This window comes from Gilliamella sp. W8145 (genome assembly GCF_016101145.1).
In the GTDB taxonomy this organism is placed as follows: domain Bacteria; phylum Pseudomonadota; class Gammaproteobacteria; order Enterobacterales; family Orbaceae; genus Gilliamella; species Gilliamella apis_A.
On the sequence record NZ_JACFRC010000002.1, the window covers coordinates 1 to 115,343 of the forward strand.

General features: G+C 34.4%; 111 protein-coding genes and 2 pseudogenes (1 of these 113 running past the window's edge). 58 read left to right on the top strand and 55 right to left on the bottom strand.

All coding sequences use genetic code 11. From position 1 onward, the window contains the following. The first annotated feature begins 594 nt into the window (after positions 1–594). The 3 genes from H3T80_RS07505 (at position 595) to H3T80_RS07515 (ending at position 4,194) form a co-directional block, all read left to right on the top strand. Complete coding sequence (locus tag H3T80_RS07505) at positions 595–1,167, top strand: RNA 2'-phosphotransferase (protein WP_198201202.1); 573 nt, start codon at positions 595–597, stop codon at positions 1,165–1,167. Positions 1,168–1,580: 413 nt separating this feature from the next. After that, positions 1,581–2,753 carry a M20 aminoacylase family protein gene (locus H3T80_RS07510; protein WP_198201204.1) on the top strand — a complete coding sequence of 391 codons (1,173 nt, stop codon included), beginning with the start codon at positions 1,581–1,583 and terminating at the stop codon, positions 2,751–2,753. A gap of 16 nt (positions 2,754–2,769) precedes the next feature. Next, positions 2,770–4,194: an MFS transporter gene (locus H3T80_RS07515; RefSeq protein WP_232350159.1), complete on the top strand. Its 1,425-nt coding sequence runs from the start codon at positions 2,770–2,772 to the stop codon at positions 4,192–4,194. A 196-nt stretch (positions 4,195–4,390) separates the two neighbouring features. Here the strand turns inward: H3T80_RS07515 and mnmE are convergent, their stop codons facing one another. From mnmE to H3T80_RS07530, 3 genes are all read right to left on the bottom strand, one after another. Then, complete coding sequence (gene mnmE, locus H3T80_RS07520) at positions 4,391–5,752, bottom strand: tRNA uridine-5-carboxymethylaminomethyl(34) synthesis GTPase MnmE (protein WP_198201206.1); 1,362 nt, start codon at positions 5,750–5,752, stop codon at positions 4,391–4,393. Positions 5,753–5,846: 94 nt separating this feature from the next. Beyond that, a complete protein-coding gene (locus tag H3T80_RS07525) occupies positions 5,847–6,446 on the bottom strand; it encodes a YdcF family protein (RefSeq protein ID WP_198201208.1) in 600 nt (199 codons plus the stop codon). A 19-nt stretch (positions 6,447–6,465) separates the two neighbouring features. Then, a complete protein-coding gene (locus tag H3T80_RS07530) occupies positions 6,466–7,029 on the bottom strand; it encodes a DNA-3-methyladenine glycosylase I (protein WP_198201210.1) in 564 nt (187 codons plus the stop codon). 246 nt (positions 7,030–7,275) lie between these two features. Here H3T80_RS07530 and H3T80_RS07535 point away from each other — a divergent pair, with 246 nt between their 5' ends. Further along, entirely contained in the window at positions 7,276–8,625 is a 1,350-nt protein-coding gene (locus H3T80_RS07535) for an MFS transporter (RefSeq protein ID WP_110448402.1), read from the top strand. A 65-nt stretch (positions 8,626–8,690) separates the two neighbouring features. On the opposite strand, the gene gorA is transcribed toward H3T80_RS07535, so the two are convergent. The 12 genes and pseudogenes from gorA to ribE form a co-directional block, all read right to left on the bottom strand. Beyond that, a complete protein-coding gene (gorA, locus tag H3T80_RS07540) occupies positions 8,691–10,043 on the bottom strand; it encodes a glutathione-disulfide reductase (protein WP_086362870.1) in 1,353 nt (450 codons plus the stop codon). Between the two features lie 164 nt (positions 10,044–10,207). Then, positions 10,208–10,684, bottom strand: a complete 477-nt coding sequence (locus H3T80_RS07545) for a hypothetical protein (RefSeq protein ID WP_110448403.1) — start codon at positions 10,682–10,684, stop codon at positions 10,208–10,210. Positions 10,685–10,843: 159 nt separating this feature from the next. Next, on the bottom strand, positions 10,844–12,271 hold the full coding sequence (gene hldE / locus H3T80_RS07550) for a bifunctional D-glycero-beta-D-manno-heptose-7-phosphate kinase/D-glycero-beta-D-manno-heptose 1-phosphate adenylyltransferase HldE (protein WP_198201211.1): 1,428 nt from the start codon (positions 12,269–12,271) through the stop codon (positions 10,844–10,846). Between the two features lie 53 nt (positions 12,272–12,324). Beyond that, positions 12,325–13,080, bottom strand: a complete 756-nt coding sequence (gene tatC / locus H3T80_RS07555) for a twin-arginine translocase subunit TatC (RefSeq protein WP_086358672.1) — start codon at positions 13,078–13,080, stop codon at positions 12,325–12,327. A gap of 14 nt (positions 13,081–13,094) precedes the next feature. Next, positions 13,095–13,418 (bottom strand): annotated as a pseudogene (tatB, locus tag H3T80_RS07560) (Sec-independent protein translocase protein TatB); the annotation flags it as partial. Positions 13,419–13,421: 3 nt separating this feature from the next. Beyond that, positions 13,422–13,634, bottom strand: a complete 213-nt coding sequence (tatA, locus tag H3T80_RS07565; RefSeq protein ID WP_086353849.1) for a twin-arginine translocase TatA/TatE family subunit — start codon at positions 13,632–13,634, stop codon at positions 13,422–13,424. 74 nt (positions 13,635–13,708) lie between these two features. Continuing rightward, positions 13,709–15,250, bottom strand: coding sequence for a ubiquinone biosynthesis regulatory protein kinase UbiB (gene ubiB, locus H3T80_RS07570; RefSeq protein WP_198201212.1), 1,542 nt, complete (start codon positions 15,248–15,250; stop codon positions 13,709–13,711). 14 nt (positions 15,251–15,264) lie between these two features. Next, the gene (gene ubiE, locus H3T80_RS07575) at positions 15,265–16,041 is read right to left on the bottom strand and encodes a bifunctional demethylmenaquinone methyltransferase/2-methoxy-6-polyprenyl-1,4-benzoquinol methylase UbiE (protein WP_034901293.1); all 777 of its coding nucleotides are present in this window, start codon (positions 16,039–16,041) and stop codon (positions 15,265–15,267) included. 62 nt (positions 16,042–16,103) lie between these two features. Next, positions 16,104–17,039, bottom strand: a complete 936-nt coding sequence (gene nadR, locus H3T80_RS07580; protein ID WP_198201213.1) for a multifunctional transcriptional regulator/nicotinamide-nucleotide adenylyltransferase/ribosylnicotinamide kinase NadR — start codon at positions 17,037–17,039, stop codon at positions 16,104–16,106. 145 nt (positions 17,040–17,184) lie between these two features. Beyond that, complete coding sequence (locus tag H3T80_RS07585; RefSeq protein ID WP_198201214.1) at positions 17,185–18,228, bottom strand: TrmH family RNA methyltransferase; 1,044 nt, start codon at positions 18,226–18,228, stop codon at positions 17,185–17,187. Positions 18,229–18,249: 21 nt separating this feature from the next. Continuing rightward, positions 18,250–18,669, bottom strand: coding sequence for a transcription antitermination factor NusB (gene nusB / locus H3T80_RS07590; protein WP_198201216.1), 420 nt, complete (start codon positions 18,667–18,669; stop codon positions 18,250–18,252). A gap of 4 nt (positions 18,670–18,673) precedes the next feature. Further along, positions 18,674–19,144, bottom strand: coding sequence for a 6,7-dimethyl-8-ribityllumazine synthase (gene ribE, locus H3T80_RS07595; protein WP_065613982.1), 471 nt, complete (start codon positions 19,142–19,144; stop codon positions 18,674–18,676). A 358-nt stretch (positions 19,145–19,502) separates the two neighbouring features. Between ribE and lpcA the strand changes: the two genes are divergently transcribed. Together lpcA and H3T80_RS07605 are read left to right on the top strand one after the other, a co-directional pair. After that, positions 19,503–20,078: a D-sedoheptulose 7-phosphate isomerase gene (gene lpcA, locus H3T80_RS07600; protein WP_198201218.1), complete on the top strand. Its 576-nt coding sequence runs from the start codon at positions 19,503–19,505 to the stop codon at positions 20,076–20,078. Between the two features lies 1 nt (position 20,079). Beyond that, positions 20,080–20,859 carry a class II glutamine amidotransferase gene (locus H3T80_RS07605; RefSeq protein ID WP_198201220.1) on the top strand — a complete coding sequence of 260 codons (780 nt, stop codon included), beginning with the start codon at positions 20,080–20,082 and terminating at the stop codon, positions 20,857–20,859. Here H3T80_RS07605 and mdtH read toward each other — a convergent pair. The 6 genes from mdtH to pncB form a co-directional block, all read right to left on the bottom strand. Further along, complete coding sequence (gene mdtH, locus H3T80_RS07610; RefSeq protein WP_198201222.1) at positions 20,837–22,048, bottom strand: multidrug efflux MFS transporter MdtH; 1,212 nt, start codon at positions 22,046–22,048, stop codon at positions 20,837–20,839. The two genes, H3T80_RS07605 and mdtH, sit on opposite strands and share 23 nt — an antisense overlap. After that, positions 22,049–22,507: a methylglyoxal synthase gene (locus H3T80_RS07615; RefSeq protein WP_086358663.1), complete on the bottom strand. Its 459-nt coding sequence runs from the start codon at positions 22,505–22,507 to the stop codon at positions 22,049–22,051. Between the two features lie 146 nt (positions 22,508–22,653). Then, positions 22,654–23,799: a porin gene (locus tag H3T80_RS07620; RefSeq protein WP_198201223.1), complete on the bottom strand. Its 1,146-nt coding sequence runs from the start codon at positions 23,797–23,799 to the stop codon at positions 22,654–22,656. Between the two features lie 311 nt (positions 23,800–24,110). Then, positions 24,111–25,310 (bottom strand): porin, encoded by a 1,200-nt coding sequence (locus tag H3T80_RS07625; protein WP_198201224.1) that lies wholly within the window; start codon positions 25,308–25,310, stop codon positions 24,111–24,113. 303 nt (positions 25,311–25,613) lie between these two features. Beyond that, complete coding sequence (gene asnS, locus H3T80_RS07630; RefSeq protein ID WP_198201225.1) at positions 25,614–27,017, bottom strand: asparagine--tRNA ligase; 1,404 nt, start codon at positions 27,015–27,017, stop codon at positions 25,614–25,616. 167 nt (positions 27,018–27,184) lie between these two features. After that, positions 27,185–28,378 (bottom strand): nicotinate phosphoribosyltransferase, encoded by a 1,194-nt coding sequence (gene pncB / locus H3T80_RS07635; protein WP_198201226.1) that lies wholly within the window; start codon positions 28,376–28,378, stop codon positions 27,185–27,187. A 298-nt stretch (positions 28,379–28,676) separates the two neighbouring features. On the opposite strand from pncB, the gene pepN reads away from it, so the two are divergent. Together pepN and H3T80_RS07645 are read left to right on the top strand one after the other, a co-directional pair. Further along, entirely contained in the window at positions 28,677–31,310 is a 2,634-nt protein-coding gene (pepN, locus tag H3T80_RS07640) for an aminopeptidase N (protein WP_198201227.1), read from the top strand. 151 nt (positions 31,311–31,461) lie between these two features. Continuing rightward, positions 31,462–31,794 carry a rhodanese-like domain-containing protein gene (locus tag H3T80_RS07645; RefSeq protein WP_086358657.1) on the top strand — a complete coding sequence of 111 codons (333 nt, stop codon included), beginning with the start codon at positions 31,462–31,464 and terminating at the stop codon, positions 31,792–31,794. Between the two features lie 28 nt (positions 31,795–31,822). Here the strand turns inward: H3T80_RS07645 and H3T80_RS07650 are convergent, their stop codons facing one another. After that, on the bottom strand, positions 31,823–32,671 hold the full coding sequence (locus H3T80_RS07650; RefSeq protein ID WP_086358656.1) for a MetQ/NlpA family ABC transporter substrate-binding protein: 849 nt from the start codon (positions 32,669–32,671) through the stop codon (positions 31,823–31,825). A 183-nt stretch (positions 32,672–32,854) separates the two neighbouring features. On the opposite strand from H3T80_RS07650, the gene H3T80_RS07655 reads away from it, so the two are divergent. The 16 genes from H3T80_RS07655 to citG all read left to right on the top strand — a co-directional run bounded on the left by H3T80_RS07655 (position 32,855) and on the right by citG (position 48,848). Beyond that, the gene (locus H3T80_RS07655) at positions 32,855–33,991 is read left to right on the top strand and encodes an amidohydrolase (RefSeq protein ID WP_198201228.1); all 1,137 of its coding nucleotides are present in this window, start codon (positions 32,855–32,857) and stop codon (positions 33,989–33,991) included. Positions 33,992–34,004: 13 nt separating this feature from the next. Next, positions 34,005–35,048: a methionine ABC transporter ATP-binding protein gene (locus H3T80_RS07660; protein WP_198201235.1), complete on the top strand. Its 1,044-nt coding sequence runs from the start codon at positions 34,005–34,007 to the stop codon at positions 35,046–35,048. A gap of 98 nt (positions 35,049–35,146) precedes the next feature. Then, positions 35,147–35,746, top strand: a complete 600-nt coding sequence (locus H3T80_RS07665; RefSeq protein ID WP_363317459.1) for a methionine ABC transporter permease — start codon at positions 35,147–35,149, stop codon at positions 35,744–35,746. Positions 35,747–36,003: 257 nt separating this feature from the next. Continuing rightward, a complete protein-coding gene (gene mlaF / locus H3T80_RS07670; RefSeq protein WP_294892771.1) occupies positions 36,004–36,819 on the top strand; it encodes a phospholipid ABC transporter ATP-binding protein MlaF in 816 nt (271 codons plus the stop codon). Next, entirely contained in the window at positions 36,819–37,598 is a 780-nt protein-coding gene (mlaE, locus tag H3T80_RS07675) for a lipid asymmetry maintenance ABC transporter permease subunit MlaE (RefSeq protein WP_086362848.1), read from the top strand. Before mlaF ends, mlaE begins: the two co-directional genes overlap by 1 nt. Positions 37,599–37,609: 11 nt before the next feature. Beyond that, complete coding sequence (gene mlaD / locus H3T80_RS07680; protein WP_198201237.1) at positions 37,610–38,194, top strand: outer membrane lipid asymmetry maintenance protein MlaD; 585 nt, start codon at positions 37,610–37,612, stop codon at positions 38,192–38,194. Between the two features lie 2 nt (positions 38,195–38,196). After that, the gene (mlaC, locus tag H3T80_RS07685; RefSeq protein ID WP_110448422.1) at positions 38,197–38,841 is read left to right on the top strand and encodes a phospholipid-binding protein MlaC; all 645 of its coding nucleotides are present in this window, start codon (positions 38,197–38,199) and stop codon (positions 38,839–38,841) included. A 6-nt stretch (positions 38,842–38,847) separates the two neighbouring features. Continuing rightward, a complete protein-coding gene (locus H3T80_RS07690; RefSeq protein ID WP_110448423.1) occupies positions 38,848–39,120 on the top strand; it encodes an STAS domain-containing protein in 273 nt (90 codons plus the stop codon). Positions 39,121–39,203: 83 nt separating this feature from the next. Next, positions 39,204–39,461 (top strand): BolA family protein, encoded by a 258-nt coding sequence (locus H3T80_RS07695; RefSeq protein ID WP_065613967.1) that lies wholly within the window; start codon positions 39,204–39,206, stop codon positions 39,459–39,461. Between the two features lie 95 nt (positions 39,462–39,556). After that, on the top strand, positions 39,557–41,584 hold the full coding sequence (prlC, locus tag H3T80_RS07700) for an oligopeptidase A (RefSeq protein WP_198201239.1): 2,028 nt from the start codon (positions 39,557–39,559) through the stop codon (positions 41,582–41,584). Continuing rightward, positions 41,571–42,308, top strand: a complete 738-nt coding sequence (locus tag H3T80_RS07705; RefSeq protein WP_198201240.1) for a class I SAM-dependent methyltransferase — start codon at positions 41,571–41,573, stop codon at positions 42,306–42,308. The genes prlC and H3T80_RS07705 overlap by 14 nt, the downstream gene beginning before the upstream one ends. 15 nt (positions 42,309–42,323) lie before the next feature. Then, the gene (rsuA, locus tag H3T80_RS07710; protein ID WP_110448426.1) at positions 42,324–43,013 is read left to right on the top strand and encodes a 16S rRNA pseudouridine(516) synthase RsuA; all 690 of its coding nucleotides are present in this window, start codon (positions 42,324–42,326) and stop codon (positions 43,011–43,013) included. Positions 43,014–43,080: 67 nt separating this feature from the next. After that, complete coding sequence (locus tag H3T80_RS07715) at positions 43,081–44,328, top strand: Bcr/CflA family multidrug efflux MFS transporter (protein WP_198201242.1); 1,248 nt, start codon at positions 43,081–43,083, stop codon at positions 44,326–44,328. Beyond that, positions 44,325–44,855 carry a gamma carbonic anhydrase family protein gene (locus tag H3T80_RS07720; protein WP_198201245.1) on the top strand — a complete coding sequence of 177 codons (531 nt, stop codon included), beginning with the start codon at positions 44,325–44,327 and terminating at the stop codon, positions 44,853–44,855. The genes H3T80_RS07715 and H3T80_RS07720 overlap by 4 nt, the downstream gene beginning before the upstream one ends. A 91-nt stretch (positions 44,856–44,946) precedes the next feature. Beyond that, positions 44,947–47,922, top strand: a complete 2,976-nt coding sequence (locus H3T80_RS12420) for a DNA translocase FtsK 4TM domain-containing protein (RefSeq protein WP_367274778.1) — start codon at positions 44,947–44,949, stop codon at positions 47,920–47,922. 26 nt (positions 47,923–47,948) lie between these two features. Next, entirely contained in the window at positions 47,949–48,848 is a 900-nt protein-coding gene (gene citG, locus H3T80_RS07730; protein WP_198201248.1) for a triphosphoribosyl-dephospho-CoA synthase CitG, read from the top strand. A gap of 38 nt (positions 48,849–48,886) precedes the next feature. Here citG and H3T80_RS12260 read toward each other — a convergent pair whose 3' ends face one another. Next, positions 48,887–49,021, bottom strand: a complete 135-nt coding sequence (locus tag H3T80_RS12260; RefSeq protein WP_255518885.1) for a hypothetical protein — start codon at positions 49,019–49,021, stop codon at positions 48,887–48,889. Between the two features lie 664 nt (positions 49,022–49,685). Between H3T80_RS12260 and H3T80_RS07735 the strand changes: the two genes are divergently transcribed. Together H3T80_RS07735 and H3T80_RS07740 are read left to right on the top strand one after the other, a co-directional pair. Beyond that, positions 49,686–51,545 (top strand): beta-glucoside-specific PTS transporter subunit IIABC, encoded by a 1,860-nt coding sequence (locus H3T80_RS07735; RefSeq protein ID WP_198201250.1) that lies wholly within the window; start codon positions 49,686–49,688, stop codon positions 51,543–51,545. Positions 51,546–51,555: 10 nt separating this feature from the next. Next, positions 51,556–52,956, top strand: coding sequence for a glycoside hydrolase family 1 protein (locus tag H3T80_RS07740; protein ID WP_198201252.1), 1,401 nt, complete (start codon positions 51,556–51,558; stop codon positions 52,954–52,956). Positions 52,957–53,015: 59 nt separating this feature from the next. Here H3T80_RS07740 and H3T80_RS07745 read toward each other — a convergent pair whose 3' ends face one another. Both H3T80_RS07745 and H3T80_RS07750 read right to left on the bottom strand, forming a co-directional pair. Next, on the bottom strand, positions 53,016–54,155 hold the full coding sequence (locus H3T80_RS07745) for an AAA family ATPase (RefSeq protein ID WP_198201254.1): 1,140 nt from the start codon (positions 54,153–54,155) through the stop codon (positions 53,016–53,018). Next, on the bottom strand, positions 54,152–54,955 hold the full coding sequence (locus H3T80_RS07750; protein WP_198201255.1) for an RNA ligase family protein: 804 nt from the start codon (positions 54,953–54,955) through the stop codon (positions 54,152–54,154). The genes H3T80_RS07745 and H3T80_RS07750 overlap by 4 nt, the downstream gene beginning before the upstream one ends. Before the next feature lie 361 nt (positions 54,956–55,316). On the opposite strand from H3T80_RS07750, the gene H3T80_RS07755 reads away from it, so the two are divergent. Then, entirely contained in the window at positions 55,317–55,784 is a 468-nt protein-coding gene (locus tag H3T80_RS07755) for a GyrI-like domain-containing protein (RefSeq protein ID WP_198201256.1), read from the top strand. Between the two features lie 6 nt (positions 55,785–55,790). Here H3T80_RS07755 and H3T80_RS07760 read toward each other — a convergent pair whose 3' ends face one another. From H3T80_RS07760 to H3T80_RS07790, 7 genes are all read right to left on the bottom strand, one after another. Continuing rightward, a complete protein-coding gene (locus tag H3T80_RS07760; RefSeq protein ID WP_198201257.1) occupies positions 55,791–56,612 on the bottom strand; it encodes a transporter substrate-binding domain-containing protein in 822 nt (273 codons plus the stop codon). Positions 56,613–56,674: 62 nt separating this feature from the next. Beyond that, positions 56,675–57,100, bottom strand: a complete 426-nt coding sequence (locus H3T80_RS07765) for a GNAT family N-acetyltransferase (RefSeq protein WP_198201258.1) — start codon at positions 57,098–57,100, stop codon at positions 56,675–56,677. 18 nt (positions 57,101–57,118) lie between these two features. After that, the gene (locus H3T80_RS07770; RefSeq protein WP_198201259.1) at positions 57,119–57,877 is read right to left on the bottom strand and encodes an amino acid ABC transporter ATP-binding protein; all 759 of its coding nucleotides are present in this window, start codon (positions 57,875–57,877) and stop codon (positions 57,119–57,121) included. Further along, positions 57,874–58,614: an amino acid ABC transporter permease gene (locus H3T80_RS07775; RefSeq protein WP_065613951.1), complete on the bottom strand. Its 741-nt coding sequence runs from the start codon at positions 58,612–58,614 to the stop codon at positions 57,874–57,876. Before H3T80_RS07775 ends, H3T80_RS07770 begins: the two co-directional genes overlap by 4 nt. Positions 58,615–58,640: 26 nt before the next feature. After that, positions 58,641–59,597 carry a glutathione S-transferase family protein gene (locus H3T80_RS07780; RefSeq protein ID WP_198201261.1) on the bottom strand — a complete coding sequence of 319 codons (957 nt, stop codon included), beginning with the start codon at positions 59,595–59,597 and terminating at the stop codon, positions 58,641–58,643. Positions 59,598–59,756: 159 nt separating this feature from the next. Next, entirely contained in the window at positions 59,757–60,458 is a 702-nt protein-coding gene (locus H3T80_RS07785) for a response regulator (RefSeq protein WP_173795327.1), read from the bottom strand. A 20-nt stretch (positions 60,459–60,478) separates the two neighbouring features. Then, positions 60,479–62,068, bottom strand: coding sequence for a sensor histidine kinase (locus H3T80_RS07790; protein WP_110448437.1), 1,590 nt, complete (start codon positions 62,066–62,068; stop codon positions 60,479–60,481). Positions 62,069–62,349: 281 nt separating this feature from the next. On the opposite strand from H3T80_RS07790, the pseudogene H3T80_RS07795 reads away from it, so the two are divergent. From H3T80_RS07795 to citX, 7 genes and pseudogenes are all read left to right on the top strand, one after another. Beyond that, positions 62,350–63,639: pseudogene (locus tag H3T80_RS07795) on the top strand (2-hydroxycarboxylate transporter family protein); the annotation flags it as partial. Positions 63,640–63,723: 84 nt separating this feature from the next. Next, positions 63,724–64,569, top strand: a complete 846-nt coding sequence (locus H3T80_RS07800) for a fumarylacetoacetate hydrolase family protein (protein ID WP_198201262.1) — start codon at positions 63,724–63,726, stop codon at positions 64,567–64,569. A gap of 4 nt (positions 64,570–64,573) precedes the next feature. After that, positions 64,574–65,608 (top strand): [citrate (pro-3S)-lyase] ligase, encoded by a 1,035-nt coding sequence (gene citC, locus H3T80_RS07805; RefSeq protein ID WP_198201264.1) that lies wholly within the window; start codon positions 64,574–64,576, stop codon positions 65,606–65,608. Positions 65,609–65,629: 21 nt separating this feature from the next. Continuing rightward, positions 65,630–65,920, top strand: coding sequence for a citrate lyase acyl carrier protein (citD, locus tag H3T80_RS07810; RefSeq protein ID WP_198201266.1), 291 nt, complete (start codon positions 65,630–65,632; stop codon positions 65,918–65,920). Next, a complete protein-coding gene (gene citE, locus H3T80_RS07815) occupies positions 65,917–66,804 on the top strand; it encodes a citrate (pro-3S)-lyase subunit beta (RefSeq protein ID WP_065577565.1) in 888 nt (295 codons plus the stop codon). Before citD ends, citE begins: the two co-directional genes overlap by 4 nt. A gap of 12 nt (positions 66,805–66,816) precedes the next feature. Then, entirely contained in the window at positions 66,817–68,346 is a 1,530-nt protein-coding gene (gene citF / locus H3T80_RS07820) for a citrate lyase subunit alpha (RefSeq protein ID WP_081298768.1), read from the top strand. Between the two features lie 40 nt (positions 68,347–68,386). Beyond that, positions 68,387–68,956, top strand: a complete 570-nt coding sequence (gene citX, locus H3T80_RS07825) for a citrate lyase holo-[acyl-carrier protein] synthase (RefSeq protein WP_198201268.1) — start codon at positions 68,387–68,389, stop codon at positions 68,954–68,956. 82 nt (positions 68,957–69,038) lie between these two features. Here citX and metB read toward each other — a convergent pair whose 3' ends face one another. Beyond that, the gene (metB, locus tag H3T80_RS07830; protein ID WP_198201270.1) at positions 69,039–70,205 is read right to left on the bottom strand and encodes a cystathionine gamma-synthase; all 1,167 of its coding nucleotides are present in this window, start codon (positions 70,203–70,205) and stop codon (positions 69,039–69,041) included. A gap of 180 nt (positions 70,206–70,385) precedes the next feature. Here metB and metJ point away from each other — a divergent pair, with 180 nt between their 5' ends. After that, positions 70,386–70,703, top strand: a complete 318-nt coding sequence (gene metJ / locus H3T80_RS07835) for a met regulon transcriptional regulator MetJ (protein WP_034904598.1) — start codon at positions 70,386–70,388, stop codon at positions 70,701–70,703. 62 nt (positions 70,704–70,765) lie between these two features. Here the strand turns inward: metJ and rpmE are convergent, their stop codons facing one another. The 9 genes from rpmE to H3T80_RS07880 form a co-directional block, all read right to left on the bottom strand. Further along, positions 70,766–70,981: a 50S ribosomal protein L31 gene (rpmE, locus tag H3T80_RS07840; protein ID WP_110448444.1), complete on the bottom strand. Its 216-nt coding sequence runs from the start codon at positions 70,979–70,981 to the stop codon at positions 70,766–70,768. Positions 70,982–71,122: 141 nt separating this feature from the next. Next, the gene (gene degS / locus H3T80_RS07845) at positions 71,123–72,175 is read right to left on the bottom strand and encodes an outer membrane-stress sensor serine endopeptidase DegS (protein ID WP_110448445.1); all 1,053 of its coding nucleotides are present in this window, start codon (positions 72,173–72,175) and stop codon (positions 71,123–71,125) included. Positions 72,176–72,284: 109 nt separating this feature from the next. Beyond that, complete coding sequence (locus tag H3T80_RS07850; protein WP_198201272.1) at positions 72,285–73,664, bottom strand: Do family serine endopeptidase; 1,380 nt, start codon at positions 73,662–73,664, stop codon at positions 72,285–72,287. Positions 73,665–73,748: 84 nt separating this feature from the next. After that, positions 73,749–74,153, bottom strand: coding sequence for a YhcB family protein (locus tag H3T80_RS07855; protein ID WP_110448447.1), 405 nt, complete (start codon positions 74,151–74,153; stop codon positions 73,749–73,751). A gap of 50 nt (positions 74,154–74,203) precedes the next feature. Next, positions 74,204–74,665, bottom strand: a complete 462-nt coding sequence (locus tag H3T80_RS07860; protein WP_110448448.1) for a DUF721 domain-containing protein — start codon at positions 74,663–74,665, stop codon at positions 74,204–74,206. 260 nt (positions 74,666–74,925) lie between these two features. After that, positions 74,926–76,185, bottom strand: a complete 1,260-nt coding sequence (locus H3T80_RS07865; RefSeq protein ID WP_198201273.1) for an MFS transporter — start codon at positions 76,183–76,185, stop codon at positions 74,926–74,928. Between the two features lie 326 nt (positions 76,186–76,511). Then, the gene (locus tag H3T80_RS07870; protein ID WP_198201276.1) at positions 76,512–78,887 is read right to left on the bottom strand and encodes a TIM-barrel domain-containing protein; all 2,376 of its coding nucleotides are present in this window, start codon (positions 78,885–78,887) and stop codon (positions 76,512–76,514) included. An 87-nt stretch (positions 78,888–78,974) separates the two neighbouring features. Next, positions 78,975–80,384, bottom strand: a complete 1,410-nt coding sequence (uxaC, locus tag H3T80_RS07875) for a glucuronate isomerase (RefSeq protein WP_198201284.1) — start codon at positions 80,382–80,384, stop codon at positions 78,975–78,977. Between the two features lie 15 nt (positions 80,385–80,399). Next, positions 80,400–81,869 carry a mannitol dehydrogenase family protein gene (locus H3T80_RS07880; RefSeq protein ID WP_198201286.1) on the bottom strand — a complete coding sequence of 490 codons (1,470 nt, stop codon included), beginning with the start codon at positions 81,867–81,869 and terminating at the stop codon, positions 80,400–80,402. Between the two features lie 281 nt (positions 81,870–82,150). On the opposite strand from H3T80_RS07880, the gene H3T80_RS07885 reads away from it, so the two are divergent. Both H3T80_RS07885 and uxuA read left to right on the top strand, forming a co-directional pair. Continuing rightward, on the top strand, positions 82,151–82,912 hold the full coding sequence (locus H3T80_RS07885) for a GntR family transcriptional regulator (RefSeq protein WP_034902044.1): 762 nt from the start codon (positions 82,151–82,153) through the stop codon (positions 82,910–82,912). A gap of 75 nt (positions 82,913–82,987) precedes the next feature. Continuing rightward, positions 82,988–84,169 (top strand): mannonate dehydratase, encoded by a 1,182-nt coding sequence (uxuA, locus tag H3T80_RS07890; RefSeq protein ID WP_198201288.1) that lies wholly within the window; start codon positions 82,988–82,990, stop codon positions 84,167–84,169. A 135-nt stretch (positions 84,170–84,304) separates the two neighbouring features. Here the strand turns inward: uxuA and H3T80_RS07895 are convergent, their stop codons facing one another. Further along, the gene (locus H3T80_RS07895) at positions 84,305–85,585 is read right to left on the bottom strand and encodes an MFS transporter (RefSeq protein ID WP_086356735.1); all 1,281 of its coding nucleotides are present in this window, start codon (positions 85,583–85,585) and stop codon (positions 84,305–84,307) included. Positions 85,586–86,000: 415 nt separating this feature from the next. Between H3T80_RS07895 and H3T80_RS07900 the strand changes: the two genes are divergently transcribed. Then, positions 86,001–86,465: a DUF3597 domain-containing protein gene (locus H3T80_RS07900; protein WP_086364764.1), complete on the top strand. Its 465-nt coding sequence runs from the start codon at positions 86,001–86,003 to the stop codon at positions 86,463–86,465. Between the two features lie 89 nt (positions 86,466–86,554). Here H3T80_RS07900 and pth read toward each other — a convergent pair whose 3' ends face one another. Next, positions 86,555–87,139 carry an aminoacyl-tRNA hydrolase gene (gene pth / locus H3T80_RS07905; RefSeq protein ID WP_198201290.1) on the bottom strand — a complete coding sequence of 195 codons (585 nt, stop codon included), beginning with the start codon at positions 87,137–87,139 and terminating at the stop codon, positions 86,555–86,557. A 77-nt stretch (positions 87,140–87,216) separates the two neighbouring features. Then, a complete protein-coding gene (locus H3T80_RS07910; RefSeq protein WP_086319756.1) occupies positions 87,217–88,164 on the bottom strand; it encodes a ribose-phosphate pyrophosphokinase in 948 nt (315 codons plus the stop codon). 260 nt (positions 88,165–88,424) lie between these two features. Between H3T80_RS07910 and trmB the strand changes: the two genes are divergently transcribed. The 5 genes from trmB to galT all read left to right on the top strand — a co-directional run bounded on the left by trmB (position 88,425) and on the right by galT (position 93,820). Beyond that, a complete protein-coding gene (gene trmB / locus H3T80_RS07915) occupies positions 88,425–89,129 on the top strand; it encodes a tRNA (guanosine(46)-N7)-methyltransferase TrmB (RefSeq protein ID WP_198201292.1) in 705 nt (234 codons plus the stop codon). Positions 89,130–89,144: 15 nt separating this feature from the next. Further along, complete coding sequence (nfsA, locus tag H3T80_RS07920) at positions 89,145–89,870, top strand: oxygen-insensitive NADPH nitroreductase (RefSeq protein ID WP_198201294.1); 726 nt, start codon at positions 89,145–89,147, stop codon at positions 89,868–89,870. Continuing rightward, positions 89,867–91,030, top strand: coding sequence for a bifunctional glucose-1-phosphatase/inositol phosphatase (gene agp / locus H3T80_RS07925; protein WP_198201296.1), 1,164 nt, complete (start codon positions 89,867–89,869; stop codon positions 91,028–91,030). The genes nfsA and agp overlap by 4 nt, the downstream gene beginning before the upstream one ends. A gap of 678 nt (positions 91,031–91,708) precedes the next feature. Then, positions 91,709–92,725, top strand: coding sequence for a UDP-glucose 4-epimerase GalE (gene galE / locus H3T80_RS07930; protein WP_198201297.1), 1,017 nt, complete (start codon positions 91,709–91,711; stop codon positions 92,723–92,725). Between the two features lie 45 nt (positions 92,726–92,770). Next, complete coding sequence (gene galT, locus H3T80_RS07935; RefSeq protein WP_198201299.1) at positions 92,771–93,820, top strand: galactose-1-phosphate uridylyltransferase; 1,050 nt, start codon at positions 92,771–92,773, stop codon at positions 93,818–93,820. Positions 93,821–94,023: 203 nt separating this feature from the next. On the opposite strand, the gene H3T80_RS07940 is transcribed toward galT, so the two are convergent. Continuing rightward, a complete protein-coding gene (locus tag H3T80_RS07940; RefSeq protein WP_198201302.1) occupies positions 94,024–95,013 on the bottom strand; it encodes an alpha/beta fold hydrolase in 990 nt (329 codons plus the stop codon). 234 nt (positions 95,014–95,247) lie between these two features. Between H3T80_RS07940 and coaD the strand changes: the two genes are divergently transcribed. Genes coaD through relA form a run of 3 tightly spaced genes read left to right on the top strand, consistent with a single transcriptional unit; the run spans position 95,248 to position 99,347 of the window. Then, on the top strand, positions 95,248–95,736 hold the full coding sequence (coaD, locus tag H3T80_RS07945; RefSeq protein WP_198201304.1) for a pantetheine-phosphate adenylyltransferase: 489 nt from the start codon (positions 95,248–95,250) through the stop codon (positions 95,734–95,736). A gap of 15 nt (positions 95,737–95,751) precedes the next feature. Continuing rightward, on the top strand, positions 95,752–97,083 hold the full coding sequence (rlmD, locus tag H3T80_RS07950; protein WP_198201313.1) for a 23S rRNA (uracil(1939)-C(5))-methyltransferase RlmD: 1,332 nt from the start codon (positions 95,752–95,754) through the stop codon (positions 97,081–97,083). Positions 97,084–97,088: 5 nt separating this feature from the next. Further along, positions 97,089–99,347 (top strand): GTP diphosphokinase, encoded by a 2,259-nt coding sequence (gene relA, locus H3T80_RS07955; RefSeq protein ID WP_110448463.1) that lies wholly within the window; start codon positions 97,089–97,091, stop codon positions 99,345–99,347. 45 nt (positions 99,348–99,392) lie between these two features. Here relA and folA read toward each other — a convergent pair whose 3' ends face one another. Both folA and H3T80_RS07965 read right to left on the bottom strand, forming a co-directional pair. Then, entirely contained in the window at positions 99,393–99,893 is a 501-nt protein-coding gene (gene folA, locus H3T80_RS07960) for a type 3 dihydrofolate reductase (RefSeq protein ID WP_110448464.1), read from the bottom strand. Between the two features lie 10 nt (positions 99,894–99,903). Further along, a complete protein-coding gene (locus H3T80_RS07965; protein ID WP_110448465.1) occupies positions 99,904–100,968 on the bottom strand; it encodes an MJ1255/VC2487 family glycosyltransferase in 1,065 nt (354 codons plus the stop codon). Positions 100,969–101,222: 254 nt separating this feature from the next. On the opposite strand from H3T80_RS07965, the gene H3T80_RS07970 reads away from it, so the two are divergent. Together H3T80_RS07970 and H3T80_RS07975 are read left to right on the top strand one after the other, a co-directional pair. Continuing rightward, positions 101,223–101,591 (top strand): hypothetical protein, encoded by a 369-nt coding sequence (locus H3T80_RS07970; RefSeq protein WP_198201315.1) that lies wholly within the window; start codon positions 101,223–101,225, stop codon positions 101,589–101,591. Positions 101,592–101,721: 130 nt separating this feature from the next. After that, positions 101,722–103,275: a multicopper oxidase family protein gene (locus H3T80_RS07975; protein WP_198201317.1), complete on the top strand. Its 1,554-nt coding sequence runs from the start codon at positions 101,722–101,724 to the stop codon at positions 103,273–103,275. A gap of 82 nt (positions 103,276–103,357) precedes the next feature. Here H3T80_RS07975 and H3T80_RS07980 read toward each other — a convergent pair whose 3' ends face one another. Further along, positions 103,358–104,113 carry a DeoR/GlpR family DNA-binding transcription regulator gene (locus tag H3T80_RS07980; RefSeq protein WP_086362912.1) on the bottom strand — a complete coding sequence of 252 codons (756 nt, stop codon included), beginning with the start codon at positions 104,111–104,113 and terminating at the stop codon, positions 103,358–103,360. Positions 104,114–104,388: 275 nt separating this feature from the next. Between H3T80_RS07980 and H3T80_RS07985 the strand changes: the two genes are divergently transcribed. The 9 genes from H3T80_RS07985 (at position 104,389) to H3T80_RS08025 (ending at position 111,956) form a co-directional block, all read left to right on the top strand. Beyond that, positions 104,389–104,916, top strand: coding sequence for an RpiB/LacA/LacB family sugar-phosphate isomerase (locus H3T80_RS07985; RefSeq protein ID WP_086320781.1), 528 nt, complete (start codon positions 104,389–104,391; stop codon positions 104,914–104,916). Positions 104,917–104,928: 12 nt separating this feature from the next. Further along, positions 104,929–106,299: a PTS galactitol transporter subunit IIC gene (locus H3T80_RS07990; protein WP_198201318.1), complete on the top strand. Its 1,371-nt coding sequence runs from the start codon at positions 104,929–104,931 to the stop codon at positions 106,297–106,299. Continuing rightward, complete coding sequence (locus H3T80_RS07995; protein ID WP_086320783.1) at positions 106,296–106,580, top strand: PTS sugar transporter subunit IIB; 285 nt, start codon at positions 106,296–106,298, stop codon at positions 106,578–106,580. Before H3T80_RS07990 ends, H3T80_RS07995 begins: the two co-directional genes overlap by 4 nt. A 14-nt stretch (positions 106,581–106,594) precedes the next feature. Next, positions 106,595–107,044: a PTS sugar transporter subunit IIA gene (locus tag H3T80_RS08000; RefSeq protein WP_198201320.1), complete on the top strand. Its 450-nt coding sequence runs from the start codon at positions 106,595–106,597 to the stop codon at positions 107,042–107,044. A 54-nt stretch (positions 107,045–107,098) separates the two neighbouring features. Then, positions 107,099–107,638, top strand: coding sequence for a 6-phospho-3-hexuloisomerase (gene hxlB, locus H3T80_RS08005; RefSeq protein WP_086320785.1), 540 nt, complete (start codon positions 107,099–107,101; stop codon positions 107,636–107,638). A gap of 183 nt (positions 107,639–107,821) precedes the next feature. After that, positions 107,822–108,166 carry a hypothetical protein gene (locus H3T80_RS08010; protein WP_198201323.1) on the top strand — a complete coding sequence of 115 codons (345 nt, stop codon included), beginning with the start codon at positions 107,822–107,824 and terminating at the stop codon, positions 108,164–108,166. An 87-nt stretch (positions 108,167–108,253) separates the two neighbouring features. Continuing rightward, entirely contained in the window at positions 108,254–110,983 is a 2,730-nt protein-coding gene (gene secA, locus H3T80_RS08015; protein WP_198201324.1) for a preprotein translocase subunit SecA, read from the top strand. A 117-nt stretch (positions 110,984–111,100) separates the two neighbouring features. Next, positions 111,101–111,505: an 8-oxo-dGTP diphosphatase MutT gene (mutT, locus tag H3T80_RS08020; protein ID WP_065613906.1), complete on the top strand. Its 405-nt coding sequence runs from the start codon at positions 111,101–111,103 to the stop codon at positions 111,503–111,505. Between the two features lie 235 nt (positions 111,506–111,740). Then, entirely contained in the window at positions 111,741–111,956 is a 216-nt protein-coding gene (locus tag H3T80_RS08025; protein WP_110448470.1) for a DUF4177 domain-containing protein, read from the top strand. 96 nt (positions 111,957–112,052) lie between these two features. On the opposite strand, the gene H3T80_RS08030 is transcribed toward H3T80_RS08025, so the two are convergent. The 5 genes from H3T80_RS08030 to H3T80_RS08050 are packed head-to-tail and all read right to left on the bottom strand — an operon-like array spanning position 112,053 to position 113,975. Beyond that, a complete protein-coding gene (locus tag H3T80_RS08030) occupies positions 112,053–112,442 on the bottom strand; it encodes a multidrug efflux SMR transporter (protein WP_198201327.1) in 390 nt (129 codons plus the stop codon). Continuing rightward, the gene (locus H3T80_RS08035) at positions 112,442–112,795 is read right to left on the bottom strand and encodes an EamA family transporter (RefSeq protein ID WP_110448472.1); all 354 of its coding nucleotides are present in this window, start codon (positions 112,793–112,795) and stop codon (positions 112,442–112,444) included. Before H3T80_RS08035 ends, H3T80_RS08030 begins: the two co-directional genes overlap by 1 nt. Continuing rightward, positions 112,783–113,217, bottom strand: a complete 435-nt coding sequence (zur, locus tag H3T80_RS08040; protein ID WP_198201329.1) for a zinc uptake transcriptional repressor Zur — start codon at positions 113,215–113,217, stop codon at positions 112,783–112,785. Before zur ends, H3T80_RS08035 begins: the two co-directional genes overlap by 13 nt. A 19-nt stretch (positions 113,218–113,236) precedes the next feature. Then, positions 113,237–113,512 (bottom strand): RnfH family protein, encoded by a 276-nt coding sequence (locus H3T80_RS08045; protein ID WP_198201331.1) that lies wholly within the window; start codon positions 113,510–113,512, stop codon positions 113,237–113,239. A gap of 1 nt (position 113,513) precedes the next feature. Beyond that, positions 113,514–113,975 carry a type II toxin-antitoxin system RatA family toxin gene (locus H3T80_RS08050; protein ID WP_198201332.1) on the bottom strand — a complete coding sequence of 154 codons (462 nt, stop codon included), beginning with the start codon at positions 113,973–113,975 and terminating at the stop codon, positions 113,514–113,516. A 33-nt stretch (positions 113,976–114,008) separates the two neighbouring features. Between H3T80_RS08050 and smpB the strand changes: the two genes are divergently transcribed. Then, positions 114,009–114,491: an SsrA-binding protein SmpB gene (smpB, locus tag H3T80_RS08055; protein WP_065577589.1), complete on the top strand. Its 483-nt coding sequence runs from the start codon at positions 114,009–114,011 to the stop codon at positions 114,489–114,491. Positions 114,492–114,520: 29 nt separating this feature from the next. Here the strand turns inward: smpB and H3T80_RS08060 are convergent, their stop codons facing one another. Next, positions 114,521–115,343 carry the 3' portion of a substrate-binding domain-containing protein gene (locus H3T80_RS08060; protein ID WP_110448475.1) on the bottom strand. The gene runs 176 nt beyond the window's last position, so 823 of the gene's 999 nt are visible here — the last part of the coding sequence; its start codon lies beyond the right edge, outside the window — the gene reads right to left on this strand; the stop codon is at positions 114,521–114,523.

Below are 115,343 nucleotides of genomic sequence, written 5' to 3' on the forward strand. Positions count from 1 at the left end.
AACTGATATATATCAATTTATAATATCTTTTAATGATATATTCAATATCATTCGTATTGTTTATTTCAATTACTTATTCGATTAATCGCTCCTTTTTTTATAAACACCAGTAATAAATGTTTTGGGGATTTTGTTTAAATTTTTTAAATACATTTATTCGATTAATCAATTGATTACTCTGATTTTATGTTTATATTTAGTACAGCGTGGTTAGATGAGTGACAACAAAATGACGAAGATATCTTGATGATAAAGCTAGAATATTTATCATTTAAAATAATCCTTTTTGCCTTTTTGGAATTAAATAATAGTAATTATTATCTAATAAACCATTACACTTAACTTCAGTTTTATGAAAATAAGTTTATATTCTATTAAATATACTATGCCAATTTAACCATTGAAGAAATATCCGGAATTTATTATAAGTAAGAATACTTAAAAAACCATCTTGTCAAAATTATCTGCAATGTATTATGTAGCATTATTAATGCTCATCAAAAGCTACAAAACTAAGATTAGATTCATATTCAATTAAGGAATCTACAGAGACCATTTATTTATTACTATTTAATATTTTTATCAATTTAGCACATGAGCAAGAAGTCAAATATTAAGCGCACGACTAGAGACTTAGAGAACACTAGTAAGTTTTTAAGCTATGTTTTAAGGCATAAACCAGAATCTATTGGTATCACATTAGATAGTAATGGTTGGGTTGGAATAGATGTTTTAATTCGGCAAGCGAATAAACATCGTCAACAACTGTCGCAAGATTTAATTAGCCAAGTCGTGATAACTAGTGATAAAAAACGCTTTACTCTGTCCGAAGATGGCTTGAAAATACGAGCAGCTCAAGGATATTCGACTAATCAAGTAAATATAGTACATGTAGAAAAAATCCCACCTGAATATTTATATCATGGTACAGCAACCCGTTTTCTAGATTCAATCATTCAACAAGGTTTGATTGCAGGAGAACGTCATTATGTTCATCTTTCAATTGATAATAAAACAGCTGTAGCCGTTGGTAAACGTCATGGAAAACCAGTTGTATTAAGAGTTAGTGCTTTAACTATGTATCAACAAGGTATCAAGTTTTATTTAGCCGATAATGGCGTTTGGTTAACGGAGAATGTACCAAGCCAATTTTTAGAAGTTATTTAAATTAAATCTGCATCATTGAAAAAATAATTTTTAGTTTATGGTGTGAAAAAGTTAATTAGAGCATTACTGACATTCAGATTAATTAACTAAATTAATGAAAACATCGCTGTTAGTTAAAACTACTTTTCAAAATCGATAATAATACGATTAGTTTAACGTATTCTTTGCTCATTCTTTCGATCAAATCATATCTCAATGCTAGTTCAACACAACAATTTTCAAATATTACCGTATAGAAATTATCGACATTCACAAGAATAGCGGTTATTGTATATTTATTCATCTAAGCTGTTTTACTGATTAAGTTGTTTGCAGGTTTTACATTTAATCATAGTTTTAATCATAGTTTAGATGTGTAGTTCCCTTCTTTTTATTTTTTTCATAACGATATTCAGGTTAATTAGGAGCCTAAAATGCAGCATATTATGGAAACGATTAGAAAAACAGAGCAAGAGTTTATTGATATTCGCCATCAAATTCACCAACATCCTGAATTAGGTTTTGAAGAACATAAAACCAGCGATTTAGTGGCAAGTAAATTAGCTGAGTGGGGCTATGAAGTACATCGTGGTTTAGCAAAAACCGGTGTAGTTGGTGTTTTAAAAAATGGCACTAGTAATAAAAAAATTGGTATTAGAGCCGACATGGATGCGCTACCAATTATTGAAGCATCCGGAAAACCGTGGAGCAGTCAAACCCATGGCAAATTCCATGGTTGTGGCCATGATGGTCATACCACTATTTTGCTTTGTGCAGCCAAATATCTTGCCGAAACCCGTCACTTTGATGGCACTTTGCATGTTATTTTTCAACCAGCTGAAGAGTTGTTATATGGTGGAAAAGTAATGGTTGATGACGGTTTATTTAAACAATTTCCTTGCGATGTTATTTTCGGTATCCACAACATGCCAGGTTTTAAAGAAGGTCATTTTTATTTCAAAGCCGGCGCACTTATGGCTTCATCCGATACGATCCATATTCATATTAAAGGTAAAGGTGCCCATGGGGCAATGCCAGAAAGAGGAATTGATGCAACACTTGTTGCTTGTTATATCGGCACGGCCTTACAAAGCATTGTTTCTCGTAATGTATCACCATTTGAGCAAGCTGTTATCACGATTGGTTGTATTCAATCAGGTGAAGCGCCGAATGTTGTTAATAGCGATGCACTAATGAAGTTAACGGTTAGAGCACTGGATAACGATACTCGTGCTTTATTACTTAAACGGATTAGCGAAGTTGCAACTGCGCAAGCAGAGAGTTTTGGCGCCTCAGTACAAATTGAGCATGTGAATGGTAGTCCGGTATTAAATAATGGTACAGATGCAACCAAATTTGCATTAGAAGTCGCACAAAAATTAGTCGGTGAAGATCGCGTGCATGATAATTGTCATCCTTTTATGGGCAGTGAAGATTTTGCTTTTATGTTAGAAAGTAATCCTAATGGCTGCTATATGATTATAGGTAATGGCGATGAACCCGGTTTTTGTAGTGTGCACAATCCTGGTTATGATTTTAATGATAAATGTATTGTTACCGCTGCATCATATTGGGTGGCATTAACTGAAAACTATTTAAACATATAAGGATTAATGTGCAGCTATGTCAAAAATAAATATGTCAAATTCAAAAAATTCTCCAGCAAAGCAGTTTAAAAGTTACAACCGATTAACTTTAGGTATTGTATTAGGGGTGATCACTTTTTGGCTTTTTGCTCAGTCTATCGTCAATGTTGGGCCGGCGGTTCAACATAGTATTGGTATCACTCCTGCATCGTTCAATTTAGCCGTCAGTTTAACCGCGCTGTTTTCTGGTTGTTTTATTGTCGTTGCTGGCGGACTCGCTGATCGCTTTGGCCGAGTTCGTTTTACCTATTTAGGTTTTATTTTAAGTATTATTGGTTGTCTTTGTTTGATCTTAGCACAAGGTGAAGTGCTTTTTACCACTGGTCGGATTATTCAAGGCTTATCTGCTGCTTGTATTATGCCATCGACGTTGGCATTAGTGAAAACCTATTATGAAGGCAAAGATCGTCAACGAGCATTAAGTTTTTGGTCAATTGGCTCTTGGGGTGGTTCAGGAACTTGTGTACTTGCCGGTGGGGCAATAGCCACTTATTTAGGTTGGCAATGGATTTTTATTATCTCAATCATCTGTGCTGTGTTAGGTATGCTGTTATTGAAAGGGACACCAGAAACTAAAATTGACGATCCATCAAGTTTGCCCAAATTTGATTATGTTGGGCTATTCGTTTTTGTGATCACTTTAGTTACGTTAAACCTTGTCATCACCAAAGGATCTACTTTTGGTTGGACTAGTGTAATGACATTATCACTCGCTACGATATGTTTGGTTTTTCTGATTTTATTTTTTGTTATAGAAAATCGTAAAGCTAATGGCGCATTTATAGATTTTTCACTGTTTAAGAACATCCCTTATCGTGGAGCTACCTTATCTAACTTTCTACTTAATTCTGTTGCTGGTACATTAATTGTAGCCAGTACTTATACCCAACAAGGAAGAGGCTTTACCCCTTTCGAAAATGGATTATTGACCATAGGTTATTTAGTTTCGGTTTTATGTATGATTCGAGTTGGTGAAAAGATCTTACAAAAAGTCGGGGCGAAAAAACCAATGTTACTCGGGCCGTTAATTACCGGTTCAGGTATTGCTTTGATGACGCTGACTTTCTTACCCGATATGTTTTATATTATTTCGGTGTTAGCCGGCTATATTTTATTGGGTCTTGGCTTAGGTTTTTACGCTACACCATCAATTGATACCGCAATAGCTAGTGCTCCGGAAGATAAAGTTGGTGTTGCATCAGGAATATATAAAATGGCAAGTTCATTAGGTGGTGCATTTGGTGTCGCTATTTCAGCCTCAACCTATGCTGCAGTTATTGCCAGCGGTCAAACTGTCGCCACAGCAGCAGCAATTGGATTGTGGATTAATGTTGGCTTTTGTCTGTTATGTTTTATTTCGATTTTAATTTTAGTACCCAATAATGCCGGCAAAAATAAATAAGTCAGCATAACTTTTTTATCATTTTGAATTTTAACAGGGATAAAATTTTCCGCATTCATCCCTATTTTTTAATTAAAACTTTTATAAAAATACAATTTTTACAACTCTGAAAAATAAACCCATATAACTTAAAAAATTATATGGGTTTTGAAATAGAAAAATCTGTTTAAAATATTTAGTTATCTGTAGATAAAACTTATTTGCCAATACAGAATGAACTGAATATTCGTCCTAATAAATCATCAGAAGTAAATTCACCTGTAATTTCACTTAGCGCTTCTTGAGCTAATCTTAGTTCTTCTGCCAATAGTTCGCCAGCATGGAATGTGGTAAGTTGGTATTGACCATTGTTCAAATGCTCTGCTGCTTTCTCAAGTGCCTGTAGATGTCGACGACGGGCCAGAAAACCACCTTCAGTACTACTAGTAAAACCCATAACCTGTTTGAGATGATCACGTAATAATGTAATACCTTCACCGGTTCTTGCTGATAGTTGAATAAGACAATAGCCATTTTGTTCACTATAACCTAATGGTTCTCCAGTTAAATCAGCCTTGTTGCGAATAACTGTGACTGGTAAGTTTTTCGGTAAACGTTCAATAAATTCTGGCCAGAGTTTTTCTGGATTTGTCTCATTAGTTGTTGTACTGTCGACCATAAATAAAACACGATCGGCTTGATCAATTTCTTGCCATGCTCGCTCAATACCAATACGTTCAACTTCATCGCTAGCTTCACGTAAGCCGGCAGTATCGATTATATGTAAAGGCATTCCATCAATATGGATATGTTCACGTAAAACATCGCGCGTTGTTCCAGCTATATCCGTTACGATAGCGGCATCTCGCCCTGCTAATGCATTAAGTAAACTTGATTTACCGGCATTAGGTCTACCCGCTATGACGACTTTCATGCCTTCACGCAATAATGAACCTTGTTTAGCTTCTTGACGGACTTCGTTTAGTCGTTGTATGACTTGCTCAAGTTCTGCCGCTATTTTCCCGTCAGATAAAAAGTCTATCTCTTCCTCTGGAAAATCAATAGCAGCTTCAGTAAAAATACGTAGGTGAATTAATGATTCAACCAGTGTATTAATTTTTTTAGAAAATACCCCTTGTAAAGATGATAAGGCTGATTTTGCTGCTTGCTCTGAGCTGGCATCTATTAAGTCAGCGATGGCTTCGGCTTGTGCTAGATCCAATTTATCATTTAAGAAAGCTCGCTCTGAAAATTCACCCGGCCTTGCAATCCGCACACCAGGAATATCTAAAATACGTTTTAATAGTAAATCTAAAATAACTGGACCACCATGCCCTTGTAGTTCAAGCACATCTTCACCCGTAAATGAGTGTGGATTGGGAAAAAATAAAGCAATCCCTTCATCTAAGGTTGTACCATCCGATGCTAAAAAAGGTAAATAATGAGCATAACGCGGCTTAGGTAAAATACCTAAAACGGCTTTAGCAATATCTTGCGCTTTAGGGCCCGAAACACGCAATATTCCGACACCACCACGACCTGGCGGTGTCGCTTGTGCAACAATTGTATCTGTATTCATATTTATCAATTTTAATTTAAATAGCAATGGTTAATCATACCACGACAACCATTAAAAATCTGTAAAGTGAAATAGTCTGAAGCAATAAGACCAATTAATTATCAAGTTTAGTTTCAACATAATCTAAGGGATGATCAAATAGCCATGAGTTAAGTAAAGCTAATGGTTCTCTTATCATGGCAATATATTTATCAAAATTACTATAACTTAATGGTGCTGACAAACCTGAAATATCACCAATATTGGATCGTTTAGCTAACATGATTGAACGTAAAATATGGAAATCATTAGTTACCACAACGGTCTTTCCTAATGGCAAAACTTGATTAGCATACACAAATTGTTGTGCTGTTCGCCTTGATCTATCTTCTAAATAGACCCTTGAAGGTTCAATACCTTTTTGGATTAAATAATCAGCCATCACGCTCGCTTCAGTCGCCGATTCATCACTACCCTGCCCCCCACATACAATCACTTTTGTATTGGGATTAGCTTGTAAATAATTGATCGCAGTATTCAAGCGAATTTGTAACGTTAAAGGAGCTTGCGCTGGAGTGCCCACGACTTGTGAACCTAATACCACCAGAGTATCAGCATTCGCTGCTGGTTTTTTGTAAGCAAAAATAAAAATAATAATATTACAAATAATAAAATAAAATAGTATTAATATCAGTAACCATCTAATTAATTTCATGATTATCATCTAATACCTCTCATTTTTTAAAACAAGTTTCAAAATGGTCATCAACTAATCCCATCGATTGCATAAATGCATAACAGATCGTTGATCCAACAAAAGAAAATCCTTTCTTTTTTAATGCTTTTGACATTCTATCTGATATTTCGGTGCTAACTGGAACTTCACTTATGTCATTAAAGTGGTTAATTATAGGTTTACCATTAACAAAGGACCAAATAAATTGAGAAAAATCCTCATTATTGTTCTGCATTGCTAAGTAAGCATGAGCATTTTTTACAATGCTGTTAAGTTTTAGACGATTACGAATTAAGCCTTCATTTTCAAGTAATGATTCTATATCAGTCGCCGTTAATTGGATAATTTTTTGTGGTTCAAAATTGAAAAAGCATCGACGATATTCATCTCGTTTTTTTAGAACAGTAATCCACGATAACCCTGCTTGTTGACCTTCAAGACAGATTTTTTCAAATAGTTTTAAACTATCATATTGTGGATGCCCCCATTCATTATCGTGGTAATCAATATATAACGGGTCATTGCTAACCCAACTACAACGTTTTGGTTGGTTATTTTTCATAGTTATTCTAACTTAATATTTTGAGATTATTATACTTGATAAATAAATTGAGTGTTTATTTAAATCATCCATAAATTTAGATTATAAATCTAACCAGCAGATAATTACTGTTGATTAAATTTTTTTATGATTAAAAAAATATCTATTTTTTATGGCAGAATGACCATTCACTATTAAGATTTAGTCAATATATAATTATTTTTTTAATTGACTATATCAGTTTAACTATAACAATAAGGTTTTTTCATGAGTCAGTCCGAGATTAATGCTGAATGGCAACCAGTGGCACGTCCATTGAACAGCAAAGATTTAAAAACATTGATATTATCCTCTTTAGGAGGAACATTAGAATTTTATGATTTTGTTATCTATGCACTCTACATTGATACCATTGTCAAACCGTTATTTTTACCCCATACATTATCGCCGTTAACGTTAGATTTATTTGCGTGGGGAATTTTTGCAGCCGGCTACTTGGTTCGCCCTGTTGGTGGCATTATTATGGCGCACTTTGGTGATAAAGTTGGTCGTAAAAGAATGTTTACCTTAAGTGTGGCGATGATGGCTTTACCTACTTTTATCATTGGTATTTTGCCTACTTATGAAACAATTGGTATTGTAGCACCATTATTATTGTTATTGATGCGGATGCTACAAGGCGCGGCTATCGGTGGTGAAATGCCTGGCGCATGGGTATTTATCGCAGAACATACTCCAAAACAACGTTATGGTTTAGGTGTCGGTACTTTAACCTCAGGCATTACTGGTGGTATCTTACTTGGCTTTTTCGTCACAATTATTATTGATCTCTATTTTACTAACCAAAATATTTTGGATTATGCATGGCGTATTCCTTTTATTATTGGCGGTATTTTTGGGGTTATTTCAGTATATTTACGCAAATTTTTATCTGAAACGCCAATTTTTAAAGAGTTAGCTGCACGTAAAGCTTTAGAAAAAAGTATACCTGTGGTTACCGTATTAAAAAAACACAAAACGGCATGTTTGATTGTCGCATTATTAACTTGGTCTTTATCCACCGCTATTATGGTCGGTATTTTAATTACTCCTGGACGCATTGTTGGTGGTATGTACCATTTTGCAAATCTTGATTGGCGTATCGGTGGTTGTATTGCTGCTTTAACCTTATCTATTGGTTGTGTTATTGCTGGTTGGTTAGATGATAAATTAGGTACAGCAAAAACCGTTATCATCACATGGGGTGGTTTAGCAGTAGTCAGTATCTATTTTTATAGTTCTTTAACTGCAGATATATCATTAACTAAACTTTATTCTATTTGGGCTGTATTTGGTTTGTTTATTGGCTCGATAGCCATGACACCAATTATCGGCACTAGAACGTTTCCACCAGCAATTCGTTATTCTGGATTATCGTTCTCTTATAATTTGGCCTACGCACTATTTAGTGCAATTACCCCAACGTTAACTATTTATTTGTTAAGCCCAGATCACTTATTAGGCGAATTTAGTTATCTTGGCGCAGGTATTTATATTTCAGCTGTCGCTTTACTAGCTGTTGTAGTTGGCTTTACTTCATTAGCCCAAAATGGCTGGCAAAATAAATCAGATCATTAAAGACTATTAATAAAAAACAGGGCAATAGCCCTGTTTTCGGTAAAAAGTAAGATAAATGATAAATATTAACGCATTGTAACAAATTCTTCCGCTGCTGTTGGATGAATTGCAATAGTATTATCAAAGTCTTTTTTGGTTGCTCCCATTTTCAATGCTACAGCAAACCCTTGTAATATTTCGTCCATACCATAACCAATACCATGAATACCAACAATTTTTTCTTGCTCACCAACACAGACTAATTTCATTCGGCAAGGTTGTCGATGCGACGTGACCGCGGTATACATAGCAGTAAAAGTAGATTTATAAACTTTGACGTTTTCTGGGCCATATTGCAATATAGCTTGCGGTTCACTTAAACCAACCGTACCAATCGGTGGGTGAGTAAACACCACTGTTGGAATATTAGAATAATCTAGATGCTCATTTGGTTTATTGTTAAATAGTCGTTCCGATAATCGACGACCGGCAGCCACCGCTACAGGGGTTAATGCTGCGGCGCCTGTATCATCCCCTACCGAATAAATGCCGGCAACACTAGTATTTTGAAACTCATCCACAATAATAAATCCATTGTTATCAACTTTAATACCTGCAGCAGATAAATTCATTTCTTTTGTTGCTGGTTCACGACCGATTGCCCATATTAAGCAATCAACAGTATAACTCTCACCATTTTCTAATGTTAACGTCAATGATTCATCATCATTTTTAGTAACAGAAGAAGGGATTGCAAAAGTGTGCAAATGCTGACCTTCATTAGTTATTACTTCCATTAATGTTTCCACAATAAGTGGATCGAAAGCACGTAAAGGTGTACCTTGGCGAACAAATTGATGTGTTTCTGCGCCAAGTGAATGTAACACGCTGGCTATTTCACAAGCTATATAACCAGCTCCAACTACTGCTACTCGTTTAGGAAGTGCTTTTAACTCAAAAAATCCATCAGAAGTGATACCATATTGCGCTCCAGGTATATTTGGAATCGTTGGCTTTCCACCTACAGCAATAAGTATATGATCGGCACTATAATGTTCGCCATTAACTTCAATCGTTTTTGCATCAACAAATTTGCCATAACCATGGATCACATCGACATTATTATTGTTTAAAACACGATCATAAGATTGATGGACACGCTCAATATAAGCAGTTCGACTTGCAATAAGTTTGTCCCAATCAAAATGGTTAATAGTGGTATCAAAACCATAATCAGGGCCATAATGGTTAATTGCTTCAGCAATTTGTGCACCATACCACATAATTTTTTTCGGTACACAGCCAACATTTACGCAAGTTCCACCAAGTAACTTAGCTTCAATAATTGCACATTTTTTACCATATGATGCAGCACGATTAATAGAGGCGATACCACCACTACCACCACCGATAGCAATATAGTCATAATGTTTAGTCATAAAAAATCCTTTAAATAAATTAGCAAATAATGATTAATAGCTTTGCACAAAGCGGACAATAAAAAAAGTATTAAATATGAAATTTAATGATAGTTATTAACTATTGATTGGTCTTATTCATTAATATAATCGTATTAATGATTTTTTTAATAGTTTCTGACTTACTAAAAACATCTATTTAAAGCCTGAGAATTAACCGGTTTAGAATTCAATTTTTCGCTAATCTCAAGATAACATTTATTATTTTCAAGTTTGTAAAGAATACTATATATTTTCCCCAATTCTGGAGTGAACTGCTGATATTTTGTTGTACAGACGAATTTATCATCTCTTGATTTGCCAATAACAGTAACGATTTGATTACTAGGAGTTTTCACTTCTACCGAAGGAACATATTTAGGATAAATATTAAATGGTACAATTTTATGGCGAAAAACATAGCCAAGACTTTGATAATTAGAACATGTGTTACTTTTACCATCATAAATATTTAACGAAAAATAGGTTGGATAATCAGTTTCTGTAGTGAAAACAAGTTGAGGATCATTGATATTTGCTTCATAACGATATTTGTGTTGCGGTACTCGGTGACAAGCGACAATCAGAAAGCCCATTAACAATAAAGTCACTTTTGTTTTCATTATCCTATTCCTTATTAATTATTTAAGATTTTATTTTTCAAAACTCAAATAACTATTTATTTGAGTGAATTAAATATCAAATAATGAAAAATTTGAACACCAATTATTGTATATTTGAGTAATTGGCTACCCAATTAAATAGCCAATTACCGAAATACATTATTCTTGTTGTTTAATCCTATCAATGATATTCGTGGTTGAACAACCATCTTCAAAATTCAATACTTTAACCTCACCACCAGCTTCAATAACCTCTTTGCCACCAGCGATATCTTCTGGTTTATAATCGCCACCTTTAACTAGTACATCTGGTAATATGCTAGCAATTAATCGTTGCGGTGTCTCTTCCTCAAAAGGAACAACCCAATCAACAGAATCAAGCGCACCTAAAACAATCATTCTTTGCATTAATGGATTGATTGGACGTGATGGTCCTTTAAGCTGTTTTACCGAAGCATCGCTATTTACCGCCACAATCAAACGATCGCCAAGTTTACGAGCATTGGCAAGATAAGAGACATGCCCAGCATGTAAAATATCGAAACAACCATTAGTCATGACAATTTTTTCACCACGAAGACGCGCTTTGCGAATTTCTTCTTTTAATGTGTCTTCAGTCATCACACCGAAACCATCATCAGCACGAGCTCGGATAGCGTTACTTAATTCAACTTGAGATACCGTAGATGTCCCTAACTTGCCAACCACAACACCTGCTGCTGCATTTGCTAAAAAACAGCTCTCCTCAAGAGATTGCCCTGCGGCTAATGAAGCAGCTAAGGTCGCTATCACCGTATCACCAGCACCAGTAACATCAAATACCTCTTTGGCTTGCGTAGGTAGATGATAAACAGGTTTATCTAACTGTATTAACGTCATCCCTTTTTCACTACGAGTGACAAGCAGTGCTTTGAAATCGTATTGTTTAATCAGTTGATAGCCCTTTTCGATAATTTCTTGCTCTGTTTTGCAAACACCAACAACTGCTTCAAATTCAGACATATTTGGCGTTAATAATGTTACCCCACGGTAACGCTCAAAATCAGTACCTTTCGGATCAACCAATATTGGGACATTTGCTTTTTGAGCTTGTTTAACCATTGCTTGTACAGCAGTTAAAGCACCTTTGGCATAGTCAGATAGTACTAATACTTTAGAGGTTGAAAGTGCACTTTCAATACGTTCTAAAATAGGTGTATGATCAACATTATTAAAACCTTCTTCAAAATCAATTCTAATGAGTTGTTGATTTCTAGATAAAACTCTTAATTTGGTAATTGTTGGATGAGTTGAGACTGATACAAAATCACAATGGACATTACGTTTAGTCAGTTGTTCATCAAGTACTTTGGCTGGTTCATCAATACCGGTAAAACCAATTAATCTTGCGCCCCCCCCTAAAGAGGTTATATTCATAGCGACATTGGCTGCACCACCAGCGCGTTCTTCTAGAGCATCAACTTTAACAATTGGCACTGGTGCTTCTGGTGATATACGGTTAGTACCACCATACCAATAGCGATCTAACATAATATCGCCAACTACCAGAACTTTTGCTTGATTAAACTCAGGAAGTGAAGTTTTCATTATGGTTATATATCCTTTACTTGTTATTCAGTAAATCACTTATCAATTTATTATTAATTCCCAACAGATTCATCTTCTGGTTGGATTTTTTTTCTGGGTTGATAGAAACGGGCAAAAAATGTCCCAATTTCAAATAATAAACAGATAGGTACAGCTAATAAAATTTGAGAAAATACATCCGGTGGGGTTACAAACATCGCTACAGCAAACACACCGACAATAATATAAGGTCTTTTTTTACGTAAATTTTTAGGAGTAGTAACGCCAGTCCAACAAAGCAAAATAATCGCCACAGGCACTTCGAATGCAAAACCAAATACAATAAATAGTGTCATGACAAAATCAAGATATTTTGTAATATCAGTATTTATCGCAACATCAACTGGTGCTGTATGAATAAAGAAATAAAATGCCAAAGGAAACACGGCAAAATATGCAAACGCAATACCGATATAAAAAAGTACCGTACTAGAAATAATTAATGGCATAATCAGCCGTTTTTCATGTTGATATAGAGCCGGAGCAATAAATCCCCAAACTTGATATAAAAGATAAGGAATAGAAATAAATATTGCAACAACGGCCGTCAGTTTAATTGGTGTAAAAAAAGGGGCGGCAATATCGGTGGCAATCATACTGCTACCTTTAGGTAATTGACTGATAAGCGGATTAGCAACAATATGATAGATATCATTTGAGAAATAAAGCAAACATGCTAATACTAGTAATATACAAATGATACAGCGTAAAAGTCTTGTTCTTAGTTCGACCAGATGTCCAATAAGTGGTTGGGTTGCGTCGTCTGTCATAATTTATCTTTATCTGAATGAATTGTTGTATCAATTTGACTGACTGAATTAATCTCATTTTGCAGTGATTCGGTTACCCGTTTTAATTCATCAATTGATGCTTGCAGTTCTGGGGTAAGAGAATTCAAACCACTTTGTTCGGCTTTTTTTAAGCTATCTTGTAATTCTTGCAGTTTGAGTTCTTTATTCAATTCTAACTGGACAGTTGCTGACATGCGACGGAGTACTTTAATCCATCCGGCAACAGTTTTAATTGCAATAGGCAAACGTTCCGGTCCTAATACAACCAGTCCAATAATTAATACTAATAGTAGCTGACCAAAGCTAATATCGAACACGGGTTACTCTTTATCGGCGTGGTTATTAGCTGAGGAGTCAAGATGTTCAACTTTTTGTGAATCATCAGTCTCTTTTTTGTCATCATCGTCATTCATGGCTTTTTTAAAACCTTTAATTGAAGCCCCAAGATCAGAGCCCAATGAACGCAATTTTTTTGTTCCGAATAATAGCACTATAACAGCAACAAATATCAGTAGTTTGGGCAAACTAGGCATATGATAACTATCTCCAATAACGTTAGTTAGTCAAATTATACACTTAAATGGTGATATTCCCAAAAATAACTATTTCAATGTACAACCAGCGTCACAATAGATAAAACACAAACTAGACTAAGAATGGCCAACGACCAACGATAGCGTTTTTGGCTTTGTTGTAATTCTTGATTAATCTGTTTTAATTGGTTACGCATCTGTTTAGTCATACGAGCCTGATCACCTAATCTTACTGGCAGATCAACTAGGATGTTTTTCCACTCTGGTAACGAGGACCATACTTGCTGGAATAACGTTTTAGCGCTGTACTTATCTTCATACCATTTTTCAAGAAATGGCTTAGCTGTTTGCCATAAGTCGAGTTCTGGATATAGCTGACGTCCTAATCCTTCTATATAAAATAAGGTTTTTTCAAGTAATGTTAATTGCGGCTGAATATCCATTTCAAATTGACGAGCAACTTGAAATAAAGCTAATAAAATTTGAGAAAATGAAATTTCACCTAATGGTTTGGCAAATGCAGGTTCACACACACTACGCATAGCCATTTCTAATGCCGTTGCATCAGTTGTTTCTGGCACCCAACCAGAAGCAATATAAATTTGCGCAATTCGTCGATAATCTTGATTAAAAAAGGCGAGAAAATTTTCAGCTAAATAACGCTGATCATCTTCAGTTAGTACACCAACAATTGCACAGTCTATGCCAATATAACGGGGATTTTGTGGTTCAGAAATATCAACAAAGATATTACCTGGATGCATATCAGCATGGAAAAAATTATCCCGAAACACCTGTGTAAAGAAAGCTTGAACACCACGTTCGGCGAGCAATTTCATATTGACATTATTTCGTTTAAGTTCATCAATATTAGCTATTGGTGTACCATAAATTCGTTCTTCTACTAAAATATTTGTTCGACAAAGATCTTGATAAACGTAAGGAATATACAAAATCTCACTATTTATGAAATTATCCCGTAAACGAGCAGTATTATAAGCTTCTTTTTGTAGATCAAGCTCTTTCAAAAGTGTATTTTCATAATCACTAACAATTTCAACCGCACGTAACTTTTCACCAAATTTAATCCGTTTAGTAAATTGATTAGCAGCCCAATACATCAAGCGAATATCTGATTTGATTATAGGTAAAATATTCGGGCGTAAGACTTTAATTACAACTTGGGCTTGGCTGCTTTTTAAAGTTGCAGTATGCACCTGAGCAATGGAAGCTGAAGCTAATGGTTTTTCCTCAAAATCGGTAAAATAATGATCTATAGAACAACCAAGAGTTGATTCAATAATTTGTCTGGCAATTTGTCCATCAAAAGGAGCTACTTGATCTTGCAGTTTGGCTAATGCATCAGCAAGATGTTTTGGTAATACATCTCGCCTTGTTGAAACCATTTGTCCAAACTTTATCCAAACCGGGCCTAATTCTTGTAAGGCTAGACGCAATCTTTCACCAACATTTTGTTGTTTTGCTTTAGATCTAACCCAAAATAGACCAACCAACAACAATTTAAACCATGTTGAGGTTCGATGTTTTGGTAATAGTTCATCTAATCGATAAGCTCGAAATACCGTTAATATTTTATAAATTCGAAGAAATGTCATTCTTTTTTATCACATTAAAATTTAAAACCAGTATGTAAAGCCACAATGCCACCTGTCATATTGTGATATTTCACATCGACAAATCCAGCATCCTCCATCATTTTTTTTAAGGTTTTTTGATCTGGATGCATTCTGATAGATTCAGCTAAATATCGGTAACTATCAGCATCATTCGCGACAATTTTGCCCATCAACGGTAACATAGTAAATGAGTATAGGTCATAAGCTTTATTTAAAATCTGGTATTGCGGTTTAGAAAACTCAAGTATTAATAAGCGTCCACCAGGTTTTAACACTCTCCACATAGATTGCAATGCTTTTTGCTTATCGGTGACATTGCGTAAACCAAATGAGATAGTAATACAATCGAAATAGTTATCGGCAAATGGCAGTTCTTCTGCATTAGCTTGTACATATTCAATATTATTAAATAGACCTTTGTCTCGAAGCTTATCTCTACCAACTTTTAGCATAGATTCATTGATATCAGCCAATACAACTAAGCCATCATCACCGACGATTTGCGAGAATTTAGCCGTCAAATCGCCAGTACCACCGGCAAGATCCAAAACTTTTTGCCCCTTACGAACACTACTATATTCAATAGTGATTTTTTTCCAGATACGATGAATACCAAATGACATAAGGTCATTCATAACATCATATTTATCAGCAACAGAATGAAAAACTTCTGCTACCCGTTTTACTTTATCTTGCTTTAAAACTTGAGTGTAACCAAAATCAATTTTATCTTGATTTTCATCATTTTGCTGTGAAGATGATTGAGACATAAAAATTTACCTATCATAAATAGTTAGCTTATTTTAGCATAAGCTAACCTAAATGTGATGGACTAAATTAATAACGATTCAACCATTTGAGAAACAATTTCGAAATGTTGTAATGGTGTGGAGTTTGCTGGCAAGTCATTTTCGTGAATGACCAGATCAAACTGATAACTATTTTTTAAACCATTTAATACTTCATTAGATTTAGCAAAAATTTGATTATAGTAATTAGCCAATGTATCAAAATCAATCGATGTAAAGATTAATTTATTAGCATCTTCAACAGCTTTGGACATACGTTCAACTTGCAACATGGCTATCCTAAGATAATCATTTTCACTCAAATAACGTTTATTTTCAGCTGTAGATATTTCTCGTTTAATATAGTTAATATAACCATTTGAAACATATTGTGTGTTATAAATATTAGCTAATTGTATCGGCAATTCATTAAATTTATCATGTCCTATAATCGCTACTTTTTTAACAAAAAAAGGTTTCGCTGCCTTAGCAATATAAGACCAATTTTGATAAGGTTTTTCGCGAATTTGTGTCGCACTTATATTAACAAAATCACGATCAGCATCAACAATAACCACAGGGCAACCAAAATAGCGTTCATGCTGTTTTACATCTTGTGACTCGCTAGTAAATACCACAGTAGGTTCGATTTTATGTTCCAATAAAATACGTTTTATACTATCACTCCAATCTTGCCAACCATTGGGATAATAGTTAATACCAGCTTCATCAGAGATATGAATGTGAATATTATGTCTATCTTTAAAGGTTTCTTTTAACCATGAAAAGCGATCACTTACTTGAGGCTGTCTAGGCAGGCGACTTTTTTCAAACAGTTGTTTATCACGTATTGATTCACAACCCAACATGACATGCAGTTCATCAACTTGGGTCAATGCTTTTTCAATAAGATAAATATGACCACTATGTAACGGATAGAACTTACCAAAAATTAAACCAACTCGATGTTTAGATGACATAATCATTACCAATCAATTTCAAAACTGAATACTAATGTACAGAAAAAACAACCATTTTCTAACCAATTGATGCTATTTAATATAATAAAATTACAAAAGTGTTAACTTCATCAATTAAATTCATCAATTGTGAGATTCATACCAATTAAGATTGATATTTTATAGCTGATAACACAATCCCTGTTGCTACAGAAATATTTAAAGCCGACATATTATCATTGCCTTGCAAATGGACAATGTTATCAGCACAGTTAATTAATTTGTTATTAATTTGTTGAAATATAACTAAAGCAATTTTCTTGGTAAATTTGAGTTTTGATAACTCTGTTGATGAAATCGATTTTAATTGACATGGTAATAACGCAATAACTTGATAACCATGTTGTTTTAACAGATCAATAGATGCTATAAAATCATCACTTTTAATAGATTCAATTGCTTCAATACCACCTTCAGCAACACGCATTGCGGCACCACTATCGAGTAAGTTTGTTTGCCGTAAAATTACGCCATTAACGCCAAAAAAAGCTGCACTACGCATTAACCCACCTAAGTTATGCGGATTATTCACATCATCAACAGCTATAATGCAATCCTGAACCTGATCATCATATTCATCTAAATAATCAAGCAAAGTGAGTGGAATACGTTTTTTAACAATTAAACAAACACCACCATGATGGGGAGTTTGTGTGATTTTAGTAATTTGTTCTGTTGAGACAACATCATAACCAAGACGTTGTTTGACTAACCAATTAATTAATTCTTTAAATTGATAAGTCATTTCTTGGGTAATAAATAATTTAACAATAGCCAAGCGTCGATGCTTAAATACCGCTTTACAACTGTTTTCGCTGTAAACTAATGTCTCTTCCTTTTTTTGACGATAGCCATCATAACCGAATGTAGGTACTTGTTCATTATCTCGAACTTTTTTTTGCCATGGGGAATCATGCTCATCAGCTAAATCAAACTGTGCTTTAGCTGATTTTACCGTTTTATTAAATTTTTTTGGTTTAAAGGTTTCGATCCGGTCATGTTTTGCTTTTGAATTAGACTGAAAACCATCATTATTACGTTTATTTTTATAATCACCACCACGTTCTTTGGCTGAACGGTTTTTTACTCTTGCTTCGCTATTTTTAGCATAAAAAATAGTGGGCTTACTTTTTTCACTAGTATCGTTCATATTATTCCCAATTAAAGACAGTTATCGTGTACGAATGGTTGGTGCAACTTTATCTAATACACCATTAACAAATTTATGGCTATCTTCTGCGCCAAAGGTTTTAGTAAGATCGATAGCTTCATTGATAACAACTTTATAAGGGACATCATGTCGCTTCATTAATTCATATAGAGCAATTCTTAATACGGCTAATTCAATTTGACCTAGCTCTTCAACAGTTCTTTCTGTTAAATAAGGGGTCATCTTCTCATCTAATTCTGTGGTATTTTTGGCAACACCATGCAGTAATTCTCTAAAATATTTGGTGTCGACACCTTTCATATCTTGTTCAGCCATGAAGCTGCTCTCAACATCAGCAAGATCATTTCTAGAAATTTGCCAAGAGTAAATAGCTTGAACTGCACACTCTCTTGCTCGACGACGAGGATTAACTAACGCCACTAAATTACTCCTTAATTGTTTTAATCACATTTAACATTTCAAGTGCGGTTAGTGCCGCTTCAGCACCTTTATTGCCCGCTTTAGTTCCAGCTCGCTCAATGGCCTGTTCGATACTTTCAGTAGTTAAAATACCAAAACCAACTGGTATCGAAAAGTCTAAACTCGCATTTAATAGTCCTGAACTTGATTCACCAGCGACAAAATCAAAATGAGCGGTACTACCACGGATAACCGTGCCCAATGCAACAATTGCATCATATTTTTTTGACTGTGCAGCAACTTTAGCTGCTAAAGGAATTTCATAAGCGCCCGGTACCCAAATAACGGTAATATTGTTATCGTCTACTTCACCGATACGAGTGAGTGCATCTACGGCACCATTAACTAAACTTTCATTAATAAATTGGTTAAAACGCGCCACGATAATCGCTACTTTGGCTTCAGGTGCAGCAACTTTACCTTTAATTGTTTGCATATTCATTCCTTACCGATTGATTCTAGATGCAATTTTATAATCTCTTTCAGAGATTAAATTATCAGGTAATTATACCACAAATTAAAGGCTTATCCTATTAGCAAAAGAGGATTTAATCTTTTTAATACTAGCTTTAATTAAAATAGTTATTAACTTGTTATTGTATGAAAATAGTTAATTTATCAAAGGTTATTTTTGCATTTATCCATAATTATTTTTTAGATAACTATCCTATTATTTGTTTGTAGAAAATTGAAATATTTTACATATTATAAAAAATTTATTGTTATTGCTTGCAAGCTGTTATTAACGAATTACAATGGTTATGGAAAAGCTTTTTATTAAAGAGGTATTATTAATGTACATTAACACCATTCGTGATGAATTAAATCAGGCAATTGACGTATTGGGCAATTTCGTTGCAAACGATGAAAATTTAAAAAAAATCCAGCAAGCAGCCGTTTTAATTGCAGACTCATTTAAACAAGGTGGAAAAGTACTTTCATGCGGTAATGGTGGATCGCATTGTGATGCGATGCATTTTGCTGAAGAATTAACCGGACGTTTCCGAGATAATCGTCCTTCATATCCAGCCATTGCCATATCTGATGTTAGTCACATCTCGTGCGTGGGCAATGATTATGGTTTCGATTACATATTTTCTCGTTACGTTGAAGGCGTTGGACAAAAAGGTGATGTTTTATTAGGCATTTCAACTTCAGGGAATTCAGCTAATGTACTTAAAGCAATTGAAGCAGCTAAACAAAAAGGTATGAAAATTATCACACTGACAGGTAAAGATGGTGGGAAAATGAATAGATTAGCTGATGTTGATATTCGTGTACCACATTTTGGCTATGCAGATCGTGTACAAGAAATCCATATCAAAGTAATTCATATTTTAATTCTACTTATTGAAAAAGAGATGGCTTAATATGTGCGAATTATTGGGTATGAGTGCCAATGTACCGACCGATATTTGTTTTAGTTTTACCAGCTTAATCAAACGTGGGGGCGATAAAGGTCCTCATAAAGATGGCTGGGGCATAACCTTCTATGAAGGTAAAGGATGTCGAACGTTTAAAGATCCGCAACCATGTAGTTTTTCACCCATTGCTAAATTGGTTCAACAATACCCAATAAAATCAACTGCTGTTATTGCTCATATTCGCCAAGCTAATCGCGGTGGTGTTGCACTTGAAAACACTCATCCTTTTACTCGAGAACTATGGGGTAAAAATTGGACTTTTGCACACAATGGACAATTAACTGATTATGAAAAATTAGATACAGGAATATTTCAACCGGTTGGATTAACTGATAGTGAATATGCGTTTTGCTATTTAATAAATGAATTACATAAAAAATACCCACAGCAACCAACCAATAATATTGAACTTTTTGAATATATTAGAGAGTGTGCTATTAAATTAACCCAATTAGGTATTTTTAATATGGTACTGTCAGATGGTGAATATGTCTTTGCTTACTGTTCAACCAATCTACACTGGATCACCCGAAAAGCACCATTTGGAAAGGCCAAGTTAATTGACGAAGATGTTGAGATAGATTTTCAAAAACATACGACACCAAATGATGTTGTAACAATAATTTCAACCATGCCGTTAACTTCGAACGAAATATGGACTAAATTAGCTAGTGGTGAAGCAATTTTATTTAAAAATGGCGAAATTAGCCAATCTTTCTCATCTTGACTTTAGTCATAGGTGGCTCGTTTTTGAATAAATATTCTAAATATCCTAAAGTTAATAGACCGACTAAAGTTAAGATTACCCATGGTAAATGCGGTAAACCGATTTGGATGGCCACATCATAAAGCCAGCCAGCACCGGTATAACCAATAAAACCACCCAATGCCAATCCCAACCGACTAAACCCCATATAGCTACCTTTAGCTTTAGGGTTTGTTAAAACAGTTGCTAATGTTTCTCTAGCTGGTTCAGCAATAATAGCCCCAAAATAAAACAACGCTATAAGAGAAAGTAAAATCGATAATTGTGATGTAAAGCCAATAATAATAAAAGCAAAAGACATCAACAATAATCCAAATTTAAGGCGTTGATCTAATCTAAAATATTTTTCACTTATTCGAGCAAGAGGATAAAGCAAACATAACGATATTGTTGCTTGGATAGCATACATCCATTTTACATAGCTTGGACTACCTGACACATTGGTAATGGTTAAAGGTAACATCAACATGATTTGCACCCACAGCACATAATAACCTGTTAAAGTAAGTACATAATGAGTAAATTTTCTATCTTTAAGAACCATTTTCATGCCGTTAATAATCGGAGCTTTACCAATTGCGATATGATAGGCCGGTAAGTACATCAGATTAAAAATACCACATAAGAAGAAGATAAAAGCACCACACCAACACACTAATTGAAAATCGTAATCGATTAGAATGCCGCCGATAAGAGCGCCAATAACTGCGCCTGCATTATCTTGTATCATTAGTAGAGAAATAAACTTGCCTCGTTCATGAGGACGAGTAAATTTGATAGTTAATCCCATTCTAGGGGGATCAAATAGCAAACCGCCCAATGCCGAAAGTAAACAAGATATTAATAATAACCAATGTTCTGTTGCTAGTGCCATTGAGATAAATCCAATTGAGCGCAAAAACATACCAGTTATTATCATTGGTTTAGCACCAAAGCGATCTGCGATTGCCCCACCAATCAAACCAAATCCTTGCTGAACAAATTGACGAAAACCTAAAGCAAAACCAACAAATAACGCACTCCACCCAACTTGACTAACAAAGTGGGTTGAGACCAATGGAAATACTACATAAAATCCCAACACAATAAACAAATTATCTAACAATAATATGTATCGACCTGTTTTACGAACTTGTGAAGGAATTGGCATCTATTTTACTCTTTCGTTTAAATAACCTTGATAATCAGGAATTTCAATTTCCACTTCTTGAGTAAATATTGAGGATTGTATTAAAGCGTTAGCGGTAGCTTGATTAGTGGCTACTGGAATATTCCAAACTGTTGATAAGCGTAATAGAGCTTTTACATCTGGATCATGTGGTACAGCATTAAGTGGATCCCAGAAAAAGATCAGAATATCAATTTTACCTTCAGCAATTAAAGCACCGATTTGCTGATCCCCACCCATTGGACCACTGAGCATAGGCGTTATAGTTAATCCCGTTTCTTTCTTAATTAATGTTCCGGTTGTTCCTGTACCACACAGGTTGTGATGCGAAAGTTCTTGTCGATTTTTTTTGCACCAATTTAATAATGCTTCTTTTAAGTGATCATGTGCCACTAAAGCAATATTTTTTTTTGCAGGTAATTTTCGAGTAATGTACTGCATCAATATAGTCCTAATTGATTATTATTTCATTATTTTTATCAGACTATTTATTAAAGCGCAAGCGGTATTTATTGAAAAATAGATAACAAAAAAGGCACCTAAGTGCCTTTTATTTAATCTAAATCTAAATCTAAAGATAAAGATAATTAGAATTGATAAATTAATCCTAATGCTACAGTATCTTTAGCTGTTGCTTTAATTTGTGATTTAGTGAATGTACCATCTTCGTATAAAGCTCGACGTGCACCAATATCATCTTTATCTAACAAGTTAATTTTATAATCAACAATTGCTGATAAGTTTTTATTAAAGTCATAGGTTAAACCAACATCGACATATTTAGCTAAATCATTACCTTTAAGACCCGCATCACCACTTCTTGAGAAGTTTGATGCATCTTGTACTTTATGTTGAATATAAGCAACAGAAGGAGTTAAACGCCCCACTTCAAAGTCAATACCGTATTGAGCAACTAATTCAAACCCTTTAGTTTTCAAATCAGAGGTGTTTTCTGTAGTTGATGCTTTTTCCCAACCGTATTTTTGTTTACCTTGAATATAAAGCGCAGCTAAATATAGATTATCATTATCATATTTAACACCAGCTGACCATGCTTTAGCATCTTTATGACCACCTGTTTGTGCATAGCCGGCACCAATTGATAAACCTGTATCAAGCACGTCCCAATCAATTACTGAACCCCAAGCTTCAGCACTATCATGGCCAGTACGGTCGTGATTATTTAGGTATTGAGTTGAACTATTATCACCATTATCGGCATATTGCACAGCAAAACGTAACCCGTTAACTAAACCAAAGAAATCTGAGTTACGATAAGTAGCCACTGCTTTGGTTCTTGCTGTTAACGCATAGATATCATTATTTGATGCATCACCACCAAACTCTGGTAAAACGTCAGTATATGAAGTTAAGGTTTTTAATACCCCATCGTTACGGCCATAATCAAATGAACCAAAATCACCAAAGTTTAGACCTGCATAAGCATAACGAGTTTCGTTATCAGCATCAGATCCTGTTTTAGCTTCATATTCCCAGCGACCATAACCACTTAAGCCATCAGTGATTTGTGTTTGTCCTGACATCCCTAAACGAGCAGTGGTTTTGTCACCTTCGCCAGTTTGGTTATCACGATCAGTAATATAGTTTAAGGCATAAACTCGCCCATAAAAGTCAACTTTATTACCATCTTTGTTCCATACTTCAATTGAAGCGCTTGCTGTACCTGCAACTAATAGAGCAGGAATAGCGATTGCTAATAGATTACGTTTCATTTAGTTACCCTCTTAGGTATTTTATTATTAAAGATACAAAATATTTTGTTCTTGATTTAATAAATAGCTGCTGTTAATTAGCAACTAAGTTATTACTGGGATATCTATTATTATTGTTAAATACTAGATTTTTATTGTAAACATTATGGATTAATAACGTTTGTAAGATATTATTCTGCGAATTAAGACTATTTTATGACTTAAAATAATATTTTTTTAAGCATAAAATGTTTTTTTAGATAACATGATGTTCAAGAGATGAAAAAAAAGGCACCTAAGTGCCTTTTATTGATATTTAAGATATCAAGCGATTAGAATTGGTAAATTAAACCAACACCTAATACATCTTTAGTACCTGGTTTGAATGGGTGACGCCCATTGCTTTCATGAGATGTATTTAACTCAGCACCGATATCTTGTTTCTTAAGAAGATTGAACTTATATTCAACGATAGCACTGAAGTTTTTATTAAGATCATATGTCGCACCAAGTGAAACATATTTAGCTAAATTACGACCTTCTTTATGTTCATCATCATACCAGTAGTCATCAGAGCTGATGTTACTGAATTTATGTTGAACATAAGCTAAAGATGGTGTTAAACGACCAACAGGTAAATCAATACCATATTGAGCAACTAACTCAACACCTTTGATTTTAGGATTATCATAACGCTCACCATCAATACCTTTTTCATTCCAAGTATTGAATTTAGTTTGGAAATAAGTAGCAGCTAAATATAGATTATAGTTATCATATTTGATACCAGTAGTCCATGTTTTAGCTTTTTTAACTTCGCCGCCTTCAACATATTTAGATTTACCAGCTGTTTGTGCATAACCTGCACCAACAGTTAAGCCAGTATCAAAAATATTCCATTGAACATTAGCACCATATGCTTCACGGCTATCACCTTTGTATCCAGATAAGTCACCATCTTCATCGAATAATGGGCTTGAACGTTTACCATCAACAGTGTATGAATTATCACCGTTATCAGCATATTGTAATGCAAAGCTTAAATCATCAGTTAAACCGAAGAAGTTGTTGTTACGGTAAGTAGCAACAGCTTTAGTACGAGCTGAAAGCACGTTCCAAGTATTGTTTGCTGCTTCACCACCAAATTCTGGTAATACGTCAGTATAAGCAGTAATAGCTTTTAACACACCGTCGTTACGACCATAGTCGAATGAACCAGCATCACCAAAGTTTAAACCAGCAAATGCATAACGAACTTCGTTATTTGAGTTTTTACCAGCTTTCGCTTCATATTCCCAACGACCATAACCAGTAATACCGTCAGTAATTTGAGTTTGACCAGACATACCTAAACGAGCTGAAGTATCGTCACCTTCACCATCTTGTCCACGATCAGTGATATGGTTAGCTGCTTTTACTCGGCCATAAAAATCAACTTTATTACCGTCTTTGTTCCATACTTCGATAGAAGCATTTGCACCAGCTGCTACTAAAAGAGCAGGGATAGCGATTGCTAATAGATTACGTTTCATTTCTTACCCTCATGGTTATTTCTATAAAAAGACACGCCTTTTGGTTGTGTCAATTTTTACAATGATTATTCATCCAAAAATAATGTTTATAACTAACGTTTTTAACTATTATTTTCATCTTACTTTTTACAGTACTGTAAATTATGTATAAAAATTTATTAAAATCAAGTGAACTTTTCGTTAAACGTGATGTCTAAGCTTAAAATAACGTCCGTTTGATTGTTTTTTAATCATTTGTAAAGTTTTGTTAATATTGAATTTGCTATCAACTGACTAAAAGTCAGTTGATAATATGCACAAATTTTAGAAATTTGCGTTACGTGGAGTTCTAGGGAAAGGAATCACATCACGAACATTCTGAACGCCAGTGACATACACAATTAGACGTTCAAAACCTAATCCAAAACCTGAGTGAGGTACAGTACCATAACGACGTAAATCACGGTACCACCAATAATCCTCTTTTTTAAGGCCTAATTCATCCATACGTTTATCTAACATATCCAAACGTTCTTCACGTTGTGAACCACCAATGATTTCACCAATCCCTGGGGCTAATACATCCATTGCCGCAACAGTTTTACCATCATCATTCATACGCATATAAAACGCTTTAATATCTTTAGGATAATTTTTAACAACAACTGGCGCTTTAAAATATTGTTCAGCTAAATAACGTTCATGTTCAGATGCCAAATCAATACCCCAACTTACTGGATTTTCAAATTTAGCATCACAGTTTTGTAAGATAGTAATAGCATCAGTGTAGTCCACTTGGGCAAAATCAGCATTAATAAAGCTTTCAAGACGATTAATGGCATCTTTATCAATATGCTGTGCGAAAAACTGCATATCATCAGCTCGTTTTTCAAGTACTGTTTTAAAGACATATTTCAACATATCTTCAGCAAGTTTGGCATTATCGTTAAGATCAGCAAACGCCACTTCTGGCTCCATCATCCAAAATTCAGCTAAATGGCGTGTAGTATTTGAGTTTTCAGCTCTAAAAGTAGGTCCAAAGGTATAGACTTTTGAAAGTGCACATGCATAAGTTTCTGCATTAAGTTGCCCAGAAACAGTTAAAAAAGCTTCTTTACCAAAAAAGTCTTTATCAAAATCAACTTTACCATTATCTGTTTTAGGTAAATTTAACATATCCAGTGTTGAAACGCGGAACATTTCACCGGCACCTTCAGTATCAGAGGCAGTAATAATTGGTGTTGAAAGCCAGAAAAAACCTCTTTCATCAAAAAACTGGTGAATAGCTTGCGCTAAGGTGTGTCGTACACGAGTAATCGCACCAACAATATTGGTTCTTGCGCGTAAATGAGCAACTTCGCGAAGATATTCTATTGAGTGACGTTTAGCGGCCATTGGATAAGTTTCAGGATCATCAACAAAACCATAAACTTCAACTTGCGTTGCTTGTAGTTCATATTTTTGTCCTTGACCTGGAGATTCAACAACTTTACCAGTCACTTTTACTGAACAGCCCGCAGTTAAACGCAAAATATCTTGTTCATAATTTGGTAAGTCTTTTTCAATTACCGCTTGAATTGGATCAAAACAAGAACCATCATACACAGCCAAAAATGAGATACCGGCTTTAGAATCACGGCGAGTTCTTACCCAACCTTGAACTGAAATGGTGCTACCAACAGCAATTTTACCTTGTAGCACGTCAACAATAGGAGCAACAGAATTCATTTTAATTATCCATCTCTATTTATTATTTATATAGTAAGTAATCTTAAAAGTAATATATAAGCTGAGTTTTAATATTCATTTAAGTATTATCAAAAATTGATAGTACAGATTATTTATAAGACTATATCACTTTGTTTAATTATTAATATTAATCATCAATATGATTATTAATGATTGACTTTAAATGTTCTTTTTAATTCGTCAATAAAAGCCAAATCTTGTGAAATTGTTTTACCAGGACTATCAGATAATTTAGCTACAGCTTGATTATTACATTCCGTTAGTTTTAATACAATGTTTAACGATTTGGTATTTACTTCTGTAGACGGAATATCACAAGCAAGAAAACCACCGATACCAAAGGATAATTTCACTCGATGATTAAAGTGTCGATAAATTTTCAGCGCTTTATCAAAGTTTAGACTATCAGAGAACACCAGTAATTTTGTTTTAGGATCAATTCCTAATTGCTGATAATGGCTAATCGCTTTTTCACCCCATTCAATCGGATCGCCCGAATCATGGCGTAGTCCTTGATAATGAGATGCAAAATAGTAGTCAAAATCACGTAAAAAAGCATCCATAGTAATACAATCTGTCAACGCAACACCCAGATCATCAGGATATTCATCTAACCAAACTTGCAAGGCCGTTTTTTGGCAATCATGCAAATTAGGGCTTAATCGTTGATGGGCTTGGAACCATTCATGGGCTTGCGTGCCAACTGGAGTTAACCCTAAACGATATGCCAATAAATAATTACTAGTACTATGAAAATTGCTGAAATGGTTTTGTAAATAACTTACAACGGCCTCTTGGACAGCAAAAGAGTAACGTCTCCGTGTACCAAAATCCAGCAAATTAAAACCAGACATATCAAGATCATTAGTTTGTTCATCAAATCTGGCTAATTTATCTTTAAGTCTTGCTAATGCTTGTCCAACACCGATATTTGGCGAACGATCTTTATGAACAATTTCGCTAATAACCGCTAGCAATGGCACTTCCCACAAAATAACATCAACCCATTTGCCTTCAATTTGAATCACCAGCAAACCATCTTCGTTTTTAATGGTTAATAACTGACTATTAAAACGCCAGTTTTTTAACCAGTTTAAATAATCAGATTTAAAAAAGGTAATACCAGATAAATAGGCGAACTCATCATCGGTAAGTGTTAAAGACTCCATTAATTTAACTTGATGAGCAATTTGATCGGCATATTGACCAAGTAGATCATCACTACGACAGCGAAACTGAGCAACGACAGTCGCGTCAGGATAATGATGAAAAACGGCCTGCTGCATATGCAACTTATAAGCATCAGTATCTAATATTGATGTAATTATTGCGGGTAACATGTCTATCTATTATCAGTTCTTTAAAGAAAATTCTGATGATTATAGCAGAATAATAATTAAGATATAAATTAATTATCTAATAAGATTATTTTTAATAGGCTATAATAGTTCATATAGACATTTTGGTAAAATTAATCGAAATTCATTCCAAAATGATAAATAAATATAATTCATTCTATTTTAGAAAAATAATCATAGATACTGATGGGTATTAACCCCGTTTTGATTAATTTGAATACATAATTAGCACACCACTTACAAAGGTATATAAACATGAGTATTACAAAGGTATATAAACATGAGTACAACGACAACTGATATACAACCGACTGCTAAATATCGTCATGACTATAAAACTCCAGACTTTACTATTACTGACATCGATCTTGATTTCGATTTAGCGGCAGAAACAACGACAGTTATCGCCCGTAGTCATATCATCAAAAAAAATTCTCAAGTTAACGATTTAGTATTAGATGGCGAAGAACTTAAATTAGTTTCAGTAAATATTGATGAACAACCATGGTCTGATTATCAAATCACAAAAACGGGATTAACGATTAATAATGTTCCTTCTGAATTTACCTTAACTATTGTTAATCAAATTAAGCCTATCGATAATACAGCACTTGAAGGATTATATGTTTCTGGTGATGCACTATGCACGCAATGTGAAGCTGAAGGTTTCCGCCACATTACTTACTACCTCGATAGACCAGATGTTCTAGCACGATTTTCAACTAGAATTACCGCTAATAAACAACAATATCCTTACTTATTATCTAATGGTAATCGCATTGCACAAGGGGAACTTTCCGACGGTAGGCATTGGGTGCAATGGCAAGATCCATTTCCTAAACCGGCCTATTTATTCGCATTAGTAGCCGGTGATTTTGATATTTTAAAAGATCACTTTATCACTCGTTCTAATCGAAAAATTGATCTTGAAATTTATGTCGATAAAGGCAATTTAGATCGTTCACAATGGGCGATGACCAGTTTAAAAAATGCCATGCGCTGGGATGAAAGCCGTTTTGATTTAGAATATGATTTAGATATCTTTATGATTGTAGCCGTTGATTTTTTCAACATGGGAGCAATGGAAAATAAAGGCCTTAACATTTTCAATTCTAAATATGTCCTTGCTAAACCACAAACTGCCACTGATGATGATTATATCGGTATTGAATCAGTAATTGGTCACGAATATTTTCATAATTGGACCGGTAACCGAGTCACTTGTCGTGATTGGTTCCAACTTAGCCTAAAAGAAGGATTAACAGTATTTAGAGATCAAGAATTCACTTCTGATCAAGGACTCAGATCGGTCAAACGGATTGCTGATGTCAAACTGTTACGCACAGTACAATTTGCTGAAGATGCAAGCCCAATGTCTCATCCGATTCGTCCTGAACAAGTAATTGAAATGAATAATTTCTACACAGTTACCGTATACGAAAAAGGTGCAGAAGTGATTCGTATGATGCATACATTATTAGGTGAAGCTAACTTTCAGGCTGGTATGAAACTTTATTTTGAACGCCATGATGGTAGTGCAGCAACTTGTGATGATTTTGTTGCAGCTATGCAAGATGCATCGGGAATTGATTTAACTCAGTTTAAATTATGGTATAGTCAGTCAGGCACACCAGTGTTAACAGTAACGGACAGCTATAATCCACAAAATCAACAATATACATTAACAGTTGAGCAACATACGCCAGCAACGCAAGATCAAAGTCAAAAACAGGCACTACATATTCCATTAGATATCGAACTTTATCAGCAAAATGGTGATGTAATTGCATTGCAATATCAAAATAAACCTATTCATCACGTACTAAATGTAACCCAATCCAGACAAGAATTTGTTTTTGATCATGTTTCAGAAAAACCAATTGTTTCACTATTAAGAGATTTTTCAGCTCCAGTAAAACTCAATTACAATTATCAAGATCACGATCTTATATTCTTAATGCAACATGCCAGCAATGCTTTTAGTCGTTACGATGCAGCGCAAATGTTATTAGCAAAATATGTGCGTATGAATGTAAATAATTATCATCAGAATTTATCAATGACAATTCCTGAGCCAGTATTAGATGCTTTTAGAGGAATATTACTATCAGATACCGCTGAACCAGCACTTATCGCACAAATACTGACTTTACCTTCGGAAAATGAATTGGCAAATCTATTTGATATCGTTGATCCGATGGCTATTTATCAAGTTCGCCAATTCTTATTAAATGTCTTTGCTAATGAACTCTATGATGAACTAACTGCGGTTTATCATCATAATCAAACAGCACAATATCAGATTGAACATGCTGACATTGGTAAACGCATGTTGAAAAACTGCTGTTTATCATTATTAGCTTATGCTGACGATAAATCGCTAGCGAATACTTTAGTTGAACAACAATATCAACAAGCCAATAATATGACAGATTCATTAGCGGCGCTTACCACAGCAGTAAAAGCGCAATTAACATGTCGACATACATTACTCTCCGATTTCGATGATAAATGGTATCAAGATGGTTTAGTAATGGATAAGTGGTTGGCTTTAAATGCGACAAGTCCAGAGCAAAATGTATTATCAACAGTGAAAAAATTGCTTAATCATCGCTCTTTTTCACTCAATAATCCAAATCGAATAAGAAGTCTAATTGGTGCTTTTGTTAACAATAACCCTGTTGCTTTTCATGCTGAAGATGGCAGTGGCTACCATTTCTTAGTTGAAATATTAATGGAACTAAACCAGAAAAACCCACAAGTGGCATCAAGACTTATTGATCCACTTATTCGATTAAAACGTTATGACGAAAATCGTCAGAAAAAAATGACAGCTGCTTTAGAAAGCTTATTAAAACTAGATAACTTATCTAAAGATCTGTATGAAAAAATCACTAAAGCGTTAGCTGCATAATAAATTAACAGCATTATAAGGAGCAAAATCCCACCTTGTTATTGATCAATAAGATTTAGTTAAGGTGGGATTTTTAATTAAACAACAGCAAATTTGCTACCAAAAACCCCGTTCCTCAAAATTTTTGCCGAAATTAAAATGAGTTTGAAAAATGACAATGATAAAAGAAATTAGCCCATTACAACTAAAACAAAAAATTGAGAGTAAAGCACCACTCTATTTACTTGATGTCCGAGAAGCTAATGAAGTCGCTATTTGTATGCTTAACGGCGCCAATCATATTCCAATGAATTTAATACCACTTTATTTAGATAAAATTCCTGACGAAGTAGATATTGTGATTTATTGCCATCATGGCGTAAGAAGCCTCAATGTAGCTAACTATTTGGTCGAAAATGGTTTTGATAGTGATTTTCTATATAATTTAACTGGTGGCATTGACGCATGGGCACAACTCATTGATACCAGTATGCCTAAATATTAAATAGCCCGTATTTAAACGGGCAAACTTATTATTCTTGTGGCATGACCCAATAACCATTTTGGTTATGTTCTTTCATATAATCTTTAAATTGCTGCGACTGATAAATGCGTTTTATATCTTTTGCCCACTGGCTATTTTCATTACCACCATTAACCACCACCATGATTTCTAAATCAGGGATAATTGTTTCTGATAACAACGCTCTTTTCGAATCTATATTGGCAGAATAAACGATACTTCCAGGAATAACAGCAAAGTCTAACTCATTTAAGACTCTTGGAATATTGGCAGAATCCATTTCAACAATATCCACACCAGCAATATTTTCGGCAATATCATTTTTGCTAACAATAATTGGATTAGTATTTGGTTTTAACTTAATCCAACCGGCTTTTTCCAATAAATTATATGAACGAGCCGCATTTGAGGCATCTTGAGGAATACCAATTTTAGCACCAGAAAAGACATTTTTGATTGAAGTATATTTATTAGAAAATATTGCCGCAGGCACTGAAGGTACATGCACTACCGGTTTTAAATTTGCTTTACGTTGACTATTAAAGACATCCATATAAGCAGTATGTTGAGCAACAGTTAAATCAATACTTCCTTCGCTTAATGCTACATCAGATTCTAATAAATGAGGAAAATTAACTAATTTAACTTTATAACCTTCAGCTTCAAGTATTGGTTTAACAGCATCTTTGAACAGATCATTATACGGCCCTGGTGATACGCCCATACTGATCTCTTTTTTAGTTTGATTATCAACCTTAGATGATGAGTTATCACATGCAGTAATTAAAAAAATAGAACTAAATAATGCTAATAGTGCAACATTGTTAACAAATTTTTGTTTGATAAAACTTATTTTCATTTGAACTATCCTCAGTGAAATGTAAATTTAATAAACACTCTAACATAGAAATAACAATTCATTTATTCCATGTACTTCTATCTTATAACTTTTTGGAATAAGTTATAAAAAACGATTATTAGAGCAAAAAAATCAGCTGTGTTACCGTAAAAGTATCAAAAATTGATATCTATTGGATATGCCATGACTGACACGATTGCCCCTATTATTGAGCAACTTTTTCTGGATTTACATAAAAATCCAGAACTTTCCAATCAAGAATTTGAAACAACAAAAAAGTTAAGAAATTGCTTAGAACAAGCTAATATTCGTATTTTAGAACTGGGGGCAAAAACAGGCGTTATCGCCGAAATTGGCTCAGGAAGCCCTGTTGTTGCCTTACGAGCAGATATTGATGCCCTACCCATAGATGAACAATCTGATTGTCAATACCGTTCAACCAAACAAGGCGTTATGCATGCTTGTGGTCATGACTTGCATACATCAGTGTTAATGGGAGCTGCTTATTTATTAAAAGCTAATGAACAGCAACTAAAAGGAACAGTCCGGTTACTTTTTCAGCCCGCCGAAGAAAATTTTAGTGGTGCATTACATTTTATCGAAATCGGTGCACTCAATGGGGTTGATGCCATTTTTGGTATGCATAATAATCCTAACTTAACCACTAAGCAAATGGCTTCACGAGCCGGCCCATTTTCGGCTAATGTAGACCGTATTGAAATTACGGTAAAGGGAATTGGAGCACACGCTGCAAGACCTGAATCAGGTATTGATCCAATTGTCATTGGTGCACAGATTGTTAATGCGATACAAACAATTTCCAGTCGTACCATAAGTGGGCTCGACCCCGTAGTGGTTAGCATTACCAAATTCTTAGGTGGAAACACTTGGAATGTGATCCCTGAAATAGTTGAAATGGAAGGTACCGTAAGGACACTTACCCCCGATATAAGGCTAAAGGTCAAGCAACAACTAACTAGCATTGTCGAAAATATTGCCTTTAGTATGGGCGCTGAAGCCGAGTTAAGATGGTTTGATGGACCACCATCAATTATAAACGTGGCTAAATGGGTCGAGTTTTGCCAAAACATTGCAAAACAGGAAGGTTATGAGGTTGTTGACTTTCAACCACAACTCGGCGGTGAAGATTTTGCTCACTACTTATATCATGTTCCCGGTTCATTTATCAATCTTGGCTCGCAAAGCCCCTATGCACTACACCATCCTAAATTTTTAGTTAATCGCAATATGATAATGCCAGCAGCTAATTATCTCGCAAATCTTGCGCAACTCGGATTGATTGAATTAGCCAAACATTGATAGGTATAACATAATGATAAAATTTGAAAATGTATCGAAACAATATGAACGCAATGGAATTACGACTCAAGCATTACAAAATATCAATTTAACCATCCAAAAAGGCGATATTTACGGCATTATTGGCTATAGTGGTGCAGGAAAAAGTACACTTGTACGTCTTATAAATTTTCTGGAAAAACCGACACAAGGCAATGTTATTATTCAAAACCAATCATTAAATCAATTATCAAATCCACAACTACGACAAGTACGTCGTAAAATTGGTATGATTTTTCAGCATTTCAATCTACTTGAATCGAAAACTGTATATGAAAACATTGCTATCCCTTTAGTATTAATCAAAAAAAACAAACAAGCGATTAAACAAAAAGTCTATGAACTGCTTGAGTTTGTTGGCTTAAGTGATAAAGCCGATAGCTACCCTAAAGAGCTATCAGGCGGCCAAAAACAACGTATTGGCATCGCTAGGGCTTTGGCCAATGATCCCGATATTTTACTTTGTGATGAAGCTACATCAGCACTCGATCCACAAACCACGCAATCAATTTTGGAATTAATCAAAAAAATTAATGATCAATATAAAATTACCGTGGTATTAATTACCCATGAAATGCATGTTATAGAACAGGTTTGTCATAAAGTCGCGGTGATGGAAAAAGGTAAAATTATTGAACATGGCAATGTACTTGATGTGTTTGGTCATCCCAAACATAAAACCACACAAAATTTTGTTAGCTCAGTAATTAATGATCAAATCCCAGCGGGAGTGGTTGAAAATCTCTTAGAGATAGAAGGAGATAAAAACAATATAAAATTGTTTAAGCTTGAATTTCTGGGTCGTTCAGCCTCAGAACCTGTTATGAATTCGTTAATATTACAACAAAAAGTTGTCGTCAATATTTTGTTTGCCCATATGTCAGAAATTGAAAAAACTGTATTGGGCAGCATGTTTGTTCAACTAAAAGGTAGTGATAGTAATATCGAACAATCGGTACATTTTCTTCGTGAACATGGGGTAAACGTTACAGAAATCCAACATTGGGAGAGCAACTAATGGAAATAGTAAATGATATTATAAATTATTTAAGCACAACTTTTGCAACCAACGTAACTAGTGCACAATTTGCTCAAGCATCTTATGAAACTTTGTATATGGTAGTTTTTGCTTTAACATTAGGATCATTAATTGGCGTGCCATTGGGTATTTGTTTAGTCACTACTCGACCGTCTGGATTGCTTGAAAATAAAAAGATTTATCAGATAATTAATCCAATTATCAATCTCGTTCGCTCATTACCTTTTATTATCTTGCTAGTGGCAATTCTCCCCTTAACCAAATTAATAGTTGGTAGTTCAATAGGCACAACTGCAGCAATTGTGCCATTAACCTTCTATGTAGCACCATATATTTCTCGATTAGTCGAAAACTCATTGCTCGATGTAAATAGTGGTATTATTGAAGCAGCTGAATCAATGGGCGCAACGCCAATACAAATTATTTGGCATTTTATGCTACCAGAGGCATTTAGCTCTTTAATTTTAACCCTAACTACTGCGACAATTGGTTTAATTGGTGCAACTGCGATGGCTGGAGCCATCGGTGCTGGCGGTATTGGTGATCTAGCCGTTTCATACGGTTATCAACGATTCGATACAACGGTTACCTACATTTGTGTCGTGATTTTAGTTATTGCAATTCAGTTTGTACAAAGTACTGGTAATTATTTGGCTCGTAAAGCTCGACATGAGTAATAACAACAACCAATAATAAATTGATAATAGTGGGTACTCTAATAACAGTACCACTATGAAATTTAAATAAAGCTCCAATTACGTAAACTAACATTAAGTTTTTAAGATAAAGTATTAGCATAAAAAGATGAACAATAAAATTCCTTATGTTTTATACTTATTATTGCTAAAATTACCAATTCATTTAACGCATTTGTTTATTTACAATAATCAAGTAGAATACTCAAAATTCAATTATAGTAGTGTAGGAACTCATTGTGACTGACACATTACAGCAAAATTTGGTCGAAATTCACGATATGTCTTTTTATCGTGGTACTCGGCCTATTTACAAAAATATGAACCTAACGGTACCCAAAGGCAAAGTCACCGCTATCATGGGGCCATCAGGCATAGGTAAAACTACGCTATTAAGACTTATTGGTGGGCAATTAAAACCACAAGCTGGTCAAATTTTATTTGATGGTGAAGATGTGCCTAGTATGACACGCTCACGGCTATATGAAGTCCGTAAACGCATGAGCATGCTATTTCAATCAGGTGCATTATTCACTGACTTATCGGTATTTGATAATGTTGCTTATCCATTACGTGAGCATCTAAATTTACCTGAGCCAGTTTTACATAATTTAGTCTTGATGAAACTACAATCAGTAGGCCTTCGTGGCGCTGCCAATATGATGCCTTCCGAATTATCTGGAGGTATGGCTCGGCGTGCCGCGTTAGCCAGAGCTATCGCTCTCGATCCGGATCTCATTATGTTTGATGAACCATTCGCTGGACAGGATCCGATATCAATGGGAGTGATCGTTAAGCTTATTGCTGAACTCAATCAATCGCTTGGCTTAACCTGTATTGTAGTTAGCCATGATGTTAATGAAGTGTTAAGTATTGCTAACTATGCATACATTGTTGCTGAACAACATATTATTGCTGGTGGAACATCTCAAGAATTGCGTAATAATGATGATCTACGCGTTAAGCAATTCCTTGAAGGTTTAGCCGATGGTCCAGTACCCTTTCATTATCCGGCTGTTGATTACAAATTAGACCTAAGTAGAGGTGCAAACTAATGTTGAACTTAATTGCAAAACTTGGTCAATCAATAATTAATATTATTGCTATGTTAGGCCGCTCAGGAGTTATGCTATTTGGTGCACTTATCGGTAAACCTCAATTTAGCAAACAATTTCCATTACTTGTTAAACAATTTTATTTTGTCGGTGTACAATCGCTTTCCATTATTATCGTATCTGGTCTTTTTATAGGTATGGTATTGGCGTTACAAGGTTATTTTATTTTAACTACCTTTGGTGCCGAAGCAAGTTTAGGGATGCTAGTTGCCCTTGCTTTATTACGAGAGCTTGGTCCTGTGGTTGCTGGATTACTTTTTGCCGGCCGAGCTGGTTCAGCCCTAACTGCCGAAATAGGATTAATGAAGGCCACTGAACAATTGTCAAGTATGGAGATGATGGCGATCGATCCATTAAGAAGAATTATTGCACCACGGTTTTGGGCGGGATTTTTCTGTATGCCATTTTTAACCGCAATTTTTGTCGCTGTTGGTATTTTAGGCGGTGTATTAGTCGGTGTTGATTGGAAAGGTATTGATGCTGGATTTTTTTGGTCTTCTATTCAAAGTAATGTCGATTGGTGGCACGATTTAGGCAATTGTTTTATAAAAAGCTTTGCTTTTGCAATCGCTAGTACATGGATTGCATTATTTAATGGTTATGATTGCGTACCAACATCAGAAGGAATCAGTCGGGCAACAACCAACACTGTTGTCTATTCATCATTAGTTATTTTGGGGTTAGATTTTATTTTAACCGCATTAATGTTTAGTAATTGAGGTCATTAAACATGAGTCGTAAAGTTGAAATTACAGTAGGATTATTTATGGTACTGGTGATCTGCTCAGTACTCTTTTTATGCTTTAGAGTTACTGATCCAACATCTTTTGCTAGTCATAATTCTTACCGTGTTTATGCAGTATTTGATAATATTGGTGGATTAAAGGTAAGATCACCAATTAAAATTGGTGGGGTAGTAATTGGTCGTGTCAGTAATATTAGTTTAAAATCAGATAATGGTGATGTTTATAAACCTTATGTTACTATGGATCTCGATTCCCAATACGATAAAATTCCGAGTTCTAGTTCACTTTCTATCAAAACTTCAGGCCTATTAGGTGAACAATTCATTGATATTAATTTTGGGTTAGATCAAAACATTGAACAGGAATTAGATGCTTTAGATGCAGAAGATGCCACTGCACCAACCAATAATAATGTCAACAAGAAGCCTGTTTATCTTATAGACGGTTATGTGATTAACAATACTAAACCAGCAATGGTTATTGAAGATTTAATTGGACAGTTTTTATATAGTGCTGCTGGATCGTCAGATAAAGACAAAAAACAAGATACTAACGAAAGTAAGGAGTAATTATGTTAACCAGATTGAAACAAAGTTTATTTTTAATACTTGCATTAATGATAAGTACAGCAGCGTTTGCAGAAAATGACCCATATAAAGATATGCAAGTTGCAGCAGACAAAATTTTTAGCACTATGAAAGCGCAATCAGCGACGCTTAAATCAAATCCAAATAAACTTAAAGATATTGTCAGAGCTGACTTACTACCTTATGTACAAGTTAAATATGCTGGTGCACTCATTTTAGGTAATGCGTATAAAACGGCAACTGACACACAACGTACGGCTTATTTCAAAGCTTTCGAAAACTATCTAGTTCAAGCCTTTGCCCAGGCACTTTCAATGTATAACGGTCAATCTTATCAAGTTGAAACCTCAAAAGATTTAACCGGTAAATCGTTAATTTCTATCCGCGTATTACTAAATCAACCAGATAAAAATCAACAACCGTTACGAATTGATTTCCAATGGCGAAAAAATACCGTAACGGGTGAATGGAAAGCTTATGATTTAATAGCTGAAGGCGTAAGTATGATTACAACCAAACAAAATGAATGGTCAACAATTTTACGCCAAGATGGAATTGATGCATTAACTAAACAGTTAAATGATCTATCTAATCGCAATATTGATCCAAACGCTAAACAAAAAGGTTAGTTCATCATGTCGCGAATCCAAGCAGAAAAACAACAAAATACACTTAATTTAATCGGTGAGCTTGATGCTCACTCATTAAATGATTTATGGTCAATACAGAATACACTTTTAAATGGTGTAACGGATATTAATGTAACGCAAGTTACCCGAGTTGACTCTTCTGGGCTCGCGACACTGGTCTATTTTTGTAACCAATATAATATCAAATTAACTGGGATCAGCCCCCAGTTACAAACATTAATTGAACTTTATGATTTGCAAACGGTTATTAATCAGTAACTGTTAATGCAAGTTCATAATAAAAAACCCCTTTCCTCAAAATTTTTTTAATAAACAAAAAATAGATAATAAGAGTTTAAATAATGGATAAGCAAGAAATTATAGCTAAATTAAAAAGTTCACTCGACCTCGATGATGTTCATGTAATGACAGATGATGGCAGCCACTTTCAAGTTATTGCAGTTAGTGAAATCTTTGCCGAATTAAGTCGAGTAAAAAAACAACAAGCTATATATGCACCTTTAGCCGAATTTATTAATGATAATCGGATCCATGCATTATCAATCAAAACATATACACCGACTGAATGGCAACGTGAGCGTAAATTAATGGGTTTATAATTAAACCCAATCAGCATTTTGACTTGAATTAAGGTTTTTAGCCACAACATAATGTTTTATTAAGAACCATAATCATTCGCATAAGGTATCGCAGTATGACTAACCCACTATTAAGCAATTCATCATTACCCCAATTTTCAAAAATTAAACCTGAGCATGTTCTGCCTGCTATTCAAGAGACATTAAACAACTGTCGTAAAACAATCGAATCAGTATTGGAACAAAATAGTGAATACACTTGGGATAACCTAATACAACCCATTGATGAAATGGATGAAAAATTTAGCCGAGCGTGGTCACCAGTTAGTCATCTTAATTCAGTAAAAAATAGTCCTGAATTACGTGAAGCTTATGAAGCTTGTTTACCACTACTCTCGGAATACAGCACTTGGGTTGGACAATATAAACCATTATATCAAGCTTACAAACAACTTAAAAATAGCAAGCATTATGAAAATTTAAGTAAGGCACAGAAAAAGGTGATCGACAATGCCTTACGTGATTTTGAATTATCTGGAATCGGCTTATCAGATGATAAACAAAAACGTTACGGTGAAATTGTTGCTAAACTTTCAGAATTATCATCGCAATATAGTAACAATGTATTAGATGCAACAATGGGATGGTCCAAACTAATTACTAATGTTGACGACTTGTCTGGATTACCTGAAAGTGCCTTAGCAGCAGCAAAAGAACAGGCAAAAGCTAAAAATCAAGAAGGTTGGTTACTGACTTTAGATATGCCAAGTTATTTACCGATTATGACTTACTGTGATAATCGAGACTTACGCTTTGAACTTTATCAAGCATATAATACTCGCGCATCCGATCAAGGGCCTAATGCAGGTAAATGGGATAATACCGATATTATTAAACAAATTTTATCACTTCGTGATGAACTCGCTAAATTACTCGGTTTTGAAACTTATGCTGACAAATCATTAGCGACCAAAATGGCTGAAACTACTGCTCAAGTTACTGTCTTTTTAACTGATTTAGCTAGCAAGGCCAAACCGCAAGGTGAAAAAGAGTTAGCCGATTTAAAAAGATATGCTTATGAGTTCTTTGGAGCTAGTGATATTAAACCTTGGGATATCGCTTATTACAGCGAAAAACAAAAACAACATCTATATACTATCAATGATGAAGAGCTTCGTCCCTATTTCCCTGAACAACGTGTCGTTAGTGGATTATTTGAAGTCGTACGTCGTATTTTTGGTATTACCGCTAAACAACGCCATGACGTAGAAGTTTGGGCGCCAGAGGTAAAATTCTATGATCTTTATGCTGCTAATGGAGAATTAAAAGGTAGTTTTTATCTCGACCTATATGCCCGTGAGCATAAACGCGGTGGAGCTTGGATGGATGATTGTATTGGCCAAATGCGTTTTGCCGATGGTCACTTGCAAAAACCTGTAGCTTATTTAACCTGTAACTTTAATCGCCCAATTGGTGACAAACCAGCTTTATTCACCCACAATGAAGTCACCACGTTATTCCATGAATTTGGTCATGGATTACATCATATGTTGACTCAAATTGAAGTGTCGTCGGTAGCAGGTATTAATGGAGTTCCATGGGATGCCGTTGAATTACCAAGTCAATTTTTAGAAAATTGGTGCTGGCAACCTGAAGCTTTAGAATTTATATCCGGTCATTATCTAACAGGAGAACCTTTACCTAAAGAGATGTTAGATAAAATGCTAGATGCTAAAAACTTCCAAGCAGCATTATTTATTTTACGTCAATTAGAATTTGGTTTATTTGATTTTAAACTACATAGTAACAAAGCACCGGATATTTTAGAGACATTAAAACAGGTCAGACAACAAGTTGCAGTAGTACCTACTGTTGATTGGGGACGGTTCCCGCATGCGTTTAGCCATATTTTTGCTGGTGGTTATGCGGCTGGTTATTATAGTTATCTTTGGGCGGAAGTTTTATCAGCAGATGCATTTTCTCGTTTTGAAGAAGAAGGGATTTTTAATGAATCAACCGGTAATGCATTTCTCGATAATATTTTGTCGCAGGGTGGCAGTGATGAACCTATGACACTGTTTAAAAATTTCCGTGGCCGTGAGCCACAACTTGAGGCATTACTTCGTCACTATGGAATCCACTAATATCAATACTGCTCAGCTAAAACAATTAGCTGAGCAGTGGTTATCTGATCATATCAAACTTCCATTTGTTTTAGTTAGTCAAGCTCATCAACTTGAGTTACAAAAAACCGATGAGCCAAAATTAGGGGCAGTCGCAGTTAATTTTGTGTCAGGCACAATGGCACATCGCCGTCAATTTGGTGGTGGTCGTGGTGAGGCAATCGCTAAAGCCGTTGGCGTTAAAGGTAATTACTTACCAACCGTTATAGATGCCACTGCTGGATTAGGACGAGATGCCTTCGTATTAGCTTCTATTGGCTGTCAAGTTACAATGTTTGAGCGTCATCCTGTGGTCGCCGCCTTACTCGCTGATGGCCTTGATCGTGCTTATCAAGATCCGACTATTGGTCAATTATTACAAAAACAGTTACGTTTAATTTATAATTCAAGCTTACATGGACTCAGCTTATATCAAGATAAACCTGATGTTGTGTACCTTGATCCGATGTTTCCACATCGACAAAAAAGTGCATTAGTCAAAAAAGAGATGCGTATTTTTCAACAATTAGTCGGTAGTGATCTTGATGCCGAAAGTTTGCTCGAACCGGCAAGGAGATTAGCCAAAAAACGAGTTGTTGTCAAACGGCCTGATTATGCACCATTTTTAGCCAATCAAAAACCAACGGCTGAAATTAAAACTAAAAATCATCGTTTTGATATTTACACACCATTAGATTGTATATAGGAACAGTATTTAAATATGCGACTGGATAAATTTCTTGCTCACCATTTAGGTGTGAGTCGAACAATAGTCAGTAAAGAACTTAAAGCCCAAAAAGTTACCGTTAATGGTGATATTGTCAAATCAGGTGCTTATCATATCTCACCAGATCAAATTGTAGAATATGATGGTTTCGAAATCGTACCTATTACCGAAAATCGCTACTTTATGCTCAATAAACCACAAGGTTATGTCTGCTCTACTGATGATCCAGATCATCCAACTATCCTCTATTTTATTGATGAACCTATGGCAGAAAAACTGCATTCAGCAGGCAGACTGGATCTTGATACCACTGGTTTGGTTTTATTAACCGATGATGGTAAGTGGTCACATCGTATAACATCACCTAAACATCATTGTGAAAAAGTCTATCAAGTGACAGTTGAACAACCACTTACCGCTAATCTTATTGATATATTTAAACAAGGCATTCAGTTAAAAAGTGAAAAAACTCTAACCGAACCAGCGAAATTGATTATCATTGACGATTATCATGCAGAACTCACTATAAGCGAAGGGCGATATCACCAAGTAAAACGAATGTTTGCAGCGGTAAATAACCATGTCACCCAATTACATCGCAAACAGATCGGCAATATTGTTCTTGATATACCTGAAGGTGAATATCGGCCACTTACTCAGGACGAGATCAATTCGTTTAATTAGTATTTTTGATTAGATTGAATAAATAATGATTTTTTTTGCTAAATTTTAGTTCCAAAGGAATGACGACGTGCAAACACAAGATCCACAAATAGAAATCAAAGTTTCTAAACAAGCACTCATTTTTATTCTTGGTTTAATATCAATGTTAATGCCATTATCCATTGATATGTATTTACCAAGTATGCCAACTATTGCCGAAAAATTTAATGTTGCTGACTCCACTGTACAATTAACGATAAGTTGTTATTTATTAGGATTTTCACTAGGCCAACTTTTATTTGGGCCCCTAACCGATAGCTATGGACGACGAAAAGTTTTAACTTTTGGGCTAATTATCTTCATCATTGCTGCATTATGTTGTGGTCTAGCTGCTAATATAAATCAATTAATTACTGCCCGCTTTTTTCATGGCATAGCGGCATCGGCAACTACAATTGTCATTAATGCATTAATGAAAGATATTTATCGTGATCGTGATGAGTTTTCAAAAATGATGTCTTTTGTCATGCTCATCTCCAATATTGCCCCACTACTTGCACCAATTATTGGCGGTTTTATTCTATTTTGGTTTGACTGGCAAGCGAACTTCTATGTTCTTAGTTTAATGGCTATTATCTGCCTTGGTTTGGTAACAATCAATATTCCTGAAACCTTGACTAAATCGAAACGTGATAAATTTAGCATCATTAGAATTTTAAGTAATTTCATTGCGTTATTTAGACATAGGCAAGTATTTACTTATATGATGATTGGCGCATTTTCTGGAGCAGGACTATTCTCGTTTCTAAGTCTGGGTCCATTTGTTTATATTAATTTACATGGTGTTGCTTCAATCAATTTTGGTTATTACTTTGCTATAAATATTTTAGTTATGATATTTATGAACACCCTAAATAGCCGTCTAGTACGACGAGTTGGCTCGATAAAAATGATACAATTAGGATTATTAATTCAGTTTGTAATGACAATTGGTATGGCAATTACCAGTATATTTTACTTAGGATTTTTCTTTTTAGTCATATTTATTGCTGGTTATATCGGTTGTATTTCAACCATAGGAGGGAATTGCATGGCGGTAATTCTTGATTGTTATTCTCATATCGCCGGAACCGCATCCTCACTTGCAGGCACGATTCGCTTTGCAGTTGCCGGCGCTATTGGTGTTTTACTATCTACACTCGTTTCAACACAGACTACAACCTCGGTTACGAATAATTTAACTGAATGGTTGATGGTTGGTTCAATGGTGATCTGTAACTTCTTAGCCGTCGGTTTATTTTTGAGTGTTAGAAATATAACAAGGAAAAAAACATGATTTATCAATTAGACAACTTAAAACCACAAATTAATCCAACTTGCTTTATTGCCAAATCTGCCGATATTATTGGTGATGTGGTTTTAGATGAAAATGTATCTATCTGGTTTAATGCAGTTTTACGTGGTGATATCGCCAAGATACATGTTGGTAAAAATAGTAATGTCCAAGATAACACTACTATTCATATTGAAACTGATGTCCCATGTATTATTGGTGAAAACGTGACAATTGGCCATAACGTCATTTTACATAGCTGCACGGTCGAAGATAATGTATTAATTGGTATGGGTAGCACAATTTTAAATAATGCTAAAATTGCCAAAAATTGCTTAGTAGGCGCTAACTCGCTGGTTACTCACAGCTTACCATATGAAGAAGGTTGCCTAATTATGGGATCTCCAGCTAAAATTATTCGTAAATTGACTGAGAAAGAAATTCTAGCCAACATTACAAATGCTCAACACTATGTATTAAATGCGCAAAGATTTAATCAAACCTTGATCGAATTGAATTCATATCAATAAATTATTTTTTATCTCTCATTCACGCTATAAGTGGGTTTAATTTATGATAAAATAGCTAAAATTTTAATTAAAATAGCTTTTAGGTACGTGTTTGAAAAAATTTAAAATTACTAGAAGACAGATTGTTATTCAATTAATTCTATTAACATTAATAGGATTGTCTATTTGTTTATTTTTATCACTTTTTACTTACAACCCATCGGATCCGGGTTGGTCACGTACGGCTTGGCATAATCCTATTAGCAATTTTGGTGGTTATATTGGTGCATATGCTGCTGATATCGTATTTCAATTTTTTGGACTGATTGCTTATAGTTTACCTATTATTATTATTTTCTTTTGCTTACAGTTAATGGGCTATTTTTATCGTCATAGTAATGAACCAATTAACTATTTCAGTGTTTCATTTCGAATTATTGGTATATTAGCTTTTGTACTTAGTTGTTGTGGTTTTTTTACCTTAAATATTCGTGACCCAGAACAATTCCAAGCCGGTGGTTATCTAGGCTCAATAGTTATTGAAAGTTTGTTACCAGTTATGAGCAGCTTAGTAACCTCTTTAGCTTTACTAGCAACAACCTTAGCTTGTGTTACATTATTGACTGGCTTTTCTTGGCTTTATCTATTTGAAAAAATCGGGGCGTTAGTTATGTTAATACTATCGCCAATAAAATGGTTATTTACGCCAGATAAAGTGACACAATTAGTTGAGCAAAATCAAAATGATGAAGCATCTATAGAAGAAAAAGAACCACAGATTGATTTACATCTTGATATGGATGGTAGTAGCCAAGATAGTCTTGAACTAACCAACTTGGCTACGAATACTGCAGAAATAGCCGCTAAAATAGATACGGAAAAAGCCGAATCAACAATAGATCCAGATCCGATTTCATTACAAAATGATGAAAAATTCATAAAAACGGCAGCACAATTATTACAAACGATCGAAGCTAACAATGCTACTACAGACGAAACTCATGATGTAACTGAAAAGGTAGCCAAAAAAGACCTTGATCCTGATGCAATATTAGCGCGAATGGAAACCATTTTAAAAAATATGAATGAAGGTGGTACAACTAATTCTACTAATTTGGTGGAATCTAATGAGCAAAAGGATAGTCAAGATATCATTCAACCATTCGAAGAAGATAAATACACGATTGCCGATGCGCCAAGTAAACCGTTATTTACTATGGAACATCATGAACCTGAAATAAATATAAATCATCCTACTTTTAATAACGAGAGTGTGATAGAACCAACTGTAATACAACCAGTTGAGGATGAAATATCACTAAGCATTACCCCAGAATATAATCATTATCAAACCAATGATATTCCAGACAACTTTGAGATACCTGAGGATGTTGATATCTCACTTCTTAAACAAGAAAATCCTACTATAGATGATATTTATTTAAATGATGTTGCTATCGAAGAAACGACACAACCACTAATCTCTTTAACTCAAACGGCACCGATTATCGATGAAAATACCGAAGAAGATAATGAAGATGAGGGAGAAAGCTTAATTCATCCGTTATTACAACGTAATGATAAACCTTTACCCAAGCCAACTACCCCATTACCGTCGTTAAGTTTATTAACGCCACCACCAACGACACGAATTGAAGTTGATCATGTTGCCTTAAATGCAATGTCACAGCAAATTGAAAAAAGTTTATCGGATTATCGAGTAAAAGCTCGCGTTGTTGATTATTTACCAGGACCAGTGATTACGAGGTTTGAAATTGAACTAGCTCCAGGTATTAAAGCGGCCAGAATATCAACACTGGATCGTGATTTAGCTCGTTCCTTATCTATGCCATCGGTGAGAGTTGTAGAAGTAATACCTGGTAAACCTTATGTCGGTATTGAATTACCTAATCAAAATCGACAAACCGTTTATTTCAGAGAAGTACTAGATAGTCCACAATTCAAAAACGCTCAATCTCCACTTACTGTCGTTTTAGGAAAAGACATTGCTGGACAATCGGTGGTTGCTGATTTAGCAAAAATGCCTCACTTATTAGTCGCAGGGACAACAGGTTCAGGAAAATCGGTTGGTGTTAATGCCATGATATTAAGCATTTTATACAAATCACAACCGGAAGATGTTAGGTTCATCATGATTGATCCTAAAATGTTAGAGCTCTCTATCTATGAAGGAATACCACACCTATTAACTCAAGTCGTCACCGATATGAAAGATGCGGCAAATGCTCTTAACTGGTGTGTGAATGAAATGGAAAAACGCTATCGATTAATGTCAGCGTTAGGGGTGCGTAACATTGCTGGTTTTAATGAGAAAATCAAGCTTGCTGAAGAGATGGGGCGACCAATTCCTGATCCACTCTGGAAACCAACCGATAGTATGGATCTAGAAATGCCGACGCTTGAAAAACTTCCATATATTGTGGTTATGGTTGATGAATTTGCCGATTTAATTATGGCTGTTGGTAAAAAAGTTGAAGAGTTAATTGCTCGACTAGCACAAAAAGCCCGAGCTGCAGGTATTCATTTGGTACTAGCAACTCAAAGACCTTCTGTTGATGTTATTACCGGTTTAATTAAAGCTAACATACCAACCCGTATTGCATTTACAGTTTCAAGTAAGATTGACTCACGAACCATTTTAGATCAAATGGGTGCAGAATCTCTGCTTGGTATGGGGGATATGCTCTATTTAGCACCTAATAGCTCTATTCCTGTTCGTGTTCATGGCGCTTTTGTCCGTGATGAAGAAGTTCATGCCGTCGTACAAGATTGGAAAGCGCGTGGTAAGCCTAAATATATTGAAAATGTAACAGTCTCCACCGACGATAGTGAAAGTGGTAGCTTTGATACTATTGATGAAGAACTTGATCCATTGTTTGATCAAGTGGTTTCTTTCGTCATTGAAACTCGTAGAGCATCAATATCCAGTGTCCAACGTAAATTTAGAATTGGTTATAACCGAGCCGCACGAATTGTGGAACAAATGGAAATGGAAGGCATTATAAGTGCACCTGCCCATAATGGTAATCGAGAAGTACTTGCTCAAGCATCTCATAATGATTATTAAGCTTAATTGTAAAGGCAGCCTATTCCATGAGTAATTATTTATCGCAAGTAATTAGCTTAGAATCGAAATTAATAAGTGAAAATTTTCTGAGCTCACCGACAATATTAGCGGTACAAGCATTAATTAGAGAGATCTGCTTATCACCCAAACCTGGATTGGTTGATATGAACAATAATGGCGCACATCACGATATGAGTTTTCAAACATTCATAACAAGTATTAATGCCATTTCAAATTGGTTTGAACGTTTTTATCATTATGGAAAACATAATGCCAACGTTGCAGCACCTGATTTTTTAGCAAATATTCGACCAATTGGCCTTGAATGTGAAACAGCAATGTTTAGTGCAACTAAACAGATTAATACGCATAAAGGTGGAATATTTGCCTTTGGTCTATTACTAAGTGCCATCGGTAAATTAGAGCAACTTAAATTACAGACAACTATTCCGATGATCTGTAATGAGGTAGCTAACATTTGCCACGGTATGGTTAATAACGAATTATCACAAAATAACCGCAGCCACTCAGTAGGAGAACGGCTTTTTAAACAACATAATCTTACTGGTGCAAGAGGCGAAGCTGAATCAGGATATACAACCGCACGTGAGATATCATTACCAATTTATCAAGACATGTTGAATAGTGGCTATGATGAAGAATCAGCCCTATTACAAGCAATGCTATACTTATTAGCTTACAATCAAGACACAAACCTAGTTTCTAGAGGAGGACTAGCCGGATTAGAATTCGTGCAAAATGAAGCAAGAGATTTAATCCAGCAAGGTGGCGTTTTGCATCCAAATGGACTAGAAATGATTGCTAAGTTAGATGACGAACTGATAAAACGCCACCTAAGTCCTGGTGGCTCAGCGGATCTTATCGCAGTTACATGGTTTTTATCTCATTATGCAGCTCAAAATTAACTAATTTTGCTTATAAAAGTTCTAATAAAAATTGATGGTTAAGCGGTAACCAATAAATTATTGATAAAAGCACCGTAACGATTGTCACGCCAGCTAAAGTAAAATAAACGGCCGTTATTAAGCATCATTTCAGGTTCATTCACTAACCCAAAATTAATAATGTAGTCATTCATTGTGTAAATACCCTAAGATAATCTAAATTAAAGCACTTCATACTTCAGTCTATCTCACACTTTATTTAACTACTAACTACGACGAGAACATTTTAATAACAGAAAACATACAAATTAAATAATCATTTATAACTAGATCACTCATTATTGGATCGATAAAAAGTATTGTAGTTGATAGCTATATTGCTGATGGAATTAAGCTAGGAAACAAAAGGTGATAATTAAAAACCAGCCAACATAATCTTAATAATGATTAAAAAAAGTAAGCGCTAACCAATATATAAGTAATAATTATCAATAAATTTATTACTATAAAATAAAGTATTTAATAAAGAATAATAGATATATTGCGCAGACACAGAAAAAGAAAAAAGTTATTAAAATTTCTCTTAGCTTATTTGATTTGTGCACTTTTTTATACCAACAATTATCCTATTTACCAACATTTCTCATTAAATTATTTGGCAATAGTTAAGACAAACTTGTCTAAACTTATAAACTATGCTAGCTTGCAACCACTCAATAAAATGATAAAAATTAAATTTAACGTAAAAAAATTAATATTATCAATTGGTTTTATTTTTAATTGATATTAAGGTGATAATTTTTAGTGTGTTTAATTTTTTATCAACGTATAACCATTCTTTAAGTAATGGAGAAAATAATGGACTATCCAAAAATAGCCCAACAAATTTTACAATTGGTGGGCGGTAAAGAAAATATTATTAACTTTACCCACTGCTTTACTCGATTACGCTTCCAATTACACAATAACCAAACCGCTAATCGTGAAAAATTATTACAAACAGAAGGCGTAATTTCTGTTGTTGAAGGGAGTGGACAATATCAAGTGGTTTTAGGTAATAAAGTCACTAAAGTGTATGAGCAATTAGTCTCATTCGTCGGTGATGTAAAACGAAATAATCAAACAGAACCTAAACTATCTTTAGCTGTAAAAATACTTAATGCTTTTGCTGCTATTTTCACACCAATTATTCCGGCCATCGCAGCATCAGGAATGCTAAAAGGAATTCTAGCTATTGCCGTTATGATTGGTAACTATTACTATCAGACTGATATTAAAAGCTATAACACCTATACTATTTTGCATGCGGCATCAGATGCAGTTTTCTATTTTATGCCAATTATATTAGGTTACACTGCGGCTAGAGTCTTCAAAGCTCATGAATTTATTTCCATGATTATTGGTGCGACTTTATGTTATCCATCAATCGTCAATTTAATGACCAGTAACACCGAGGTAACGCTGTTTGCAATCGAACTCACCAAAGCTAGTTACACATCAAGTGTTATACCTATTATATTAGCGGTGTTCATTTTAAGTTATGTACAAAGATTTCTAGATTATATTATTCCAGAAGTGTTAAAAATCATCATGGTGCCTACATTTTCATTGCTCGTCATGATTCCAGCTACATTACTTATTTTCGGCCCAATTGGTATCTATATCGGCGAATTTATAAACTGGGTCTATTACTACATTATGGGAGTTAGTCCTATCTTATTAGGTGCATTTATTGGTGGTGTATGGTGTATTTTAGTTATCTTTGGTGCCCACCGCGCTATCGTACCAATCGGCATTAATGATGTAGCCCAAACAGGACATCAAAGTTTACTTGCTTTTGCTGGTGCAGCTAATTTTTCACAAGCCGGCGCTGCTTTAGGTGTATTTTTTAAAACTAAAAATAAGAATCTAAAAACAGTTGCTGCTTCAGCGACAATAACCGCCTTATTCGGTATTTCCGAACCGGCTATTTATGGAGCAAATCTTAGATTGAAAAGACCAATGGTTTGTGCAGTTATATGTGGTGCACTCGCTGGTGGTTTAATGGGCTGGGGAGGTTCTTATGGAACCGCTTTTGCCAATCAAGGCGTACTGACAATCCCGGTTTATGCTGAAGCCGGAACCAAAGCTTTCTTATGTTACTTAATTGGTATAGGTTTCGCTTTTTTTGGCTCATGCATTATGACGATGCTTGTTGGCTTTAACGATATCGCAAATGAAGAAGAGTCAAAGACAATTCAAACCTCATCTAGCCAACCATTAACAAATGATACAACCATTCTATCGCCAGTTGCCGGCGAAGTTATTGCGCTAAATCAAGTTAAAGATGAAGTATTTGCTTCAGGATCGATGGGAAAAGGAGTAGCAATTTACCCTAAAGCTGGTGAAATCTTTGCCCCAGCAGATTGTACCATTACCGTACTCTACCCTACTTTACATGCAATTGGCCTAAAATTAGATAACGGTATTGAGCTACTGATCCATATTGGTATTGACACAGTTAACTTACAAGGTAAATATTTCCAGTCTTATGTAGAAACTGGTCAACATATTACTAAAGGAAGCAAAATTGTTTCCTTTAATATCGAAAAAATCGAACAACAATTTGATTTAACAACTTCGATTATTGTGGTTAATTCAGATCAATATAAACATATAGATTATTGTCAACTAACTCATGTTAGTAATAATGACAATTTATTATTTATTCAAGTTTAGAGGTTTAGTTATGAAAGCTTTTGCTAAGGATTTTTGGTGGGGAGCATCATCTTCTGCATTTCAAATTGAAGGTGGGTGGGATGCGGATGGGAAAGGAATGACCGTTGCCGATTACAATTCATTTCAACGCTCTGCAATACAAGCCGATAGTAAAATAGCCAGTGATTTCTATCATCATGTTGAAAGTGATATTGCTTTATTTAAAGAGTTAGGACTAAAAACTTATCGTTTTTCTATATCATGGGCGCGAATTATTCCCGATGGTGATGGTGAAATAAATCAAGCAGGCATTAATTTCTACAACAAAGTCATCAATGAATTAATCAAGAACGATATCATTCCGTTTATTACTCTTTATCATTTTGATTTACCATTCGCCTTAGTTGATAAATATAATGGTTGGCAAGATCGTCGTTGTGTTGATGCATTTAGACGTTATGCGCAAATATGTTATCAAGCATTCGGCGATCGAGTAAAACATTGGCAGATTAATAACGAACAAAATCTGATGATCCGTGTTAACGAAAGAATGAACATGTATAAAGTTGCGGCTCATGAGGTTGAAAAAGTGAGAGCTCAAATGGATTATCATATGTTTGTTGCTCATGCAATGGCAACCAATGACTGTCATGAACTAATTTCAGGTAGTAAAGTTGGGCCAGCGGTATCATCAACCATGACCTACCCTGCAAGTAACAAACCCATGGATGTTTGGGCAGCCAAAATGAATGACAATTTCAAAACCAACTATGCACTTGAAATGTACTGCTTTGGTGACTATCCTGGGTATTATAAAAATTACTTAAATCGTTGTGGTATCTATCCTATTACTCAATCAGAAGATGCGCAAATTTTAAAACAAGCTAAGCCAGATTTTATTGCCGTAAATTATTATCGGACGTTGGTGGCTAGTTACCTACCAGAAGATGATAGCCATCCGTTTGGTAGCAAAGAAAAAGATATCGATTTTGATCTTTATGGTTATTTCAAGATCGAGAAAAATCCAAATTTGGTCGCCTCAACTTATGGTGCACAAATTGACCCTATGGGTCTAAGACTGGTATTAAATGAATATTATCGCCAATATCGTTTACCACTGATCATTACAGAAAATGGCTTAGGTACACCAGATATTTTAACTGCTGACAATAAAGTACATGATGATTATCGCATTGATTATATAAAATCGCATATCTTAGCTTGTCATGATGCGATTGAAGATGGTGTTGAGTTATTTGGATATTGTCCATGGTCAGTTATCGATTTACTAAGTTCACATCAAGGTTTCAAAAAACGTTATGGCTTTGTCTATGTCGATCGAGATGATCATGATTTAAAAACGCTTAATCGAATTAAAAAAGATAGTTTTTATTGGTATCAGCAAGTCATCAAAGATAACGGTATTAAATAATAATGCAAAACTAAACATGATGGGCGCTGAAAGGCCCATCATAATTTATTTAAATACTGCTAATTAACTAGATAAGTTACCTTATGTGCCTCTGTCGGTAATGGTACTTGCCATTTAGAAAGCATTTGAGTAATTTTCTTGTTTGGCAAGCTAGTATCTCGACTTGAATTACGTTGATATAATGTTTTTTCTGACTGCTCAAGATAAACAATTTCAACTTCGGCATGATAAGCATAAAGTAAATCCAATGCTTTTTCTCGCATATCTCGTGATAAGTGAGTAGCATTCCAAATGAATGACTGATTCTCTCTTAAGTATTGTTTTACCTTTGCTAATACAAATTGAATCACTAAACCTTCATTTTGACCATGCTTCAATTTAAGTTGATTACGAGCATCATCATATGATGCAACCGGTAACTTTGGATAGTATTTACTTATCCAGCTATTTTTACCTGATGCAGGCAACCCCGACAGTAAGATGACTTTAGGCCCTTTTTGAGGATATAACGCATAATCAGGTAACACATTGCTACCTCGAAAATATTGTATTCGCGTATAATCATCAATAAATTGCCGTGGTTGATATAAACACTCTTCTTCTAAAGCTAATTGTTTGAAGAGTTCAACTTCATCAACCATTCGAGCTTTATCAGCACTAATACGACCCAGTATATCTGCTTTAGCTTGCATACATAACATCCAAACAGGAAGTTGCCATGAAAGCCGATGAATTAACCATTGCGGTGATTTATAGTTATTATCATCACTTAAAGCATAAAATGGTATTTGATGCACTCGGATAATTCGACAAATTTTTTCCCGTAATTCAAAAGGAACGCCATTTCGCCATAATAATATTCGACTACTTATCTCGCCTTTTTGCGAATGTCGTGGTTGTGAAATTCGACCACTTATTTCATCAATAATTGTCGTTTCTGGTTTGGCAATATCATGTAATAAAGCAGTCATAAACAGTACAAACTTATCTTCATCAGAAGATGCTGCAAAATCATCTTGAGCAATTAAAGCCCTTAATACCATTTGAGTATGAATCCAAACATTTCCTTCACCATGATAAATCGGATCTTGTGGTGTAATAGTCAATTTATTCAACTCAGGAATACAGTCTAACCACTGGTCAAAGTTATCTTGGCTGATACTGTAGGCGATCTCTTGTTGTAACTGTGAATAACTCATAAATCACCTCCAAATACTAAGCCATTATTCCAATTTATTGTTAGTTGTGGCGAATAAAGCTCAACATTGTTAGCTAATTGATTAGGAATAAATGGTTGTTGTAAATGATGTTGCCCAGCATCTAATATAGCTTGCACAAAATCCTGCCTAACCCACTTCAAACGACCAGTTGTAGTATTTGCTGATTCGATTTTTAAATATAATCCTTCCATCAAATCAGAGTTATCACACTGTTGCCAAGCTTTGATTAAATCAAGCTTTTCTTGTGTGACAATTTTTTCAAAACAACTTCGCCAGTCAATTGTTTTAGCTAAAGAATTTTTCACGAGTGCTAATAAATCACTTAATTTTTCTGGTGCAATTCCCATAAACAATACAGGAACAGATAAAATAGGACCATCGGCCAATAATTCATGACGCTTTCGAGTCGATAAGAAACAATTATTATGCCTATCCCAAACATCAAATTCACAAAAATAATGTGGTAATGCATCATAAAAAATAGCGTGTTTTTTATGTAGCCACTCACCATACATAATATAGCGATCTTCTAAACGTTCAATTAACCAGCCTTCATGGACCGTTGCCCAATGTTTAAATAGATTAAATTGACGTTCGCGACTCCCTCCTATTAAGTAATGGCCACGTGATTGTAGTAATAGTTCACCACTTTCTGAAAAACTGATTGCACAGTTGGCCCCATCAAGTTTTTCTTCAACCACAATATATTGCCCTGCTAACTGATCGTAAGGTAGCTGTCCATGCTCACTATCGCCAAATTGTAAACGTGAACTTTGCAAATGTGGAGTTCATGGGTATTTAATTAATTCTAAATTTTGAATATAAGTTTCCATTGTCATTTTGTTTTCTCCGAAAAATTAGGGAAAACCGACAAGGCGAAGATCTATAGATTGAACTGCAACGTAGACGCTTTAGAAAAAGCTAAAAGACAATAAAATAGAAGATACCATGTCGGCATTAAGATAAAGTGTTGAATACAGGCATTTTGTCACCTCACAAAAAATATAAATATTAGATTAAAAAAACGGCGCCATTATCTTTTTCAGCAGATCTACTGTCAAGTGAAATTTGATTTTTTATATACTTAATCAGTGTTAAGATTTAACAAGATCATTATCATTAATAAATTTTGAGGTTTATATGGATGTCGAAATCGTATTATTTCCGATGACACACTTAGCCGTTATTGAGCATTATGGCTCGCCTGAATTAGAACATGAATCAGTGAATAAACTCATAAAATGGCGACAAGAAAATCAGCTTTTAGATAATAAATATAGAAACTACGGCATTCATTATACCAATCCAAAAACAACGCCACCGAAACAACATCATGTCGATTTAGGTATCGCTATTGATGAACCTATTGCTAATAACATTTATGGAGTGATAAATAAAACGATTCCCCAACTCCGCTGTGCAAAAGCCAGAGATATTGGTTCGAGATATCATAATCAAGCTATTATTTATTTACTCAAACAATGGTTACCACATAGCGGAGAAAAACTGGGAGATTTCCCCCCAATTTTTCATTATGTCAATGTTGGTCCGACCATTAAACTAGAACAGATGATAACGGATGTTTATTTACCGCTGTTAGACCATTGAAATTCATTATTTAGGTGAATAATCAGCAGCAAAATAACGCTGACTAATTTGTGCTAGTTCACCACTACTAATAATTTTTTTGATACCTTCATTGATATCTTTGGTTAATTGTTCCCCTCTACTACTTTTACTAATTAAAAGATAACTAAATGGTGATGCAATACGATCTTCATCTTCCTTACTCAATTCAATTATTTTTAAATTGAGATGATGTTCACTAATATATTGCGATAACATTACTTTATCAATTAACTGAAAATCATATTGACCGTTTTCAACATGTTGCAAAACAGGTAATAAATCAGCTTCACTATAAACAATTTTGACAGGATTATTAGGGTTTTGCTGATTATAGGTTTCTAAAGCTGTAGCATAGTTTAGTCCAGGTGATACTTCTGTAGATTTTCCATTAAGATCACTAAAACGATTTATATTATTATTATTTTTAGCTACTGCGATTACATATTGATTTTTAAAGATTGGATCGGAATAAAAATACTTCTCCTTACGTTTTTCATTCATTGCATAATTATTAGCACCAACTTGATACCTTTGAGAATCAAGTCCTGCAAGTACCGATGGAAATTCTGTAATTTCAAAATTAATTTCATATTGTGGTTGTTTGGCAAATATGGCTTTAACCACATCGATATCATAGCCAGTCAGCTCTCCTTTATCATTGACTGTCGTAAAAGGACTTGGTGCGCCTGATGTTGCAATAACGATTTTTTCTACTTTAGTACTTTGGGTGTTTTTATTTTGATTATCACATCCAATCAGTGATAAAACAGCCAAGATCAAAAAGCTATACCATTTTTTTAGATTCATAACGCCGATCCTCTGTAGTTAAAATTAGTTAATATTATTAAAATGCTAGTCAATTAGGCTATCTAAATGAATCCCATTTCTTTCATTTGCTGCCGATGATCTGTTTGATATATGACCATACCAGTTTTCATTAAATCAAAACCTAAGTTCTTATAAAATTCAACCGTTTGAGGATGTGTATAAAGAATAATATTACAATCCTTTACTTGTTCAATAAGCTTATCGACAATTAGCCTACCATATTGCTGACCATGTAAGTGTTTAGCCAAAGCAATGTTATAAATCGCTGCCTGACAAATTCCATCTGATAGTGCTCTACCCACCCCCACCACATGATTATTCTCCAATAAAAAAACTACCGCATAGCTTCTTTTAAAGACTTGTTCTTGAGTTATCGCATCGAACGAACTTAGGCCATAAAATGCCAGTAAATCAGCAACTTCTTGCCAATTAATATCATCACAGTGTTGTTGAATAATAATCCCCATTAGTACCTCATTTACTGATTAAATCTCATAATCCATTTGCATTGCTGAATAATATCTAGATAAAAAATCTTTTGTTCTTTGATGAACAGGATTTAAAAAAACTTGTTTAGGCGATCCATCTTCAATAATTTGCCCTTTATCTAAGAACAAAACTCGGCTGGCTATATCATGCACAAAACTCATTTCATGAGAAACTAATATCATCGTAATACCCGATTTTGCCGCCATTTTTATCGTTGCCAATACTTCGCCGACTAACTCAGGATCTAATGCAGAGGTAGGTTCATCAAGTAATAAAACCTTAGGATTCATGGCTAACGCTCTCGCAATAGCAACCCTTTGTTGTTGACCACCTGATAGTTGTTTTGGATAGTGGTTTACTCTATCAGCAAGACCAACTTCAACGAGTTTGTCGTAAGCAATTTTTTCAGCTTTCTCTCGAGAGTATTTTTTTACAATCAGTAACCCTTCCATAACATTTTCTAAAGCATTCTTTTGTGGAAAAAGATTAAACTGTTGAAAAACCATCGCTGTTTGTTGACGAAATTTAACAATTTGATCTCGTTTAGATTTACTGACATCAAACGACATGTTATCAATAGTGATATTACCAGCTTGAGGTTTTTCCAATAAATTTAAACAACGTAAAAGGGTCGATTTTCCTGCTCCCGATGCGCCAATAATTGCAACGATTTCATGTGGTTTAATAGCAAAATTAATTTGATTTAAAATGCAATTACCATGAAAAGATAAAGTGAGATTATTAACATGAATCATAGCCATTTCCCTCTTCGGTAACTTGGAGTATTTTTATCTTCACTAATCGTTAATCGGTTCTCTAAATATTTGACTAATAATTCAATTAATATGGTTAATGCCCAATAAATTAGAGCCAGTGAAATATAAACTTCAAAATAACGATAGCTATGACCAGCTAAAGTTTTACCTCTACCAGTCATTTCAGTTACCGAACAAACAAATGCCAGTGAAGTTCCTTTTAGTAATCCGATTAAAGTATTACCTAAGTTAGGCAGTGCAACTATAAATGCTTCAGGAATAACAATACGACGTAAAACTTGACTATATGTCATACCTAACGATTGTGCAGCTTCGATTTGCCCCTTATTTACAGATTGTAATGCGGCACGAATTGTTTCAGAGTTATAAGCTGCTTCATTAAAAGAAAAGGCTATCAATACAAACAATATTGCCGGAAGCCCATTAATATTAAAATCTGTATCAAAAAAGTAATTAACATAACGTAATAAAATTGGTAGGCCATAAAAACTTAAATAAAGTTGTACCAATAATGGGGTTCCTCTTATAAATGAAACAAATACCGCTGCTATTTGCGTTAATACCGGTATTTTATTCATTTTAATTATTGCAATAACTAGACCTAATATTACGCCAAGTAACATCGAAAAGATGGTGATAAAGAGTGTTACTGGCAAATAAGCCAGTAACGTCGGTATTTGGGTGAAAATCAATCCAAAATCAATAATATTTGGCATCTGCATTATCCCAATATTAAAATTAATTAACTAAATTGTTTATCTCGATTATGTGGTGTTTTCCAATTACTAACATCAGGCCCTAACGGCAAAATATCATAAGGATTATGGGCGTTATTACTCAAAAAATAACCTTTTTTAATCGCCTCAAAATCAGTCGTATTGCCAAAAGCGGGAATTTGATAGAGATCTCGGGCATAACCCCACAAATTAGGATAATCGATAATTCTATTTCGATTAGTGTTGAATGCAGCGTAATAGGCAACGTCAAACCTAGCCAAAGTGACATATAAACGAATATCTGAATCAGTGATGTTATCACCAAAAAGATAACGAGATTTGCTTAATCGTTGTTCCAATTTATCTAACTGATTAAAAACGAGATGGTAAGCATGCTCATAAGCTGGTTGTGATCGAGCAAAGCCTGCTTTATAAACGCCATTGTTAACTTCATGAAATATCACATCATTCAATTCATCAATTTCAGTACGTAAATGTTCTGGATAGAGATCTGGTGCACCAGCTTTATGAAACGGCTTAAAAACAGTTTCCCAATAATTAGTTAATCTAAAATAATCATTGTTAACAACTTTGCCTGTTTTTACGTCAACTACAGTAGGTACTGTTGCTCGCCCATTATATTCTGGATCGGTTTTAGCATAAATTTCCGGTAAATAACGAATCCCTAACACCGGATCTACGCCATTGGGATCAAGTGAAAACTCCCAACCATGTGGCGTTCTTATAGGAGAAACCTTACCTACACTAATAACATCTTCTAAACCCAATAACTTGATGGCTATCATTTGGCGATGAGCCCAAGGGCAAATTGCAGCCCAAATCAGTCGATAACGACCTGCTTCAACAGGTAACAAGCCAGGTTCATTACCAAAGGGAGTGTCAAATCGGTTAGTTTGACGGACAAAAGCACCATCTTTACTGATTTCATTATTTTCAGTCGTTACTACTTTTCCTATAGACATACGCTTACTCCTATTCTTTGATACTGCAATTTAAATCATCCAACAATTGGATTAATTCAATCTAGCATCAAATATTTAGGCAATAAAATAATCAATAAGCATATTTATATAATCATAAATTATATAACGTAGGATTAATAACCAACTTTGCGAAAAAAATTACTTTCCTAATCTTTTATAAAGCCTTTCAGGACGACCTATTTTGCCATGGTTAAGCTCAACCGTTAATAATTTAGTTTGCACACAATATTCTAAATATCGTCTAGCGGTGGTTTTACTAATATTGGCTTTTTCGACAATTTGATCTACTGTTTGCGGTTCATTTGTTTGCATAAATAGATCTTTAACTTTTTGTAAGGTAATTTCTTCAATACCTTTGGAGTGGCGATTAATATCAACAAAGTCTTTAGTTTGTAGATTAAAAAGTTCATCAATACGTCTTTGATTCACATGTTTTTGCAAACTTTGACGATATAAAAACAGTTCAAAACGTTCAAGTGAATGTTTTAAGCGCTGATAAGATACCGGTTTGATTAAATAATCAAAAGCGCCAAAACGTATCGCTTTACTACAGGTATCCATATCACTCGCAGCAGTAATAAAAATAACATAACAATCTAAATTATTATTAATAATATATTCAAATAATTCAATTCCTTTTCCATCAGGTAGGTAATTATCTAATAAAATTAATGTTGGTTTTAATTTTTCAACCATCACTTTCGCTTCTTCCAAAGTTGCAGCGATTCCAATAACTTCTACTTTGGTGTCTCGTTGAATAAATTCGGCATTTAATTCAGCTAAAATGGGCTCATCTTCAACAATAAGAACTTTAATTGTATCTTCTTTTATTTCATACATACTTTATTCACCTCTGTTAACTACTTTGGTATAAAAACAGAAAAAATCGTTCCATAAGGTTCATTATCTTCAAATGTGATATATCCGTTAGCTTTTTTCACATATGTAGAAACTAAATGTAAACCTATACCATGTTCGTTCGAATTTTGTGAGGTTACCCCCGGTTGGAAAATTGAATTGCGGATTTTATCGTCTATACCACAACCCTGATCACTGACTTCTAAAACAATTTCATCGGTTCTATCACTTAAAAATAGATGGATAGATTTATCACCTTGATTATTTTTTAAACACGCATTAAAGGCATTGTCCAATAAATTACCTAATATCGACATAAATTCGGCTTCAGTTATCTTGGAAGGCAATGCTTCTAAATAGCAGGCGGGATCAAAAAACAATTTTAAGCCAATTTCATGCGACTTAGAATATTTACCAATTAATAAACCACAAATAGCCGGAACCTGAAAATGGCTGGTAATGAAATCTAGATTTTGTTGATTATCAGCAGAATGTAGCGCAATAAATGATTCCGCTTCTTCATATCGTTTCATATAAATTAAACCTGATAACGTTGCCATCCAGTTAAGGTGTTCATGTCTTAAGGCGCGCAAATTATCCACATACTGCGTAACTTGAGTTAATTGCATACTTAATAAATTAATATCATCATAATTTCGGAAGGTGATCACCCATCCTTGAATTTCATCATCAACAATTACGCGAATACGATTAGCAATAACGATAATGTTATTGAAATAGCAAATATGGTCATGAACATCTTTAGTCTGATTGGTACTACCATAAAGAAAATCCGTTGATTTAATAAAATTAGATAAATCATGATTAAGCAGACTATTATCATCGATATCAATATTTAACATACGCCTTGCTGATTGGTTGATATTGATAATCTTATAATCAAGATCAATGGCAATAATACCTTCAAATATTGATTCCATGATTGATTTCTGACTCTTTACCAATAGTGCAATTGCTTGAGGTTCTAAATTAAACATCTGTTTTTTGATAGCTCTAGCAAAGCATAAAGAAAATATAAACAGCGCAAAGAATAAAAATGAACAAAAAATAATGAATGGAATAAATTGTTTTATATGTGACGCATAAATATCATCTACCATATAACCAACCGAAACAATACCAATTACTTTTCCATTGCTAATAATCGGCGCTTTACCTCTTAGGGCTAAACCTAAAGATCCTTGACTTATTGTGGTGCTACTAATACCACTTAACACCTCCTGATTGTCATCACCAACCATGGGTAAATATATTGAATTATTAGCCGTATGAAATAACCGATAAGCTTTAGCATCACCTATAACAATATAACTCGCATCACTTTGTTCAAAAATATCTGAAACAAGTTTAGCGATTTGTTCAGTATCTTTATCTTCTACATATTTTATTAAGCTAGGAATCACAGCTAACTCTTTCGCCTGAATTTGAGCTTTTTCGCCTAAACTACGATATAAGGCATTTTCTGTCACATTCCATATGTAGCTTTGCAGCAATGCTAAAACCACCAATGAAAAGATTAAAAGAGATAAAAATAATTTTGTCGTAAATGACAGATGTATTCGTTTTCGCATTTTTATACTTAATAAATAATTGCTGTATCTGCTGAGGAGTGTAACACAGCATAAAAAAACTTAGAGCCTTTAAAACCATAAAAACCACACTTAATTTATGATTTATATCACAAAATTGATATTAATATTTTGTCACCATATGCGCCATTAAAACAAAGCAAATTTATTTTGGAGATAAAAAAAATATGGTGGATTTCAATTCAGTTGAAAAAACGCACAACAACAATGAAAAACATGAGATAAAACACGAAGATCAAACGAAAAAGTTTTGGCCATACGGATGGTGGAAACTTATGGATGATTATAAAATCGGTGTAATTCCTTTACCATTATTTATTATCGCTGGTATTCTTATCTTTGCTGAAGTATTAGTAACAGGTAAATTACCAAGTGAAATAGTTGTTATGGTAGTCACATGTGCTTTCTTTGGTTTTCTTTGTGGTGAAATAGGTAAACGTTTACCAATTGTTGGAAAAATGGGGGCAGCAGCAATTTGTGCAACCTTTATTCCATCAGCTCTAGTCTATTATGGCATTCTGCCTACTCCGGTGGTACAAGCAACAACCAAATTCTATAAAGATACTCACATTTTATATCTTTATATCTGCTGTATCATCGTTGGTAGTATTATGAACATGGATAAGAAAACGCTTATTCAAGGTTTCTTAAAAATCTTCGGACCAATGGTATGTGGTGAAATTGTTGGTATGCTAGTTGGTGTTGGTGTGGGTTATTTATTAGGCTTATCACCATTTGAAACATTCTTCTTCTTAGTATTACCGATCATGGCTGGTGGTGTTGGTGAAGGCGCAATTCCATTATCAATCGGATATGCATCTATTTTAGGTATGGAACAAGGTGAAGCACTAGGTCGAGTATTACCAATTGTTATGTTAGGTGGTTTAACCGGTATTATTTGTGGTGGTATCCTTAACCGTATTGGTAAAGCTTATCCTCATTTAACTGGTAATGGTCGCTTGTTACCAGCATCAGAAGATGACCAAATTATCAATAAAACGGCTAAAACAGAATCAGTTATTGATGTGACAACTTTTGCATCTGGTGTATTGTTAGCCGCTATCCTTTATATGGTCGGTATGATTGGCCACAAAGTAACCGGTATTCCAGCACCTGTAGGGATGCTATTTGCCGCAGTATTTGTTAAACTAGTATCAGGTGTTTCACCAAAAGTACTAAGTGGTTCGCAAGTAGTTTACAAGTTCTTCCAAACATCTGTAACCTATCCTATTTTATTCGCTGTGGGCGTGGCAATCACACCGTGGGATAAAATCGTTGCAGCTTTCACCGTTATCAACCTAATAGTTATTGTTTGTACAGTAGTGAGTTTAGTCACAACTGGTTTCTTTGTTGCTAAAAAACTAGGTATGTATCCAGTTGATGCGGCAGTTATCTCTTGCTGTCAAAGTGGTCAAGGTGGAACTGGTGACGTTGCAATCCTGACAGCAGCAGAACGTATGGAGTTGATGCCATTTGCCCAAATTGCTACTCGTATTGGTGGTGCAATTAACGTATCAGTATCCTTACTCATTCTAGGCAATTTTTTAGTATAGTTTTTTTCAAGAGCAACCTTAGTTATTACTAGGGTTGTTCTATTTTCTTATGTAGTTTCAATAAACAGCTTTTAAGGAGTATTCATGAAGCTTGTCAGTTACCTTGTTTCTGGTCGACCAAGTTTTGGTTTATATACTGATCATGGCATCGTAGATTTAGGCCAAAAACTAGGCAATAAATATCAAGATCTAAAATCTCTTCTTTCTGATAAAGATGGATTAGTTAACGCAAAAAACTTTTTAGACTCACCTAGTGATATCGATGAACAAGCAATAACTTATTTACCGGTAATTCCAAATCCAAACAAAATTTTGTGTGTAGGAATGAATTATGCGGAAAAACGAGCAGAATTTAATGAAACTAGTTCTGCCCCAACTTTATTTGTTCGTTTTCCTGATTCTCAAACAGGACATAAGACAAATATCATTAAACCAACTATCAGCGATGAACTGGATTATGAAGGCGAATTAGCCATTATTATTGGTAAAGAGGCCTTCCGCATAAAATCAGAAGAAGCCTTATCTTATATCGCAGGCTATAGCTGTTATATGGATGGTTCGATTCGTGACTGGCAATATACTTGGTACACAGCTGGTAAAAATTGGCCAAATACCGGGGCTTTTGGACCATGTTTAACAACTACAGATGAAATACCCGATCCTAAAGCGCTATCAATAGCAACTTATCTTAATGGAAAAGAGATGCAACATGATAGCATCAAGAATTTAGTACATACTGTACCTGATTTAATCTCGTATATTAGTACATTTACTAAATTATCACCGGGTGACGTTATTCTTACTGGATCACCAGGCGGGGTTGGAAAAAAACGAAATCCACCAATATTTATGCACGATGGTGATACCATTGAAGTTGAAATTACCAATATTGGTCGTCTAACTAACTTTATCGTTGAAGAAAAAAGGTAGTTATATGTACGATTTAGTTGATTACAGTGTTGTTGATATATCTAAATCTGAACAAGATTATCAAGCAATTAAGCAATTACTATTGCAATCTGACCTCGATTTAGATCCACAAGTCACAACTTTCATTGTTGCAAAACTGAATAATAATTGTATAGCTTGTGCCGGTCTTGATCACAATATTATCAAGTGTGTAGCCATTGATCCTGATTATCGCGGCAACCAACTAAATCTAACTTTAATCGACTATACGATGAAATATGCCAATGACAACGGCTATTTTCATCTATTTTTATATACTAAACCTGAAAATACCGCTTTTTTTAAAGCATGCGGTTTTTATCCTATTGTTGAAATTTCTGATTTAGTCGTATTGATGGAAAACACACCGGTTGGGATTAAACAATATTGTAAACAATTATCGCAATACCAAAAGGCTGGTAACAAAATTGGCAGTATAGTGATGAATGCCAATCCTTTTACTAAAGGTCATCAATATCTTATTGAATTTGCAGCCAATCAATGTGATTGGGTACATGTATTTGTGGTTAATGAAGATGTATCAATGTTTCCGTTTCAGGTACGTTTACAGTTAGTAAAAGATGGCACAAAAGATATTAAAAATGTTACGGTTCATGCCAGTTCGACATACATTATTTCTAAAGCAACCTTCCCTACTTATTTTTTAAAAGATAAAAGCAAAATTGACTATGCTTATATGGGAATCGATCTGTTAATCTTCCGTAACTACATTGCTCCAGCATTAAATATAACTCACCGTTTTGTTGGTACTGAGCCACATAGTGAAGTAACTAATGCTTATAACCAAGCAATGAAATATTGGTTAGAAGATGACAAAGTTAGTTTGTCATCCAAGATTACTGTCATTGAGGTTGCTCGAAAAATCGAGGAATCAAACATTATATCAGCATCATTAGTGCGAAATTCACTGGCATTAAAAAATTATGAACAGGTTAAGAAATTAGTTCCTTCAACAACTTGGAATTATATTTCAGCTAATTTGGATAAATTAAATATTTAATTCTTTTCAAAAGGTAAAAACATGAAAATACAAAAAGAAGCCATGGCAGGAACTCTCGAATCCAGCGATTTGTTAGTTAAAGTCGTGCCAAATACTGGCATCGAAATTGTTATTAATAGTGATGTAAATAAACAATTTGGCGATCAAATTCGCGCTGTGGTTAATAACACATTAAATGAACTTAACTTAACTGATGGTTTAATCATTATTGACGATAAAGGTGCTTTAGATTGTGCAATAAAAGCACGGGTACAATGTGCTGTGTTACGCGGTGCAGAAGAAACTGAATTAGATTGGAGTAAATTACTATGAAAAAATTACGTCGCAGTATGCTGTTTCTTCCAGGTGCAAATGCAGCAATGTTATCTACATCTTTTGTCTATAAACCAGACTCAATTATGTTTGATCTTGAAGATGCTGTGTCTATCAAAGAAAAAGATTCAGCACGTCTACTCGTCGCGCAAACATTAAAATTACCTGTTTATAAAGAACATGGCATTGAAACTGTAGTTAGAATTAATGCATTAAATACACCATTTGGTCTTAAAGACTTAGAAGCCGTTGTGCGAGCTGGTGTTGATGTTGTTCGCTTACCAATGACCAATAGTGCTGAAGATATTCATGAACTTGAAGCGCATGTTGAACGAATTGAAAAAGAGTGTGGCCGAGAAGTGGGTAGCACTAAATTAATGGCTGCTATTGAATCAGCTCAAGCAGTAGTTAATGCAGTATCCATTGCCAAATCATCGCCACGTTTAATTGGTATCGCTCTTGCAGCATTTGATTATCTAGTAGATATGCAAACAGAACGCGGGGATGGTACTGAACTATTTTATGCACGCTGTGCTGTTTTACATGCTGCTCGTGTAGCCGGTATTGATGCTTTTGATGTTGTTTATTCAAATGTTAATGATGATGAAGGCTTTTTAAAAGAAGTCAGCCTAATTAAAAAATTAGGATACAACGGTAAATCATTGATTAATCCACGACAAATTGAGCTATTACATAATGCTTATGCACCTACTGCTAGTGAAGTAGAAAATGCTAAAAAAGTCGTTGAAGCCGCTGAAGAAGGTGAAAGAAAAGGGCTTGGAGTTGTTTCTTTAAATGGCAAAATGATTGATGCACCAATTATTGCTCGTGCGCAAAAAATCATTGAACTAGCTAAATACTCCGGTGTACGTAAAGAAATTTGATAGGATTGAAACATGACAACTTCTATAAACCAAAAAATTGCTGATTTATTAAAACAGCATCCTGATCTTAAAAATATCACACCATTTATTGATGCTAATGCAACCACACCTTATCTAAAAGATGAGTCTAAATATACCCGTAAATTGTGTGAGTCAATTGAGCAAGCAATAGAAAAGTGTGAACTTCGTGATGGAATGACTATCTCTTTTCACCACGCATTTCGTGAAGGCGATAAAGTTATCAACAAAGTTGTTGAAACCATTAGTAAATTAGGTATTAAGAACCTTACATTAGCTTCAAGCTCATTATTAAGCTGTAACGCAGCATTGATTCCTCACATTGAGTCTGGTGTAATTACTAAAATCTATACCTCAGGATTACGAGGAAAATTAGCTGATGCGATTTCACACGGCCTGATGGAAAATCCGGTACATATCCATTCTCACGGTGGTCGAGTCAAATTAATCCAAAGCGGAGAAATTAATATTGATATCGCATTCTTAGCTGTATCAACTGCTGACGAACAAGGTAATGCTAATGGCGTATCAGGTAAATCACAATGTGGCGCCCTTGGTTATGCTATGGTTGATGCTCAATTTGCTAAGAAAGTGGTTTTACTTACTGAAGATATTGTTGGTTATCCTAACCATCCAGCAAGTATCCGCCAAGATCAAGTTGACTATATTGTTAAAGTTGACGAAGTTGGTGATCCAACTAAAATTAGCGTTGGTGCAGCACGTATTACCAGTAACCCTAGAGAATTAATGATTGCACGCTATGCCGCTGATGTTATCGAAAATTCAGGTTATTTTAAAGATGGATTCTCAATTCAGACTGGTTCTGGCGCATCATCAACTGCAGCGACACGCTTTCTAGAAAATCGGATGCGAGCGAAAAATATCACAGCATCATTTGCTCTAGGTGGTATCACAGCCAGTATCGTCGATCTTCATGAAAAAGGCTTAGTAAAACGTTTACTTGATACACAAAGTTTTGATGGAGCTGCAGGACAATCTTTAGGTAAGAATAAAGATCATATTGAAGTTTCAACCAACGTTTACGCTAATCCTGCCTCAAAAGGAGCAAGTGTTGATGAATTAGATATTGTCATTCTTAGCGCACTCGAAGTAGATTTAGATTTCAACGTTAATGTACTAACAGGATCTGATGGTGTTATGCGTGGTGCATCCGGTGGTCACTGTGATACAGCCGCTGGAGCAAATCTAACTATTATCGTTGCGCCACTAATTCGTAGCCGAATTCCAACGGTAATAAGAAAAGTAACGACAATTGTCACACCAGGAGAAAGTGTAGATGTGTTAGTCACTGACCATGGTATAGCGGTAAATCCTGCTCGTCCTGAAATCGCAGAACGATTAAAAGCGGCTAATTTACCCGTAATGACTATTGAAGAACTTTATCAACGTGCTATTGCATTAACAGGTGAACCAAAACCAATTGAATTTAACGATAAAATTGTTGGGATTGTTCACTTCCGTGATGGCTCAATTATTGATGTTGTTCGTCAAGTCAAAGACTAATTAACTTTGTAATAGTAATAGCATAACAAAATTCTTAGTTATGCTATTACTCAACATCATTATGAATAATCCAACATTAAGATTCGACGATGGTATTAACATAACGCTTGAGCAAATGTTAATAGCCAAAGAAAACCGTGTAAACAATCAGCAACAAGTTTTTGAGCAATACCCTTATCCGCTAATATCATTAAGTTTAGTAATACCTGGACCAATCAAGAAAAGTAGTGGCACTGTATTCTTATTTAATGAAGCTGTACAAGCTATCCATCAGATGTTAAACCAACATAATATTTCTATTATCCATGAAAAATTTTATGAAAGCATAACTGGTGATGAAGCATTATTATCAATTGATTATAACGTTGATATGCTTAAACAACTGTGTATAAAAATTGAGGAGAGGCATTTTTTAGGACGATTATGGGATATTGATGTCATTGACCCTATTATACAAAAAAGTATTTCTCGGTCTAAATTCGAGCATCATTCTCGACAATGTTTAGTTTGCCATGATAATGCTAAAATTTGCGGTCGTAGTAAAAGGCATTCCATTAAAGAAATCCTCAGTGCCATTGCCAATAAAGTCAATGATTATCGAAATAATTAAACGAGCTTAAATATATAGCTATCTATATTAATAGAGTCGAAAAATAAACTATTTTCCAACTCTATTGATAAATTGATGACGGTTAAATATTTGCTAACGCTTGCTCTAAATCACCAATCAGATCATCGATATCCTCGAGACCCACAGAAATACGTAATAATTGATCGGATATACCCGCTGTTTTACGTGCTTCAGCACTAATTCCTGAATGGGTCATTGTAGCTGGATGACATATCAAACTTTCTACGCCACCAAGTGATTGCGCTAAGGTAAAAATATGCAACGCATCTAGGAATTTTGGCATATCATGGGCAGCACAAGCTAATTCAAAACTCAATAGTGAACCGAAGCCTTTTTGTTGTTTTTTGGCAATGTCATGACCTAAATTTGTTGGTAACGAAGGATGAAAAACTTTAGCAATTTTAGGATGATTAACTAAAAAATCGACGACTTTTTCTGCATTTTCTTGTTGTAATCTAACTCTTGCAGTAAGAGTTCTTAAACCACGCAATAATAAATAACTATCAAATGATGAAGTTGATGTTCCGATATTATTTGCCCACCACAATACATCTGTAGCTAATTGTTGATCTTTAAATACTAATATTCCGGCTAATAGATCTGAGTGGCCATTTAAAAATTTAGTACAAGAATGACTAACAATATCAGCCCCTAATTCCAGTGGTTTTTGTAAAATTGGTGTCATAAAGGTATTATCAACCAAAACTAACGCACCAACCTCATGCGCCTGACGTGCAATATCAGCAATATCAACGACTCTTAATAATGGATTACTTGGCGATTCAATCAATACTAATTTAGGTTTTAAATTTAGCGCTTCTTTTAAAGCGATAGGATCGGATTGGTCTACAAATTTGGTTTTAAAATAACCTTTTTGACTCAAGCTGTTAAATAATCGATAACTACCGCCATAACAATCATGTGGAGCAACAACGGTATCATTTGGACTTAGTAACGCAACACTAATCAAATGAATAGCTGACATACCACAATTGGTTAAAATGGCATCTGCACCACCTTCTAATTTCGCTACCGTTTCCTCAACTAATCGTCTACTTGGATTAGATTTGCGACCATAATCAAATTTCCTTGGTGTTGCAAATGATTGATAGCGATAACACGTTGAAGGCGTAATAACAGGAACTACGCTACCAAATTGATCATCTGTATTTAATCCACCACGAACAGCAATAGTATCTTGGCTAAGATTTTTAGATTTATGAGCCATAATAACCTTCCTACAAACCACTTTATTTATTTTTAGATTTTAGTTGTATAAGAATAACACAATAACAAAAGACGTCAACATGTCTAGACGTCTAACTATCTTGGTGTATAGATTGCAGCTAAGCAAAAAAAACGCTAAAATTATCCACATTATTTGTGATGTGATTGATTTGGTGAATAAATGATGGAATGGAACGGCGATTATATTAGTCCTTATGCTGAGCATGGTAAAAAAAGCGAACAAGTAAAAAAAATTACAGTCTCAATTCCGTTAAAAGTATTAAAAATATTAACTGATGAGCGAACTAGACGACAAGTCAATAATTTACGTCATGCAACGAATAGTGAACTTTTATGTGAAGCTTTTCTACATGCTTATACTGGTCAACCATTGCCTTGTGATGAAGATTTACAGAAAGATCATGATGATGGCATTCCGTTACAAGCACAGAAAATGATGCGAGCTTTAGGTATAGATCCTGATTTAATTGATGAATGATTGAATAATAGATACAAAAAAGGCGCTTAAAGCGCCTTTTTACAACGTAAAAATTAGTAAAACTATTTTTTACCACCAACCATTGCAAAACGTTGTTTAAATTTATCAACACGTCCGCCAGTTGCTACATCACGTTGTTTACCTGTATAGAACGGGTGACATTCACCACATACGTCAAGATGAATATCATGACCAACAGTTGAATGAGTTTCAATTTTGTTACCACAAGAACAAGTAGCTGTAATTGCAGTGTATTCTGGATGGATACCTTCTTTCATAATAAACCTCTAAAGTTTGTTCGTATCGCTATATAAATGGCTTAATCGCAAAATCTATACACCATACGAGTGTTAAATAACATGATAAGGGTGCGAATTATACGTCCTATATTAAAGATAATCAAGTAATAAAAGGCCAATCTAAACCGGCAATTGACCAATAGTGATTTGCAACTGAATCTTTTCACCATTGCGTAAAACAATTATGGGGACGATTGTTCCCGGTTTCAACTCAGCAATTTGATCCATGGTTTCAACAATCGATTTTACTGGCTTATTATCAACCATTATTAAAATATCATTAGCTTGTACACCAGCCTGCAAAGAAGGCCCTTCAGCATTAGTGACTAAAATACCTAACACTTTCGGCAGATCACTTGTATTTTGTGTTGGTGCAAATTCTAAACCATCAATGCCAATATAGCCTCGAATCACTTTGCCATCTTGAATTAATTTATTCATTATTTTAACAGCTAATGCAGTTGGAATGGCAAAACCAATACCTTCAGGAACATCATTACCTAAGTTTTTAGCAAATGTCAGAGTGTTAATACCCATCAATTCACCTTTAGTGTTAACCAAAGCACCCCCAGAATTACCATGATTGATGGAAGCATCAGTTTGGATAAAATTTTGTCTACGATATGGACTGAGTCCATCACGACCAGTAGCACTAATGATACCTTGGGTAATAGTTTGCCCAATGTTATAAGGGTTGCCTATGGCTAAGACAACATCACCAATTTTCGGATCGCGGGAAGAATTAATCGGTATTCTTGGAAGATTAGATGCTTCGATTTTTAATACAGCAATATCAACTAATTTATCGGAACCAACAGGTAATGCAGCAAAAATCCGCCCATCTTGCAAAGCAACAATAATTTGTTCTGCTCCATCAACAACATGATAATTGGTAACGATATAACCAAGCTCACTCATAATAACACCAGAACCCAACGGTGTTATTGGACTATCTTGTGATTGTTTAGGTACAGAATTAATTGAGCGACTATAAATATTTACCACGGCTGGTGCGGCTATCTTTACTGCATTTGAATAACTCATAGGTTCATCATTAAAAATAGATCTTGAAAAATCAGATTGCGTTCCATTTCTTAAAGAAGGAAAAATAATGAGTAACACTATCGCTAAAACAGCACCAATTAATATTGGCCATAGAATTTTTTTAAGCATAATGGTCACTAGTAGGATGAGAATGATTAATAGGATTTTATCATATATAACGAAGGGTTAAAAAGGCGTTTTCGTCGATGCTAAGCACCGACGATATCTAGCTAAATAATTAACGTAAAATGAGATAAAGACGACTATCGCCTCTAACAATATTTAAAGCAATAGCAGAAGGATTGCTATCAATAATTGTACGTAAATCAGAAATACTATTCACTCTCGCTTTATTTACACCAGTGATTAAATCACCTTCTTGTAAACTTAATCGAGATGCAGGTGAATTTTTAGCAATACTTTCAATCAGCACACCTTTTTGGCCTTTTACCTCACCATTAGCTAAAGTTGCACCATCTAGAGCTGGATGAAGAGATTTTGCTTGAGTAGTTGATTCATCGCTGTTTTTTAATTTCACCTCAACAGAAATTTCTTTTCCATCTCGAATAATACCTAACTTAACAGTACGGCCAGCGCCCGTTGTGGCAATTTTAGCACGTAACTCAGCAAAGCTCTCAACGGGTTTGCCATCCATTGAGATGATTATATCACCTGATTTTATACCAGCTTCTTGGGCTGCTGAATCAGCAATAACTTCACTAACAAAGGCACCTTTCTGCACTTCAAGATCAAAAGCTTTCGCGATATCGGAAGTTAATTCGTTACCTTTGATACCTAAAACCCCTCGTTTGACTTCACCATATTCAATAAGTTGAGAAGTTAAACTTTTAACCATATTGCTCGGTATCGCAAAACCAATACCTACATTACCACCACTTGGCGCAATAATAGCAGTGTTAATGCCAACGAGTTCACCATTCAAATTAACTAAAGCGCCACCAGAATTACCTTGGTTAATGGAAGCATCAGTTTGGATAAAGTTCTCAAATCCATTCATGTTTAGCCCACTACGAGCTAGTGCTGAAATAATACCTGATGTTACTGTTTGACCAATTCCAAATGGATTACCAATCGCAACAACATAATCACCTACTCTAGTTTTATCTGAATCAGCAATTTTAATTGCAGTTAATCTGCTAGCATCATCAACTTTTAACAATGCAATATCACTTTGTGGATCCCTACCGATTAATTTAGCTTGATATTCATGACCGTCATTTAACGAAACAGTAATTTTATCTGCATTATCAATAACATGATTATTAGTAACAATATACCCTTTTTCGGCATCAATAATTACACCAGAGCCTAATCCCGAAAATGATCTAGACTGACTATCAGGATAACCAAAAAAGCGTCTAAACTCTTCTGGCATATTACTTTGCATTTTTGCTGTGCCTTCAACTTTTATACTTACAACCGAAGGTAATACTGTTTCTAACATTGGTGCCAATGTAGGCTGTTGCGGTTGTGAATTATTATCTGTAGGAATAAATGGAAAAGCAGCATAAGCATTCGGTAATGTAGCTAAACTTAAACCTAAACTTAAGGCAATAATACTTAATAAATTTTTTGGTTTACATAAAGAATGACTCATTATAAAACTCTCTTATTTAACGGATTTAATATTTACAATATAAATCTGATTAATATTATCTTATCAAAAAGTATTTAAAATTAATCATGGTTTAATATCTTCACTTTTGAATAATCCAGATGGGTTATCTGAATAATCTTTGGGCTGTTTTTCAAGCGTTAATTCTTGTTTAACGCTGATGTCATTATTTGACTCTAAATCAATAATAGGCATATTCTCGTTATTTACAAATTGACCTGAACTTTCAGCAATGTGTTGATATAATCGACGAAATTCTTTAGCCATATTATCTAAAATCTCAGCACTATGTGAAAAATGCTTAACCATCATTTGTTTCTGTGAAGCTAACTCTTCTTGAGCTTGCTCTAATTCGCGTTGAGCTTTGATATATTTACGCCCTTTTGGCGAAATAAAATTCATGAAAATCATGCCTAAAATAAATCCAATTACTAGGCCAATGATGATATAAGTCATCATGTTATTATCCATATTTCACTCCTTATAGCTTTTAATTATATAACTTAAACATATTATTTGGTTTATTTTGCATGGTTCGCAAGTTTAATCAATTGTTTTTTCAATTTATCTGGTGCTTGTTCTGCAACTGCATTTAAATATATTGCTGTTTGCTTACTAATCACATTACTAATTTTAACATTCTTGGCTGACAAAATTACTGATTGCGAATAATTAGTTGCTATAGTCGGATTAATTTTATATTGGATAGAAGATAAAGATGGTAAAATTTTTTGGCGTATCCCAGATAATAAGTTACCTTGTTCGTACTTCAGTCTTGTTAACCAACTGGCCGAACTGACTTCAAGAATAAGCACACCTTGACGATAATTAGCAACCCGATATTGCTGATTTAATGGCGTTGGAAGTAATTCATCAATAACTTTGGTCAATTGACTTAAAGCGACAGCTCTTTCCTTTAATTTTGATAATAATGCCCCTTGTGACAACAAAGAGGTCAACACTTTTGGTTCATTATCACGCATAATTCAGGCTATCCTTACTTCTTGCTAAAATTAATAGCAACTAACTCAACCATAAACATTTTTATGCCAAATAATTTACCTTATCTAATTAAAAATGTCCTGTAAAAAAATAATATTTACAGTTTTTTTGTATTATCAGAAAACAATAGAAAGACTAAACCAAATAATTGAACTCGCTCGAATAATAAATAGGTAGAATCAAAAATTTTGATTCTACCTATTCTAGTTTACTGATTATTGATTAATTATCTAATTAATAATTAATTATAAACTTTATTTTCTCGAATAAATATCCAAAGCACAATTGCTCCAATTACATCAAAGAAAGCTAACGCAATAAAGAATGGACCAAAACCAATTATGCCTACAAATGCACCGATGAAAAGGTTAAATATTAACTGTCCTGTCCAAGCACAAGCGCCAGCCATTCCAACTGCTGTAGCAACTTGATTTTTCTTAAATAAATCGCCACCTAAAGTTGATGCAACAGTAGATAATAATTGATGAGAGAAACCACCAAGACTAATTAAGAATACAGCTAAGTATGGATTTTCAACAATACTAACAAAACCGATTGTCACCATTAATACTGCACCGATAGTAAAGGTAATCAATCTCGAATTGATTAATGATATTCCACGATCATTAAAAAACTTCGCAACAAAACCACTAGCTAAACAGCCGAGATCAGCCATTAAAAATGGTAACCAAACAAACATGGCAATTTCTTTTAAACTAAAATGCAATGTTTCAACAAAGAAGATTGGTACCCAAAAATTGATTGTTCCCCACGCTGGATCAGCAAGAAAACGAGCAATACCAATACCCCAGAAATTACGCTGAGTAAGGATTGTTTTAAGGGATGCTTTTTCTTGTTTGTTATCACTATCTAAATATTTCTCTTGTCCAGCTTCAATATACTCTCTTTCTTCTGCAGATAGTCTTTTTGAATCTTTAGGATCACGATAGAAAATAAACCATGCAAGAGCAGCAATTAATGCTAATGATCCTGAAACAACAAAAGCAAATCCCCAACCTTGGAATAAAATACACCAAGCAATCAGAGGTGGAGCAAGCATCGCACCAAATGAGGTCCCCATATTAAACACACCTGACGCGATTCCTCTTTCTTTTGCTGGAAACCATATAGATGCGGTTTTTATTCCTGCAGGAATAGCTGATGCTTCACTAAAGCCCATTACTCCACGCATGAAAGCTAAACCTTGCCATGTACCAGTTAATGCATGGCCCATAGTTGCTAGTCCCCAAATTACTGCGCAGATAGCAAATCCAAGTCTTAGACCAATTGTATCAATAAAAAAGCCCATAATAGGTTGACCAATAGTATAGGCCAACTGGAATGCACTCACTATCCAAGAATATTGCTCTTTAGTAATACCAGTGGTTTCTAAAATTGTCGGTGCAGCAACACCTAATGCAGTTCGATCTAGATAATTGATAATAGTAATAGCACAAACAAGTAAAATCATGCACCATCTAAATTTTGGTATTTTTCTCATTTTATTTCCTTCATCCTATTTAATGTTAATTTGAATTATTGCTATTTAGAAAAATAATGACTTGTATTGTTAAAACATATATTTCTAATCATATTGCTAAGTAAATCAAAATCAGCAGGAATTTGGCTATTTTGCATCCAATGTCACACCATTTTGCAAAGGATTGCCTAAAAAACTCATGTCAGGTAAAGGATAAGAAACTACGAGATTCAGTTAACATACCGATAATTTAACTTAATCCCCAATTTTTTTGAAAAAGATATGCTTCAATATCAATTTAGGTCAATCTCTCAACCCAATTCATATTAGGTTGAGAGATTAATAAATTATTTGATAGACTTTAAAGAAACTTTATTTATTGAATGACCATTAATGAATAATGAACGTAATTCACCTTTTGGTAACGAAATATTAATTTCATCCCAAGCAGGTTGATATTCACCTCTTGCTTGTATATGAAGATCAATACGTTGATTATCCGAGGTTAAATCCCAATCAATCCATAAGCCTTTCCCTTTTTGGTAATCGTAACTTTCACCATCATCTTCAAAGAAACTGCCTTTTGTTGAATAAACACCTTTAGCAGGAAAAACTTTAAATTCTCGGTAATCATCTAATTGATGATTAACATAAGCCATGCGTTTAGACATAGGAATAATAGCACCGGCTCTAACTAGTAAAGGAAATGATTCAAGTGGAGCTGGTAAAGTTATCGATTGTTTACCACTAAACCATTGCTGTGAATGATAACAATACCAACCAGTTCTATTGTTTGGTAAATAAACTTCACGCTCTCGTTGACCTGGTTCAACAATGCTCGCAACTAACAGATCTTTACCAATCATAAAATCGTCAGTTTCTATAAAAGTATTTGCATCGTGTTCATGATCCAAAAAAGTTGGTCTTAGCATTGGTTCATCATCATGATGTGCTTGCCATAATAAATTATAGAAATAAGGAAGTAACTGATAACGAAAGCAAATAGTATCGCGAATTATTGGTGTAACTTCTGGATACATCCAAGGTTCATTAACAGTATGATCATCATTCCATGAGTGAATAGTAAAACGAGGATGCATAATACCATTTTGCACCCAACGCACGAAAAGTTCTGGTTCTGGTTTATCACCAGAAAAACCACCTACATCATGACCAACATTGTACAATCCGGATAGACTCATTCCTAATCCCATACGAATATTATATCGCAGAGTTTGCCAACTTGTTCGATTGTCTCCTGACCATGTTTGCACATAACGTTGAATTCCTGCGCAACCTGAACGTGAAATTAAATAAGGGCGAATATTTGGATTATAACTTTGTTGCGCTTCCATTGATGCTCTACACATTAGTAATGGCATTACTGGTCGGATATGTTTAATAGCTATTTCCTTACCAAAACCATAACAACGGGCTTCTCCATCCCAAACTTCAAATTCATTATTATCATTCCATGTAGAATCAATACCCATTTCAAGAAGCTGTTTAGTTACATTATTTTTCCACCAATTGAATGTTGCTGGATTAGTAAGATCTAAATGAGAACCCTCGTCATCCCAAAACATTGAACGTTCTGGATTATCACTTTCTGAATCTTTGATAAAAAGACCTTTTTCTGCTACTTCCTGATATTTAGGATGATCTTGTAACAAACATGGTTTTATATTAGCAGCAATTCTTAAACCGGCTTCATGGTAAGATTTTGTGAAAGCTTTTGGTTCTGGGAATTTATCATAATTCCAATTAAAGACATACCTTTTACCATTAATCGAGGTATACCCTGATGACAATTGAAATGAATCACATGGAATACCGTGCTTTTGACACAAATCAATAAAATTTTGCATCTGTTCTTGGGCATTGGGCGCATCGGTATAAAACATTGTTGAACCGCTATAACCTAAACTCCACTTAGGTCCAAAAAAAGTTTTACCGGTTAATTTAATAAAAGACTTGGTGACATCAATAATTTTCGGACCTAAGAAGAAATAGAAATCAATGTCCCCGGCTTCTGCTTGGTAACGACGATATGCTAGATGATAATTATCATGTTCTGTGCCCAAATCTAACCAGCAACTGGTTAAATTATCATAAAATAGTCCGAAACTAACATCATTTCGATGGGTAATAGTAAACGGTATATGTTTATAAAGCGGATCAGTCTCCTTAGCATTATAGCCCATTGAATCAAGATTACGCATTTCAAAACGGCGACCAGCACGATTAAGATCACCAGCTTTCTCGCCCAAACCATAATAGTGTTCATCTTTATATCTTCGTTGATAATGAGCAATACCATCACCATGAGGATTAATTAAATAAGCACTAGTACTTCTATCCTCAACGAGCAATTGCCATTCACCAAATTCATTCTTAAATTCCCATTTTAATGATAATGGTTGATCAATAATTACTCTCAATTGTTTTGTACTAATAATAAGTTTATTGCCTTGTTGTAAAAACTCATATTTTGGTAAAGAAAAACCTTCAGTGCTTAATCGATCTCGACCTTCTAATGGCGTATCTTGATTGGGAGCAATACTCCATGTTCTATCAAGTGATAAACTATTATTTCGTTTAATTAAAACACGAAACATCTTTTCTTCAAGCACATAAAGGCAAAAGTTAAATCGATTATCTACTAATAATTCAATGCAATTGTTTTGGTCATTCTTAAAAATCCATGTCTTTAATGTTTTCATATAACTATCCTAAAAAATTAATAACTATTTTCCAATACGAGTCATCTGATTCTAATATTTCCATTTTTTAGACAAAAATAAACTTAATTAATGAGAACCAAAGTAACGATTTGCATTGTTAAAACAAATATTTCTAATCATATTGCCAACTAAATCAAAATCAGCAGGAATTTCGCCATTTTCCATCCAATGTCCCACCATATTGCAAAGAATTCGCCTAAAATACTCATGTCTGGTAAAGGATAAGAAACTACGAGAATCAGTTAACATACCAACAAATTGACTTAATAATCCCATTTGAGAAAGTTGCATAATTTGGCGTTCCATGCCATCTTTCTGGTCATTGAACCACCAACCAGATCCAAATTGAATTTTTCCTGCAATGCCTGAACCTTGAAAGTTACCAGCCATAGTAGCTAACACTTCATTGTCACGAGGGTTTAGGCAATATAAAATAGTTTTCGGTAATTCGTCAGTTAAGTCTAAAATACCCAATAATGAAGAGAGTGGTTCGGCAATTGGTCTATCGCCAATCGAATCAAATCCAGCATCAGGGCCAAGTAATTTAAACATTCTTTGATTATTATTACGTAGCGCACCTAAGTGTAATTGCATTACCCAATTGCGTTTATGATATTGCTTACCTAACCAAACCAATACCGCGGTACTAAATTGAGCAATTTCTAATTCAGAAAGGGATTGATTAGCAAGGCGTTTTGTTATTATTTGATCAAGCTGTTTTCCGGTAGGAATGTCGGCATAACGTAAAATTTCTATACCATGATCTGATGCTTCACAGCCATGCTGTTCAAAATGATCTAGGCGTTTGGTTAATGCACAAAGTAGTTTGTCAAAATTATCAATTTCAATATCCGTAACTTTGCCTAATTCAGTAATGTACTCAACAAAACCAGCCAATTCTATTTTGAAGACTTTATCTGGCCTCCAGCTAGGCCTTACTTTAGTCTGAAATGAGGTATCTAATGCAATTTGTTTATGATATTCAAGTGAATCGATGGGATCATCAGTTGTACCAACGGCTTTAACATTCATTTGAGTTAAAATCCCGCGAGTAGAAAACTCAGCTGTTGCTAATTTAGCATTAGCTTCAGCCCATATTTGATCAGCTGTTTTTTCATTAAGAATAATATTTTTTATACCAAATGGTCTCTTTAACTCTAAATGGGTCCAATGATAAATAGGGTTTCCTAGTGTTAAAGGAACAACTTTTGCCCATGTAAGATATTTTTCATAATCAGATGCGGTACCAGTTATAAATTTTTCATCGACACCAGCAGTTCGCAATACTCGCCATTTATAATGGTCACCAGCTAACCAAATTTCAGTTAAATTACCGAAATTTTTATTCTCAGCGATATCTTTTGGTGGTAAATGACAATGATAATCATATATAGGTTGATCTTTAGCATAATCAAAATAAAGCTTTTGTGCTGCATCAGTTTGTAACAAAAAGTTATCATCTAAAAATTTTTTCATACTCTAAAGCCCAATTTAAAAAAATAAATCCTGAATAGTTTGTTTTGCACCATTCTCCATTAAACAAAGATAATGTTGAGTTACTTTATCTTTAAATAATGAATTATTTGGTAGATCAGATCCAAAAACAGCGTCTAAAGTTAATAAAGCATTGACTCGCCCAATACCATCATCACTGGCGGTTACTAGTTTTTTTAACTCATCCACCATTGGGTCACGAAGATCGATTATTTGTTTATGATCATCAATACCACCAACATAACGCATCCAGCCAGCCACACCTAAAGCAAGTAAAGAAAAATCAGAATTATGTTTGATATGCCAACGAATTGAATCAAGTAAACGTTGTGGTAGTTTTTGCGTTCCATCCATGGCTATTTGCCATGTTCGATGTTTTAGTGATGGATTACTAAATCTTTCAATCAATTTTTCAGCATATTGCTGTAAATTAACCTGTGGTGGAACATTTAAAGTTGGAGCTTGTTGTTGTAGCATTAATGATAAAGTTGCCTGTTTATAAGCCTCATCATTCATACAATCATTAATATTCTCATAACCAGCTAAATAACCTAAATATGCTAAGAATGAATGGCTACCATTTAACATTCGAAGTTTCATTTCTTCATATGGGACAACATTATCAACAAATTCAGCGCCAACTTCATTCCAATTAGGTCGAGCAGTAACAAAATTATCTTCAATAACCCATTGAATAAATGGTTCACAAGCTATACCACAAGGATCAAACATACCGCCTAGTACATCTTGAATTTCTGTTAATGTTTCGGCTGTCGCAGCTGGTACAATACGATCAACCATGGTACAAGGGAAAGTGGTGTTGGTTTCAATCCATTGGGCTAACTCTGGATCACGTGCATTTGCTAAGTCTAGAATCGCTTTTTTTAATACCAAACCATTTTCAGGCATATTATCACATGATAAAGCAGTAAATGATTTTAAACCTCGTTGCATCCGTCTATATAAGGCCTCAACAATCACGCCAGGAGCTGACATAGGTTTAGTTGGCGAACTCAGATCAGATTTAATTAATTGATTATTTAAATCCAAGCCAGCACCACCTGGTAACATACAATAACCTTTTTCGGTTACCGTCAATGAAACAATCTCGACTACCGGATCAGCCATTTTTTCTAAAATAGCTTCAATACCATCTATTGGCGCTAATAATGATTCTTTCACACTGCCAATAATATAGGCTTGTTTAGACGTTGCACCTTTTTCTAAAACCGTATAGAGATGATCTTGTTTTCGAATATCATTAATAAGCTCTTCACCGCCAACAATATTCACCTCACAAATGGCCCAATCACTGTTACCTTTATTTAACAGACGATCAGTAAATAATGCCTGATGAGCTCGATGAAAAGCCCCAAAACCTATATGTACAATCCGCGCTACCATTTTTTCTCGATCATATAAAGGTTTGTGTTCGATTGATTGGGGAGTATTTGATAAATTTAACATGTAACACACCATTATTAACTAGTTGACAGTATTTATTGGTTAGACATATTTTCATTTGTTGATAAAATTTTCACCTTTATTTTTTTATTTTTGTGACGAGCATCACATTTTTTGGTTTATATTATGAGTTATTTTGCAAAAAACACTATAATACCGAACAATATTGGTAAACCAATATAAAAACTGAAACGACTTTCTGTTATTATAGGCTTAGAGGAGTTGTAATAATTAGCGTATAATTATCTACATTAAACTTTAAAGTATTCTAAGGACTATAGATTATGCCAAGGGTCAATCGACTTTATCAAGAAATTGGTAATGAATTGAAATCATTATTAAAAAGTGGAACCTTCAAAATTGGTGATCGGCTTCCACCAGAAAGAGACATTGCTGAAACTTTTAATGTCAGTAGGACAGTAGTTCGTGAAGCATTGATTATGTTAGAGCTTGAAAATTTAGTTGCAGTAAAAAAAGGCTCCGGCGTTTATGTAATTGGTTTACCTGATGAAGTCTTATCTGAAAAAGATAGGAAAATTGAAGAAGAAGATTTAGGTCCATTTGAATTATTACAAGCTAGACAATTAATTGAAAGCAATATTGCCGCTTTTGCAGCCTCACAAATTGTCAAAGCAGATATTGTTGAATTAAGAACAATATTGGAACAAGAACGGCAAATATTAGAACAAGAAGTTCTTGATGACTATAGTGCTGATGAAATGTTTCACATTGCTATAGCACGAGCTACCAAAAATTCAGTACTTGAACGTTTATTGGCAGATCTATGGGCTAAACGATCTACAAGTAAAATGTGGGACCAGCTACAAAGTAGAATCACCGATCATAGTTACCGTAAAAAGTGGCTATATGATCACGAAAGAATTCTACAAGCATTACAGTTAAAAGATGCTATGGCTGCACGCCATGCTATGTGGCAACACTTAGAAAATGTTAAACAAACATTAATGACTGTTTCTGACAGTGAAGATCCAAATTTTGATGGTTATTTATTTGACTCTATTCCGGTCACTATTGTTAACCAATAGCTGAAAATATGCATTGTTAATGGATCTTCCTTTAGGAATGACTTATTAAATAAAGAATCATTGAGGAGATTTTAGATGGAACAAACAATGCGTTGGTTTGGCCCTAGTGACCCAGTATCATTGGATGATATTAGACAATCCGGAGCAACCGGAATTGTTACAGCATTGCACCATATACCTAATGGTGAAGTATGGACTATTGATGAAATTCAAAAACGAAAAAAAATAATCGAAGATAAAGGCCTCACTTGGTCTGTTGTCGAAAGTATTCCTGTTCATGAAGAGATAAAAACCCATTCAGGTAAAGTCGAACAACATATTGCTAATTATCAACAATCTATTCGTAATTTAGCCGCTTGTGGTATTGATACTGTTTGTTACAATTTTATGCCGGTATTAGACTGGACCCGCACCGATCTTGGTTATCAATTACCTGATGGTTCAAGAGCACTACGTTTTGATCAAATTGCTTTTGCAGCATTTGATATCCATATTTTACAACGACCTAATGCCGAAAAAGATTATAGTCAAGAAGATATCCTTTCAGCAAAAACTTACTTCGAACAAATGACACAAGCCGATAAAGATAAACTGGTCGCAAACATTATTGCTGGTTTACCTGGTGCTGAAGAAGGTTATTCACTTGATCAGTTTCGAGCACATCTTGCAACTTATGATGGTATTGATAAAGCTAAATTACGCGAAAACTATGCTCATTTTTTAAAAGCTATTGTACCTGTTGCAGAAGAAGTTGGCGTTGTGTTAACTGTTCATCCAGATGATCCTCCTAGACCGATTTTAGGTTTACCTCGCATTGTTTCAACGATTGAAGATATGCAATGGATAAAAGAGACTGTTGATAGTATCCATAATGGTTTTTGCTTTTGTACTGGCTCTTATGGTGTCCGTAGCGATAATGATTTAGTTACTATGGCTGAAAAATTTGCCGATCGAGTTTATTTTATTCATCTACGCGCAACAGTACGTGAAGACAATCCATTATCTTTCCACGAAGGCGATCACCTAGCTGGAGACGTTGATATGTATGGCGTAATAAAAGTACTTATTGCCGAAGAAGAACGTCGCAAAAAGGCTGGCATAAACCGTTTAATACCCGTTCGTCCTGATCATGGTCACCAAATGCTTGATGATCTTAAAAAGAAAACTAATCCAGGTTATTCGGCAATAGGACGCTTAAGAGGTTTAGCTGAAATCCGGGGTGTTGAATACGCAATTAAACGTGCATTTTTCAAATAAAAAACAATTTATCTGTATTGAAAGCCCATGATTATGGGCTTTTTTATTTTCCATAATTTACATATAAAAATAGCGTAATATACACGCTATTTTTATATTTATAGTTAGGATGTGTGTCTATAAATAATTTGCAAATTACTTGTTATTTTTTTGGCTACGTTGATATAACAAAGAACACATTATGATAGCGCCAATGATATCTAAAAAGCCCATGGTAATAAAGAATGGTTTAAAACCAATAGTTTCAACAAACTGTCCAACAACTATAGTAAATAAGAAACTCGCTATCCACGCAGAACTACCTCTTAATCCATTCACCGTTGAGACTTCTTTACCAGAAAAGTTTTCAATAACTTGAATAGTTAACATCGCCGATAACATTTGATGTCCCCATGCGCCAATTGCAATTAATGCAATAGCCGTATAAGGGCTTTCAGTTAAACTAGCAAAAGCCATTGATAACATGAAGAACGCTGCACCTAAATAAGTTGTACATGCAGCATTTATTCGAGAAAGACCAAAATGTTTATTTAACATTCTAGAAAAATATCCAGATGATAATCCACCAAAATCGGCAGCAAGAAATGGAATCCAGACAAACATTGCCATCTCTTTCAATTGCATGCCTCGTTCGGTTAATAAATAATATGGTACCCAGAAGTTAACTGCTGCCCACGCAGGTTCAGCTAAAAATGCAGGAATAGCAATACCATAAAATTTCTTTTTACTAACCACTTGTTTAAGAGCAACCCAAATGTTTTTATTTTGCTGGCTTTCGCTATCATCCTGTTCAGAAAGAATATATTTCTTTTCAGCTTCAGAAATAAAACGACTTTTGGACGGTTCGCTAAAGAAGAAAAGCCAAATTCCAGCCCATATTATTCCTAAAGAACCAGGAATTAAAAATGCTAGTTGCCATCCGCCAAATTGATGAATTGTATAAATCAAAGGAGGAGCAATCATTGCACCTAAAGAAAAACCGACCATACTCCAGCCATTAGCTATAGCTCGCTCTTTTTTCGGAAACCATAAACTAATTACTTTTGCATTAGCAGGAGCAACGACTGATTCAGCACCACCCATAACAAAACGTAAAATAGCCAAATGGATCCATGCGCCAGCACCAGCATGTAGTACACACATAACAGACCATATTACAACCATAATTGCAAATCCAATACGTAGGCCTATTACATCAACAAACCATCCAACAATAGGTTGAAATATGGTATAAGCTAATTGGAAAGCCCCTGTAATATAAGAGTATTCTTTAGGTGTAATATTTAGATCTCGAATAATTTCCTGAGCCATAATGCCTAAAGCATTTCTATCAACATAATTGAGGATAACACCCGTCGCAAATAAAATAATCATAAGCCAACGGACATATCCTCCTGACTTCAATATGGCACTCATAATAACCTCTAGTTTTAATGTAAATTTCTAAAATATAATTAGTGTCACCAAAATTGGTGAACCAAATATTACCGTTATTTTTCATTGTAGTATTCCAAAATTAGTCAAAATCGTGATTTGGATCACATAATGATAAAATTGGTACAACATCTTGATGTGTTTTTATGACATGAATCAAGACTAAAGACTATTAATTTATGCACGACCATTGAGTAAAAAAACAATTAATCGAAAATGGTAGATAAGATAGTTATGGTTACAATGAAGCAGAAAATACTAATATTACAAAAAATGCTATTAAATGATTGTGGTTTTGACATAATTTATACTTAACCGCTATACTTAAAGGGATATTTTCTACATCTATATCGTTAAGCAGTTTTTTAATAAGCAGTTTAAACATAAGGGGTGTAATATGGGTATCTTAAATAATATTTTTTCAAAAATATTTCCAAGCGCACAAGCCGCTGTAGGTCATGCTAAAGATGCAGTGAAAGAGCAAGTTGATAAAATCACTGACACAGTAAAAGACAAAACTTCAGATAATACTTCAAGTAATAACACAAATAATAGTAATTCCGATCAAAATCAACAAAACACATCGGACAACAAAGCGCCGATATCTGAGATCGATGTCATGTCAATTTTGGATAATTTGGCTAAAAAATTTCCAGAAAAACTTAATTGGAAAACATCTATTGTTGATTTATTGAAATTATTAGGTATCGATAGTAGTTTAGATGCACGTAAAAAACTCGCCACCGAACTTAATTATACCGGCAGTACTGACGATACCGCATCGATGAATACATGGTTAATAAAAGAAGTAATGAAGAAAATAGCTGAAAAAGGTGGTAATGTTTCTCATTTATTTTCTTAATCAGAATTGATACGTGATTTGTTATCCACCTGTTTATCAGGTGGATTTTTTTATAGTCAATTAATTAAAACACGCTATTGTTAACAACTTTAAGCTTTAAATGCATGCAAACGATTCATCGCACTTTCAATTCCATCAGTTAATAAAATATTAGTACAATAGACTGATTCATCAATAGCTTTATCAATTAATTCTTGCTCTGGTTTAGAGGGTTTATTTAAGACATAACCAACTACTTTATTTTTATCGCCTGGATGGCCAATTCCAATTCTTAATCGATAGAAATTCAGATTATTGCCAAGTTTACTGGCAATGTCTTTTAAGCCATTATGGCCACCATGACTACCGCCAAATTTTAATTTGGCAATCCCTGGATTAAGATCTAACTCATCATGAGCAATTAATATCTCATCAGGCTTAATTTGATAAAAAGAAGCCATTGCTTGCACTGCTTTACCACTTAAATTCATAAAGGTAGTTGGTACTAACAAACGAACATCATGCCCATTGATGTTAATTCGAGAACTATATCCAAAAAATTTAGGATCATTTTTTAATGGTTGATTATAACGTTCAGCAAGTAAATCAACATACCAAGCTCCCGCATTATGGCGAGTTGCGGCATATTCATTACCCGGATTGGCTACCCCTACAATTAGTTTGATTGTTGACATAATAGTTTAATCGTTAATTATCCTGTTATTACAAAAAAGCCCCTAATAGGGGCATTTATCTAATTCAGAAGAAAAGATTATTGATGGAACATTGCTGAAATCGATTCTTCGTTACTAATACGTCGAATTGCTTCAGCAAGCATACCTGATAATGTAAGTTGACGCACATTTTTCAATGCTTTAACTTCCGCTGTTAATGGAATTGTGTCACAAACTACAATTTCATCAATAGCAGAGTCTTTAATGTTACTTACAGCTTTTCCTGAGAAAATTGGGTGGGTCGCATAAGCAAAGACACGTTTTGCGCCACGAGCTTTTAATGCATCAGCCGCTTTACAAAGTGTTCCTGCCGTATCGATCATGTCATCAACTAAAATACAATCTCTATCAGCAACATCACCGATAATATTCATCACTTCTGCTTCGTTAGCACGTTGACGACGTTTATCGATAATAGCCATATCAGTGTCATTTAAAAGTTTAGCAATCGCACGAGCACGAACCACACCACCAATATCTGGAGATACCACGATTGGGCGTTCAAAATCACGTTGCAACATATCTTCTAAAATAACAGGGCTACCAAACACATTATCAACGGGTACATCAAAGAAACCTTGAATCTGTTCAGCATGAAGATCAACGGTTAAAACCCTATCAACACCTACAGTCGATAAAAAGTCAGCAACAACTTTGGCTGTAATAGGCACACGGGCTGAACGCACGCGACGATCTTGTCTTGCATAACCAAAATAAGGAATAACAGCAGTAATACGACCAGCAGATGCTCGACGCATCGCATCAATCATCACTAATAATTCCATTAAATTGTCATTGGTAGGCGCACAAGTTGATTGGATAATAAAAACATCTTCACCACGGACATTTTCATTAATTTGGACATTTACTTCACCGTCACTAAAACGGCTAACAATAATATCACCAAGAGAAGTATAAAGACGATTAGCTATACGTTTTGCTAGTTCGGGTGTGGCGTTACCAGCAAAAAGCTTCATATCAGGCACGAGAAATCCTCAAGCATGTAATCATGATTACATAAAACGTAATCGGTTAAATCGGGATCACAATTATATAATCATTTACAGATTATGCTCAACCACATTATAAAAATTTATTAAAAATATTTTACATTCATCACATTAATCTATAAAAAACTAAGTTAATAAGATGTTTTTTTGAAGTGAATAAAAAATCAGGTAAACTACTATATAGCTAAGATGATCAATTATCTTAATAATCTATTTAACCTAACAGCAGATACGTAATGAGTGAACAATTAGACACAAATAACCAAGTAACAGAATCTAAACGAACAATACGAAGTTTTGTATTAAGACAAGGCCGTTTAACTAAAGGACAACAACAGGCTTTAACGCATTTATGGCCTATCTATGGTGTTGAGTACAATGCTACCTCACCAATTGTTTTTAAAGATAATAAACCGGTGGTGTTTGAAATCGGTTTTGGAATGGGCGCTTCATTAATTGAAATGGCAAAAAATGCCCCATCCAAGAACTTTTTAGGTATTGAAGTCCATAAACCGGGCGTTGGAGCTTGTTTAATGGCAATTGAGGAAAATCAATTATCTAATTTAAAAGTTATGTGCCATGATGCCGTTGAAGTGTTAGAAAACATGATACCTGATAACTCATTAGATAAGGTGCAAATTTTCTTCCCCGATCCATGGCATAAAGCAAGACACAATAAACGTCGAATCATTCAACCTAATTTTGTTGCTTTAATTCATAGAAAATTAAAGACTGATGGTATTTTACATTTAGCTACCGATTGGCAACACTATGCAGAGCATATGCTTGAAGTATTAAATCAAGCGGAGGGATTTAAAAATTTATCTGCCACTAATGACTATATTCCTAGACCTGAAGATCGCCCTATTACCAAATTCGAAAAACGCGGTCAAAATCTGGGGCATGGTGTTTGGGATTTGCAATTTATAAAAAAACAGTGATATTAAGGAGCCGTTATGCCAAATAAAGCAATTGATTTAATTTGCCAGCGTCGTTCAATTCGATCTTATAAATCAACACCATTAACAAGTGAAAAGATTAATGAAATTATTCAAGCAGCACAATCGGCTCCAAGTTCAAACTTTTTACAATGCGCAACCATCATTAGAATCACTGATAGTGAGAAAAGATCAGAATTAGCTCATTATTCAGGCGATCAGAGTTATATCGTTCAAGCGCCAGAGTTTTGGGTATTTTGTGCCGATTTTAACCGCCATTTTCAAATTGATGCTACTATTCCACTTGAAAAAGCCGAGCAACTTTTAGTGGGTTGTATTGATACCACACTTATGGCTCAAAACGCGGTTATTGCAGCACAGTCATTAGGTTTAGGTACGGTGTACATTGGCGGTTTACGCAATAATATTGCTAAAGTGACCGAGTTACTTGCGCTACCTAAATATGTTCTTCCTTTATTTGGACTTTGTATCGGTTATCCTGACCAAAATCCTGATATTAAACCACGATTACCAAAACAATTGGTTTTCTTTGAAAATCATTATCAACCAATTAATCATCAATTATTAGCACAATATGATAGCCAAATGCGTGACTATTATGGTCACAGAGAAATTAATCAAAAAACAAATGGTTGGAGTGATAAAATTGCAGAAACAATTAGCAAAGGGCAACGAGATTTCGTTTTAAATTATTTGCATAAACAAGGATGGATAACTAAATGAAAAAAGATCAATACCAATTAGATAAAGTTGTAATACTAAGTCGTCATGGAATACGCACTCCATTAGCAAACACCATAGAGTTTTTAGAAAAAGCTAGCCCATTAAAATGGCCAAGTTGGGATCATGCTTATGGTTATTTAACTACCAGAGGAGGTGTTTTAGAATCTTATTTTGGACATTATCTATCGCAATGGCTTGAACAACAAAACATTCGCCTTACACCGGAAAATCCTGATATATATGTTTATGCTAATAGTCTTCAAAGAACAGTTGCCACCGCGCAATTCTTAGTTACAGGGGCTTTTGCGGGTTATGATATCCCGGTTAACCACAAATATACTATTGAAAAAATGGACCCTATATTTGATCCAAGTGTACAAAATGATTCACCAGAATCTAAACAAGCATTATTAAAAGATATTGATGATGCAGATAAAGCTGAATCAATTTTCAAAAATTTAGCACCAGCTTATGCGATGCTATCAGATATTTTGGACTATAAAAATTCACAATTATACGCTGAATATCAATGTGATTTTGCTGATATTCCTTATGATCTTCATTTTGTAAAAGATGAAGAGCCGGAATTATTAGGTCCTCTAGCAATTGGCATTTGTGCTGTTGATGCTTTCTTATTACAGTATTATTCAGCTTTTCCTAAAGAACAAATTGCATGGGGAAAAATAACCAGCCAAGAACAATGGCAACAACTTATACAAATTCGTAACCACTATATTAATTTAGTTTTTCATTCCAAATCTATAGCTCGAAAAAATAGTGCATTATTAATTAATATGATAGATGATCTATTACACCAAAAGAATAACAAGGTAAATTTACTCGTTGGCCATGATAGTACCATTGCTGCACTACTTGGTGCCTTGGATTTTGCTGAATACCAACTTCCTAACCAATGTGAAAATACACCAATTGGTGGTATGGTTATATTACAACGTTATCGTAATAAAGCATCGGGAGAATATTTGTTTAAAGCTGAATACGTTTATCAAAGTTTTGAACAACTTTATACCGCGCAACCACTTGATATCAATCATCCACCACAACATTACCTACTTCAGCTAAAAAATGCCGTAGCAAATTGTGATGGTTTTTATCAGTGGCAAGACTTTGAAACTCGTCTAAAAGAATTTAAAAAATAAATAAATTAGATTGTCTATAAATGTTTAAAGTTTAAACGATTAGACAATCTAAATATCTCCTCTATATTACTAATACATTTTAATTAATTTCATAAAGTAAATTTGGATATCATTCACTTTTATTTGATTATTTCATCTATTTTATCTATCAGATTGTTATTAAAACTAAGTATCACTCTTAGTATTGCTATTAGTTTTTCTTCAGTTAGTTTTATATTAATTGATAGCAAATATGCTTATCACTTGCTAAAGCTATTAGCTTCATCAAAATAACATGCCTACTTTGTCAAGTTCGCCATAGAAGCCATTATAGTAAAAAATACCTATGGTGAAAAAATTATGATTATTTATTATTACGTTTCTGGACATCAAAATACATAATTACTCATTTATCTTTTCTCTTTCCACTTATCAATAACTGTATATTTGATAAAATTTTTATTGCAAAACAAATGTCTATGATGTTTAATTCGACTAATTTTAGTATTTTGTTAATATTGGTCTAGAAGGAGCTTATTTAGTACTAGGCTAAATCAAATTCAGTTTTGCATTGAAATCATCCTTAATAATATGGTTAAGGTCATTAAGTGCTTTTTAAACTGAATATAATATAATTTAATAAATTCGATAATTAATCTAAATTCAATAAACGTAATTAGCATAAATTAAGGTATTAAGATGAAAATATTAGTCACTGGTGGTTGTGGATACATTGGTAGTCATACTTGTGTCCAATTAATTCTTTCTGGTTATACTCCGATTGTGATTGATAATTTATTCAATAGTAAAGCTTCGGTTTTAGAAAGAATACGCACCATTACTGGACAATCAGTTGAGTTTTATCATGGTGATATTTGTGATGCTGAGTTACTAACAAAGATTTTTAATGAACATGACATTAAAGCTGTTATTCATTTTGCTGGCTTAAAAGCCGTAGGCGAATCCGTATATAAACCACTTGAATACTATGAAAATAATGTCTATGGCACTATTGTTTTAATGAAAGCGATGCGTGAAGCTGGAGTTAAACAATTAGTGTTTAGCTCATCAGCTACCGTTTATGGTGAATTAGCTCCCGTCCCTTATGTCGAAACATTACCACAAGGATTACCGACTAGCCCATATGGTAAAAGTAAGCTGATGGTCGAACAATGTATAATGGATTTAGCGGTTGCTGAACCTGATTGGTCTCTTACCTTATTGCGTTATTTTAATCCTGTTGGTGCTCACCCTAGTGGTTTAATGGGGGAAGATCCACTCGGTATCCCTAATAATTTAATGCCATATATTACCCAAGTTGCGATTGGAAAACGAGACTCTTTATCTGTTTTTGGTAATGATTATCCAACAGCTGATGGAACCTGTGTTCGTGACTTTATTCATGTCGTCGATTTGGCTGATGGTCATATTGCAGCACTCAAAGCCGATCAAAATAAAGCTGGAGTACATATCTATAATTTAGGTTCAGGAATTGGTTTTAGTGTCCTACAAGTAATAAAAGCCTTTGAAAAAGCTTCAGGAAAACCACTTAATTGGCATTTTGCACCAAGACGTGCTGGTGATTTAGCTGCGTTTTGGGCAGATACAAAGAAAGCAGAACAACAATTGGGCTGGAAAACTAAATTAACCCTTGATGATATGGTCAAAGATTCATGGAATTGGCAATCTAGCAATCCTCAAGGCTATCCTGATTAATTAATGTTTGGCAAATAATAGGAAAATAACCAATAAGAGACATAAATGGATATTTTTAACCCAGTAGACCATCCACATCGTCGATATAACCCATTAACCGATCAATGGGTATTAGTTTCGCCGCATAGGGCAAAACGCCCTTGGCAAGGTCAACAAGAGACAATAAATGAGGAACAAAAACCTTATTATGATGCAGATTGTTTTTTATGTCCGGGAAATAAACGTGTAACCGGTGATATCAATCCTAATTATACGGGAACATTTGTCTTTACTAATGATTTTGCCGCGTTAATGCAAGATATACCTGACTCACCTATTAGTCATGACCCGTTATTCCAAAGGCAAAGTGCCAAAGGTACAAGCCGAGTAATCTGTTTTTCTCCCGACCATAGTAAAACGTTACCCGAACTAAATTTATCTGCCATTGAAGAAGTGATAAAAACTTGGATCACCTTACAACAAGAATTAGGAAAAAATTATCCATGGGTACAAATTTTTGAAAATAAAGGGGCGGCTATGGGCTGTTCCAATCCGCATCCTCACGGGCAAATTTGGGCAAATAGTTTTATCCCGAATGAGATTGCTCGAGAAGATTTTAATATGTGTAACTATTTTCAAAAGTATGGGCGAAATTTGTTAGTTGATTATGTACAAAAAGAGTTAATCAATCAACAGCGTATTGTTGTTGAAACTGAACATTGGTTAGCTGTAGTTCCATTTTGGGCTGTCTGGCCGTTTGAAACACTATTGTTACCGAAAAAACATATTCCTAGATTGACTGATTTAACTCAATCAGAACAAAAAGATTTAGCTATAGCCTTAAAAAAATTAACTTGTCGCTACGATAATTTGTTTAATTGCTCTTTTCCTTATTCTATGGGGTGGCATAGTGCACCATTTATTAATGGTAATGCAGATTATTGGCAAGTACATGCTCATTTTTATCCTCCATTATTACGTTCAGCCAGTATTAAAAAATTTATGGTCGGTTATGAAATGCTGGCAGAAGCGCAACGAGATCTAACGCCAGAACAAGCAGCAGAAAGATTGCGCAATCTTAGTGATGTACACTATAAAAATAAATCTAACGAATAACGAATAACGAATAACGAATAACGAATAACGAATAACGAATATTTTATAGTTAAAAATTGGACATAAAACAGCTAACATTTACGTTATCCTCAATATTTTTTATCACTACAAAAAATTTGAGGAAAGGGATTTTTTAGGCTAAAAAACAATATAAATAATAATTAAATTGCCTTAATCAGCTCGCAAAAATAAACTTATTAAAACTATTTATCTGAATTTAGAAAATCAACTACAGAAGAAACAAATAAACTTCGCCCTTTTTCAGCACGATCTAAATGCACAAAATGTGTGCCATCGGGTATTTCTACCAAATGTGCTTGCTTAGCTTCATTAACAATAGCTAAAGCATCCGCTTTACGGCTCCAAAAGTCGTTTTGCGAGAAAATAACTAATATCGGCATCAATAAATGTTTAGCTTGCCACTGCTTTTGGCCAATAGCTAATTCAAAACTATCTGCCATTGCCCCTGTTGGTGAGCGAAATTGAGGAGGTGTATGAGAAAAAGATTCAGGATCAGAATTCATCGCCTCTTGAGCATAAGCATTAGCAACTAAAGGATCCCGCCATAAATCTTTTTCAACCAAAGGGATACTTAAATCCCAAGCCTGAAACAAACTTTCTTTAGTATTTAATTGATAACCACCAATACTGTGACTGAATTGTTTTGGATTTAATTTATCTTCAAATACTGAGCCTTTACCTAATAATTTATGATCGTCAACAGCACCATATAATGAATTATAAATAATCAACTTATTAACACTGTCATTATGTTGCTCAGCATAGGCGGCAGCCCAATGCCCACCTGTAGCCCAACCCAAAATATTTATTTTTTGGGAATCAGTCCATTTTAATATTTGATTCACAGCGCACTTTAAATCATCAATTGCGGCGGGCGTACGGACTAATGGTTTAGATTCACTCGCAGGTCGAGACATCTCTTTAGGACGACTTGATTTACCATAGCCTCGCAAATCAATAATATAGACATCAAACCCAGCCTGAGCCAAATCTTCTGCTAACGATCCTCCTTGAACAGGTAAATCAAACGAACCAGTACCTGGGACTCGAGCACCATGAACTAATAACAATGGTTCTTGTTTATGTTTATTATTCTTTAATTTAACTTCTCTGATAAAAATATTTTCATCTAAATAGCAAGAACCGATCAAATGGTCTCTTTTTTCGATCATACTAGCACTACCTGTATAGGGTAAAATTAACAAAAGAATTATCATACTCCTTTTAATTAGTCTAATCACTTCAATATCCTTTATTTCAATCAATAACTTCTAAAGTTAACAATATTCAATTACTTTATTTTAGATTACCGCTAAATTTAAACAAGATTTTTGGCTAGTTTACTAACAATCTAGGTTAAAATTAGGTATGATATTCCCCCTATTCACTAATGGATATTAAGATAAATGAAAAGCAAAGCGCTCACAGCGATTTTCCCAGGAACATTTGATCCAATCACCAATGGTCATATCGACCTAATTACCCGCGCATCGCAATTGTTTCCCCGTTTAATTATAGCTATAGCGCAAAATCCAAATAAAAAAACGCTGTTTACTTTAGAAGAACGAGTAAACTTAGCCTCAACATCGGTTGAACACTTATTGAATGTGGAAGTGATTGGCTTTGATAATCTTATGGCTGACTTCGCCCAAAAACATGCGGCGACAGTGATAGTCAGAGGAGTGAGAACAACTCACGATTTTGAATACGAAAGACAATTAGCTGAAATGAACCGAGCATTAAACCCTGATTTAGATACTATCTTTTTAATGCCATCTATTGCAATGGGATTTATTTCATCAACCATTGTTAAAGATGTTGCTTTCCATGGTGGAGACATCTCTAATTTAGTACCTTTACATGTCAAAACAGAGTTACTAAAACGGTTAACATAACTTCAATTTATTAATATGGTTAATTTTTACACCCCGACAAAAAAGAAGCTTACTGCACAAAAATTGACAGTTACTATCACTAATTTAGATGCCTTTGGTCAAGGCGTGGCAAATCATAAAGGTAAAACAATTTTTGTAAAATCAGCGTTACCTGATGAAACAGTTGATATCCAATTAACTGATGATAAAAAAAATTATGCTAAAGCAAAAGTTATAAAATACCACAATTATAGCCAACAGCGAGTCACACCAAAATGTAAATACTATACAAAATGTGGAGGCTGTGAATTACAACATATTTCATCAAATTTACAGCAACAAGCTAAATATGAAGCATTGATCAAACTTTTACAGAAAGAAGCTGGGGCGGAGTTCGACTATAAAGACAATTCACCTAATATCATTGCCGACCAACCATATCATTATCGTAGGAGAGCTAGATTATCAATTAATTTAGTTAAAGGTGAATTATTAATCGGCTTTAGGCAGGCAGAATCAAACCAAATTATAAATATAGAACACTGTCCGGTATTAGTTGAACAATTAGATAAATTATTAATGCCATTACAGTCTTGTTTAAGACAAATTAAACAAAAAAAATCGCTTGGACATATTGAATTAATTGCCGTCGATAGTGGCATTATTCTTGTGTTAAGACACACCATGCCACTAACAGAGCAAGATAGCATTTTATTAAAACAATTCGCTGAAGCTCACAATATTTCACTCTATTTTCATGGTCATGACCTGATTCATATCAGTGGCACCACTGAACATTATTATCTGATTAATCATCTAAAATTAACTTTCAGTCCACTCGATTTTATACAAGTTAATAGTCAAATTAATCAAAAGATGATTGATAAAGCCTTAGAATGGTTAGATATAACTTCAGATGATAAAATACTCGACCTATTTTGTGGTATGGGTAATTTTTCATTACCTATGGCAATAAAAAGTCAATCAGTCACAGGTATTGAAGGTGTAGATGCTCTGGTTGAAAAAGCCAAGATCAATGCTAAACTAAATAAAGATAAAATTGGTGCTAAAACTCAGTTTTTCACCTGTAATTTAGAAGATAAACAGCAATTTTCAATATGGAATCAGTCAAAATTTGACAAAGTATTATTAGATCCAGCTAGAGCCGGTGCTTATAATGCTACAGCAGAAATTGTTAAGATATCACCGACAAAAATAGTTTATATTTCATGCAATCCTGCTACATTGGCTAGGGACTGCAAGCTATTTATTGAGGAAGGATACAACATTGTAAAAGTAGCTATTTTGGATATGTTTCCACAAACTAAGCACATTGAATCAATGTTGATGTTAACTAAATCAGGATAATAATTATGGTATCAATTAGAGGCGCCCATCAACAAAATGACGAACATTACACGCTCGCACAATTTGATGTTGAACGATGGGCAAAACAAGAACTGTTATTAACCAATATTGAATCTTATCAAAAATTTAAAGATATTTGGGATTTTTGTTTTGAGCATAGTGCTGGTGAACCAGAGCAAATCTATTGCTTCGAAAATGCCATTGAAATGGTTGAAATTTTATCAACCTTAAATATGGATATTAATAGTTTAGCAACCGCTCTTTTACTACCTTTCTTTGATACTAAAATTATCTGCCGTGAAGATCTACCGGAAAATTTTGATCGAGAAATAATTCATATTCTTTCTAGTGTTGTCAAAATGAAAGACATTAGGCAACTACGTGCTATCCGTAATGGTCATGCAACAAACGAACAAATTGATAGTATTCGTCGTATGTTACTTGCGATGGTTAATGATTTCCGTAGTGTAGTCATTAAACTAGCTGAGCGTATTACTTATTTACGAAATTTGATGCATGCGCCAAAAGAAGATCAAGTGCTAGCTGCTAAGGAGTGCTTTAATATTTATGCCCCCTTAGCCAATCGACTCGGTATTGGTCAATTAAAATGGGAGCTTGAAGATTTTTGTTTCCGTTATTTACATCCTGACCAATATCGTTTTATTGCCCATAAATTACATGAGAAACGTCTAGATCGCGAATCATATATCAATCAATTTGTTAAAAATTTACAGGATATGATGAATAAAGATCATATTCGTGCCGAAGTTTACGGTCGCCCTAAACATATCTATAGCATATGGCGAAAAATGGAACGTAAACATCTACAATTTGAAGATTTATATGATATTCGAGCGGTACGCATCATCTGTGATCGAATCGAAGACTGCTATAATGCCTTAGGTATCGTACATAGCCATTATAAACATATTGCAAAAGAATTTGATGACTATGTCGCCAATCCAAAACCCAATGGATATCAATCAATTCATACTGTGGTTTATGGCCCAAATAATAAAACTATTGAAATTCAAATACGTACCGAACAAATGCACAATGATGCTGAATTAGGTGTAGCAGCACATTGGAAATACAAAGAAGGCAGTACAGATAAAATGACTGCCTACGATCAGCGCATTTCTTGGCTACGTAAATTATTAACTTGGCAACAAGAGATGTCAGAAAGTGGTGAAATTCAGGAAACTGTCCGTAGTCAAATTTTTGATGATCGCGTTTATGTATTTACACCAAAAGGGGATGTTGTTGACTTGCCTGCCGGTTCAACCCCATTAGATTTTGCTTATCATATTCATAGTGATGTTGGTCACCGTTGTATCGGTGCTAAAGTTGCGGGGCGCATAGTACCGTTTACCTATATATTAAAAACGGGTGATCAAGTTGAAATTATTACCCAAAAACAACCTAATCCAAGTCGCGATTGGCTAAATCCAAATACTGGATTTGTAAATAGCAGCCGAGCACGAGCAAAAATACAAGCTTGGTTTAAAAAACAAGATCGAGATAAAAATATAGCTGCTGGTCAACAAATTTTAGACAACGAATTAGAACCGTTAAATATTAGTCTAAAAAGTGTCGAAAAGATTCTGATTAGTAAATATAACGCTCATTCGTTTGACGAAGTATTAGCTGGGATAGGTAGTGGGGATGTTAGAATTAACCAACTAGTTAATTTTATTAATGCCCAATTTAATAAACCAACTGCTGAAGAGGAAGATGAAGCTGTTCTTAAACAGATCACCCAAAAATCAACCTCTCAAGCCAAAAATACCAATAAAACATCATCGATAAAAGGTGGTGAAATTATTATTGAAGGTGTAGATAATTTGCTCTACACCATTGCTAATTGTTGTCGCCCTATCCCCGGAGATCCAATTGTCGGTTTTGTTACCCAAGGACGTGGTATTTCAATCCATCGTTCAGATTGTGAACAACTGCAAGAACTAAAAAATCATGCACCAGAACGAATCACCAGTGCAGTGTGGAGTGGTAATCATAACGCAAGTTATACCATGGTCATTCGCATCATAGCTAGTGATAGAAGTGGATTATTGCGTGACATAACAACAATTTTAGCTAATGAGAAAGTAAATGTTTTAGGTGTTTCGAGTCGCATAGATATGAAACAACAAATTGCAACGATTGATATGGATATGCAAATTTTTGATCAGGACTCTCTTGAACGAGTTATGAATAAAATAAAACAACTTTCTGACGTGCTGGAAGCAAAACGCTTACAAGGATAATAATTCGGTTGCCACTAGTATGTGAGTGGCAACCTTATCTATTGATTAACTTCGCTGTAAAATCTCAAATTGGTAATCATAACAATTTTTATCATCCGCTTTATGATTTTCTAAATAAATTTGTTGCCATGATGTTTGCAAATAATCAGGAAAATAAGTATCGCCAGTCAATTTGGCATCAATATGAGTTAAATAAAGTCGATTAACTAAAGGTAATACCTGTTGATAAATATTACCACCGCCTATAATAAAGGCTTCTTCTACTTGTTGCTGATTAATAATTGATATTGCCTCATCAATCGATTTAACCCAACTAACATTAGGATTAATTGACGTATTACTTTCAGCCTGTCGACTGATGACAATATTGTGGCGATTAGGCAATGGTCTACCAATAGATTCAAACGTTTTACGCCCCATAATCACAGGTTTATTTAATGTATTTTTTTTAAACCACGCTAAATCTGCAGGCATGTGCCATGGCATTTGATTGTTCATACCAATTACACGATTATCCGCCATTGCAACAATTATACTTAATATCATTGTAGTTCCTTTATACATAACCTAAAGATTTGATGCGCTCACTTACATTACTCGGAAATTTAGTCTGCGACCACAGTCTTTGGCTTAAAGAAAGTAATGTCTCTTTTTGACCTGAAACTATCCAATTCGCTAATTCAGTCGCCACATCAGGATAAATAGTAGGTTTAGGTGACGGTAGACCTAACCAATATTTCAACTTCATACTATTTAAATGTTCCATAACGGTTGCCATATCCAAAGACTGCAAACATTGGGCATTGTAAACTTGTTCAAATTGACCCGCGACTGGTTTAGTTAAAATCTTTTTACCCAAAGATAACGCTTCTGAAATTAAAGCAAATCCGGTATTTGAAATAATACCAGAACAACTTAGTAGAGCTTGAGTAAAATTATCTCGACTTAGCGGTTGTAATAAAATATTACCGCGTGCAGAAGATTGTTTTATTTCAGGATGAAAACAACTAAATTGATATTGCGGAAATTGGCTTAATAATTCGGTTATTTCCGTTAAATCTTCAAAAGGCAAATAAACGATAATTTTACCATCTTCAGTTGGTGGTGTAGCAAATGAATCAATCATTGGCGGAATCAGTTTATGACCAAAATGGAACCAATGTAAACCAATAGGTTGTGTAACTGGAGCATAGTATTTCATAATCACATTTGCTATCGTGCCATATTCTTTAGGCTTGAGATATTGGCAAACAGACTGATTACTGATACCTAAACATTCGCGATTCTGATGATGTGCAGCCCAAGCACTAACTGGTTCAAAATCACTAATAATACAGTCATATGCAGATAAATCTAAATCGCGAACATCTTTAATTAATCTAAAAGCCCGAATTCTTTGGATGGTTTTACGAAAATTGATTTTGCCATTAAGCGTAGCAAATGAAAGGCCACCAAACGTTCGGTAGTTGCCAAAAGCTTGCATGTCAAAATAATCTTTAGGATCACGACCACTTAAAATATAGTCAACATCCGCTCCAACCTTTTTTAAAGCTTTGGCTAATGTTCGACAACGACTGATATGGCCATTTCCTGTTCCTTGTACTCCAAAAAGAATTTTCATATCGTTATTATTCATAATGTTTTTTATGTGAATATGATACCAGAACCAATTATATTTGGCTTATATATTTTTATGATTATCTTGTACTAAGTAACCATTAATAGACCAATTAATTTTGATGTTACAGATTGAAAAATTAGTGATTATTAGCAATTGAAATTGAATAAAACTTCCATCTGTTAAAGTGGTATAAATTTAATGTTTTCTCTAGTAAAATAACTACAAGGTTTGTTAGATTAATTGCGTGATAAACAATGTCATTAGCCATAAACAAAAAGCGAGTAAATATTTTAATTATATCGACAATTTTTTTGTTTTTTTATTCCATTTGGCATGTTCCACTCATTATTTCCAAACCTTGTACAGTTCATCATTCACCTAGCTTACAATCTTTAAGGGTGAACGCAAATCATCACTCTCCAGTAATTGATTTGCCGACTTCTAAATCAACAAAACCTTTTATTAGTGAATCAGTTAATCATTGTTTTGCTTGTGGCATGGCTATTGCTAATTATAGCGTTAATATTGATTATCCGATTTACCGTGAACAATTTCTACCAACAAATTTTATTCCTGAATATAAAGAATTTATTCCTGAGTTAAAACCACCAAAAATTAGCTAATTTACGCTCTGTTAAATATTAGTAATAAATACTGGAAATCAATAACACATTAGCTTGCTAAACGACTAGACGAGTTTGGAAAGCAAACTGCTGGTTATTATTTAACTAAATAAATGATTATAGGAATACTATGAAACGCCGAAATTTTATAATGAATATTACTGCTGCCGTTGGTGGTTTAATTGCAACAAAAGCCATTGCCAAATTAGATCATTCATCAATGTCTGACATGGTTTGTGATGTTAAATCTGATAATTGTGATAAGGGGGACAACATGCACGATCATATGAATATGAATATGAATATGAATATGAACAACAAACAACCACAAAAACTATTATCTACTTCAGCATTACCAAAAGGTCATGATTTACCCAAATTCCAACTGTTAAAAAATAGTAGTCATCAATCAGGTATATTTGAAGCTACTATTGAAGCCAAACCAGTAAAAATTGCATTAACGCCTGATATCACTACCGAATTTTGGGCTTACAATGATTCAATACCTGGGCCGCTTATTGAAGTTTATGAAGGTGATAAAGTCAAATTGACAGTAAAAAATAGACTGTCACAATCAACAACGGTGCACTGGCATGGTTTACTTGTGCCATCAAATCAAGATGGCAATCCACAAAATGAAATACCGGCTGGCAGTGAACGTATTTACGAATTTACCATCCCTGAAGGTAGTGCTGGTACCTATTGGTATCATCCTCATGGTCATAACACCGTTGCCGAACAAATAGCGAGAGGATTAGCGGGGGTATTTATTGTTCGTAGTAAAAAAGACCCTTTAGAATCTTTACCAGAACTAAATTGGTTTTTCTCAGATCTAAAACTGACAGACAAAGGAGAAATTGCCGATAACTCAATGACTGATTGGATGAATGGTCGAGAAGGACAATTTGTATTAATTAATGGTGGTTATCGTCCAAAAATGAAAGTTAATACTGCAACACGTGTTCGAGTTTGGAATGCCTGTTCTGGACGTTATCTTAATCTTTCAATTCCAGGTTGTGATGTCTTTTTAGTGGGCAGTGATGGTGGATTAATGCCTGAACCAATTTCCCTTGAAAAGCCACTATTATTATCACCTGCCGAACGCGCAGAATTGGTAATTTTACCCAAACAAACCGGTACGGTTTACTTACAATCAATTGGTTATGATCGCGGTAAAATGGGAAATGTACCACCAGAACAAGATATAATACTTGCTGAATTAGAGCTACAACAAGCGAATTCAATTGTTTTACCTTCGCCATTACGAACTCTACCTAAAATTGGTGAAGCAAAAGCGCATAAAACGCTCGAATATACAGAGGTCATGGACAAGAGCGAACCAAGAGGTGGCATGCTGTTTTTAATTAATGGCAAACGCCACGATATGAAACGAATTGATCTAGAAAGTAAAATCTATGATGTTGAAGAGTGGACAATATTTAATAATTCACATATGGATCATAATTTCCATATTCATGGTACACAATTCACGGTTGTATCGCATGAATTTGATGGTAAAAAATATCCACCAGAATATGTAGCATTAAAAGATACCATCAATTTACGTCCTCACGAAAAAATCACCATAAAAATTCAACAAAATATGCCAGGATTGCGCATGTACCATTGCCATATTGTTGAACATGAAACACTCGGTATGATGGGACAATTAATGGTTAAATAATCCTAATAAATTCTCTCCCTTCTCTTAACAAGAATATAAAGATAAGGGAGATTTTTATTGTTTTATAGAAAACCGCAAAATTTTAACACAAAATAACTTTAGTTTTAGTTTCTAATTTTAAAACTTGAGCCGGATCAGCTAACTTATTAGTAATTAATGCCGTTATTTCATTCCAATCACAAATTTTATACAGACTCTTTCTATTAAATTTTGTGTAATCACCTAAAATATACTTTTTTTCAGCATGAGAAATAATGGCTTTATCTATATAAGCATCAGAAGATGAAGGACTGGAAGGACCTGTTAAATTACTAAAACCATCTGTGCCTAAAAAGCATATATCGACCTGAATTTCATTAATCATAGATAATGTCCAACCACCATAAACAGATGAGCTTTTATTACGTAGTTCACCTCCAAATAAGAAAACTTGGTTATCTGATGAAATAAGAGCATTGGCAACAGGTAATGAATCGGTAAAAATCTTAAACCCAGAACGATACATTAATAATTTAGCTAATTCTAATGTTGTGCTACCTGTTCCGATAATCATAGAACAATTATCAGGCAGTAATGTTAATGCTTTTTGAGCAATACTTTTCTTTAAGCTAGCGTTTTCCTTTTCTCTAATTTGAAATGGATGTTCAATAGCGCCTTGTTTAAGTGTTGCCCCACCATGACATTTGACAAGATATCCTTTTTTTTCTAAATCGGATAAATCTTTACGGATTGTTTCATAAGTAACTTGGTATTTACGAGCTAATTCACTCACATATACAGTCCCAGCAGTTATCAATTCTTCTAAAATTAATTCTCGTCTTTCATTCATTAATTGCATTGTTCACAATCTCAAATATTGATTTAGATATGACTAACCATTTCTGATTATTTCCAACATTTTACCAAAAATGTCTACATGATTTATTAATAACTCATCATATACCTCATTATCTTAATATAAATAACAAATAATAAAAAATCAATTTTAGTTGGTATATGTTGGTTTTTTTAATTTTAAAAATCAATATCTTATCAATTTTGTGATACAGATCACATTGACTTACCAACAAAAACCAATTATAAAATAATTATTAATTTAATAGAGGAAAAAAAATGAAAACAAAAATTGCTATAGCCTGTGATGATTTAGGATTTGAATATAAAGAAGAAATAAAAAAATATTTAATTAATGAAAAAAATGCCGATATTGTTTATGACCCAGTAAAAATTAAAGCAGACGGCATCAATACTTATGCCAAATTAGCTGATGAAATGTCAATTTTGATTCAGAAAGATGTTTGTCGTTTAGGAATATATATTTGTGGCACAGGTATTGGTTTTACCTGCCAAGCTAACAAACACTGGGGAATACGTGCTGTTGCTGTAACTAATCCATATTCAGCTAAACGCGCCAGATTAAGCAATAATGCACAAATCATTGGACTAGGTTGTCGCGTTAATGGACTTGAGTATACCAAAATGATTATAGACGCATGGTACGACCAACCATTTGATTTTACTACTGCGCGTGAAAATTCGAAGAAAAACTTGCTTGAAGCTGAGCATAACGATAATGCGTTATTGGTCAAACCAGCTCATATTGCTTGGAATATGGGCTTTAGAGCCAATGAGGAATCATAAAAGGAGTCACTTATGGAATTAATTACACAATTTATCAATGATTTAGGAAATTTTATTTTTATTCCTATAATATTTTTAATATTCATGGCTGCGCTCGGAAGGCCTATTTCTGAATGTATTGCTTCTGCAATGAAAGTCGGTATTGGCTTTATTGCATTAAGTATGACAATTAAATTTATGTTAGATAAAATGGCTCCTGCCGTTACAGGACTCGCCGAAAGCACAGGATCTTCACTTAGTGCAATTGACGTTGGTGGTGCAGCAACTGCTGTAATGGGATTTGGCTCAAGTATGGGACCAATAATTATTCCACTATGTGTTGCAGTTAATGTTTTATTACTTATACTAAAAATCACTGATTGTGTTAATGTCGATGTTTTTAACTTACACCAAAATGCGTCAATGGGTGCAATCGTAGGTGTTTATTCAGGTAGTTTCTTATATGGTGTATTAACAGCTGCACTATTTCACGTTTGGGCATTAATTGCAGCTGATCTAGGCGCAAAAAATAATGAGAAATTTTTTAACCTTCCAGAAGGTGTCTCAATTTCACATCCCGTCGCAAATACTTACCTTATTTTTGCTTATCCATTTAATTGGATTTATGATCGTATTCCGGGCTTTAGAAATATAACTGTTACAGCCGATACTATTCAAAAACGTTTTGGTGTTCTTGGCGATCCAACTATAGTCGGCTTTATTATTGGTGTATTACTTGGTTTTTGTGGTTACTCTTGGGAAAGTCCATATCACACCATTATTTCAAGCTTACAATTAGGTATGTACTTAGCGGCAGTAATGTTATTGTTACCACGCATGACATCAATTATGATGGAAGGTTTAGTGCCATTATCAAATGTAGCAAGAAAAAAACTAGTTAAACGTTTTCCTAATCGAGATATTACCGTCGGAATGGATACTGCATTAATTGTCGGTAACCCTTCCGTTATTGCTCCTGCTTTATTACTGATTCCTATTATTGTCATTTTAGCGGTTATTTTACCCGGTAATAAGGTTATGCCATTAGGTGATTTATCACAATTTGTCTTCTTTATTGCTTGTATGGTTCCTGTATTCAAAGGCAATATTATCCGTACCTGGGTTACATCAATATTTTTGTTTGGAGGCGGATTATATATTGCCTCATGGATGACACCTGCAACTAACGAAGTATTCCAAGCATTTGGTTCTAACCCTGATGCATCGGTAATGTATACCTCATTAAATCCATCAGCAAATCCATTTACTGGACTATTCGCAGCAACTAGTCATGTGGGAATATTTGGTTACATATTAATTGGCTTAATTTTGCTATCAGTAGGCTATCTATTAAAGAAGAAAGAAAAAAATTCAAAAAATAATACAAATGAGGTTTCAAAATGAAAAAAATATTAGTGGTATGTGGTAATGGCATTGCTTCTTCATCAATCATGGTTTCAATTTTGCAAGATTATTTAAAAGAACAGCATATTGAAGCTCAAGTAGATAAATCATCACTTATGGCTTGCAATGCTGATATTTTTAATAGTTATGATTTAGTTGTTTCATCAACAAAAATTGATAATCCAGATATAACAACCAAGGTTATTGTTGGAGCTGGTTTACTAACAGGTATTGGTGAAGATGCCATTTTTGAAGATGTTAAACAAAGCTTAACTCAATAGTTAGGAATTTAACCATGCATATTTTAGTTCATGATTTAGATGAAAAAATTGCAATTTATCAAGATGCTATATTAGAGTCAGGTTCATATTTATTAGAAAAAAACTATATTACACCTGACTATATTTCAGCGTGTATCAATCGAGAAAAGCAATATCCAACTGGATTACTGATGAATAATGGTATGGGGATTGCTATACCACATGCTAATTATCAATTAGTTAAATCAGATTCAATTAGTTTGGTACGCTCAACAAAAGGAGTAATTTTCGGTCAAATGGAGGATGCCAACTTAATGGTATCTTGCCAACTAATTTTTAATTTAGCATTGGCAACAAGTGATCAACATTTATCCATACTCAAGCGTCTATTTACTTTATTTCAAGATGAGTCTTTTGTGAATAAATGTCAACAATCTAATTGCCCACAAACGCAAGAATTAATCATTCAACAGTTAAATATTTAGTATACATTTTATAATCGAAAAATAGCATTAGCTATTTTTCGATAGGGGATTAAAGTGCAATCACAATTAATTATTAATGAATTGAATCATTCAGTTAAAACGTTGACCGATAATGATATCGTTGATCTAATACAAAAAATACAACAGCATAAACGTATTTTTGTGTATGGTACTGGGCGTTCAGGTCTTATGCTTAAAGCATTTGCAATGAGGTTGATGCAACTGGGTTTAAATTCCTTTGTGGTCGGTGAAACGACAACTCCAGCGGTTCAAAAAGGAGACTTGCTCATTTTAGCATCTGCATCTGGTGAAACAGAAAGCGTAAATATCATGGCGAAATCAGCACTCAATCAAGGAATTGATTTAGCTATAATTTGCGCATGTAACACATCTACACTAGCAAAACTCCAAACACCAAATATATTATTACAATCTGGAACTAAATTTACTCAATCACAAGTTAGCCAACAACCATTAGGTAGCCTTTTTGAACAAATGTTACTAATTATATTTGATACTGTTATTTTAGTTATGAGTAATCAATTAAAAGATAGTAATAATGATATGGCACAAAGGCATGCTAGTTTAGAATAGTAGTACAATAATTTACCTTAAAACTACTTATTTTTCTGAGTAATTTTAAAATTAAATATTACATCTAAAATTTATTTAAAAATTAATTTCATTTTATACATAAACTAATCTTAAATAATAAACAATAACCCATTTATAATAATAGTTTTTCATTTTGGCAAAAAATGCTAAGATACTGCGATTATGACTACGATTAATTACTGGCAACATATAAGTAAACGCCTTATTATTAAAACTGCATTATCGCACTTATTATTAGGTGTAATTGCTACTGGGTTCGGTTTTTACCAACAAAATGCGTTACCAGTTCAATCATTTACAAGTCAAGTTGGTATTATTGCGATTACTGAAATAGTTCAAGATCAGCAAATTCCAACTAAAAAAACCTCGCAAATCTTATCTTTGTCACCAAAGCAGCATTACAATAAGCAAATTATCGCGCGAAATTATGACGAAGTTAATCCAAATACTGTTATTCGATTATCTCCCTATAATGGAATAAGAGCCGGTCCAAACGCTACCGCCTAATAGATTTTACATAATCAAATTAATTAATTTATTTAATAAGGTTTAATCCTTATATCTTCCATTATAAAAAACAATAAGAGAAAATTTATGTTATTAAAATTATTAACTAAAGTATTCGGTAGCCGTAATGAACGCGTATTAAAATCTATGCGTAAGCGTGTTGAAACGATCAATGCCCTTGAGCCAGCAATGGAAGCATTAAGCGATGAAGAACTTAAGGCAAAAACTAACGAATTTAAACAAAAAATTGCCGACGGTACAAAATTAGACGATATATTAGAAGAAGCTTTTGCCGTAGTCCGTGAAGCAAGTAAGCGTGTATTTGGTATGCGTCATTTTGATGTGCAATTAATTGGCGGTATGGTTCTAAATGAACGTTGCATAGCTGAAATGCGTACCGGTGAAGGTAAAACATTAACCGCAACGTTGCCTGCTTATTTAAATGCGTTAACCGGTAAAGGGGTACATGTTGTCACCGTTAATGATTATTTAGCGCAACGTGATGCTGAAAATAATCGTCCTTTATTTGAATTTTTAGGCTTAACAGTGGGCATTAACTTACCTAATATGCCACCGCATTTAAAACGTGATGCTTACAATGCTGATATCACTTATGGTACTAACAACGAATATGGGTTTGACTATTTGCGTGACAATATGGTCTTTAGTAAAGAGGCCAGAGTGCAACGCCCACTTCATTATGCTTTAGTGGATGAGGTCGATTCAATTTTAATTGATGAAGCAAGAACACCACTAATTATTTCTGGTCAAGCAGAAGACAGCTCAGATAGATATGTTAGTATCGATAAAATCATTCCACACTTAACCCGTCAGGAAAAAGAAGATTCGGATCAGTTCCAAGGCGATGGTGACTTTTCGATTGATGAAAAATCACGTCAAGTGAACTTAACCGAACGAGGTTTAATTAAGGTTGAAGAACTACTAATAAAACAAGGCATTATGAAAGGTGATGAGTCACTATATGCGCCTAGTAATATTGTACTAATGCACCATGTTAATGCTGCACTTCGTGCTCATCACTTATTCCATCGTGACGTTGATTATATTGTTAGAGACAATGAAATCGTTATTGTTGATGAACATACAGGCCGTACGATGGATGGTCGTCGTTGGTCTGACGGTTTACACCAAGCAGTGGAAGCTAAAGAACATGTTAAAATTCAAAATGAGAATCAAACATTAGCCTCTATTACTTTCCAAAACTATTTCCGTCTCTATGAAAAATTAGCCGGTATGACAGGTACTGCTGATACCGAAGCTTTCGAATTTAACCAAATTTATGGTTTGGATACCATTGTTATTCCAACTAACCGACCGATGGTAAGAAAAGATCAGCCTGATCTTGTCTATATGACTGAAAAAGAAAAGATTGATGCTATCGTGGCTGATGTGCAAGCTTGTGTTAAACGAGGACAACCGGTATTAGTCGGTACTGCATCTATCGAAAAATCAGAGCTTGTCTCACATGCCTTTAAAAAAGCAGGTATCAAACATAATGTTCTTAACGCCAAATTCCATGCGCAAGAAGCCGAAATTATCGCTGATGCGGGTAGTAAAGGAGCCGTGACAATCGCAACTAATATGGCTGGTCGTGGTACAGATATTATGCTTGGTGGTAACTGGCAAAGTGAAGTTGCAAAATTAGAAAATCCAACTGAAGCAGATATCGAAAAAGCGAAACAAGCATGGCAAGCTAAACATGAAGAAGTGATTGCACTTGGTGGATTATATATTCTTGGTACTGAACGTCATGAATCACGTCGAATTGATAATCAATTACGTGGTCGTGCTGGTCGTCAGGGGGATCCTGGTGCTTCTCGCTTTTATCTATCATTAGAAGATCCATTAATGCGTATTTTCGCATCAGATCGTGTCGGTAATATGATGCGTAAATTTGGTATGAAAGAAGGTGAAGCAATTGAACACCCATGGATTACTAAAGCTATCGCTAATGCTCAGAAAAAAGTTGAAAGTCGCAATTTTGATATTCGTAAACAATTACTCGAATATGATGATGTCGCCAATGATCAACGTAAAGCTATTTATAGCCAACGTAATGATTTATTAGATAACGTAGATATCAAAGAGACAATTGATTCAATACGTGGGGATGTATTTACAACGGTTATTGATCAATATATTCCACCACAATCGATTGAAGAAATGTGGGATGTTGCTGGATTAGAAGCCGCCTTAAAAAATGATTTTGATTTAGATTTACCTATCGCTAAATGGCTTGATGAAGAGCAAAATCTTCATGAAGAAAATTTACGTGAACGTATCTTACAACTTGCTCAAGATAAATATCTTGAAAAAGAAAATGCAGCTGGTGCTGATGCCTTTAGACAATTCGAAAAAAGCGTTATGTTACAAACGCTTGATACATTATGGAAAGAGCATTTAGCCGCTATGGATTATTTACGTCAAGGCATTCATTTACGAGGATATGCACAAAAAGATCCTAAACAAGAATACAAACGTGAATCATTCAATATGTTTGCCAATATGTTAGAATCATTAAAATATGATGTAATTGGTATTTTAAGCCGCGTGCAAATTCGTTCACAAGAAGAAGTTGATGAAGCTGAACGCCAACGTCAAGCTGAAATCGAAAGATTGATGGCAAAACAACAAGCTAACCATGATTCAATGACGGCTATTGATGTTGAGAATGATGGGCAATCATCAAATTCACCACAACCGATTGTCCGCACGCAAGCAAAAGTAGGACGTAATGATCCTTGTCCATGTGGATCAGGCAAAAAATATAAACATTGCCATGGAGCTGTTAATTAAGCCAAAAATTTAGTATGATTAAACAATATTGATGTTTAAATCAACGAATTTTGTTACTTAAAAATCAAAAGGGAAAGCATTGGCTTTCCCTAACTTTAATCATAAACAGACAGGATCATGAAAAAACATACTGAAATTGCTGTAGGTATAATTCGTTCACAAGATTGTCAAATTTTTATCACCCAACGCGGTGAAGATTCTCATCTTGCTGGTTTTTGGGAGTTCCCTGGCGGAAAAATCGAAACTGGTGAAACACCTTATCAAACATTAGAACGTGAAATAGCCGAAGAAGTCGACATTCACATTCATCAGGCTCAATTTTTAAAAACCTTTGAACACAGTTATGAAGATCGCGATATCACCATTCATGCCTACTTAGTAGAAGAATGGGATGGCGTACCTTTTGCGAAAGAAGGACAACCAAGCCGTTGGATTGATCAAGAAGATCTGAATGCAGATGAATTTCCTGATGCTAATAGACTAATTATTGAAATGCTTAAAAATTTAGATAAGCAAATTTAATTTATCACTAATATTAGTTAAGAATTTGGCTTATCAGCTATTCTTAACTAAAGCTTTTCTAAAAATTTTGTTGTGATGTTATCTACTATCCCTCACCCATGCTGTTTAAAATTTAACCTCTCGCTTTATTGCCACTAGAATAAAATCGCCAATATGCGTATTATTAACACGATTTTCTCTTAATTTTGACAATTATTAGAGATTATCGTGTTTATTTTAAGAAGGTATAGAAACAATGAAAGAATATAAAGTAGTAATTTATCAAGAAGGCGCTTTGTCTTCAATGCTCTTAGGCGCAGCTAATTCAAATCCTGAAAAATTTGGTGCTTTTTTAAATGATAATGCACAACAAGGTTGGCGCGTTATAACAATGCAAAAAGATATGCGCCGTTTATTTTTATTCTGGCGACGAGAAGCTTACTTAGTTGTAATGGAACGAGATCGTAGCTAATTAAAATAGAATAAAATCTTTTCTATTTTACTATTAGGAATCAATGTAAATTAATTATATTGGTTCCTATTAAAAAGGTGATTATCTCAATACTGTTTATTTTACTGATTTACGATGTAACCTCTGCTCAGCCAAGGCGAGAAAAACAATCCCAACAATAATAGACAATGCCCCTAGTAGGCGCGTAAGTGTAATTTGCTCATTAAATGCAACAACAGACACTAACATCACAGTAACAAGTTGCAAATGCGATGCAGCAAAAGCTGGGCCAACTGGCGCTTTTTTTAATAATATCATCCAAGTGATAAATGCTCCAGCATATCCAACCATAACTAAATATGCCCACCCATGACTAAAAATCCTTAACAACCAACTTATATTTGCTTCAAATGGCAAGGCCGAAATAGCCGTGAGTTTAAAAAAAGTTTGCCCAAAAGTATCAAAAAAGAGTAACAAGACAAAACCGATGATATAAAACTTTTTCATTAAGTTAATCCTACTAATATCACGCCGGTAGTTATAAAAAATATTCCTAGTAATCGAAAGGGGGTTAGATGTTCTTTAAATAAGATGCGCCCAGCAAGCATCACGGTTATCATATTAAAAGAGCCTAATAAGATCCCTTGTGATAATGGAACTTCACTTAAAAATGCTAACCAAAACACAAAACCAATGAAATAAGAACCGAATCCTAACCACAGCCATATGTTACCGAATAATTTCTGCCAATAACGGCCGTCTTTATCATTAGAGGTCACAGCGGCATATTTAAAAGCAATTTGCCCTACTGTGTCACAAATAATATTAACTAACCATAATAAAATAATTAAGGTTGACATGAATGACAAATTCCATGAATTTCAAGCACACTATGTTTTATTAAAAATTCACTTTGTGTTGCTAATAACTTCAGTTGACTTTCAATATTTTCAGAATGCTTTTCAATAATCTGATGACAATTATCACAAATAAATAAAATTGATATATGTTGCGGTTCATGAAAATGCGGACAAATAATATAACAGTTAGTTGACTCCACCTTATGAATAAAACCTTGCTCAAGTAAAAATTCCAGAGCACGATAAATTGTTGGTGGTTTAGCTTGTGGTTCACTGACTTTTAAAAGATCTAAAAGATCATATGCGCTCATTGCTCTATTGGCTTTAAGCATAATATTTAAAACGGTTTTACGCTGAGTGGTCAGCTTAATACCGCGTTTTTTGCATAAAGTTTCAACTTTTTCAATCAGCAAGTTATGCATTCAGTTCCCTTCATTCTATTTATTTCGATTTCAATGCCGCTTTCTTTCGTCGTATCTCTTTCGGATCATTGATTAAAGCTCGGTATATTTCAATACGATCACCATCCTTTACTTGTTCAGTAAGCTCACAACGTTTGCCATAAATACCAACAAAATGACCATCTAATTGAATATTGCATAATGATAAGATATTGGATTTTGCAATTGCTTGCAAGACATTCGTTTGTTCATCAACCGCACAATCAATAATAGTCGGCTGATTAGGTAGCGCATATACAACTTGAATATTTATCATCTTAATATATCTGCCTTGCTCTTTGCGAAAATGCTTTAACCATATTGGTCATCACTTCTTTAAAAATTGGAGAAAAAACAGCGCCCATTAATTTGTTATTAAATTCAAAATCTAAACTAAAGCTAATTTTACTGTTTTGGTTATCCAGTTGAGTAAATTGCCATCGTCCTTTTAAATGTTTAAATGGACCATCTAACAATGCCATATCAATTGAATTAGGTTCATTAATCTTATTTATGGTAGTAAATGATTTTTTAAAGCCTAATTTTTCAACTTCAATAAAAGCAGTTAAAATGTTATCTTGCTTGCTAATAATCCCAGTTGCGATACAATCAGGGACAAACTCGGGGTATCTCGCTATATCGTTAACCAATGCAAACATTTGCTCGGTTGAATAAGGCTCGATCACCTCATGAAAAACATGTGCCATAATAATAAAATTAAAAGTTAAAATTAGTGGCATATAGTATCATGTAACTCTATAATAACGCACATTATGACTAAGAAAAAATCACATAAGCCGGGTTCGGCGACTATTGCATTAAATAAACGTGCACGCCATGAGTACTTTATTGAAGAGGAAATTGAAGCAGGGTTATCACTTCAAGGTTGGGAAGTAAAATCTCTGCGAGCAGGTAAAGCGAATATTAGTGACAGTTATGTGTTACTAAAAAATGGTGAAGCATGGCTATTTGGTGCAACAATAACCCCATTAAACGTTGCGTCTACACATGTCGTATGCGAGCCTATGCGTACTCGAAAATTATTGCTTAATGAACGGGAATTGAACTCGTTATTTGGCCAAATTAACCGCCAAGGTTATACCGTTGTGGCATTATCATTGTATTGGAAAAATGCTTGGGCTAAAGTCAAAATTGGTGTCGCAAAAGGTAAAAAAGAGTACGACAAACGCACCGATATAAAAGAAAGACAGTGGCAAGTTGACAAAGCTCGCATAATGAAAAATGCTAACCGCTAATCTTACTTACAACAGTAGCAAATCTTAAATTAACGATGGCGTATAATTTTTGGCTGAATAAAAAATGCCTGATGTTTTAATTCTTTAAAACTTAATAAATCATCAATGACATTCACACAAGTCAGCGCCATCTTCTCAAAATCCTGCTCGATTGCATCTATTGGATAGTAACAATAATCAAGATAACTATTGTAATCATAAGAACATAAATAGATCTGCTTTGGATCAATTTTAGCTTCGACCAAATAACTCAGTACCTCTTGCAGTAAGTTACCAGATGGCGTAAAAATAGCTTTTGGTACCCTACCCAATTTTTGATGAACACTTTTCAACAATTGGTAACCTTTATTTGGACAATAATCATCACTCACCAGCCAATCACTATCAACTTTTAATCCAACACTTTCTAAACCTTGCTTAAATCCCTTAAGTCTAGCTTGAATTGACGTTAACTGAATATCACAGCCAATAAAATAAAATTCATCTAACTTTTCGGCATAAGGTTTGATTAAATCAGCGACAGATTGCAATGCTTCACTAGTAATAAAAGGTAATGTCGTATCTTTTAGATAACGGTCAAAAAGCAATACGGGCGTATTTTGATTAATATCGACATAAAATTGGTCACTATCTAATGACGTTACCACAATCATTGCGTCAACTTTACGTTCAACTAAATTTTGCGCAACTTTAAGCTCAACTTCTTTATTATAATGACTACAGGTAATTAATAGTTGAATATTCTTTTGCCGAAAGCAATCTTCTAAATGATGTAAAAACATTGAAAAAAATGAATTTGACATATCCGGAACAATAACACCAATAGTATTGGTACTGTTAGCTTTAACTAAA

What these genes read in the sequence shown, in the direction of transcription:
- H3T80_RS07505 (WP_198201202.1), top strand. Translation starts at nt 595, where the DNA reads ATGAGCAAGAAGTCAAATATTAAGCGCACGACTAGAGACTTAGAGAAC.
- H3T80_RS07510 (WP_198201204.1), top strand. Translation starts at nt 1,581, where the DNA reads ATGCAGCATATTATGGAAACGATTAGAAAAACAGAGCAAGAGTTTATT.
- H3T80_RS07515 (WP_232350159.1), top strand. Translation starts at nt 2,770, where the DNA reads ATGTCAAAAATAAATATGTCAAATTCAAAAAATTCTCCAGCAAAGCAG.
- mnmE (WP_198201206.1), bottom strand. Translation starts at nt 5,752, where the DNA reads ATGAATACAGATACAATTGTTGCACAAGCGACACCGCCAGGTCGTGGT.
- H3T80_RS07525 (WP_198201208.1), bottom strand. Translation starts at nt 6,446, where the DNA reads ATGAAATTAATTAGATGGTTACTGATATTAATACTATTTTATTTTATT.
- H3T80_RS07530 (WP_198201210.1), bottom strand. Translation starts at nt 7,029, where the DNA reads ATGAAAAATAACCAACCAAAACGTTGTAGTTGGGTTAGCAATGACCCG.
- H3T80_RS07535 (WP_110448402.1), top strand. Translation starts at nt 7,276, where the DNA reads ATGAGTCAGTCCGAGATTAATGCTGAATGGCAACCAGTGGCACGTCCA.
- gorA (WP_086362870.1), bottom strand. Translation starts at nt 10,043, where the DNA reads ATGACTAAACATTATGACTATATTGCTATCGGTGGTGGTAGTGGTGGT.
- H3T80_RS07545 (WP_110448403.1), bottom strand. Translation starts at nt 10,684, where the DNA reads ATGAAAACAAAAGTGACTTTATTGTTAATGGGCTTTCTGATTGTCGCT.
- hldE (WP_198201211.1), bottom strand. Translation starts at nt 12,271, where the DNA reads ATGAAAACTTCACTTCCTGAGTTTAATCAAGCAAAAGTTCTGGTAGTT.
- tatC (WP_086358672.1), bottom strand. Translation starts at nt 13,080, where the DNA reads ATGACAGACGACGCAACCCAACCACTTATTGGACATCTGGTCGAACTA.
- tatA (WP_086353849.1), bottom strand. Translation starts at nt 13,634, where the DNA reads ATGCCTAGTTTGCCCAAACTACTGATATTTGTTGCTGTTATAGTGCTA.
- ubiB (WP_198201212.1), bottom strand. Translation starts at nt 15,250, where the DNA reads ATGACATTTCTTCGAATTTATAAAATATTAACGGTATTTCGAGCTTAT.
- ubiE (WP_034901293.1), bottom strand. Translation starts at nt 16,041, where the DNA reads ATGTCTCAATCATCTTCACAGCAAAATGATGAAAATCAAGATAAAATT.
- nadR (WP_198201213.1), bottom strand. Translation starts at nt 17,039, where the DNA reads ATGTCATCTAAACATCGAGTTGGTTTAATTTTTGGTAAGTTCTATCCG.
- H3T80_RS07585 (WP_198201214.1), bottom strand. Translation starts at nt 18,228, where the DNA reads ATGAACGATACTAGTGAAAAAAGTAAGCCCACTATTTTTTATGCTAAA.
- ribE (WP_065613982.1), bottom strand. Translation starts at nt 19,144, where the DNA reads ATGCAAACAATTAAAGGTAAAGTTGCTGCACCTGAAGCCAAAGTAGCG.
- lpcA (WP_198201218.1), top strand. Translation starts at nt 19,503, where the DNA reads ATGTACATTAACACCATTCGTGATGAATTAAATCAGGCAATTGACGTA.
- H3T80_RS07605 (WP_198201220.1), top strand. Translation starts at nt 20,080, where the DNA reads ATGTGCGAATTATTGGGTATGAGTGCCAATGTACCGACCGATATTTGT.
- mdtH (WP_198201222.1), bottom strand. Translation starts at nt 22,048, where the DNA reads ATGCCAATTCCTTCACAAGTTCGTAAAACAGGTCGATACATATTATTG.
- H3T80_RS07615 (WP_086358663.1), bottom strand. Translation starts at nt 22,507, where the DNA reads ATGCAGTACATTACTCGAAAATTACCTGCAAAAAAAAATATTGCTTTA.
- H3T80_RS07620 (WP_198201223.1), bottom strand. Translation starts at nt 23,799, where the DNA reads ATGAAACGTAATCTATTAGCAATCGCTATTCCTGCTCTATTAGTTGCA.
- H3T80_RS07625 (WP_198201224.1), bottom strand. Translation starts at nt 25,310, where the DNA reads ATGAAACGTAATCTATTAGCAATCGCTATCCCTGCTCTTTTAGTAGCA.
- asnS (WP_198201225.1), bottom strand. Translation starts at nt 27,017, where the DNA reads ATGAATTCTGTTGCTCCTATTGTTGACGTGCTACAAGGTAAAATTGCT.
- pncB (WP_198201226.1), bottom strand. Translation starts at nt 28,378, where the DNA reads ATGTTACCCGCAATAATTACATCAATATTAGATACTGATGCTTATAAG.
- pepN (WP_198201227.1), top strand. Translation starts at nt 28,677, where the DNA reads ATGAGTACAACGACAACTGATATACAACCGACTGCTAAATATCGTCAT.
- H3T80_RS07645 (WP_086358657.1), top strand. Translation starts at nt 31,462, where the DNA reads ATGACAATGATAAAAGAAATTAGCCCATTACAACTAAAACAAAAAATT.
- H3T80_RS07650 (WP_086358656.1), bottom strand. Translation starts at nt 32,671, where the DNA reads ATGAAAATAAGTTTTATCAAACAAAAATTTGTTAACAATGTTGCACTA.
- H3T80_RS07655 (WP_198201228.1), top strand. Translation starts at nt 32,855, where the DNA reads ATGACTGACACGATTGCCCCTATTATTGAGCAACTTTTTCTGGATTTA.
- H3T80_RS07660 (WP_198201235.1), top strand. Translation starts at nt 34,005, where the DNA reads ATGATAAAATTTGAAAATGTATCGAAACAATATGAACGCAATGGAATT.
- H3T80_RS07665 (WP_363317459.1), top strand. Translation starts at nt 35,147, where the DNA reads ATGGTAGTTTTTGCTTTAACATTAGGATCATTAATTGGCGTGCCATTG.
- mlaE (WP_086362848.1), top strand. Translation starts at nt 36,819, where the DNA reads ATGTTGAACTTAATTGCAAAACTTGGTCAATCAATAATTAATATTATT.
- mlaD (WP_198201237.1), top strand. Translation starts at nt 37,610, where the DNA reads ATGAGTCGTAAAGTTGAAATTACAGTAGGATTATTTATGGTACTGGTG.
- mlaC (WP_110448422.1), top strand. Translation starts at nt 38,197, where the DNA reads ATGTTAACCAGATTGAAACAAAGTTTATTTTTAATACTTGCATTAATG.
- H3T80_RS07690 (WP_110448423.1), top strand. Translation starts at nt 38,848, where the DNA reads ATGTCGCGAATCCAAGCAGAAAAACAACAAAATACACTTAATTTAATC.
- H3T80_RS07695 (WP_065613967.1), top strand. Translation starts at nt 39,204, where the DNA reads ATGGATAAGCAAGAAATTATAGCTAAATTAAAAAGTTCACTCGACCTC.
- prlC (WP_198201239.1), top strand. Translation starts at nt 39,557, where the DNA reads ATGACTAACCCACTATTAAGCAATTCATCATTACCCCAATTTTCAAAA.
- H3T80_RS07705 (WP_198201240.1), top strand. Translation starts at nt 41,571, where the DNA reads ATGGAATCCACTAATATCAATACTGCTCAGCTAAAACAATTAGCTGAG.
- rsuA (WP_110448426.1), top strand. Translation starts at nt 42,324, where the DNA reads ATGCGACTGGATAAATTTCTTGCTCACCATTTAGGTGTGAGTCGAACA.
- H3T80_RS07720 (WP_198201245.1), top strand. Translation starts at nt 44,325, where the DNA reads ATGATTTATCAATTAGACAACTTAAAACCACAAATTAATCCAACTTGC.
- citG (WP_198201248.1), top strand. Translation starts at nt 47,949, where the DNA reads ATGAGTAATTATTTATCGCAAGTAATTAGCTTAGAATCGAAATTAATA.
- H3T80_RS12260 (WP_255518885.1), bottom strand. Translation starts at nt 49,021, where the DNA reads ATGAATGACTACATTATTAATTTTGGGTTAGTGAATGAACCTGAAATG.
- H3T80_RS07735 (WP_198201250.1), top strand. Translation starts at nt 49,686, where the DNA reads ATGGACTATCCAAAAATAGCCCAACAAATTTTACAATTGGTGGGCGGT.
- H3T80_RS07740 (WP_198201252.1), top strand. Translation starts at nt 51,556, where the DNA reads ATGAAAGCTTTTGCTAAGGATTTTTGGTGGGGAGCATCATCTTCTGCA.
- H3T80_RS07745 (WP_198201254.1), bottom strand. Translation starts at nt 54,155, where the DNA reads ATGAGTTATTCACAGTTACAACAAGAGATCGCCTACAGTATCAGCCAA.
- H3T80_RS07755 (WP_198201256.1), top strand. Translation starts at nt 55,317, where the DNA reads ATGGATGTCGAAATCGTATTATTTCCGATGACACACTTAGCCGTTATT.
- H3T80_RS07760 (WP_198201257.1), bottom strand. Translation starts at nt 56,612, where the DNA reads ATGAATCTAAAAAAATGGTATAGCTTTTTGATCTTGGCTGTTTTATCA.
- H3T80_RS07765 (WP_198201258.1), bottom strand. Translation starts at nt 57,100, where the DNA reads ATGGGGATTATTATTCAACAACACTGTGATGATATTAATTGGCAAGAA.
- H3T80_RS07770 (WP_198201259.1), bottom strand. Translation starts at nt 57,877, where the DNA reads ATGATTCATGTTAATAATCTCACTTTATCTTTTCATGGTAATTGCATT.
- H3T80_RS07775 (WP_065613951.1), bottom strand. Translation starts at nt 58,614, where the DNA reads ATGCCAAATATTATTGATTTTGGATTGATTTTCACCCAAATACCGACG.
- H3T80_RS07780 (WP_198201261.1), bottom strand. Translation starts at nt 59,597, where the DNA reads ATGTCTATAGGAAAAGTAGTAACGACTGAAAATAATGAAATCAGTAAA.
- H3T80_RS07785 (WP_173795327.1), bottom strand. Translation starts at nt 60,458, where the DNA reads ATGTATGAAATAAAAGAAGATACAATTAAAGTTCTTATTGTTGAAGAT.
- H3T80_RS07790 (WP_110448437.1), bottom strand. Translation starts at nt 62,068, where the DNA reads ATGCGAAAACGAATACATCTGTCATTTACGACAAAATTATTTTTATCT.
- H3T80_RS07800 (WP_198201262.1), top strand. Translation starts at nt 63,724, where the DNA reads ATGAAGCTTGTCAGTTACCTTGTTTCTGGTCGACCAAGTTTTGGTTTA.
- citC (WP_198201264.1), top strand. Translation starts at nt 64,574, where the DNA reads ATGTACGATTTAGTTGATTACAGTGTTGTTGATATATCTAAATCTGAA.
- citD (WP_198201266.1), top strand. Translation starts at nt 65,630, where the DNA reads ATGAAAATACAAAAAGAAGCCATGGCAGGAACTCTCGAATCCAGCGAT.
- citE (WP_065577565.1), top strand. Translation starts at nt 65,917, where the DNA reads ATGAAAAAATTACGTCGCAGTATGCTGTTTCTTCCAGGTGCAAATGCA.
- citF (WP_081298768.1), top strand. Translation starts at nt 66,817, where the DNA reads ATGACAACTTCTATAAACCAAAAAATTGCTGATTTATTAAAACAGCAT.
- citX (WP_198201268.1), top strand. Translation starts at nt 68,387, where the DNA reads ATGCTATTACTCAACATCATTATGAATAATCCAACATTAAGATTCGAC.
- metB (WP_198201270.1), bottom strand. Translation starts at nt 70,205, where the DNA reads ATGGCTCATAAATCTAAAAATCTTAGCCAAGATACTATTGCTGTTCGT.
- metJ (WP_034904598.1), top strand. Translation starts at nt 70,386, where the DNA reads ATGATGGAATGGAACGGCGATTATATTAGTCCTTATGCTGAGCATGGT.
- rpmE (WP_110448444.1), bottom strand. Translation starts at nt 70,981, where the DNA reads ATGAAAGAAGGTATCCATCCAGAATACACTGCAATTACAGCTACTTGT.
- degS (WP_110448445.1), bottom strand. Translation starts at nt 72,175, where the DNA reads ATGCTTAAAAAAATTCTATGGCCAATATTAATTGGTGCTGTTTTAGCG.
- H3T80_RS07850 (WP_198201272.1), bottom strand. Translation starts at nt 73,664, where the DNA reads ATGAGTCATTCTTTATGTAAACCAAAAAATTTATTAAGTATTATTGCC.
- H3T80_RS07855 (WP_110448447.1), bottom strand. Translation starts at nt 74,153, where the DNA reads ATGGATAATAACATGATGACTTATATCATCATTGGCCTAGTAATTGGA.
- H3T80_RS07860 (WP_110448448.1), bottom strand. Translation starts at nt 74,665, where the DNA reads ATGCGTGATAATGAACCAAAAGTGTTGACCTCTTTGTTGTCACAAGGG.
- H3T80_RS07865 (WP_198201273.1), bottom strand. Translation starts at nt 76,185, where the DNA reads ATGAGAAAAATACCAAAATTTAGATGGTGCATGATTTTACTTGTTTGT.
- H3T80_RS07870 (WP_198201276.1), bottom strand. Translation starts at nt 78,887, where the DNA reads ATGAAAACATTAAAGACATGGATTTTTAAGAATGACCAAAACAATTGC.
- uxaC (WP_198201284.1), bottom strand. Translation starts at nt 80,384, where the DNA reads ATGAAAAAATTTTTAGATGATAACTTTTTGTTACAAACTGATGCAGCA.
- H3T80_RS07880 (WP_198201286.1), bottom strand. Translation starts at nt 81,869, where the DNA reads ATGTTAAATTTATCAAATACTCCCCAATCAATCGAACACAAACCTTTA.
- H3T80_RS07885 (WP_034902044.1), top strand. Translation starts at nt 82,151, where the DNA reads ATGCCAAGGGTCAATCGACTTTATCAAGAAATTGGTAATGAATTGAAA.
- uxuA (WP_198201288.1), top strand. Translation starts at nt 82,988, where the DNA reads ATGGAACAAACAATGCGTTGGTTTGGCCCTAGTGACCCAGTATCATTG.
- H3T80_RS07895 (WP_086356735.1), bottom strand. Translation starts at nt 85,585, where the DNA reads ATGAGTGCCATATTGAAGTCAGGAGGATATGTCCGTTGGCTTATGATT.
- H3T80_RS07900 (WP_086364764.1), top strand. Translation starts at nt 86,001, where the DNA reads ATGGGTATCTTAAATAATATTTTTTCAAAAATATTTCCAAGCGCACAA.
- pth (WP_198201290.1), bottom strand. Translation starts at nt 87,139, where the DNA reads ATGTCAACAATCAAACTAATTGTAGGGGTAGCCAATCCGGGTAATGAA.
- trmB (WP_198201292.1), top strand. Translation starts at nt 88,425, where the DNA reads ATGAGTGAACAATTAGACACAAATAACCAAGTAACAGAATCTAAACGA.
- nfsA (WP_198201294.1), top strand. Translation starts at nt 89,145, where the DNA reads ATGCCAAATAAAGCAATTGATTTAATTTGCCAGCGTCGTTCAATTCGA.
- agp (WP_198201296.1), top strand. Translation starts at nt 89,867, where the DNA reads ATGAAAAAAGATCAATACCAATTAGATAAAGTTGTAATACTAAGTCGT.
- galE (WP_198201297.1), top strand. Translation starts at nt 91,709, where the DNA reads ATGAAAATATTAGTCACTGGTGGTTGTGGATACATTGGTAGTCATACT.
- galT (WP_198201299.1), top strand. Translation starts at nt 92,771, where the DNA reads ATGGATATTTTTAACCCAGTAGACCATCCACATCGTCGATATAACCCA.
- H3T80_RS07940 (WP_198201302.1), bottom strand. Translation starts at nt 95,013, where the DNA reads ATGATCGAAAAAAGAGACCATTTGATCGGTTCTTGCTATTTAGATGAA.
- coaD (WP_198201304.1), top strand. Translation starts at nt 95,248, where the DNA reads ATGAAAAGCAAAGCGCTCACAGCGATTTTCCCAGGAACATTTGATCCA.
- rlmD (WP_198201313.1), top strand. Translation starts at nt 95,752, where the DNA reads ATGGTTAATTTTTACACCCCGACAAAAAAGAAGCTTACTGCACAAAAA.
- relA (WP_110448463.1), top strand. Translation starts at nt 97,089, where the DNA reads ATGGTATCAATTAGAGGCGCCCATCAACAAAATGACGAACATTACACG.
- folA (WP_110448464.1), bottom strand. Translation starts at nt 99,893, where the DNA reads ATGATATTAAGTATAATTGTTGCAATGGCGGATAATCGTGTAATTGGT.
- H3T80_RS07965 (WP_110448465.1), bottom strand. Translation starts at nt 100,968, where the DNA reads ATGAAAATTCTTTTTGGAGTACAAGGAACAGGAAATGGCCATATCAGT.
- H3T80_RS07970 (WP_198201315.1), top strand. Translation starts at nt 101,223, where the DNA reads ATGTCATTAGCCATAAACAAAAAGCGAGTAAATATTTTAATTATATCG.
- H3T80_RS07975 (WP_198201317.1), top strand. Translation starts at nt 101,722, where the DNA reads ATGAAACGCCGAAATTTTATAATGAATATTACTGCTGCCGTTGGTGGT.
- H3T80_RS07980 (WP_086362912.1), bottom strand. Translation starts at nt 104,113, where the DNA reads ATGCAATTAATGAATGAAAGACGAGAATTAATTTTAGAAGAATTGATA.
- H3T80_RS07985 (WP_086320781.1), top strand. Translation starts at nt 104,389, where the DNA reads ATGAAAACAAAAATTGCTATAGCCTGTGATGATTTAGGATTTGAATAT.
- H3T80_RS07990 (WP_198201318.1), top strand. Translation starts at nt 104,929, where the DNA reads ATGGAATTAATTACACAATTTATCAATGATTTAGGAAATTTTATTTTT.
- H3T80_RS07995 (WP_086320783.1), top strand. Translation starts at nt 106,296, where the DNA reads ATGAAAAAAATATTAGTGGTATGTGGTAATGGCATTGCTTCTTCATCA.
- H3T80_RS08000 (WP_198201320.1), top strand. Translation starts at nt 106,595, where the DNA reads ATGCATATTTTAGTTCATGATTTAGATGAAAAAATTGCAATTTATCAA.
- H3T80_RS08010 (WP_198201323.1), top strand. Translation starts at nt 107,822, where the DNA reads ATGACTACGATTAATTACTGGCAACATATAAGTAAACGCCTTATTATT.
- secA (WP_198201324.1), top strand. Translation starts at nt 108,254, where the DNA reads ATGTTATTAAAATTATTAACTAAAGTATTCGGTAGCCGTAATGAACGC.
- mutT (WP_065613906.1), top strand. Translation starts at nt 111,101, where the DNA reads ATGAAAAAACATACTGAAATTGCTGTAGGTATAATTCGTTCACAAGAT.
- H3T80_RS08025 (WP_110448470.1), top strand. Translation starts at nt 111,741, where the DNA reads ATGAAAGAATATAAAGTAGTAATTTATCAAGAAGGCGCTTTGTCTTCA.
- H3T80_RS08030 (WP_198201327.1), bottom strand. Translation starts at nt 112,442, where the DNA reads ATGAAAAAGTTTTATATCATCGGTTTTGTCTTGTTACTCTTTTTTGAT.
- H3T80_RS08035 (WP_110448472.1), bottom strand. Translation starts at nt 112,795, where the DNA reads ATGTCAACCTTAATTATTTTATTATGGTTAGTTAATATTATTTGTGAC.
- zur (WP_198201329.1), bottom strand. Translation starts at nt 113,217, where the DNA reads ATGCATAACTTGCTGATTGAAAAAGTTGAAACTTTATGCAAAAAACGC.
- H3T80_RS08045 (WP_198201331.1), bottom strand. Translation starts at nt 113,512, where the DNA reads ATGATAAATATTCAAGTTGTATATGCGCTACCTAATCAGCCGACTATT.
- H3T80_RS08050 (WP_198201332.1), bottom strand. Translation starts at nt 113,975, where the DNA reads ATGCCACTAATTTTAACTTTTAATTTTATTATTATGGCACATGTTTTT.
- smpB (WP_065577589.1), top strand. Translation starts at nt 114,009, where the DNA reads ATGACTAAGAAAAAATCACATAAGCCGGGTTCGGCGACTATTGCATTA.